This is a genomic window from Burkholderia sp. WSM2232, from assembly GCF_000472545.1.
Classification (GTDB): Bacteria; Pseudomonadota; Gammaproteobacteria; order Burkholderiales; family Burkholderiaceae; genus Paraburkholderia.
The window spans coordinates 1-92,242 of record NZ_AWZV01000028.1 but is presented as its reverse complement, the minus strand read 5'-3'; the positions used below and the strand labels follow the sequence as shown (position 1 = coordinate 92,242).

81 protein-coding genes and 1 other RNA gene are annotated in these 92,242 nt (G+C 63.9%); 53 read left to right on the top strand and 29 right to left on the bottom strand.

Translation table 11 applies throughout. From position 1 onward, the window contains the following. Positions 1-1,200, top strand: a 1,200-nt coding sequence (locus F757_RS0123665) for a cation diffusion facilitator family transporter (RefSeq protein ID WP_027213553.1), incomplete at its 5' end; no start/stop codon positions are given. A gap of 53 nt (positions 1,201-1,253) precedes the next feature. Continuing rightward, on the top strand, positions 1,254-2,981 hold the full coding sequence (locus F757_RS0123660; protein WP_027213552.1) for an FAD-dependent monooxygenase: 1,728 nt from the start codon (positions 1,254-1,256) through the stop codon (positions 2,979-2,981). Between the two features lie 290 nt (positions 2,982-3,271). On the opposite strand, the gene F757_RS0123655 is transcribed toward F757_RS0123660, so the two are convergent. The 4 genes from F757_RS0123655 to F757_RS0123640 are packed head-to-tail and all read right to left on the bottom strand — an operon-like array spanning position 3,272 to position 8,567. Further along, positions 3,272-3,523, bottom strand: a complete 252-nt coding sequence (locus F757_RS0123655; RefSeq protein WP_027213551.1) for a formate dehydrogenase subunit delta — start codon at positions 3,521-3,523, stop codon at positions 3,272-3,274. An 8-nt stretch (positions 3,524-3,531) separates the two neighbouring features. Then, positions 3,532-6,504 (bottom strand): formate dehydrogenase subunit alpha, encoded by a 2,973-nt coding sequence (gene fdhF, locus F757_RS0123650; protein ID WP_027213550.1) that lies wholly within the window; start codon positions 6,502-6,504, stop codon positions 3,532-3,534. Positions 6,505-6,519: 15 nt separating this feature from the next. Further along, a complete protein-coding gene (locus F757_RS0123645) occupies positions 6,520-8,085 on the bottom strand; it encodes a formate dehydrogenase beta subunit (protein WP_027213549.1) in 1,566 nt (521 codons plus the stop codon). Continuing rightward, the gene (locus tag F757_RS0123640; protein WP_027213548.1) at positions 8,082-8,567 is read right to left on the bottom strand and encodes an NAD(P)H-dependent oxidoreductase subunit E; all 486 of its coding nucleotides are present in this window, start codon (positions 8,565-8,567) and stop codon (positions 8,082-8,084) included. Before F757_RS0123640 ends, F757_RS0123645 begins: the two co-directional genes overlap by 4 nt. A 134-nt stretch (positions 8,568-8,701) precedes the next feature. Here F757_RS0123640 and F757_RS0123635 point away from each other — a divergent pair, with 134 nt between their 5' ends. Then, complete coding sequence (locus F757_RS0123635) at positions 8,702-9,793, top strand: substrate-binding domain-containing protein (RefSeq protein WP_027213547.1); 1,092 nt, start codon at positions 8,702-8,704, stop codon at positions 9,791-9,793. Positions 9,794-9,916: 123 nt separating this feature from the next. Then, positions 9,917-10,183, top strand: a complete 267-nt coding sequence (locus F757_RS0123630; protein ID WP_013340156.1) for a hypothetical protein — start codon at positions 9,917-9,919, stop codon at positions 10,181-10,183. Positions 10,184-10,315: 132 nt separating this feature from the next. Here F757_RS0123630 and F757_RS0123625 read toward each other — a convergent pair whose 3' ends face one another. Further along, positions 10,316-10,675, bottom strand: a complete 360-nt coding sequence (locus F757_RS0123625) for a COG4315 family predicted lipoprotein (protein ID WP_027213546.1) — start codon at positions 10,673-10,675, stop codon at positions 10,316-10,318. Between the two features lie 852 nt (positions 10,676-11,527). Here F757_RS0123625 and F757_RS0123620 point away from each other — a divergent pair. The 4 genes from F757_RS0123620 (at position 11,528) to F757_RS0123605 (ending at position 17,436) form a co-directional block, all read left to right on the top strand. After that, the gene (locus F757_RS0123620; RefSeq protein ID WP_027213545.1) at positions 11,528-12,487 is read left to right on the top strand and encodes a hypothetical protein; all 960 of its coding nucleotides are present in this window, start codon (positions 11,528-11,530) and stop codon (positions 12,485-12,487) included. 92 nt (positions 12,488-12,579) lie between these two features. Then, positions 12,580-13,773, top strand: coding sequence for an HlyD family efflux transporter periplasmic adaptor subunit (locus F757_RS0123615; RefSeq protein WP_027213544.1), 1,194 nt, complete (start codon positions 12,580-12,582; stop codon positions 13,771-13,773). 2 nt (positions 13,774-13,775) lie between these two features. Beyond that, positions 13,776-15,878: a peptidase domain-containing ABC transporter gene (locus F757_RS0123610; RefSeq protein ID WP_027213543.1), complete on the top strand. Its 2,103-nt coding sequence runs from the start codon at positions 13,776-13,778 to the stop codon at positions 15,876-15,878. Then, positions 15,871-17,436: a TolC family outer membrane protein gene (locus tag F757_RS0123605; RefSeq protein WP_027213542.1), complete on the top strand. Its 1,566-nt coding sequence runs from the start codon at positions 15,871-15,873 to the stop codon at positions 17,434-17,436. The genes F757_RS0123610 and F757_RS0123605 overlap by 8 nt, the downstream gene beginning before the upstream one ends. A gap of 167 nt (positions 17,437-17,603) precedes the next feature. On the opposite strand, the gene ssrA is transcribed toward F757_RS0123605, so the two are convergent. From ssrA to ompA, 4 genes are all read right to left on the bottom strand, one after another. Beyond that, positions 17,604-17,973, bottom strand: a transfer-messenger RNA (tmRNA) gene (gene ssrA / locus F757_RS35380). Positions 17,974-18,100: 127 nt separating this feature from the next. Then, positions 18,101-18,814, bottom strand: coding sequence for an HAD family hydrolase (locus F757_RS0123600; RefSeq protein WP_027213541.1), 714 nt, complete (start codon positions 18,812-18,814; stop codon positions 18,101-18,103). 28 nt (positions 18,815-18,842) lie between these two features. Continuing rightward, the gene (gene ubiG / locus F757_RS0123595; RefSeq protein ID WP_027213540.1) at positions 18,843-19,541 is read right to left on the bottom strand and encodes a bifunctional 2-polyprenyl-6-hydroxyphenol methylase/3-demethylubiquinol 3-O-methyltransferase UbiG; all 699 of its coding nucleotides are present in this window, start codon (positions 19,539-19,541) and stop codon (positions 18,843-18,845) included. Between the two features lie 203 nt (positions 19,542-19,744). After that, a complete protein-coding gene (gene ompA, locus F757_RS0123590; RefSeq protein ID WP_013340148.1) occupies positions 19,745-20,392 on the bottom strand; it encodes an outer membrane protein OmpA in 648 nt (215 codons plus the stop codon). Between the two features lie 478 nt (positions 20,393-20,870). Between ompA and gyrA the strand changes: the two genes are divergently transcribed. From gyrA to cysM, 17 genes are all read left to right on the top strand, one after another. Continuing rightward, on the top strand, positions 20,871-23,507 hold the full coding sequence (gene gyrA, locus F757_RS0123585; RefSeq protein ID WP_027213539.1) for a DNA gyrase subunit A: 2,637 nt from the start codon (positions 20,871-20,873) through the stop codon (positions 23,505-23,507). Between the two features lie 122 nt (positions 23,508-23,629). Further along, positions 23,630-24,235 carry a DUF2059 domain-containing protein gene (locus tag F757_RS0123580; RefSeq protein ID WP_027213538.1) on the top strand — a complete coding sequence of 202 codons (606 nt, stop codon included), beginning with the start codon at positions 23,630-23,632 and terminating at the stop codon, positions 24,233-24,235. Between the two features lie 357 nt (positions 24,236-24,592). Continuing rightward, positions 24,593-25,675 (top strand): 3-phosphoserine/phosphohydroxythreonine transaminase, encoded by a 1,083-nt coding sequence (gene serC, locus F757_RS0123575; protein ID WP_027213537.1) that lies wholly within the window; start codon positions 24,593-24,595, stop codon positions 25,673-25,675. 75 nt (positions 25,676-25,750) lie between these two features. Beyond that, entirely contained in the window at positions 25,751-26,833 is a 1,083-nt protein-coding gene (gene pheA / locus F757_RS0123570; protein ID WP_027213536.1) for a prephenate dehydratase, read from the top strand. Between the two features lie 85 nt (positions 26,834-26,918). Continuing rightward, positions 26,919-28,031 (top strand): histidinol-phosphate transaminase, encoded by a 1,113-nt coding sequence (gene hisC, locus F757_RS0123565; RefSeq protein WP_027213535.1) that lies wholly within the window; start codon positions 26,919-26,921, stop codon positions 28,029-28,031. A gap of 48 nt (positions 28,032-28,079) precedes the next feature. Next, the gene (locus F757_RS0123560; protein ID WP_027213534.1) at positions 28,080-29,021 is read left to right on the top strand and encodes a prephenate dehydrogenase; all 942 of its coding nucleotides are present in this window, start codon (positions 28,080-28,082) and stop codon (positions 29,019-29,021) included. A gap of 47 nt (positions 29,022-29,068) precedes the next feature. Then, a complete protein-coding gene (gene aroA, locus F757_RS0123555; RefSeq protein WP_027213533.1) occupies positions 29,069-30,373 on the top strand; it encodes a 3-phosphoshikimate 1-carboxyvinyltransferase in 1,305 nt (434 codons plus the stop codon). Between the two features lie 35 nt (positions 30,374-30,408). Continuing rightward, a complete protein-coding gene (gene cmk, locus F757_RS0123550; protein WP_027213532.1) occupies positions 30,409-31,095 on the top strand; it encodes a (d)CMP kinase in 687 nt (228 codons plus the stop codon). A gap of 165 nt (positions 31,096-31,260) precedes the next feature. Further along, positions 31,261-32,994 carry a 30S ribosomal protein S1 gene (gene rpsA / locus F757_RS0123545; protein ID WP_013340139.1) on the top strand — a complete coding sequence of 578 codons (1,734 nt, stop codon included), beginning with the start codon at positions 31,261-31,263 and terminating at the stop codon, positions 32,992-32,994. A gap of 107 nt (positions 32,995-33,101) precedes the next feature. Continuing rightward, positions 33,102-33,425, top strand: a complete 324-nt coding sequence (locus F757_RS0123540) for an integration host factor subunit beta (protein ID WP_006050255.1) — start codon at positions 33,102-33,104, stop codon at positions 33,423-33,425. Positions 33,426-33,866: 441 nt separating this feature from the next. Beyond that, positions 33,867-34,160: a LapA family protein gene (locus F757_RS0123535; protein WP_013340138.1), complete on the top strand. Its 294-nt coding sequence runs from the start codon at positions 33,867-33,869 to the stop codon at positions 34,158-34,160. A gap of 68 nt (positions 34,161-34,228) precedes the next feature. Beyond that, positions 34,229-35,404 carry a lipopolysaccharide assembly protein LapB gene (lapB, locus tag F757_RS0123530; protein WP_027213531.1) on the top strand — a complete coding sequence of 392 codons (1,176 nt, stop codon included), beginning with the start codon at positions 34,229-34,231 and terminating at the stop codon, positions 35,402-35,404. An 81-nt stretch (positions 35,405-35,485) separates the two neighbouring features. Further along, positions 35,486-36,889, top strand: coding sequence for a UDP-glucose dehydrogenase family protein (locus F757_RS0123525; RefSeq protein ID WP_027213530.1), 1,404 nt, complete (start codon positions 35,486-35,488; stop codon positions 36,887-36,889). After that, entirely contained in the window at positions 36,855-37,862 is a 1,008-nt protein-coding gene (gene rfaE1, locus F757_RS34015; protein ID WP_084531007.1) for a D-glycero-beta-D-manno-heptose-7-phosphate kinase, read from the top strand. The genes F757_RS0123525 and rfaE1 overlap by 35 nt, the downstream gene beginning before the upstream one ends. Positions 37,863-38,001: 139 nt before the next feature. Then, on the top strand, positions 38,002-38,994 hold the full coding sequence (gene rfaD / locus F757_RS0123515; RefSeq protein ID WP_027213529.1) for an ADP-glyceromanno-heptose 6-epimerase: 993 nt from the start codon (positions 38,002-38,004) through the stop codon (positions 38,992-38,994). 77 nt (positions 38,995-39,071) lie between these two features. Then, positions 39,072-39,437, top strand: coding sequence for a ComEA family DNA-binding protein (locus F757_RS0123510; protein ID WP_027213528.1), 366 nt, complete (start codon positions 39,072-39,074; stop codon positions 39,435-39,437). A gap of 250 nt (positions 39,438-39,687) precedes the next feature. Next, a complete protein-coding gene (cysM, locus tag F757_RS0123505) occupies positions 39,688-40,590 on the top strand; it encodes a cysteine synthase CysM (RefSeq protein ID WP_013340132.1) in 903 nt (300 codons plus the stop codon). Between the two features lie 113 nt (positions 40,591-40,703). On the opposite strand, the gene mltB is transcribed toward cysM, so the two are convergent. Then, a complete protein-coding gene (mltB, locus tag F757_RS0123500) occupies positions 40,704-41,852 on the bottom strand; it encodes a lytic murein transglycosylase B (RefSeq protein ID WP_027213527.1) in 1,149 nt (382 codons plus the stop codon). Between the two features lie 343 nt (positions 41,853-42,195). Between mltB and F757_RS0123495 the strand changes: the two genes are divergently transcribed. Genes F757_RS0123495 through F757_RS0123485 form a run of 3 tightly spaced genes read left to right on the top strand, consistent with a single transcriptional unit; the run spans position 42,196 to position 44,139 of the window. After that, entirely contained in the window at positions 42,196-43,119 is a 924-nt protein-coding gene (locus tag F757_RS0123495) for a histone deacetylase family protein (RefSeq protein ID WP_027213526.1), read from the top strand. A gap of 9 nt (positions 43,120-43,128) precedes the next feature. Then, on the top strand, positions 43,129-43,314 hold the full coding sequence (locus F757_RS0123490) for a hypothetical protein (protein ID WP_027213525.1): 186 nt from the start codon (positions 43,129-43,131) through the stop codon (positions 43,312-43,314). Positions 43,315-43,338: 24 nt separating this feature from the next. After that, the gene (locus F757_RS0123485; protein WP_027213524.1) at positions 43,339-44,139 is read left to right on the top strand and encodes an enoyl-CoA hydratase; all 801 of its coding nucleotides are present in this window, start codon (positions 43,339-43,341) and stop codon (positions 44,137-44,139) included. A gap of 13 nt (positions 44,140-44,152) precedes the next feature. On the opposite strand, the gene F757_RS0123480 is transcribed toward F757_RS0123485, so the two are convergent. Then, positions 44,153-45,097 carry an alpha/beta hydrolase gene (locus F757_RS0123480; protein WP_035467409.1) on the bottom strand — a complete coding sequence of 315 codons (945 nt, stop codon included), beginning with the start codon at positions 45,095-45,097 and terminating at the stop codon, positions 44,153-44,155. 238 nt (positions 45,098-45,335) lie between these two features. On the opposite strand from F757_RS0123480, the gene F757_RS0123475 reads away from it, so the two are divergent. The 6 genes from F757_RS0123475 to F757_RS0123450 all read left to right on the top strand — a co-directional run bounded on the left by F757_RS0123475 (position 45,336) and on the right by F757_RS0123450 (position 51,686). Continuing rightward, positions 45,336-46,370, top strand: a complete 1,035-nt coding sequence (locus F757_RS0123475; RefSeq protein ID WP_027213522.1) for a methionine ABC transporter ATP-binding protein — start codon at positions 45,336-45,338, stop codon at positions 46,368-46,370. Then, the gene (locus F757_RS0123470) at positions 46,360-47,013 is read left to right on the top strand and encodes a methionine ABC transporter permease (RefSeq protein WP_025603090.1); all 654 of its coding nucleotides are present in this window, start codon (positions 46,360-46,362) and stop codon (positions 47,011-47,013) included. The genes F757_RS0123475 and F757_RS0123470 overlap by 11 nt, the downstream gene beginning before the upstream one ends. A 15-nt stretch (positions 47,014-47,028) precedes the next feature. Continuing rightward, positions 47,029-47,826, top strand: a complete 798-nt coding sequence (locus tag F757_RS0123465; RefSeq protein ID WP_027213521.1) for a MetQ/NlpA family ABC transporter substrate-binding protein — start codon at positions 47,029-47,031, stop codon at positions 47,824-47,826. A gap of 236 nt (positions 47,827-48,062) precedes the next feature. Further along, positions 48,063-48,812 carry an electron transfer flavoprotein subunit beta/FixA family protein gene (locus F757_RS0123460; protein WP_027213520.1) on the top strand — a complete coding sequence of 250 codons (750 nt, stop codon included), beginning with the start codon at positions 48,063-48,065 and terminating at the stop codon, positions 48,810-48,812. Positions 48,813-48,828: 16 nt separating this feature from the next. Continuing rightward, complete coding sequence (locus F757_RS0123455; protein ID WP_027213519.1) at positions 48,829-49,764, top strand: electron transfer flavoprotein subunit alpha/FixB family protein; 936 nt, start codon at positions 48,829-48,831, stop codon at positions 49,762-49,764. A gap of 131 nt (positions 49,765-49,895) precedes the next feature. Further along, positions 49,896-51,686, top strand: coding sequence for an acyl-CoA dehydrogenase (locus F757_RS0123450; protein WP_027213518.1), 1,791 nt, complete (start codon positions 49,896-49,898; stop codon positions 51,684-51,686). 154 nt (positions 51,687-51,840) lie between these two features. Here F757_RS0123450 and F757_RS0123445 read toward each other — a convergent pair whose 3' ends face one another. After that, positions 51,841-53,127 (bottom strand): D-amino acid dehydrogenase, encoded by a 1,287-nt coding sequence (locus F757_RS0123445; protein ID WP_027213517.1) that lies wholly within the window; start codon positions 53,125-53,127, stop codon positions 51,841-51,843. A 164-nt stretch (positions 53,128-53,291) separates the two neighbouring features. Here F757_RS0123445 and F757_RS0123440 point away from each other — a divergent pair, with 164 nt between their 5' ends. Together F757_RS0123440 and F757_RS0123435 are read left to right on the top strand one after the other, a co-directional pair. Then, positions 53,292-53,792: an Lrp/AsnC ligand binding domain-containing protein gene (locus tag F757_RS0123440; RefSeq protein WP_027213516.1), complete on the top strand. Its 501-nt coding sequence runs from the start codon at positions 53,292-53,294 to the stop codon at positions 53,790-53,792. A 72-nt stretch (positions 53,793-53,864) separates the two neighbouring features. Continuing rightward, on the top strand, positions 53,865-55,010 hold the full coding sequence (locus F757_RS0123435; protein WP_027213515.1) for a PA0069 family radical SAM protein: 1,146 nt from the start codon (positions 53,865-53,867) through the stop codon (positions 55,008-55,010). 17 nt (positions 55,011-55,027) lie between these two features. Here F757_RS0123435 and F757_RS0123430 read toward each other — a convergent pair whose 3' ends face one another. Both F757_RS0123430 and F757_RS0123425 read right to left on the bottom strand, forming a co-directional pair. Further along, a complete protein-coding gene (locus F757_RS0123430) occupies positions 55,028-55,495 on the bottom strand; it encodes an NINE protein (protein WP_027213514.1) in 468 nt (155 codons plus the stop codon). A 272-nt stretch (positions 55,496-55,767) separates the two neighbouring features. Continuing rightward, positions 55,768-56,943, bottom strand: coding sequence for a PQQ-dependent sugar dehydrogenase (locus F757_RS0123425; RefSeq protein ID WP_027213513.1), 1,176 nt, complete (start codon positions 56,941-56,943; stop codon positions 55,768-55,770). Positions 56,944-57,108: 165 nt separating this feature from the next. Here F757_RS0123425 and rpsP point away from each other — a divergent pair, with 165 nt between their 5' ends. The 6 genes from rpsP to F757_RS0123395 all read left to right on the top strand — a co-directional run bounded on the left by rpsP (position 57,109) and on the right by F757_RS0123395 (position 61,454). Continuing rightward, positions 57,109-57,363 carry a 30S ribosomal protein S16 gene (gene rpsP, locus F757_RS0123420; protein ID WP_013340116.1) on the top strand — a complete coding sequence of 85 codons (255 nt, stop codon included), beginning with the start codon at positions 57,109-57,111 and terminating at the stop codon, positions 57,361-57,363. Positions 57,364-57,495: 132 nt separating this feature from the next. Continuing rightward, complete coding sequence (gene rimM, locus F757_RS0123415) at positions 57,496-58,254, top strand: ribosome maturation factor RimM (RefSeq protein ID WP_027213512.1); 759 nt, start codon at positions 57,496-57,498, stop codon at positions 58,252-58,254. Between the two features lie 38 nt (positions 58,255-58,292). Further along, on the top strand, positions 58,293-59,060 hold the full coding sequence (gene trmD, locus F757_RS0123410) for a tRNA (guanosine(37)-N1)-methyltransferase TrmD (protein WP_027213511.1): 768 nt from the start codon (positions 58,293-58,295) through the stop codon (positions 59,058-59,060). 145 nt (positions 59,061-59,205) lie between these two features. Then, positions 59,206-59,592 carry a 50S ribosomal protein L19 gene (gene rplS, locus F757_RS0123405; protein WP_027213510.1) on the top strand — a complete coding sequence of 129 codons (387 nt, stop codon included), beginning with the start codon at positions 59,206-59,208 and terminating at the stop codon, positions 59,590-59,592. A gap of 90 nt (positions 59,593-59,682) precedes the next feature. After that, positions 59,683-60,402, top strand: a complete 720-nt coding sequence (locus F757_RS0123400) for a CoA pyrophosphatase (protein WP_027213509.1) — start codon at positions 59,683-59,685, stop codon at positions 60,400-60,402. Between the two features lie 113 nt (positions 60,403-60,515). Next, the gene (locus F757_RS0123395) at positions 60,516-61,454 is read left to right on the top strand and encodes a CobD/CbiB family protein (protein WP_027213508.1); all 939 of its coding nucleotides are present in this window, start codon (positions 60,516-60,518) and stop codon (positions 61,452-61,454) included. Between the two features lie 189 nt (positions 61,455-61,643). Here the strand turns inward: F757_RS0123395 and F757_RS0123390 are convergent, their stop codons facing one another. The 3 genes from F757_RS0123390 to F757_RS0123380 are packed head-to-tail and all read right to left on the bottom strand — an operon-like array spanning position 61,644 to position 64,181. Next, positions 61,644-61,958 (bottom strand): putative signal transducing protein, encoded by a 315-nt coding sequence (locus F757_RS0123390; RefSeq protein ID WP_027213507.1) that lies wholly within the window; start codon positions 61,956-61,958, stop codon positions 61,644-61,646. A 1-nt stretch (position 61,959) separates the two neighbouring features. Then, positions 61,960-62,925 (bottom strand): ribosome small subunit-dependent GTPase A, encoded by a 966-nt coding sequence (rsgA, locus tag F757_RS0123385; RefSeq protein ID WP_027213506.1) that lies wholly within the window; start codon positions 62,923-62,925, stop codon positions 61,960-61,962. Next, a complete protein-coding gene (locus F757_RS0123380; protein ID WP_027213505.1) occupies positions 62,922-64,181 on the bottom strand; it encodes a M48 family metallopeptidase in 1,260 nt (419 codons plus the stop codon). The genes rsgA and F757_RS0123380 overlap by 4 nt, the downstream gene beginning before the upstream one ends. 164 nt (positions 64,182-64,345) lie before the next feature. Here F757_RS0123380 and orn point away from each other — a divergent pair, with 164 nt between their 5' ends. Further along, complete coding sequence (gene orn, locus F757_RS0123375; RefSeq protein WP_027213504.1) at positions 64,346-64,957, top strand: oligoribonuclease; 612 nt, start codon at positions 64,346-64,348, stop codon at positions 64,955-64,957. A 15-nt stretch (positions 64,958-64,972) separates the two neighbouring features. Here the strand turns inward: orn and mog are convergent, their stop codons facing one another. Beyond that, positions 64,973-65,629 carry a molybdopterin adenylyltransferase gene (gene mog / locus F757_RS0123370; protein WP_051376849.1) on the bottom strand — a complete coding sequence of 219 codons (657 nt, stop codon included), beginning with the start codon at positions 65,627-65,629 and terminating at the stop codon, positions 64,973-64,975. Continuing rightward, positions 65,610-66,221: a ribosome biogenesis factor YjgA gene (gene yjgA, locus F757_RS0123365; protein WP_027213502.1), complete on the bottom strand. Its 612-nt coding sequence runs from the start codon at positions 66,219-66,221 to the stop codon at positions 65,610-65,612. The genes mog and yjgA overlap by 20 nt, the downstream gene beginning before the upstream one ends. A 256-nt stretch (positions 66,222-66,477) precedes the next feature. On the opposite strand from yjgA, the gene pmbA reads away from it, so the two are divergent. Continuing rightward, positions 66,478-67,848: a metalloprotease PmbA gene (gene pmbA / locus F757_RS0123355; protein WP_027213500.1), complete on the top strand. Its 1,371-nt coding sequence runs from the start codon at positions 66,478-66,480 to the stop codon at positions 67,846-67,848. A gap of 168 nt (positions 67,849-68,016) precedes the next feature. On the opposite strand, the gene F757_RS0123350 is transcribed toward pmbA, so the two are convergent. Further along, complete coding sequence (locus tag F757_RS0123350) at positions 68,017-68,517, bottom strand: dihydrofolate reductase (RefSeq protein WP_027213499.1); 501 nt, start codon at positions 68,515-68,517, stop codon at positions 68,017-68,019. Positions 68,518-69,313: 796 nt separating this feature from the next. Between F757_RS0123350 and F757_RS0123345 the strand changes: the two genes are divergently transcribed. After that, a complete protein-coding gene (locus F757_RS0123345) occupies positions 69,314-70,708 on the top strand; it encodes a sigma-54 dependent transcriptional regulator (protein ID WP_027213498.1) in 1,395 nt (464 codons plus the stop codon). Positions 70,709-71,084: 376 nt separating this feature from the next. Beyond that, complete coding sequence (locus tag F757_RS0123335) at positions 71,085-72,056, top strand: thymidylate synthase (RefSeq protein WP_027213497.1); 972 nt, start codon at positions 71,085-71,087, stop codon at positions 72,054-72,056. Positions 72,057-72,144: 88 nt separating this feature from the next. Here the strand turns inward: F757_RS0123335 and F757_RS0123330 are convergent, their stop codons facing one another. Both F757_RS0123330 and F757_RS0123325 read right to left on the bottom strand, forming a co-directional pair. Further along, positions 72,145-74,925 carry a DUF6600 domain-containing protein gene (locus tag F757_RS0123330; protein WP_027213496.1) on the bottom strand — a complete coding sequence of 927 codons (2,781 nt, stop codon included), beginning with the start codon at positions 74,923-74,925 and terminating at the stop codon, positions 72,145-72,147. A 165-nt stretch (positions 74,926-75,090) separates the two neighbouring features. After that, the gene (locus F757_RS0123325; RefSeq protein WP_027213495.1) at positions 75,091-75,804 is read right to left on the bottom strand and encodes an ArsR/SmtB family transcription factor; all 714 of its coding nucleotides are present in this window, start codon (positions 75,802-75,804) and stop codon (positions 75,091-75,093) included. A gap of 274 nt (positions 75,805-76,078) precedes the next feature. Here F757_RS0123325 and F757_RS36870 point away from each other — a divergent pair, with 274 nt between their 5' ends. Further along, positions 76,079-76,210: a hypothetical protein gene (locus F757_RS36870; RefSeq protein ID WP_269660738.1), complete on the top strand. Its 132-nt coding sequence runs from the start codon at positions 76,079-76,081 to the stop codon at positions 76,208-76,210. Positions 76,211-76,378: 168 nt separating this feature from the next. Here F757_RS36870 and F757_RS36280 read toward each other — a convergent pair whose 3' ends face one another. Beyond that, complete coding sequence (locus F757_RS36280; RefSeq protein ID WP_198021433.1) at positions 76,379-76,726, bottom strand: hypothetical protein; 348 nt, start codon at positions 76,724-76,726, stop codon at positions 76,379-76,381. On the opposite strand from F757_RS36280, the gene F757_RS33995 reads away from it, so the two are divergent. The 3 genes from F757_RS33995 to F757_RS0123300 all read left to right on the top strand — a co-directional run bounded on the left by F757_RS33995 (position 76,704) and on the right by F757_RS0123300 (position 79,682). Next, complete coding sequence (locus F757_RS33995) at positions 76,704-77,840, top strand: MFS transporter (RefSeq protein ID WP_442856657.1); 1,137 nt, start codon at positions 76,704-76,706, stop codon at positions 77,838-77,840. The genes F757_RS36280 and F757_RS33995 overlap by 23 nt on opposite strands. Beyond that, positions 77,840-79,099, top strand: coding sequence for a GlxA family transcriptional regulator (locus F757_RS0123305; RefSeq protein ID WP_035467405.1), 1,260 nt, complete (start codon positions 77,840-77,842; stop codon positions 79,097-79,099). Before F757_RS33995 ends, F757_RS0123305 begins: the two co-directional genes overlap by 1 nt. A 76-nt stretch (positions 79,100-79,175) precedes the next feature. Next, positions 79,176-79,682 carry an acyl-CoA thioesterase gene (locus tag F757_RS0123300; protein WP_013340094.1) on the top strand — a complete coding sequence of 169 codons (507 nt, stop codon included), beginning with the start codon at positions 79,176-79,178 and terminating at the stop codon, positions 79,680-79,682. A 129-nt stretch (positions 79,683-79,811) separates the two neighbouring features. Here the strand turns inward: F757_RS0123300 and fumC are convergent, their stop codons facing one another. The 5 genes from fumC to F757_RS0123265 all read right to left on the bottom strand — a co-directional run bounded on the left by fumC (position 79,812) and on the right by F757_RS0123265 (position 87,113). After that, on the bottom strand, positions 79,812-81,212 hold the full coding sequence (gene fumC / locus F757_RS0123295) for a class II fumarate hydratase (RefSeq protein WP_027213493.1): 1,401 nt from the start codon (positions 81,210-81,212) through the stop codon (positions 79,812-79,814). Between the two features lie 13 nt (positions 81,213-81,225). Further along, the gene (locus F757_RS0123290; protein WP_084531005.1) at positions 81,226-82,842 is read right to left on the bottom strand and encodes a phospholipase D family protein; all 1,617 of its coding nucleotides are present in this window, start codon (positions 82,840-82,842) and stop codon (positions 81,226-81,228) included. 699 nt (positions 82,843-83,541) lie between these two features. Then, positions 83,542-84,498: a ketopantoate/pantoate/pantothenate transporter PanS gene (gene panS, locus F757_RS0123280; RefSeq protein WP_027213491.1), complete on the bottom strand. Its 957-nt coding sequence runs from the start codon at positions 84,496-84,498 to the stop codon at positions 83,542-83,544. Between the two features lie 662 nt (positions 84,499-85,160). Further along, the gene (locus F757_RS0123270; protein WP_027213489.1) at positions 85,161-86,573 is read right to left on the bottom strand and encodes an MATE family efflux transporter; all 1,413 of its coding nucleotides are present in this window, start codon (positions 86,571-86,573) and stop codon (positions 85,161-85,163) included. Between the two features lie 321 nt (positions 86,574-86,894). Then, the gene (locus tag F757_RS0123265; RefSeq protein ID WP_013589190.1) at positions 86,895-87,113 is read right to left on the bottom strand and encodes an RNA-binding S4 domain-containing protein; all 219 of its coding nucleotides are present in this window, start codon (positions 87,111-87,113) and stop codon (positions 86,895-86,897) included. Positions 87,114-87,439: 326 nt separating this feature from the next. Between F757_RS0123265 and F757_RS0123260 the strand changes: the two genes are divergently transcribed. The 3 genes from F757_RS0123260 (at position 87,440) to F757_RS34725 (ending at position 90,904) form a co-directional block, all read left to right on the top strand. Further along, positions 87,440-87,913, top strand: coding sequence for a hypothetical protein (locus tag F757_RS0123260; protein WP_027213488.1), 474 nt, complete (start codon positions 87,440-87,442; stop codon positions 87,911-87,913). Between the two features lie 103 nt (positions 87,914-88,016). Continuing rightward, positions 88,017-88,298 (top strand): hypothetical protein, encoded by a 282-nt coding sequence (locus F757_RS0123255; RefSeq protein ID WP_027213487.1) that lies wholly within the window; start codon positions 88,017-88,019, stop codon positions 88,296-88,298. 218 nt (positions 88,299-88,516) lie between these two features. After that, complete coding sequence (locus F757_RS34725) at positions 88,517-90,904, top strand: ATP-dependent helicase (RefSeq protein WP_232221447.1); 2,388 nt, start codon at positions 88,517-88,519, stop codon at positions 90,902-90,904. A 159-nt stretch (positions 90,905-91,063) separates the two neighbouring features. Here the strand turns inward: F757_RS34725 and F757_RS0123245 are convergent, their stop codons facing one another. Further along, complete coding sequence (locus F757_RS0123245; RefSeq protein ID WP_013340085.1) at positions 91,064-91,831, bottom strand: DUF4088 family protein; 768 nt, start codon at positions 91,829-91,831, stop codon at positions 91,064-91,066. Positions 91,832-92,242 lie beyond the last annotated feature (411 nt).

Genomic DNA, 92,242 nt, shown 5'->3' with positions numbered 1-92,242 from the left:
GCGCGGCTCGCGGCATCGGATGCCGGCGGGCAATGCCACGGGCATGGTCACGGCGATGGTGCGGGACAGGGGCACGACGATCGTAGCCACGACCACACCCACGACCAAAACTATGGTCACAGCCACGGCCAAAGCCACGACCAAAGCCATGATCACAGCCACGGCCACGGGCGTGATCATAGTCACGACCAAAGCCACGGCCATGGTCCTGATCACAGTCACAGTCACAGTCACAGTCACAGTCACAGTCACAGTCACAGTCACAGTCACAGTCACAGTCACAGTCACAGTCACGGCCACCACCATGCCCATGCCCCCGTGGCCGGCCACGGTTTGGCATTTGCGCTCGCAGTCGTGCTGAATGTCGCGATCGTCGCCATGCAGGCCGTGTACGGCGTGCTCGCGCATTCCACCGCGCTGCTCGCCGACGCCGGCCACAATCTCTCAGACGTCCTCGGGCTGCTGCTTGCCTGGGGCGCCGGCTGGCTGGCCACGCGCCGTCCTTCCGCGCGCTATACGTTCGGCTACGGCAGCTCGTCGATTCTGGCGTCGCTCGCCAACGCGGCGCTGCTGCTGTTCGCGTGCGGCGTGATCGTCGCCGAGGCGATCGGCCGTTTGCTCAATCCGGCACCCGTCGGCGGGCTGGCGGTGTTCGTCGTCGCGGCCGTGGGGATGGTCGTCAACGGAATCTCCGCATGTCTCTTCATGCGTGGCCAGAAGGAAGACCTGAACATTCGCGGCGCTTTTCTACATATGGCTGCCGATGCGGGCGTGTCCGCCGCGGTGGCAGTGAGCGGCCTTGCCATTCTCTACACCGGCTGGACCTGGCTCGACCCGCTGATGAGCCTGCTGGTCGTCGCGGTCGTCGTCTACGGCACGTGGGGCCTGTTGCGCGACTCGGTGCGCCTCGCGCTCAACGCCGTGCCGCCGGGCGTCGACGTGCAACGCATTCGTGATTATCTGGCCAGCCAGCCCGGCGTTGAGGACGTGCACGATCTGCACGTGTGGGCGCTGTCGACCACCGGCAATGCGCTCAGCGCGCACCTGGTGATGCCGGCGGGGCACCCCGGCGACGAGCGGCTCGACGGCATTGTGCTCGCGTTGCGCGAACGCTTTTCGATGCAGCATGCCACGCTGCAAGTGGATCTTGGCACGACCCATCATCGTTGTGCGATGGACCGGCCGCCAGTGGCGCATTGAAGCCGCGGGCGCCCGGCGTACACTAGAGCGCACTGTGATCTGCGGAGTTTCGCATGCACGCTGCTGCTGACAATGCGTCACCGGTGCTGATCGTCGGGGCGGGGCCGACCGGGCTCGCCGCCGCCATGAGTCTCGCGCGCGCACACGTTCCCGTGCGGCTGATCGACCGCGCGATGCGGCCGAATCCCTATTCGCGCGCCATCGGCATTCAGGCGCGTACGCTGGAACTGCTGGAGCAGCATCGGCTTGCCGACCGCTTTCTCGAACTTGGCCATCGCGCACGCGTGGCCAATCTATTTTCGAACGGCATGCGGCTCGCGCAGCTCGACTTCGATCCGCTGCACACGCGCTATCCGTATTTGCTGTTTCTCGATCAGTCGGTGACCGAGCGTCTTCTCACCGAACATCTCGCGACGCTTGGCGTGACGATCGAGCGGGGCGTCGAACTGACCACGTTCTCGCAAGGCTCGGCTGGTGTTCAGGCGACGCTGCGGCGCCCCGACGGTCACACGCAAACGCTGCGGCCGTCATGGATAATCGCCGCCGACGGCGCGCACAGCATGATCCGCCACGGCCTCGGTCTGAACTTCGAGGGCAGGACACTCGAGCAGACATTCCTGCTGGCTGATGTCCATGCCGAAACAGATTGGCCGGACGACGAATTCCACATCTTCGCTTCCGGCGAAGGCCTCGTCGCGCTGTTTCCGATGGGGCATGGCCGGCATCGGCTGATTGCCGATCACGCGGTGGAGCCGGCGCCTGCCGCTGCCGCGCCGCTGTCGCCGGTGGTGCTTGGCGAGCCGCCGCTCAAGCGCGTCCCGGCGCCGTCGCTCGAGGCGTGCAAGGCGCTGCTGGCGAGGCGCGTGCATGAACGAGTCGACGTGTCCGAGCTCGCGTGGTCCTCGTATTTCCACGTGAACAGCCGGATGGTGGAGCGCCTGCGCGTCGGCCGCGTGTTCCTCGCGGGCGACGCGGCTCACGTGCACAGCCCGGCCGGCGCGCAAGGCATGAACACAGGCATTCAGGAAGCGTTCAACCTCGGCTGGAAACTGGCGCGTGTACTGAAAGGCGCCGCACCCGAGCGCCTGCTCGACACCTACCATCTCGAACGGCATCCCATCGAGCGCGATGTATTGCGGCAAACGGGCTTCATCACGCAGATGGCGGAAGCCGACCATGGGCCGCTCAAGCTGTTGCGCGAGCGCGTGATGCCGGTTCTCGCTGCACTCGGTCCGCTGCGCGACGCCGCGCGGCTCACTATCAGCGAACTGTCGGTCCAGTATCGGCGCAGCCCGCTCACACTCGAGCGCGTGCTCGACGGCGGGCCGCGAGCGGGTGAGCGCGCGCCGGACGCGGTGGTGCATGTGGTCGACGGTCCGCTCGGATGTGCGCCCGGCATCGGCTGCGTGTACGACTTGCACGACCCGGCGTTCTTCTCGCTGTTCGTGCTGGTCCCGCCGTTGCCCGTCGACGGCAAGCCGCTCGACCCGGATGCGAAGCACGAGCCGCCTCCCGACCCGGAACTCGAGCGTCTTGCCGTGGAAATGGAGCGTTTGTTGCCGGGCGCCGTGCGGATCTGGCGTGTGACGGACACCACCGGCGACGGTGGGCCGTCACTAGCCGAGTCTTATGGACGCACGCGGCCGTCGTTCTATTTGCTCAGGCCGGACGGCTACATCAGCGCGCGCGGGCGCACCGGCTCGGACCTGAACGGGCTGCTGCGGCACTGCGAAACGTGGTTTACCGTGGGGGGAGAGAGACCGGAGCAGACGGCTGTGTGATGCAGAGGAGGCGGCGCGCGACAGCATGACGCTCGCCGTCGACTGGCTTGGAGCGGCGTCCAGCGGCCCGTTGCCGCTGTGCCGCTGTCGGGACCCCGCTGTTGGCACACCACTGTCGCGATACCGCTGTCGTGGCATCGCGGGCCACCGCATGCTTGCCGCCGACTGCCGACTGCCGACTGCCGACTGCCGACTGCCGACTGCCGACTGCCGACTGCCGACTGCCGACTGCCGACTGCCGACCGCCGGAGCACCACCACCGCGCCACCACCGACCTCCGCGCCCAACCCTCAGGCGACAGAAGCCTCCGCAGGCGTGAGACGCTCGCGGTTTTTGACCAGAGCCTCCCTGACGATGGCGGACATCTCGATGTCGCCCGTCTGCGGCGCATCGAGCGACGCGATCAACGCGCGCCGCATGCGCGGCTCCCAGAAGCGGCGGATATGGTCGGCCACACCCGCCACCGCTTCGTCGTGATCCGGCATCGAAGCGAAGAAATCGCCGATCCGGTTCGCCATGTCGATCAGATTCCGAATGTCCATGGCTCGCCTCACTTACCCGATGTCGCGTTGGCCAGTTCGCGCTGCCTGAGCAACTCGAGCTGCTCGGCATTGAAGCGCGAATACTGCTGCTGCCATTCGGAGGGCTGTTCGACCGGCATGACCTGCACCGCGGTCACCTTGTATTCCGGACAGTTGGTTGCCCAGTCCGAACTGTCGGTGGTGATCACGTTCGCGCCCGATTCGGGGAAGTGGAACGTCGTGTAGACCACGCCCGGCTGCATCCGCTCGGTGACCTTCGCGCGCAACACGGTTTGTCCCGCACGCGACTCGATGCCCACCCAGTCGCCCGTCTTGATGCCGCGTTCTTCCGCGTCGTGCGGATGCAGTTCGAGGCGGTCTTCGTCGTGCCAGCGCGAGTTCTCCGTGCGGCGCGTCTGCGCGCCGACGTTGTACTGCGACAGAATGCGTCCGGTCGTGAGCAGCAGCGGGAACTTGCGCGTCACCTTTTCAGGCGACGCGATGAACTTCGTAATCACGAACTTGCCTTTGCCGCGCACGAACGCATCCACGTGCATGGTCGGCGTACCGTCCGGCGCTGCTTCGTTGCAAGGCCACTGGATGCTGCCAAGCTCGTCGATCTTCCGGTACGAGACACCGTGGAAGGTCGGCGTCAGACGGGCGATCTCGTCCATGATTTCGGACGGATGGGAGTAGTCCATTTCGTAGCCGAGCGCATGCGACAGCATCAGCGTGACTTCCCAGTCGGCGTAGCCCGGCACCGGCGGCATGACCTTGCGCACGCGCGAAATGCGGCGCTCGGCGTTCGTGAAGGTGCCGTCCTTTTCGAGGAAGGTGGAGCCCGGCAGCAGCACATGCGCGTATTTCGCCGTTTCGTTCAGGAAAATGTCCTGCACGACGATGCATTCCATCGACGACAAAGCCGCGGCCACGTGGTGCGTGTTCGGGTCCGACTGCACGATGTCCTCGCCCTGGCAGTAGAGGCCCATGAAGCTGCCGTCGAGCGCCGCCTCAAACATGTTCGGAATGCGCAAGCCAGGTTCGGTCTGCAGCGTGACGTTCCACGCGTCCTCGAACTGCGAGCGCACGATCGTGTCGCTGATATGGCGATAGCCCGGCAGTTCGTGTGGGAACGAGCCCATGTCGCACGAACCCTGCACGTTGTTCTGGCCGCGCAGCGGATTCACACCGACGCCCTCGCGGCCGATGTTGCCGGTGGCCATTGCGAGATTCGCAATGCCCATCACCATGGTCGAGCCTTGCGCGTGTTCCGTGACGCCGAGGCCGTAGTAGATCGCCGCGTTGCCGCCGGTCGCGTAGATGCGCGCAGCTTCGCGCACGTCTTTTGCCGGCACGCCGGTGATCGCTTCCGTGGTTTCGGGCGCGTTCTCCGGCAGCGCGACGAAATCGCGCCATTGCTCGAACGCGCGTCCTTCGCAGCGCTCCGCGATGAACGCCTCGTTCAGCAGCCCCTCGGTGACGATCACATGAGCGAGCGCATTCACAACGGCAACATTGGTGCCCGGGCGCAATTGCAGGTGATGCGACGCCTTCACGTGCGGCGTATCGACAATGTCGATGCGGCGCGGATCGACGACGATCAGCTTCGCGCCTTCGCGCACGCGGCGCTTCAGACGGGAGCCGAACACCGGGTGGCCGTCGGTCGGATTCGCGCCGATCACCATGATGACGTCGGCCTTATCGACCGAGGCGAAGGTCTGGGTGCCGGCCGATTCGCCGAGTGTCGTCTTCAGACCATAGCCGGTCGGCGAATGGCACACGCGCGCGCAGGTGTCGACGTTGTTGTTGCCGAAGGCGGCACGCACGAGTTTCTGCACGAGGTAGGTTTCTTCGTTCGTGCAGCGCGACGACGTAATGCCGCCGATCGAATCGCGTCCGTGCTTCGCCTGAATGCGGCGGAATTCGGACGCCGCGTAGTTGATCGCTTCTTCCCAGCTCACTTCGCGCCACGGGTCCGTGATCTTTGCGCGGATCATCGGCTTCGTGATGCGGTCCTTGTGCGTTGCATAGCCCCATGCGAAGCGGCCCTTCACGCACGCGTGGCCTTCGTTTGCCTGGCCGTTCTTGTACGGCACCATGCGCACGACCTGGTTGCCCTTCATCTCGGCCTTGAACGAGCAGCCCACCCCGCAATACGCACAGGTGGTGACGACCGAGTGCTCGGCCTGGCCAAGCATCACCACGGTCTTCTCCTGCAGCGTCGCGGTCGGGCATGCGGCCACGCACGCACCGCACGACACGCATTCCGACTCCATGAACGGCTGGTTTTCGCTGGCGGCCACGCGCGATTCGAAACCGCGCCCGGCGATGGTCAGCGCGAACGTGCCCTGGGTTTCCTCGCACGCGCGCACGCAGCGATTGCAGACGATGCACTTCGCCGGATCGTAGGTGAAGTACGGATTCGATTCGTCTTTCTGATCCTTCAGGTGATTCGCGCCATCGAAGCCATAGCGCACTTCGCGCAAGCCCGTGACGCCGGCCATGTCCTGCAGTTCGCAATCGCCGTTCGCGGGGCAGGTCAGGCAATCGAGCGGGTGATCGGAGATGTACAGCTCCATCACGTTACGGCGCAGCGACTGCAAACGGTCGGTCTGCGTGCGCACTTTCATGCCGGCTTCCACGGGCGTCGTGCACGAGGCCGGATAGCCGCGCTTGCCTTCTATCTCGACGAGACACAGGCGGCACGAACCGAACGGTTCCAGCGAATCGGTCGCGCACAGCTTCGGTACGTTGACGCCGGCTTCGATCGCGGCACGCATGACCGACGTGCCGGCCGGCACCGTGACCGACTGGCCGTCGATTTCCAGGGTGACGTCCACGTCTGCATGACGCGCGGGTGTGCCGTAGTCGGTGTCGTCGAAATAGCTGTTGCCGGCGCGCGCTTGCGCCTGCGACTTGCACGCGCAGTTGCCGGAGCCGCAGCCGCCCCCCAAGGGGACTTCCTTCGGGGCGCCGGTCGGAGTGTTGAGCATGTCTGACATGGTTGGGCTCCTCGTTCAGGCCGCAGCTTTCGGGGCATCGGCGCCAGCGCCGGCGAGGCCGAAGTCTTCAGGGAAATGGTCGAGCGCGGACAGCACCGGATACGGCGTCATGCCGCCCATCGCGCAAAGCGATCCGGACACCATGGTGTCGCACAGATCGCGCAGCAACTGCACTTGCCGCGTGGAGGTATCGCCGTTGCGGATTCGCGCGATCACTTCGACGCCGCGAGTCGAACCAATGCGGCACGGCGTGCACTTGCCGCACGACTCCAGCGCGCAGAAGTGCATCGCGTATTGCGCGAGATCGGCGAGGTTCGACGTGTCGTCGTGCACGACGAGACCGCCGTGGCCGACCACCGCGCCGACCGCGGCGTACGCTTCGTAATCCATCGGGATGTCCCACTGGCTTTCCGGCAGATAGGTGCCGAGCGGGCCGCCCACTTGTACCGCCCGCGCCGGCCGACCGCTCGCCGTGCCGCCGCCGTAGTCGTAGAGCAGCTCGCGCAGCGTCACGCCGAACGCGAGCTCGACGAGGCCGCCTTGTTTCACGTTGCCCGCGAGCTGGAACGGCAGCGTGCCGCGCGAGCGGCCCATGCCGAAGTCCTTGTAGTACGCGGCGCCGCGCGCAAAGATGATCGGTACCGTTGCGAGCGTGATGACGTTGTTGATCACCGTCGGCTGACCGTACAGGCCCACGAGCGCGGGCACGGGCGGCTTTGCGCGGACAATGCCGCGCTTGCCTTCGAGCGATTCGAGCAGCGCCGTTTCCTCGCCGCATACATAGGAGCCCGCGCCCTTGGCGACGAACAGCTCGAAGCGATGCGCCGATCCCAGCACGCTGTCGCCGAGCCAGCCGGCCGCGCGCGCCTTCGCGATCGCGGCTTCGAGCGTCGCGATGGAATGCGGATATTCGCTGCGCACGTAGATATAGCCGGCCGTGGCGCCCGTCACGACGCCTGCGATGATCATCCCTTCGATCAGCACGTACGGATCGCTTTCCATCACAAGGCGATCGGAGAACGTGCCGGAGTCGCCTTCGTCGGCATTGCAGACAATGTACTTCTGCGCCGCCCTGGCGGCGCGCACCGTGCGCCATTTGATACCGGCCGGGAACGCGGCGCCGCCGCGACCGCGCAGGCCCGATTCGATGAGCGCTTCGCAGGCGGCGTCGCCGTCGGTCTGCAACGCGTTGCGCAGACCTTCGAGGCCGCCATGCGCGACGTAGTCGTCGATGGAAAGCGGGTCGGTTATGCCGATGCGCGCGAACGTGAGGCGCTGCTGCTTCTTCAGATACGGGATCTCGTCGACCACCCCGACGCGGCGCGCATGCTCGCCGCCGTCGATGAAGCCTGCGTCGAACAGCGCAGCCACATCGCCTTCTTCGACGTTCGCGTAGCCGATGCGGCCTTCGGCCGTTTGTACTTCGACAAGCGGTTCGAGCCACAGCAAGCCGCGCGAGCCGTTGCGCACGAGCTCGATTGCGATGCCGCGGCGGGCGGCTTCGGCTTTGATCGCGTCGGCGAGCGCGTCCGCCCCCAGGGCGAGCGCCGATGAATCTCGGGGAACATAGATGAGCGTCATGCCGTCACCTCCACGCATTTGCTGGCGGCCGCGAAAATCGCGTCGAATTTTTGCGGCGTGACCCGGGCGTGCAGCGTGCCGTTCACCATCATCGCGGGCGAGAGCGCGCACTGACCGAGGCAATACACCGACTCCAGCTCCACCGTGGCGCCGGCTTCATGTTCCGCGTCGAAGCGGCAACCGGTATGCGACTCGATGTGCTGCGCGAGCGCTTCGGTGCCCATGCTGCGGCAGGCTTCCGCGCGGCATAGCTGCACCGTGACCGGCGCGGCCGGCTGCGTGCGGAAATGGTGGTAGTAGGTGATGACGCCGTGCACTTCCGCGCGCGAGAGGTTCATCACGCGCGCGAGCGGCGCGACGGTGTCGGGCGGCACGTAACCGAGTTCGTCCTGAATCGCGTGCAGCACGGCCAGCAGCGACCTGCCGGGCTGCGCGTGGCGCGCTACCAGCTCTTCCGGCGCAATGGCGATGAGATCGTCCAAGTGGGGGCTCCTCCAAAGTCATATATGCACTTGTTATTCATAATGCGTGCACTTATGCTTCGTTTATTCGATATGGGATAGCCGAACGATAGGCGGGCGAAACGGCCGACGCAATAGGAAACATCAGCACATATATGATCCGAATCGAGTGCCATGCTCAATTGATATTGAAGGCCCCGGATGGCCGGGAGGCAAGCCTGTCGGACGTCGTGCCGCTGCTCGCGCTCGTCAACGAATCCGGCAGCATCGCGCAGGCGGCGGCGCTTAAGGGTTTGTCCTACCGTCATGCGTGGGGTTTGTTGCGGTCAATCGAGGAGCGCCTGGGCGGTCCGCTGATTACGAAGGAGCGCGGCCGCGGTTCGGTGCTGTCCGAGCTCGGGCAGGCCGTGCTGCGCGCGCAGCGTCTGTGCGGCGAGCGCCTGGACGGCAACATGCAGGCGCTCGCGAGCGAAGTGGCAAGCGATCTGAACCGCTGGCTCGCGCCGCCCGTCGATCATGTGCGCATTCATGCGTCGCACGGCTATGCGGTGGCCGCGCTCGTCACTGCGCTGGTGGCGCGCGAGCTGCCCGTCGACATCAAGTATCGCGATGGCGCGGACGCGGTGAGCGCACTCGCGCGGGGCGAGTGCGATCTGGCCGGTTTTCACTTGCCGCTCGGCGAATTTCGCGCGGCCTGCGCCGACACTTACCGGCACTGGCTCGATCCGCAGCGTCACGTGCTGGTGCATTTGACGCGGCGCAAGCAGGGGTTGTTTCTCGGCAAGGGCAACCCGAAGGACATCGCCGGGCTTGCCGATCTGTCGCGCGACGACATCCGCTTCGTCAATCGCCAGCATGGCTCGGGCACGCGCATGCTGCTCGATCTCGCGCTGCGCAAACTGGGCATCGACCCGGATCGCGTGAACGGTTATGCGTCGGCGGAACTGACGCATTCGGCGATTGCGGCCTTCGTGGCGAGCGGCATGGCGGACGTCGGCTTCGGCGTGGAGCCCGCGGCGCATCATTTCGGGCTCGACTTCCTTCCCGCTGTCGACGAAGACTATTACTTCGCGTGTGACCGCTCGCGTCTGGAGAGGGCGCCGTTGTCGGAGGTGATCGAACTGCTGCGCGGCAGCGCGTTCCACGCGAGCGTCGATCGGCTGCAAGGTTATGATCCGCGCCACTGCGGCAAGATAGTGGATCTCGAAGCGGGATTGAGCGGGGCGGCGGGCGAGCCGTGCTGGTAAGCGGGCGTAAACAGCATAGCGCGCATCGCGTCACGCTCGCCGCTGCGGCTGGCTTTCGTTTCGGATACTCTCTAAGCTTTCCGCCTTTGTCCAACTGCGCGCGTCGCTGCGCTTCGAACCGATATGAAAGTTCTTCTACACACATGTGCCGCGGCCGCGTCGGCCGGATTGTTCCTCGCGAGTGCCTGCGTCGCGTTCGCGCAGAACTCGCCGGGCGTGCCGGGCGGCATTCTGCAGGAACAGTTCCGGCTTGCCGAACATCCGCAAATGCCGTTTGCTGCGTCGGCGCCGTCGGACAAATATCAGTCCGACAAGAAATCGGCGATGCGCAAGCGCGGTGACCTCGGCGATCCGAACGGCTGCAACCTGCGCTGTCCGAAGGACGAGTAGGTCGAGTTGCGGCCGCATCGTTTGCCCCATCGCCAGCCGGCGGCGCGGGAATCGCGCTCGTCGTCCCAGCCAGATTGATGCAAAACGCCGGCACTGCGCCGGCGTTTTGCATTGGCTTGCGAACTGTGCGGGTTACGGCTTCGCCGTGTGCCAGACGTCCTTGAAGCCGTCGCCTTTCACGTCTCCCGCCTGCTTGTCCGCCGCAAAGCGATAGAGCGGACGTCCTTTGTACGCCCATTGCTGCTTGCCGTCCGCCGACGGTATCAAGGTCCAGTCTCCCGACGGCTTGTCCGACGGGCCGGCCACGGCAGCGGGCCAGTTGGTCGCGCAGCCGCCGGTGCAGGCGCTGGAACCCGGCGAGGTGTCCTTGTCGAACGTGTAAAGCGTCATGCCGTCAGAGGTGACGAAGCGGCCGTCTACCACTTTCGGGGGCTCGGCAAAAGCGCCTTGTTGCAGCGCGAGCAAGGCAAGGCACAAGAGAGTCTTACGCATGATGTGGCTCCTGGTTTTTCGTGTGAATTGGCTTTGCGACGTGCGCATGCGGCGCTGATATGCGAGGCCGCATGTGTGCACGCGTCACGCATCAACGGTCTGGCCGGCCGGTTTATTCCATCGGATTGCGGTTTGGAGGCAGAAGTCGCCGCGGCGCCTGGCATTTTTTCGCTACCGGACTTGCGGCCGGCGCGGACTTTGCCGGAGCATAGTGGCCGTTTGCTCTCTTCGCGTAATTACGCGATTATTTCCGCCATGAAATGCGTGATTTTTAATTTTGCGTGTTGATAAGCGGGAATTAATGGGTGCGAAATTTCTCATTCGTGATATAGAAACGTCAGGTCGAATTTGAGGTGAATTGAGAGTGTCCGTCGTTTAAACCTTACGTGCCGGAATTCCGCCTGCGACGAGTGACCGTCGACGCTGCGGCAATAACCTCGCCGGACCGTGCGGGTGGCGGTCAGACGGGCGCAAGCGGACAATTCACGAGCGCGTCGGGACGCGGAAAATTGCTTCGACCAAGAGGGAGTCATTCGGGAATAAGGTGGGTGCAAAATTACGTCAGTTTTATTTTTGATAAAAATCCAGTGATAAAATTATTAGCGCTCCATCGGGTAATTGGTCCGGAACTAATCGCTGATGGGCCATCTTATTAATTCGATCACTGGTAGGTAAAAATGCAAAAGATCAATCGCAATGAACTGGCTAAGTCCGCCGTTGCTGGTGGTTGCTGCAAGAGCAGCTGCAGAACCCGCACGCAAACCACGCTGAGGGCTTCCGCACCTGTGGCGCGCGCCTAATGTTTGAAGCCGGGGCTGTGCTCGTAGGCGCGGTCCCGGCAAGCAAGCCGACATGAATCCGAAGCTTGCGGCCGCGGGGCTACGCTTGCTTGCGTCGCTGCCTGATTGGCTGGCGTATGCGACAGGCCGTGCTCGCCGGGCGGTGATCGCCCATTTGCCGCGTACCGCAATCGAACCGCTTGCCGCCGTTTCCTGGCGACTCCGCGCGCTTACCGACGCACGTGTGCGCTGGGAGGGCACTTGCCGTTGCGATATTGGCCGCAATGTCCTGAAGCTGACATTGCCCGGCTCGAATCGCGTGGCATCGGGCCGTTTTCGCGAGCATCTGATCGACCAGCGCATCTATTACGGGCGGCTCGCAAGAGGCAGCGAAGCATGGCCGGATTTGCAGGAGGTCGCCCGTGCACTCGCCAGAAAAATCTCGCAGTTGCGTGTAGTGGAACCTGGGCGGCCCGTCATCGTGTCGCCGTTTCACTATGTCTCGCAATACGCGAACATCTATGTGATCGACGAACTGCGGGAGCTGCTCGGGCTGGAATCGCTCGCTGTCGTATCGGGCGTGCCGCGCGACCTGTATGGCGACGACCATGCGTTAATCCCCGGCGTGACCGTGCTGTACACCTATGGCGATGACGACCGCAACGGCCTCGGCCTGCGTCTCGCGCGGGCGTTAAAGCGCAGCGGCGTTGCGGTGCTGTTCGCCGACGTGCCGCCATTCACGCTGCACCGTTATCCAATGGAAACGGTGAGCGTCTCGCTGTTCGGGCGCAACGCGCGCATTCACAACGGTGTGTTCCGTCTCGGCGCCCAGTTCGACGCGATCTTGCTGCCGTTCTATCTGCGTTACGAGCGGGGCCGCTTCAGTGCGCAGATCTTCGATCCGCTGCCGCTCGCCGCGGCCGGCGCGCCTCAACACGTGGCGCGCTATATCGAAGCGGCAGTAGCCGACAACTATGCAGACTGGCTGGTGGCCGGACACCCATCAATGTATTCGTTCGCACCCGTTCGTTAATACCTTCCGCGCCCGCTGCAAAGGCCGGCGCGCCGCATTTTCCGCTAGCGCTCACTTTCGAGCGCGGCTCGCCTGTCCGACCGCAACAACTTATGCAACCTACTCATCTCCCGCAATTCAGGGACGTTTCCTGGCGCTGGCTCGCGTACGCGGCGTCCACGCTCGTTGTCTGCGCGGTGGCTTTTGCGTTTGTCCACCAGGTCGAACTGAAGCAGGACGTGCGCGCGGAGATCGTCTCACCGTCCGAAGTCAAGGTTCAGGGGCTAAGCGGGCTTGTCTCCGACATTTACGTAAGCAGCGCGGCGCGGGTCGAGCAGGGCACGCCCCTGTTCCGGCTCGAACGCGATCTGTCGCTCGCGAGCGATGGGCGGCAGCGGCCCGCCTTCGACGAACATGCGCGCGACGAGCAGCTCCGCACCACCGAAGCACAGTATCTGCAGCGCAAGTCTGACCTGCTGGCGCAGCTTGACGCCGCGCGGCTCGCGGCGCAAAGCCGTCGCGCGGAAATGGCGGCGCTGGACGAGCAGTCGAGCCAGAACCAGCAACTCGCCGCGGAGGCGCAACGCTCGCTCGCTCGCCTCGAATCGGTATCGGACTACGTCACTGCCGAGCGCATCGAGCAGGCAAGGGCGCTCACGCATCAGGCGAAGGTCTCGGTCGCGCAGGGCAGCGCGCGTCGTCAGCAATTGAATGCCGAACTCGGTGCCGCAATCGGCACGCAAACCAGCCTCGACGCGCAACTCGCCGAACTCGCCGCGCGTCACGCACGGGACGTGCAAGACATCCGCGTGCGCTTCGAGCAGACTCGCCAGGACGCCGTCATTTCCGCGCCGAAAGCAGGTCTCGTGACGTTCTCGGGCCTCGTCCCCGGCCGCACGCTAAGTCCGGAAGACGTCGCGCTCGTCATCTCCACCGGCCGGCAGGGTCCGCTGCGTGCCGCGTTGCGCATTCCGTCGCGCCGGCGCGGTTTCGTGCGCGAAGGGCAGGTGGTGCGGCTCAAGCTCGACGCTTTTCCGTACGCGAAGTTCGGCAGCTACCCCGCTCGCATCGATTCGATCTCGCGTACCACCGTGCACTCGGCCATATCGCCGGCCGGCGCCTCGGAGGCGCGCGGCGCGGAAGGGGACTACATGGCCTGGGCCACGCTCGGCGACGGCCAGTTCAAATTCGAGCGGCAACGTTTCGACATTCTGCCGGGCATGACGGCCACGGCGAGCATCGTGATCGAGCGCCGCACCATCGCCGAATGGGTGCTCGCACCGCTTTTCCGCATGCTGCGAGGTTGACGATGCGCGTGATTTACCAGAACGAAGTCGCCGAATGCGGCTACGCATGCCTCGCGATGGTCCTGACGCACCTGGGCCACGCTATCGAGATTCGCGAATTGCAGGCGTTCAGGCCGATCTCAGCGAACGGCCTGACGTTGATGGATCTATACGATGTCGCCGCTGAATTCGGTCTGGCAGTAGAGGCTTACCGCTTCGATGCAGGCGACGTGCAGGACATCAAGCGCGGTTCGATCCTGCACTTCGGCGGCGCGCATTTCGTCGTGTTCGAAAAATGCGTGCGCGGGTACGTGCAGGTGATCGACCCGGCGAGCGGCCGGCGGCGCATTTCCATGGACACGTTCGTCGCCAACGTGTCCGGCTATCTGCTCGAGTGCGCGGCCACGCCCGACATGCCGCGCGTGCGCAGCAAGTCACGTGTGCCGCAGGCGCTCGCTCGCGTGCGCGCGCTCAATCCGCAACTCGCCGCGCAGATTGCCAAGATCATGTTCGTCGCGCTCGGCAGTCAGTTTGCGATTCTCGCCATGCCGTATCTCGGCAACCTGTTGCTAGACGACGTGGTCGCCGCGGACAACCTCAATCTGCTGAACGTCCTCATGCTGACGTTTGCCGGTATCTTCGTGACCGGCGCGTTGAGCCAATACGTGCAGACTTACCTTGTCGAACTTCTGCATGGTCTGGTTCAGGTCAGCATGACTCAAGGCATCGTCGCAAAATTGCTGAGCAACCCGATACCGTATTTCGAGAAGCGCCATGTCGGCGATCTGTTCGCGCGAGTGAAGGCGCAGGACGAAATCAGCGTCTTCTCGACGCGCACGGCGATCTCGGCGGGCATCGACATCGTGGTCAGCACGCTGGCGCTGGCGCTGATGCTCGTGCAAAGCAGGCAACTTACGCTGATCGCGTTGCTGATTTTTGTGGTCTATGTCGCCGTGGCGTTTGCGCTGTTTGCACGCATGCGCGATACGCATGCGCTGGTCCTCGAAGAATCGGCGCGTTGCGACGACACGCTGATCGAAACGATTCGCGCCGCGTCGCTGATCAAGCTGTCGCAGGGCGAGACGAGGCGCACTGCGATCTTCATGACGAGGTATCGCGCATACATTGCGGCGCTCGTGCGCAGCAGCCGCCTCACCAGCGCGCGCGATGCGATCCTCAAGCTGATTGATTACGCGGACATGATCGCGGTGAGCTGGTTCGCCGCACGCCTGATGCTGGGCGGTCAGATCTCGGTTGGCGTGTTCTATTCGTTTCTGATTTACAAATCGTTGCTGTCGGAGCGTTTCGCTCGCGCCGTCAACGGGGCGTTCGAGTATTTCATGCTGAGCGTGCCGGTGGCGCGGGTGGGCGATATCGTCGATTGCGAAGCGGAGCGCTATACGCCGCTCGCCAATCTGCATCAGGCCGTCGAGGTGCGCACGTTCGAGCAGATCCAGATGCGCGGTGTCACCTTCCGCTATGGCGTCTCGGATCAGCCAGTGCTGGCCAACGCGAACCTCGTTATCCGCAGGGGCGACAAGATTGTGATTACCGGCGCGTCCGGTAGCGGCAAGTCGACGCTTTTCAAATTGCTCGCGGCAGCAGAGCCGCTGCAGGAAGGCGAGATTACGTTGAACGGTATCGCGTGGCCCAATCTCAGTGTCGACGAAATCAGGCAGCACGCGGTTCATATGCGGCAAGGCGACTTGATACTGCATGGCTCGATCGCGGACAACGTGTCGCTTTTCGCGGGCAATGCCGACGAAGCCCGAATTCACGCCCTGCTCGACGACGTCGGCCTGTTGCCCGATGTGATGCGCCTGCCGATGCGCACGCGCACCGTGATCAGCGACACGATCGCCAATATCTCCGCGGGCCAGCGGCAACGTCTGCTGCTCGCGCGCGCGTTGTATCAGCAGCGCGAACTGCTGCTGCTCGATGAGCCGACTTCGAATCTCGACCCTGCTTCGGTGCGGCGGATCGTCGACTTGCTGTTGCGTCTCGAGCGCACGGTGGTGGTGATCACGCATGACATGTCGCTGGCAGCGGAGTTCGACACGCGCTATCGGCTGGCCGGCGGCCAACTGCTATGCGAGGCTCGGGAAGGAGTGCGGGTGGATGAGTAAGCGTGCATGGGCGGGCGCCATCGTCGCCCTCGCGGGCGTTGGGTATGCCGGTGCCGCGGCCGCAGTCGATCTGCTCGCTGTCGTCGAACAGAGTATCGATCATGATGCCGATCTCGCCGCGTTCGGTGCGAGCTCGCGAGCGGCGCGCGAAGCTGTGCCGAAGGCGCGCGCGGCGCTCCTGCCGCAGGTGGTGGGCGGCTGGGGGCGCGCGTACAACAATGTCGTTACCGAGGGCCTTCCCAACACCCATTACTGGCAGAGCGGATGGACCGTTCAGTTGACGCAGCCGGTGTTCGACTGGAGCCGATGGACTGCGTACAAGCAAGCCGACTTTGTTCAGGCCCGGGGCGCCGTTGATTGGGCTCGCGCGCGGCAAGCGGTCATTCTGCGGTCCGTGCAGGCATATTTCGACGAGCTCGCAGCCGAGGACGAGCTGACGCGTGCCAACGACTATGCGGCGGCGCTCGATCTGCACCTGGACGCCCTGCGCCGCAAGCGGGAGGCGGGCGAGGCGACGGTAATCGACGTGCGCGAAGCCGAGGCGGCACGCCAACAGGCGCAAGCGCAACAACAGGATGCGCGCGATGACTTGCAACCGAAACGCTTGGCACTCGAGCATCTTACCGGGCAGCCGTTTGCGGGGCTCTCGCGGGTGTCGGATATGGCCGGCATGCCGGCGCTCGATCCGCAGGACATGGAGAGCTGGGCTTCCCAAGCGCAGGCGCATGACTACGACGTGCAATTGAAGCAGGTGGATAAGCGCATCGCCGAGCTGGAGGTCGAGAAGGCTCGCGCAGCGCGGCTGCCGGTCGTCAACCTGACGGCGAGCCATACGCCGGCGGGCGCAGCGGCGGGGTATCTGCGGCCCACCACTACGAACACGGCGATGCTGTCCGTCACCATTCCGATCTTCGAAGGTGGCGGAGCTACCGCGACTATCGACGAAAAACTCGCGCTGGAGGATAAGGCGCAGGACGAACTGATGGCGGCGACACGCGCCGCGGGCGCGGGCGCACGCGAGTACTGGTCGCGGTTTCGGGCCGGCGTCGCGCGGGTCGAAATGCTGTCGCGCCTCGTACAGAGTTCCCGCGCGGCGCTGGATGCGACGAGGATCGGCTACCGGGTAGGCAGCCGCCCGAGCACGGACGTGCTGCGGGCATCGGACACGTTTTTCGCGAATCGGCGCGATCAGATCCGCGCGCGCTATGCGACCGTAGTGGCACTGCTTCAGCTGAAGGCGGTTGCGGCCAGTCTGGATATCGACGAGGTGGCGCGCGTGAACGAGCTGTTGCTGAATGCGGATGGTGGTAGGGCGGTGGCTAATGCCACGGTGGACCGTGGTGCGGTGAATGGCGCTCAAGTGCGCCCTGCAGCGGCTGGTGGTGGGTTGGCGTTGGCCGCGCCAGGCACGACGACTTTGCTGCACGTAGTGAGTGGCGCAGACCGGGAACGGCCGGTCACCGAAGGGAATGCGCAAATGCCGGCGGTGGTTTCCGGCGCGCAGGCGCCTAAGATCGACGCTGATATTTTGCGGGCGCTGGTGGCGATTCGGCGGTGAGCTGTGATCCAGGATCTAAACGAGCCTTTCCGGTCATGGCGCGTGGCTCGCAAATCGCCGCGCGTGCGCTGCGCGCCGGCAGTCCAAAATGAAAAACCCCGTCCGGTTTACGCCGTCGGGGTTTTGTCATCGCGTTGCCGGGGCAACGCCGTTTGCTGCAAGCTGTCTGGTGGAGGCGGCGGGAATCGAACCCGCGTCCAGAAGCACTCTACGACCAGTTCTACATGTTTAGTTCTGTCTTTTGATTTAACCGTAGTGACGCGGACGAACACGCTGCACTATGGCGATTCACTAGATTTTCGACCCGGACGTCGTGACTCCGTCAAGGCTTAACTGACGTATATGACCTCTGTCGGTATTGCTACCGGTCTTGCGACACTAGCCCGTCAGTGAACTAGGCAGAGGACGGCGGCCCTTAGGCTGCCAGTGCGAACGTATCGTCGTTTGCAGTTACGTTTTTCCCATTGATTAACGAGGTGACGGGTCCTCGACATGCCCTAGCCGCTTCGCAACCCCTGTCGAAACCAGGTCGCCCCCGCGGTTCGTTGCTTGATAATTCCAAGCCAAAGTACATTTTACAATAATTTGACGGCCCTGTGTCGGGTCCCTTCCGGCCCCTGTGCGCCGGGTGTTGCGGCGAACGAGCACAAGGCGTCGAAATGGCTTAGCCGATGTCGCGCAACAGTCGCTGCAGTTCGGCGGGTGAGTTCACGACATGCTGCGCGTGCCATTGCGTCGGCGGAATGTCATCGCCGCAGTAGCCGTAAGCCGCAGCCACAGTCTTCATGCCGGCGGCGAAGCCGGCCTGCACGTCGCGCAAATCGTCGCCGACGTAGACGATATGCTCGGGCGCCGTGTCGAGTGCGCGCGCCGCGTGCAACAAGGGCGCGGGGTGAGGCTTCGAGTGAGGCGTCGTGTCGCCGCTGACCACGCAGCCAGCGCGCTCTTCAAGACCGAGTTGCGCGATCAGCGGTTCCGTGAGCCGCGCGACCTTGTTGGTCACGATGCCCCAGCGAACACCGCGCGCGTCGAGTTCGTCGAGCAACTCGGGGATGCCCGGAAAGAGCGTGGTCTCGATGCACAGATCCGCTTCGTAATTGGCGAGAAACTCTTCGCGCATCGACGCAAATTCGTGGTCCTCCGGTCCGATGCCGAAGCCGCCGCCGATCAGCCCGCGCGCCCCGGCGGACGCCAGCGGCCGCAGCTTTTCGAGCGGTACCATCTCGAGTCCGCGATCGTGACGCATCTTGTTGACGGCCGCGGCCAGATCGGGCGCGGTGTCGGCAAGCGTGCCGTCCAGGTCGAACAGCACGGCTTGGCAAAGACCGAGCGAATCTTCGTTGTCTTCGCGCTGGGGCAGGGGCGTGGGATCGCTCATTGATTCATTCTTGGCGGCGTTGGGCGGATTATGCGTCGCGGCGGCACGCGAGCATGTAATTCACGCTCGTGTCGTCGGAAAGCGCGAAGTGTCTGGAGAGCGGGTTATAAACGATACCCTTGATGTCCGCGGTACGCAGGCTCGCGGCGCGCGCGAAGCCGGCCAGTTCGGAGGGGCGGATGAAACGCGCGTAGTCGTGCGTGCCCTTGGGCAGCATCCGTGCAATATATTCGGCGCCGATTACAGCGAACAGATAAGACTTCACGTTGCGGTTGAGCGTGGAGAAGAATACCCAGCCGCCCGGCTTGACGAGCGTCCTGCATGCCTCGACGATCGCCGACGGCTGCGGCACGTGCTCCAGCATTTCCATGCACGTGACCACGTCGTAGGTGCCGGGTTCGCGCGCGGCGAGCGCCTCGGCAGCGATTTCCTCGTAACTAACGGTTACACCACTTTCAAGGCTGTGAAGATCTGCGACGCCCAGCGCTTCGCTCGACAGGTCAATTCCTTTGACGTCCGCCCCGAGACTCGCCATCGATTCCGACAAGATGCCGCCGCCGCAGCCGATATCCAGCACTCGTTTGCCGGCCAGATGGGCGTGCGCGTCGATCCAGTTCAGGCGCACCGGGTTGAGTTCATGCAGAGGTTTGAATTCGGCGTTGGGGTCCCACCAGCGATGGGCGAGGTCGCTGAATTTCTGCAGTTCGTGGGGATCGGCGTTGGTCATGGCGAAGCTGCCTCGATGAGAGCGGTGAGCGGGCGCTCGAGGATAAACCCGGAGTATATAGGCGAGGGCGCGGGGCGGCAAAATGCCGCCGCAAGATGGCCACCGCCTGACGTGACTGGCGGCGCGGCCTGCCGGCAATCAAACACTCACGGCAATAAAAAAGCCCCGCCGAAGCGGGGCTTTGATACTACGTGTTTTGCAGCTTACTGCTTCGAAGTACCGACAACTTCGACTTCCACGCGACGATCCGGTGCGAGGCAGGCGATCAGTTGCTTGCGGTTCTTCTGGTTGCAGCCGGTCGTAACCGGGTTACGCTTGCCCTTGCCTTCCGTGTAGATACGGTTGGATTCGATGCCCTTGCTGACCAGATAAGCCTTCACAGCTTGAGCGCGACGCAGCGACAGACGGTCGTTGTACTTGTCCGAACCGATGCGGTCCGTGTAACCCGTTGCCACGACGACTTCGAGGTTCAGGCCTTGAATCTTCGATGCCAGGTCGTCCAGCTTTTCCTTGCCGGCCGGCTTCAGGATAGCCTTGTCGAAGTCGAACAGTGCGTCAGCCTGGTAAGTGATCTTCTGGCTGGTGATGGCCGGTGCCGGTGCGACCGGAGCCGGCGGCGTCGGAGCCTGGGCGACCAGTGCGCCGTCGCACTTGGCGTTAGCCGTTGCCGGCGTCCAGAATGCATCGCGCCAGCAAAGCTCGTTCGTGCCGTTCATCCACACGTATTCGCCAGTACCATTCACCCAGTTGTCATTGGTAGCTTGTCGCGACGCCGGCACCGACTGTGCCATGGCGGATGCAGCCATAACCGCGGTAGCTGCAATGAACGCGAGCTTTGAAAGTTTATTCATATTTCTCCTCTCGAAATTGAGATTACCGCAGGTTTACTGCGAGCCTGTTGACGAAGACAAGTCATACATTGCTCGAAGTATAACATTGGTGCGGAACAAAAAACGCTGTGTCTAGACTTCGAGCAGTGTCTGACTCTTTGTGCGTTGGCATTTTGCCATATCGTTCCCTTCCGACGATAAAAAAATCCGCCCCCGATCAAATCGCCTTCCAATTGTGGTGCATGCGCAACAGAACAATCGCCCGGAGTGTCCCGCCAGTCATGGCTGAGCGGCGAATTGCCCTACGCACGAATCGAGCCTGACCCGCCCCAAAATCATGCGTTCACGGAACTTTTTCGCCTGGTGCTGCTAATAGGTATACGTCCCGCCGCCGGGGCGGGATTGGCGGCATGTTAGAATCGCGTGATGCGTTGCGCCTGCAATGCTTACGCGAAGGTGCCGGGTTCTCACCGCCTTCGCACGTAAAAGATACGGGATAATGGATCAATTCGCCAAAGAGACTCTGCCAATCTCCCTCGAGGAGGAAATGCGCCGTTCGTATCTCGATTACGCGATGAGCGTGATCGTAGGGCGTGCGCTTCCCGATGTTCGCGATGGCCTGAAGCCGGTGCACCGGCGCGTGCTATATGCGATGCACGAGCTGAACAACGACTGGAACCGCGCGTACAAGAAGTCGGCGCGTATCGTCGGCGACGTCATCGGTAAGTACCACCCGCACGGCGACACGGCTGTATACGACACCATCGTCCGGATGGCGCAGGACTTTTCGCTGCGCTACATGCTCGTGGATGGCCAGGGCAATTTCGGTTCGGTCGACGGCGATAACGCCGCGGCCATGCGTTACACCGAAATCCGCATGGCGAAGATCGGCCATGAACTGCTCGCCGACATCGACAAGGAAACGGTCGACTTCACGCCGAATTACGACGGCAGCGAGAACGAGCCGGCCATTCTGCCGGCGCGCATTCCCAATCTGCTGATCAATGGCTCGTCCGGCATTGCGGTCGGTATGGCGACCAACATTCCGCCGCATAACCTGAACGAGGTTGTCGACGCCTGCCAGCACCTGCTCAAGAATCCGGAAGCCTCGATCGACGACCTGATCGATATCGTCCCGGCACCCGATTTCCCGACCGCCGGCATCATCTACGGCGTGGCCGGCGTGCGCGACGGTTACCGCACCGGCCGCGGCCGTGTGGTGATGCGGGCGCTCACGCACTTCGAAGAGATCGACCGCGGCCAGCGCATGGCGATCATCGTCGACGAACTGCCGTACCAGGTGAACAAGCGCTCGCTGCTCGAGCGCATTGCCGAGCTGGTCAACGAGAAAAAGCTCGAAGGCATTTCCGACATCCGCGACGAGTCCGACAAGAGCGGCATGCGAGTCGTGATCGAGCTCAAGCGCGGCGAAGTGCCGGAGGTCGTTCTTAATAATCTGTACAAGGCGACCCAGCTCCAGGACACGTTCGGCATGAACATGGTCGCGCTCGTCGACGGCCAGCCGAAGCTGCTGAACCTGAAGGAGATGTTGTCGTGCTTCCTGTCGCATCGGCGGGAAGTGCTGACGCGGCGCACTGTATACGAACTGCGCAAGGCGCGCGAACGCGGCCACGTGCTCGAAGGTCTGGCGGTTGCGCTCGCCAACATCGACGAGTTCATCGCCATCATCAAGGCTGCGCCGACTCCGCCTATCGCCAAGCAGGAATTGATGGCGCGTCCGTGGGATTCGTCGCTGGTGCGCGAAATGTTGTCGCGTGCCGAGGCGGAGAATGCGTCGGCGGGCGGTCGCGAGGCTTACCGCCCCGACGGATTGAATCCATCCTTCGGCATGCAGGCGGACGGCCTTTACCGCTTGTCCGACACTCAGGCTCAAGAAATTCTGCAGATGCGTCTGCAACGCCTGACCGGCCTTGAGCAGGACAAGATTATCGGCGAGTACCGCGACGTGATGGCGCAGATTGCCGACCTGTTGGACATTCTCGCTCGTCCGGAGCGCATTACGGCGATCATCGTCGACGAACTCACGTCGATCAAGGCCGAATTCGGCGACGCGCGCCGCTCGAAGATCGAGCTGAACGCCACCGAGCTGAACACCGAAGACCTGATCACGCCGCAAGAGATGGTCGTGACCATGTCGCACGCGGGTTACGTGAAATCACAGCCGTTGTCGGAATATCGCGCGCAAAAGCGCGGCGGTCGCGGCAAACAGGCGACTTCCATGAAGGAAGACGACTGGATCGACACGCTCTTCATCGCCAATACGCACGACCACATTCTGTGCTTCTCCAACCGCGGTCGCGTCTATTGGGTCAAGGTCTACGAGGTGCCGCAGGGCTCGCGCAACTCGCGCGGCCGTCCGATCGTCAATATGTTCCCGCTGCAGGAAGGCGAAAAGATCACGGTGGTGCTGCCGGTCAAGGAATTTTCCGCAGACAAGTTCGTGTTCATGGCAACTGCGTTAGGAACGGTAAAGAAGACGCCGCTGGAAGCCTTCAGCCGGCCGTTGCGCAAGGGTATTATTGCGGTCGGTCTGGATGACGGCGATTACCTGATCGGCGCCGCCATTACTGACGGTCAGCACGACGTCATGCTGTTCTCCGATTCGGGCAAGGCGGTCCGCTTCGACGAGAACGACGTGCGGCCGATGGGCCGCGAGGCGCGCGGCGTGCGCGGCATGCAGCTCGAAGACGGCCAGAACGTGATTGCGCTGCTGGTCGCGGGCGACGAGCAGCAGTCGGTGCTCACCGCCACGGAAAACGGCTTCGGCAAGCGCACGCCGATCACAGAGTACACCCGTCACGGCCGCGGCACGAAGGGCATGATCGCGATCCAGACGTCGGAGCGTAACGGCCGGGTTGTCGCCGCGACGCTGGTCGACCAGGAAGCGCAGATCATGCTGATCACGACCACGGGCGTGCTGATTCGTACGCGCGTGTCGGAAATTCGAGAAATGGGCCGTGCAACTCAAGGTGTTACACTCATCAGCCTTGATGAAGGGACCAAGCTTTCAGGTCTGCAACAGGTTGCCGAAGCTGAAGCGGAAGGCGATGTCGAAGGCGACGCCGAGGGTCCCGCCGACGGCAACATCGGCGGCGAAGACGGCGGTGCGGCCTGACCTGCGTCGCGGCTTGCGCATTCGTTAGCCGGTTGAAAGCCGCGCAGGAAACAATAGCGTGTCCGGCCGACACGCTTCCCGCGCGGCTCGCAGTTCAAGTTAATTTCTATTAGGGAGTAATGATGCAGAAACGATTCAAACAACTGGCATTGCTGGCTGCCCTCGTGCCGACGTTTGCAATGGCTCAAGCGCTTCAGAGCCAGGCTCCGTCGGCGCCGGCTGCTGCCGCAGCACCGGTTGATCCGGCCAAGCAGGCTGCAATCAAGGACCTGCTGGACGCAATCGACGCGCAGAAGCTCGTCGGCGCGATCGGTAACAGCGCGCAAATGCAAGCGAAGCAGCTCGTCCCGGCTATCCTCTCGGACGCGCTGAGCGAGAACAAGACGATGACGGACAAGCAGAAGCAGGCTTCCGTCCCGACGCTGCAAAAGAACGCAGTGCCGAAGCTGGTTGACGGCGCAGGCCAGGTCTTCGCGACGGACAGCTTCCGCCAGGACGCAATGCAAGCTCAGTACGATGCTTATGCAAAGTACTACAGCACGTCGGAAATTAAAGATCTGACCACGTTCTACAAGAGCCCGACGGGCCGCAAGTTCATCCAGGTTCAAGACCAGGTTGGCCGCGACGTCGTCAACGGCTTGATGCAGAAGTACATGCCGCAATCGATCAAGGCGACGCGTGACCAGGCTGACAAGGAAGTTGCTTCGGTCAAGCCGGCTGCCAAGTAAGTCTTAGGCGAAAGCCGCGCAGAACCGCGCTGGCGCGCCGCGCGGCTGTCCGGTTTCAGGGCGGCCGCGTTTGGCGGGTTAGCGGGGACAATGCGATAATGGCCGTTTGCGCGTATGCGCGAACGGCCATTGTTTTTTCGGCGCGAAATGGTCGATGGGTCCATGCGGTCAATGGCTAATGCCGTTGTGGCCTGGTTGGCCAACTGCCTTGGGTGGGCGTTCGCATCCGCTCAGACATAGCCGCTTTCCGGTAGTCTGTTCCACGGCGGCCATCCACGGACTCACCATCCGCTGACTCACCTATTCGCCGACTCATGCGCGATCTTTTCGGGTTCGCGCCGCTTTCAGGATCTCACGATGCGCGTCTTTAATTTCTCCGCCGGCCCCGCGGCCATGCCCGAAGAAGTGCTGCGTCAGGCAGCAGCCGAGATGCTCGACTGGCAAGGCAGCGGCATGAGCGTGATGGAAATGAGCCATCGCGGGAAAGAATTCATGTCGATCCACGAGGAAGCGCTCGTCGATCTGCGCGAATTGCTGGCGGTCCCGGCGAGCCACCGGATCCTGTTCCTGCAAGGCGGCGGTCTCGGCGAAAACGCGATCGTGCCGATGAATCTGCTCGGCGCAAAACCGCGCGCCGACTTTGTGATTACCGGATCGTGGTCGCAAAAGTCGTTCAAGGAAGCGCAGAAGTACGGCACCGTCCATCTCGCCGCGAGCGGCCAGACGGCTGACGGCTTCACGCGCGCGCCGGCCTTCTCCGAGTGGCAATTGTCGGACGATCCTGCTTACGTGCACCTGTGCACGAACGAGACCATCCACGGCGTGGAGACGTTCGAAATTCCCGACCTCGGCAATATTCCGCTCGTCGCGGACGCGTCGTCGCATATCCTCTCGCGTCCCATGGACATCGCCAAATACGGCGTGCTGTTCGGCGGCGCGCAGAAAAACATCGGCATGGCCGGCGTGACCGTGGTGATCGTGCGCGAGGACATGCTGGACCGGGCGCTGCGCATCTGCCCGTCGGCGTTCGAATGGAAAACGGTCGCCGAAAACAATTCGATGTACAACACGCCGCCCACGTATGCAATCTACATTGCGGGGCTCGTGTTCAAGTGGTTGAAGAAGCAGGGCGGCCTCGCCGCGATGGAAGCGCGCAATCTCGAAAAGTCGAAGCTGTTGTACGACGCAATCGACTCGAGCAGCTTCTATCTGAACAAGGTCGAACGTGGCTCGCGCTCGCGGATGAACGTACCGTTTTTCCTCGCGGACGAGTCGCGCAACGAAGATTTCCTCGCCGGCGCGAAAGCGCGGGGAATGGTGCAGCTCAAGGGCCACAAGTCCGTCGGCGGCATGCGGGCGTCGATTTACAACGCCGTCCCGCTCGAAGGCGTCAAAGCGCTTGTCGAATACATGAAGGAATTCGAACGGCACAGCGCCTGAGTGCCCGGCATTCGGCGCGCGCATCCTTTCCAGCAAGCATTTTTGCAGCAGCTACCGGCAGGACTGTTTTCACGCATGGACGACGAACTCAACAATCGGCTCAAACCCCTTCGCGAACGCATCGACGCGCTCGACGCGCAACTGATCGCGCTGCTCAACCAGCGCGCAGCGGTGGCGCTTGAAGTGGGCGAGGTCAAGAAGCATTTCAACGCGCCTGTGTTTCGGCCTGAGCGCGAACAGCAGGTCATCGCGCGCCTGCAGGACATGAGCGAAGGGCCGCTGGCGAGCGAGCACATCAGCGCAATCTGGCGCGAGATCATGGCCGCGAGCCGTGCGCTCGAAAAGACCATCAAGGCCGCGTATCTCGGGCCGGTCGGCACGTATAGCGAACAGGCCATGCACGAGTACTTCGGTCAGTCGATCGAAGGCCTGCCGTGCCCGTCAATCGACGAAGTATTCCGCTCGGTCGAGGCCGGTGCAGCCGAGTTCGGCGTCGTACCGGTGGAGAATTCGACTGAAGGCGCGGTGTCCCGTACGCTCGACCTGCTGCTCGAAACGCAACTCACGATCGGCGGCGAACTGGCGTTGCCTATTCATCACAATCTGTTGACGCTGAACGGCGGCCTTACTGGCGTGACGCGCGTATGCGCGCACGCGCAGGCGCTTGCGCAATGTCAGCGCTGGCTCGCCACGAATGCGCCGCATCTGGAGCGCCAGGCGGTGTCGAGCAATGCAGAAGCGGCCCGCATGGCGGCCGAGGATCCGACCGTCGCAGCCATTGCCGGAGATCGCGCGGCGACTCACTACGGTTTGCAGGTCGCCTACGCGTTGATTCAGGACGATCCGCACAACCGCACGCGCTTCGTGATGATCGGCAAAGAGCGCACGGGCCCGAGCGGTCATGATCAGACGTCGCTTATCGTATCGGTGCCCAACGAGCCTGGCGCGGTGTTCAAGCTGCTGGAGCCCCTCGCGCGCCACAGCGTTTCCATGACGCGCTTTGAGTCGCGTCCGGCGCGCGTGGGCACATGGGAGTACTACTTCTATATCGATGTCGAAGGCCATCGCGACGATCCCGCCGTGGCGGCCGCGCTGACCGAGCTCGGTGAGAAGGCAGCATTCCTCAAGATTCTCGGCTCGTATCCTCGCGCCCGCTAATGGTGCGCAGATCGCGGGCAAGCGCGGGCCAGGCACACCGCCAACGCGCCCGCTGCGACTTTCCTAATAATCGTTCGGAGATTTCATGACAACGTCCTTCGGTCCTTCTTACGTGCGCGCCATTGCGCCTTACATTGCCGGCAAACCGATTTCGGAAGTCGCGCGCGAGTTCGGGTTGGACGAAGCAAAGATCGTGAAACTCGCGTCGAACGAAAATCCGCTCGGCATGCCCGAGTCGGCGCAACGCGCGATGGCGCAGGCCGCGAGCGAACTGGGCCGCTACCCGGACGCGAACGCCTTCGAACTGAAGGCCGCGTTGGGCGAACGCTACGGCGTGCCGGCCGACTGGATCACGCTCGGCAACGGCAGCAACGACATTCTCGAAATCGCGGCGCACGCGTTCGTGGAGAAAGGCCAGTCGATCGTCTACTCGCAGTATTCGTTCGCGGTCTACGCGCTTGCCACGCAGGGCTTGGGCGCCCGCGCGATCGTGGTGCCGGCGGTGAAGTTTGGCCACGACCTCGACGCGATGCTGGCGGCGATCACGGACGACACGCGACTCATTTTCGTCGCCAATCCGAATAATCCGACCGGCACCTTCATCGAAGGTCCTAAGCTCGATGCGTTTCTCGCCAAAGTTCCGCGCCACGTGGCAGTTGTGCTGGACGAGGCCTACACCGAATATTTACCGGCAGAAAAGCGCTACGACTCGATCGAGTGGGTACGCCGTTACCCGAATCTGCTGGTGTCGCGCACGTTTTCGAAGGCGTTCGGCCTTGCCGGTTTGCGGGTTGGTTTTGCAATAGCCCAGCCAGAGCTGACCGATCTGCTGAACCGTCTGCGCCAGCCGTTCAATGTGAACACGCTCGCACAAGCAGCGGCTATCGCCGCGCTGAACGACCAGGCGTTCCTGGAAAAGAGCGCGGCGCTCAATGCCCAGGGTTATCGCCGTCTGACAGAAGCATTCGACAAGCTTGGTCTCGAGTACGTGCCGTCCGACGGCAACTTCGTGCTGGTACGCGTCGGTGACGACGATGCGGCGGGCGATCGCGTGAATCTGGCGTTGCTCAAGCAGGGGGTCATCGTGCGTCCGGTTGGCAACTACGGTTTGCCGCAGTGGTTGCGCGTGACAATCGGCTTGCCGGAAGAAAACGAGGCGTTCATTAGCGCGCTGGAAAAAACGCTCGCCACCGCCTGAGCGGCGAATCCTGACCCGCGCGCCTCGTCTGAACGGCGCGCTTTTTGTGTGACCGACGTGGCCGCGTTCTCTTTTAACAAGTTGGTGATATTTGGTGTCGGCCTGATCGGCGGATCGCTCGCGCGCGCGTTGCGCGAGCGCGGCGAAGCGGAGGGGGCGCGCACGGTGATCGGCGTGGGCCGCTCGGCTGAGTCGAGCGCCCGCGCGCTGGAGCTCGGCGTGATCGACAGCGCGGCGGGATTGCATGACGACGCCGCGTTGCGCGAAGCGCTTGCCGGCGCAGACCTCGTGCTGCTCGCGGCGCCGGTCGCCCAGACTCGGCCCCTGCTCGAACGGATCGTGCCGTTTCTCGACGCGAACACGATCGTCACCGATGCCGGCAGCACCAAGTCCGACGTGGTAGCCGCGGCGCGAGCCGCGCTCGGCGCGCGCATCGGGCAGTTCGTGCCGGGACATCCGATTGCCGGCCGTGAGGCGAGCGGCGTCGAGGCCGCGTTGCCCGATCTGTATGTCGGCCGCAATGTCGTGCTGTGCCCGTTGCCCGACAATGCGCCGCCTGGCGTGGAGCGCGTCGCCGCTATGTGGCGGGCAACCGGCGCGCTGGTGCGTGACATGACGCCGGAGCAGCACGACCGGGTGTTCGCATCGGTCAGCCATTTGCCGCACGTGTTGTCGTTCGCGCTGGTCGAGCAGATTCTGAATTCGCCTGATGCCGCGCTGAAGTTTTCCTTTGCCGCCGGCGGCTTTCGCGACTTCACGCGCATTGCCGCGTCGAGCCCGGAAATGTGGCGCGACGTGTGCGTCGCCAACCGCGCCGCGCTGCTCGACGAGCTGGACGCCTACACAGCCGTGCTCGCGCGGCTGCGCGCGGCTATCGAGGCAGGCGACGGCGCCGCGCTCGAAGCGGTCTTCGCCCGCTCGCGCGTGGCGCGCACCGAGTGGCAGGAACAGCGAGCGGGCGGCTCTGCATCGGCCGACGGGTCAAAATGAGGGCGCCGCGCTGAGCGCGTCGCCATAATCGGAAACTGGACTCAATCATGGAATTCCTCGATCTCGGACCATTTTCTCGTGCGTCCGGCACGGTTCGTCTGCCTGGCTCGAAGAGCATTTCGAACCGCGTGCTGCTGCTGGCCGCGCTCGCCGAAGGCGAAACGACGATCACGAACCTGCTCGACTCCGACGACACGCGCGTCATGCTCGACGCGCTCGAAAAGCTCGGCGTGCGGCTCAAGCGCGAGGGCGACACTTGCGTCGTGACCGGCACCCGGGGTGCATTTACAGCGCGCACGGCCGACCTCTTTCTCGGCAACGCGGGCACGGCGGTTCGTCCGTTGACGGCGGCGCTTTCGGTCAATGGCGGCGACTACCGCATCCACGGCGTGCCGCGCATGCACGAGCGGCCGATCGGCGATCTGGTCGACGGCCTGCGGCAGATCGGCGCGCGAATCGACTACGAGGAAAACGAGGGCTATCCGCCGTTGCGCATCCGCCCGGCGCAAATTTCCGCCGAGGCGCCGATCCGCGTGCGCGGCGACGTCTCCAGCCAGTTCCTCACCTCGCTGCTGATGACGCTGCCGCTCGTGCGCACGGCAAGCGGCGTGAGCACGGTTCAGGTGGACGGCGAACTTATTTCCAAGCCTTATATCGACATCACGATCAAGCTGATGGCGCGCTTTGGCATCAACGTCGAGCGCAATGGCTGGCATCAGTTCATCGTGCCGGCGGGGCAGCGCTATCAGTCGCCGGGCACGATCATGGTGGAAGGCGACGCGTCGTCGGCGTCGTATTTCCTCGCGGCGGGCGTGCTGGGCGGCGGGCCGGTGAAAGTGGAGGGCGTCGGGCGTTCGAGCATTCAGGGCGACGTCGGCTTTGCGGATGCGCTCATCAAGATGGGCGCGAATCTGCAGATGGGCGAGGACTGGATCGAAGTGCGCGGGGTCGGCAACGACCACGGCAAGCTCGATCCCATCGACATGGACTTCAACCTGATTCCCGATGCAGCGATGACCATCGCGGTTGCCGCGCTGTTCGCCGACGGCACGACCACGCTGCGCAACATAGCCAGTTGGCGCGTGAAAGAGACCGACCGGATCGCGGCAATGGCGGCCGAACTTCGCAAGGTCGGCGCGAAGGTGCAGGAGGGCGACGACTTCCTCATGGTCACGCCGCCCGAAAAGCTGATTCCGAACGCCTCGATCGACACCTACGACGATCACCGCATGGCGATGTGTTTCTCGCTGGTTAGTCTCGGCGGCGTGCCGGTGCGCATCAACGACCCGAAGTGCGTCGCCAAGACGTTTCCCGATTATTTCGAGCGCTTTGCGGCGCTCGCTCACCCCTGATTCGCGTACGAATCGCCTGACGTGCGACTTTTTAGATGAAACCGATCCGCCCCTTTCACCAGACGCCCGTCATTACGATCGACGGCCCCAGTGCCTCCGGCAAAGGCACCGTGGCCGCGCTGGTCGCCGCGAGCCTCGGCTTTCACCTGCTCGACAGCGGCGCGCTGTACCGGCTCGCCGCGCTCGCCAGCATGCGCTACGCGGTGGCGGCCGAGGACGTCGACGCCCTTGTCAAGCTGATCGACGACCTGCACATTACGTTTCGCGAGGGCCTCGCGCAGCTCGACGGCGTCGATGTATCGGCGGAAATTCGCGCAGAAGAGGTTGGCAGCCGCGCGTCGGCGATTGCCGTGCATGCCCCGGTGCGGGCCGCGCTGGTGGCGCGTCAGCGCGCTTTTCGCAAGGAGCCGGGGCTGGTCGCGGACGGTCGCGACATGGGCACGGTGATCTTCCAGGACGCCATTCTGAAGGTGTTCATGACCGCCAGCGTGGAGGCCCGCGCAGCCCGGCGGCATAAGCAATTGATACAAAAAGGCTTTTCTGCTAATATTGATGACTTGCTCCGGGATTTGCGCGAGCGTGACGAGCGCGACAGTCAGCGCGCAGCCGCGCCACTTAAGCCCGCAGCAGATGCAAAGCTGCTCGATACGTCCGCCTTGTCGGTCGATCAGGCGGTCGAGCAGGTAGTGCAATGGTACGAAGCGCTGGTTGCTCAAAGCTGATCGAAGCAATGGTTTCAATCCGGCTCTGGGGCGGCGGCAATAGTACGTTGCTGGTAGGTGCTTCGCGATTGTCGCGAAGCGTTGTATTAACCCCTTAACCCCGCGTGGCATTCGCATTCTTGCCGTAGTTGCTGACCGTCCGGCCAGCCGGGCAGCGCGAGATCCATGCAAATTTTGATTTTTATGTCCGACCTGCAAACCTCTACCCCGAATACCGAATCTTTTGCGGCTCTGTTCGAAGAGTCGCTGACCAAGCAAGACATGCGCGCCGGCGAAGTGATCTCCGCCGAAGTCGTGCGTGTCGACCACAACTTCGTGGTCGTCAACGCTGGTCTCAAGTCCGAAGCCTACATCCCGCTCGAAGAGTTCCTGAACGACGCGGGCGAGGTAGAAGTGCAGGCGGGCGACTTCGTTTCCGTCGCGATCGACGCGCTGGAAAACGGCTATGGCGACACGATCCTGTCGCGCGACAAGGCGAAGCGTCTGGCTTCGTGGCTGTCGCTGGAAAAGGCTCTCGACAACAACGAACTCGTGACCGGCACGATCACGGGCAAGGTCAAGGGCGGCATGACCGTCATGGTCAACGGCATTCGCGCATTCCTGCCGGGTTCGCTGGTTGACACGCGTCCGGTCAAGGACACGACCCCGTACGAAGGCAAGACGCTGGAATTCCGCGTCATCAAGCTCGACCGCAAGCGTAACAACGTCGTGCTGTCGCGCCGCGCCGTGATCGAAGCAACCCAGGGCGAAGAGCGCGCAAAGCTGCTCGAAACGCTGAAGGAAGGCGCGATCGTGGAAGGCGTGGTGAAGAACATCACCGACTACGGCGCGTTCGTGGACCTGGGCGGCATCGACGGCCTGCTGCACATTACGGATATCGCATGGCGTCGCGTGCGTCACCCGTCGGAAGTGCTGTCGGTTGGCCAGGAAGTTACCGCGAAGATCCTCAAGTTCGACCAGGAAAAGAACCGCGTTTCGCTCGGTATCAAGCAACTGGGCGACGATCCGTGGGAAGGCATCTCGCGTCGTTACCCGTCGGGCACGCGTCTGTTCGGTAAGGTCACCAACATCACCGACTACGGCGCATTCGTCGAAGTGGAATCGGGCATCGAAGGCCTCGTCCACGTGTCGGAAATGGACTGGACGAACAAGAACGTTGCACCGTCGAAGGTTGTGCAACTGGGCGACGAAGTCGAAGTCATGGTTCTTGAAATCGACGAAGACCGCCGCCGTATCAGCCTCGGCATGAAGCAGTGCAAGCCGAACCCGTGGGACGACTTCAGCCGCAACTTCAAGAAGGGCGACAAGCTGCAAGGCGCAATCAAGTCGATCACCGACTTCGGCGTCTTCATCGGTCTGCCGGGCGGCATCGACGGTCTGGTTCACCTGTCGGATCTGTCGTGGTCGGAAACGGGCGAAGAAGCTGTTCGCAAGTACAAGAAGGGCGACGAAGTGGAAGCCATCGTTCTCGGCATCGACGTCGAGAAGGAACGCATTTCGCTCGGCATCAAGCAGCTCGAAGGCGACCCGTTCAGCAACTTCGTTGCAATGAACGACAAGGGTTCGATCGTCGACGGCGTGGTCAAGTCGGTGGACGCGAAGGGTGCAGTGGTTCAGCTGTCGGGTGAAGTCGAAGGCTACCTGCGCGCTTCGGAAATCGCACAAGACCGTGTGGAAGATGCTCGCAACGTGCTGAAGGAAGGCGACAAGGTCAACGCGATGATCATCAACATCGATCGCAAGTCGCGTGGTATCAACCTGTCGATCAAGGCGAAGGACTCGGCTGAGCAACAGGAAGCGATTCGCGGCCTCGCTTCGTCCGATTCCAGCGCAGCTGCGACCGGCACGACGAACCTCGGCGCGCTGCTGAAGGCTAAGCTCGACGGCCAGAACCAGTAATTGAGGTACGCCCCCAGCCTGCCGCGCGGGCTTTGCGCTCGCGGCAGGTACCCCTCGCGGGGAGCAACGGGGGCGGCTCGGCGTTTTCTTGAGAGGTCTGCTGCAGTATGACCAAATCGGAATTGGTCGCCCAACTGGCTACGCGCTTTCCGCAGCTCGTATTGAAAGATGCGGATTTCGCGGTCAAGACGATGCTTGATGCGATGTCGGAGGCGCTCGCCAAAGGTCATCGCATCGAAATTCGAGGTTTTGGCAGCTTCGGCCTGAACCGCCGTCCTTCCCGCGTTGGGCGCAATCCCAAGTCGGGCGAAAAAGTGCTGGTGCCCGAGAAGTACGTGCCGCACTTCAAGCCGGGCAAGGAGTTGCGTGAGCGGGTCGACCGTCGCGCGGGCGAGCCGTTGAAGGCCGAAGAGCCGGACGACGATCTGTAAATGCTCCGCTGTGCGTGCTGTGCAGTTTCGCAGCATGGCGTTGGCGGCGTGAGCGGCCAGTGCCAGTCGGCAAAAGACCAGAAAAAGCGCCTTTCGGCGCTTTTTTTTCGCCCAGGCAATTTTTGACATTGGCCGCTGCCTGGCGTTGGGTTCCTTTCCATCTCGTTGCGTTCTTGTCCCAGAGTTCGGCTCGCACTCCAGCTCGCAGCTTTGTTCGCGCTCTCAGCGCGGCTCTCTGTTCCCGGCGTTCCACGTGGTCGCGGCTCCTTTCACGACGCATTCGCCCCGCCCACAGTTTTCTGTAAGCCCGCGCTCCGCCAGTTCCTGCCCAGCCGCGAGGGCTTCAATTACAATACGGGTCACTTCGGCGCGGGCAAACACCGTGGCGCGACGCGTCATCAGGCCGGCGTCACCCCGCAACTGCCGTGAAGAGATCTATTCATGAAATTTATCGTCTGGCTGATCCGTGTACTGGTGTTCGTGCTGCTGCTCGTGCTCGCACTCTCCAATACACAACCCGCTACGCTGAATTTCCTCGCGGGCTACGCATGGTCGGCGCCGCTCATTCTCATCGGGCTGGCGTTCTTCGTGGTCGGCTTGCTTGCGGGCCTTGTTTCGTCCATGCCCGCCGTGGTGCGCCTGCGCATGGAAAACGGCCGATTGAAGCGTGAGCTGCGCGTGGCGCGCGAGACGCCGGTGGCTGTCGAACAGCCGCCCATGCCGCCGCTGATCTGATTGTGTCCTTCGGCCGCGCGCCTTCGCGGCATCCCGTTCCCGCCTTTCGGCTCATTTGCATTCATCGCATGGATCTAGACTTCTGGTGGCTGCTCGTCATTCCCGTCGCTTTCGCGTTCGGCTGGATGGCTGCGCGCTACGACCTCAAGACGCTGCTGTCGGAAAGCGCCAATTTGCCGCGTTCGTATTTCCGCGGCCTGAACTTCCTGCTCAACGAGCAGCCCGACCAGGCGATCGACGCGTTCATTGAAGTCGTCAAGCTCGATCCGGAAACGGTCGAGCTGCATTTCGCGCTCGGCAATCTGTTCCGGCGCCGCGGCGAGACCGATCGCGCGATACGCGTGCATCAGAATCTTCTCAGCCGCGCGGATCTGCCGGTTAGCGAACGCGATCACGCACTGTTCGAACTGGGTCAGGACTTTCTGAAGGCCGGCCTGCTGGATCGCGCCGAAGAGACGTTCCGCTCGCTGGAAACCGGCGACTACGCGTTGGGCGCGCAGCGCGCGCTGCTCACCATCTACGAAATCGAGAAGGACTGGCTCAAGTCGATCGACACTGCGCGCCATCTGGAAACAATGGGCACGGAGTCGCTCGACAAGGAAATCGCGCAGTTTCATTGCGAACTCGCACAGGAAGCGCTGCAGCAGAAAAAGCCCGACGAAGCACGCCGTCAGCTCGGCTTCGCGCTGAAGGCGAATCCCACCAACGTGCGCGCCACGATCCTGTTCGGCGACGTCGACGCCGCCGCGGGTTCGCAGGAGGCGGCGATCGCGCAGTGGCGGCGCGTAGAGGAACAGAACCCGGCTTATTTGCCGCTCGTCGCCGAAAAGCTGATGAAGGCGTACGAAGCGCTCGGCCGCGCGCAGGAAGGTGCCGATCTGCTCACGAGCTGGGTTGACCGCTACCCGAGCAACGATCTGCTCGACGTCGCGTATCAGCATGTCGCGTCGCTGCGCGGGCCGGACGCTGCGCATGCGCTCGCGCGTTCGCAGATGCAGAAGTCGCCCAACCTGGCAGGCATGACGCGCCTGCTCGAGGCGCAGCAGGCCGTCGCGGAGGAACCGCGGCGCAGCGAACTCGAATTGATGCGCACACTGATCCGCCAGCGCACCAAAAATCTGCCGCGCTACACGTGCCAGAATTGCGGTTTCAGGGCGCGGCTTTTCTATTGGCAGTGCCCAGGCTGCAGCGGCTGGGAAACCTATGCGCCGCGCCGGGTCGAGCCCATCACCGCGTCGAGCTGAGTTTGCGCACGGCTTGGGCAGCGTGTTCATGACCGGCTTTATCGCCGGAGATCATCACCGGAACCTTCAACCGGAAAGCGTATGAAAATCACCATTATCGGCACTGGCTACGTGGGCCTCGTCACAGGCGCGTGTCTCGCTGAAATCGGCAACGACGTGTTCTGTCTGGACGTCGATCCGCGCAAGATCGAAATTCTCAACAACGGCGGCGTGCCCATTCACGAGCCGGGCTTGCAGGAAATCATTGCACGCACCCGGGCGGCCGGGCGTATCACCTTTTCGACGGACATTGAGGCGAGCGTCGCTCACGGCGACGTGCAGTTCATCGCCGTCGGCACGCCGCCCGACGAAGACGGCTCCGCAGACCTGCAGTACGTCCTCGAAGCGGCGCGCAACATCGGCCGTACGATGAACGGCTTCAAGGTGATCGTCGATAAATCGACGGTGCCGGTCGGCACGGCGCAGCGCGTGCGCGCGGTCGTCGAAGAAGAGCTCGCAAAGCGCGGGCTCGCCGGGAGCGACAAGCACCGCTTTTCGGTCGTGTCGAACCCGGAGTTTCTGAAAGAAGGTGCGGCGGTGGACGACTTCATGCGGCCGGACCGCATCGTGCTCGGCAGCGACGAGGACGAAGCCGGCTTGCGCGCGCGTGAACTGATGAAGCGCCTCTATGCGCCGTTTAACCGCAATCACGAGCGCACGCTGTACATGGACGTGCGCTCGGCCGAATTTACCAAGTACGCGGCCAATGCAATGCTGGCCACGCGCATCTCGTTCATGAACGAAATGTCGAATCTCGCCGACCGGGTGGGCGCCGACATCGAGGCGGTGCGCCGCGGCATCGGCTCGGACCCGCGTATCGGCTATCACTTCCTGTATGCCGGCTGCGGCTATGGCGGCTCATGCTTCCCGAAGGACGTTCAGGCGCTGATCCGCACGGCCAGCGAAAGCGGTCACAATCTGCGCATTCTCGAAGCCGTCGAGGAAGTGAACTACCGGCAGAAAGACGTGCTCGTGCAAAAGATCACGCACAAATGGGGCAATGATCTGGCAGGCCGCACCTTCGCTGTGTGGGGACTCGCGTTCAAGCCGAATACCGACGACATGCGCGAAGCGCCGAGCCGCCGCGTGATTGCGGAACTGCTCGCGCGCGGCGCACAGGTGCGTGCATACGACCCGGTCGCCGTGACCGAGGCGCGCCGGGTCTTCGCCATGGACCTCCATGACTCGCCGGACCAGCTCGCGCGTTTGCAATTCGCGAACACGCAGGACGAAACGCTTACGGGCGCGGACGCGCTTGTCATCGTCACCGAATGGAAGGAGTTCAAGAGCCCGGACTTCGCGCATCTAAAATCCGTATTGAAGTCGCCGGTCATTTTCGACGGCCGCAATCTCTACGAACCGGATGCGATGAACGAACTCGGCATCGACTATCACTCGATTGGACGCCCTTATGCACAACCCTCTGAACTTGCAGCCGATGCCTGAGTCCCGGCCCGACTCTATCGCAGCCTCGCCGTCGTCAGCGTTGACGGCGGTGCCGCGCGCACAGATCGCGGCGGCGCGCGTGCTCGTCGTCGGTGACGTGATGCTCGACCGTTACTGGTTCGGCGACGTCAATCGCATCTCGCCGGAAGCACCGGTGCCCGTCGTGCACGTGCAGCGCCAGGAAGACCGCCTTGGCGGCGCGGCGAACGTCGCGCGCAACGCGGCGGCGCTCGGCGCGCAGGCGGGGCTGCTGTGCGTGGTCGGCCACGATGAACCGGGTGAGCGCATCGTGCAGTTGCTCGGTGAGAGCGGCGTGAACCCGCATCTTGAACGCGATCCCGCGCTGCTGACCACCATCAAGCTGCGCGTGCTGTCGCGCCAGCAACAGTTGCTGCGCGTCGACTTCGAGAACTCGCCGGCGCACGAGGTGTTGCTCGCCGGTCTCGCGCGCTTCGACGAATTGCTGCCGTCGCACGACGTGATCCTGATGTCCGATTACGCAAAGGGCGGACTGACCCACGTCACGCAGATGATCGCGAGAGCGCATGCAGCCGGCAAGCCGGTGCTGGTCGACCCGAAGGGCGACGACTGGGAGCGTTATCGTGGCGCCACGCTGATCACGCCGAACCGCGCCGAGCTGCGCGAAGTGGTCGGTCAGTGGAAATCGGAAGAAGACCTGACCGAGCGCGTCAGCAGATTGCGCGCGGATCTGCAGTTCAAGGCCTTGCTGCTCACGCGTTCGGAAGAAGGCATGACGCTCTTCTCCGACGACGGCATCCTGCACACATCGGCCGTCGCGCGCGAAGTGTATGATGTCTCGGGCGCGGGCGACACCGTGATTGCCACGCTCGCCACCATGCTGGGCGCGGGTCTGCCGCTTGTCGAAGCGGTCGGGCTTGCCAATCGCGCGGCCGGTATCGTGGTCGGCAAGCTGGGCACGGCCACCGTCGACTACGACGAACTCTTTCATTGACGCGCCTGACGGGTCCTGCCGCAAAAGCCTACGGGCAGCGCGCAACAAGGACCGGTTGGGCGCCAGCCAACCTGCCGTTCGAAGCCGGCGCCGTGTCGCCCGCTTCGCTCCATGCAAGGCTCATTACCGCGGGACAATCATGACCCTCATCGTCACCGGCGCGGCCGGCTTTATCGGCAGCAACCTCGTCAAGGCGCTCAACGAGCGCGGCGAACAACGCATCATCGCCGTGGACAATCTGACGCGTGCGGACAAGTTCAGGAATCTCGTCGACTGCGAGATCGACGATTACGTGGACAAGACCGCATTCCTCGAGCGATTTGCGCGCGGCGATTTCGGCCGCGTGCGCGCGATCTTCCACGAAGGCGCCTGTTCGGACACGATGGAAACCGACGGCCGCTACATGATGGACAACAATTTCTGCTACAGCCGCGAGGTGCTGAATATCTGCCTCGAGCAGAACATCCAGTTCCTCTACGCGTCCTCAGCGGCCACATACGGCGGTTCGAGCCGTTTCGTCGAAGAGCGCGAAGTGGAGCAGCCGCTCAACGTGTACGGCTATTCGAAATTTCTGTTCGACCAGGTGATTCGCCGCGCGCTGCCGCACGCGAAAAGCCAGATCGCGGGCTTCCGCTATTTCAACGTGTACGGCCCGCGCGAAACGCACAAGGCACGCATGGCGTCGGTCGCGTTTCACAACTTCAACCAGTTCCGCGCCGAGGGCAAGGTTAAGCTGTTCGGCGAATACAACGGCTATGCGGCGGGCGAGCAGACGCGCGATTTCGTTTCGGTCGAAGACGTGGTGAAAGTCAACCTGTTCTTCTTCGACAATCCGCACAAGTCGGGCATTTTCAACCTGGGCAGCGGCCGCGCGCAGCCGTTCAACGACATTGCGAGCACGGTGGTCAACACGCTGCGCGCGCTCGATAACGAGCCGCCGCTTTCGCTTGCCGACCAGGTGCAGCGCGGACTGATCGAATACATTCCGTTTCCCGACGCGCTGCGCGGCAAGTATCAGTGCTTCACGCAGGCGGACCTCACGAAGCTGCGCGCGGCCGGCTACGACGCGCCGTTTCTGAGCGTGCAGGAAGGTGTCGATCGGTACGTGCGTTGGCTATCCGGCCAGGTGTAAATAGTTCGGATACCTGTTTAAACTGGAATCTCCCGGTTGGTCATGACGCCAACCGGTTGTATGAGGGAGATTCCAATATGTTTCGAAAAATTCTGGTTACGGCGGCCATGCTCGCCGCTTTCGGCCACGCGTATGCGTCGGTTGACGTCAACACGGCTAACGAGGACGCGCTGCGCGGCATCAAAGGCATCGGTCCTGCCAAAGCGAAAGCCATTCTCGAAGAGCGTGCAGCGCATGGTCCGTTCAAGGACCCGGCCGATCTCAGCAAGCGCGTCAAGGGCATGGGGGGGCATACCGTCGAGCGCCTGCAGGCGGAGGGTCTCGCTGTCGGTCCGGCTGGCGCGGCTGCTGGCCCGCAGGTTGCGGCGTCTTCACAGACCAAAGGCGCGGCCGCTGCGGCCAATACGCCAAAAGGCGGCGCCACCGTGGCGGTGAAGAAATAGTCTGACGCGCGCCGGGCGCGGCGTGTGGCGCCGCGCCCGCTCGCCATCGTTGTCCTTCATGGTCGGAGCCGGCAACAGCGCTCCTTGAGCTGTCATTCGTACGACGGGCTCCCCGCGGTACTCGGCCGCGGGCTTTTTGCGTTGGCGCAGGCTGCATCCATGCGGGCAGAAGGGCCGCACGGCAGCCGGTGGCACGGTGGTTTAGAATCGGTAGATTGAAGACTTCACGCATCGACAGCACCGGACCGATATGGCTTACAAAACGATTGAAGACACGATCGGCAATACGCCGCTCGTGCAACTCGTGCGTCTCGCCGACGACGAGATCCGCAGCCGCAACAACGTGGTTCTCGCCAAGCTCGAGGGCAACAATCCCGCCGGCTCGGTGAAGGATCGCCCCGCGTTGTCGATGATCAAGAAAGCGGAAGCGCGCGGCCGCATCAAACCGGGCGACACGCTGATCGAATCCACCAGCGGCAACACCGGCATTGCGCTTGCCATGGCGGCCGCGATTCGCGGCTACAAGATGGTGCTGATCATGCCGGAAGACCTCTCGGTGGAGCGCCGCCAGAGCATGGCCGCATACGGTGCGCAGATCATTCTGACGCCGGTCACGGGCGGCATGGAGTACGCGCGGGATCTCGCCGATCAGATGCAGCGCGACGGCAAGGGCATCATCCTCGATCAGTTCGCGAACCCGGACAATCCGGCCGCGCATGTCGAAGGCACGGGCCCCGAAATCTGGCGCGATACGGAAGGGCGCATTACGCACTTTGTGTCGTCCATGGGCACCACCGGCACGATCATGGGCGTGTCCACCTATCTGAAGCAACAGAACGAGGCAATCGAGATCATCGGCGCGCAGCCGGAGGAAGGTTCGCGCATCCCGGGCATCCGCAAGTGGCCCGAGGCCTACATGCCGAAAATTTTCGACCGCAGCCGCGTGGACCGTGTCGAGAATGTGAGCCAGGCCGCGGCGGAAGCAATGGCCCGGCGCCTCGCGTCGGTCGAAGGCATTTTTGCGGGCATTTCGTCGGGCGGCGCGTGTGAGGTGGCGCTGCGGGTCGCGCGTCAGGTCGAGAATGCGACCATTGTGTTCATCGTCTGTGACCGCGGCGACCGTTATTTGTCGACGGGCGTGTTTCCCGCGTGAGTGCGCGAGCGGGTGCTCCTCGCGCCCGCGGACCACAGCCAATAAAAAAGCGCCGGTCGGCGCTTTTTTTACATCTTCCGAACGGCACGCGTGCCGACGGCTGACCCTGCCACTTATTGCGAAGCCGCATCCGACGACGCCGCTTTGTTCACGGCATTGGCTGCGTCGCCCGCTTCCATTTGCGACTTGATGCGCTGCCCCAACTGATAGACCGCGAGTGCGTAGAAGAAGCTGCGGTTATAGCGCGTCAGCACATAAAAATTTTTCAAGCCGAGCATGTATTCGGTGCCGCGTCCCGGCGACGGCAAGTCGACCACCGTAACCGGCGTTCCCGCCTCGGCCGCAATATTCACGTCCGGCTCGTTGAGCACCAGCCCCGCACGCAGCAACTGGTCGAGCGGCCAATGCGGTTCCGGCGCGCCGTCGGCGGCGGCTTGCGCAACGCCGAGACTACCCGCGTCCGAGCCGATTTTCCACACGACGGGCCGGCCGTTCTCCCAGCCGTTCTGACGCAGGTAATTCGCAACGCTGCCGATCGCATCGGCCTGGCTCGCGCGCAGGTCGATGTCCTTCTTGCCGTCGTAGCTCACTGCATACTGCACGATGCTGCTCGGCAGGAACTGCGGAATGCCGATCGCGCCGGTGTACGAGCCAAGAACCGTAGTGGGATCGATCTGCGACTCGCGCGTCCACACCAGGTAATCTTCGAGATTCTTGCGGAAGGTCGCCTGGCGGTCCGCGCGATTAGGCGTATTCGGGTAGTCGAAGGTGAGCGTGGTCAGCGCATCCAGCACCCGGAAGTTGCCCATGAAGCGCCCGTAAATCGTCTCCACACCGAGAATGCCGACGATCACCTCCGGCGGCACGCCGAACTCTTCGTAGGCGCGCTGTAACGTGGCCTGGTTCGCGCGCCAGAAACGCACGCCCGCATTGATGCGAATCTGATCGAGAAAGCGCGACTGATATGCGCGCCAGTTCTTGACCGTGGGCGAGGGCGACGGCGTGACCAGTTTCACCGCGGTCGCCGAATAGCTGACGCCCGCAAAAAGCGAATGCAACGCGGACTCGTCGAAGTCGTAGCGCGCCACCATGTCGTTGATGAACGCATCCACATTCGCGTTGTTTGCGTAGCGCTGCGGGATGATCTCCTCCTCAAACGTTTGCCCCTGCGGAACACCGGTTTGCGGCTGCGCCTGAGCGACGAGCACCGGCGGTTTCTTGCCGACGCTCTGCGCCAGAGCCGGAGCGTTTGCCGTGAACATGCACGATGCGACGCAGAGTGTGGCGGCGATGCTTCGGGTGCTGGGCCGGTTTCGTGCAGACAGGGCAAGCTTGACGGTCATAGTGAGCAGGAGGCGCGGTGCGAAAGGACAAAGACGGGAGGAAAACGGAACGGGCAGTATACCCGAGGCATTCTGCGAAACTGTGCCAGTCGCGTTACAACGGCCAAGTGTGGGCCGACGCGGCAGCAGCGCCGGGCATCGCGGCACGCGGCCAGGCCGCCTCGTGTGGTAACTTGATAAGTGTTGGCGCGCCGTGGGCGCGCGCCCCTGGACGGAGACACGCCGCGCACGCCATCACGGCGCCGCGCCGCAGAAGAGAATCATGGCAACAGGCTTCTATTCCCACGCCGACTGTCTGCTGCACGACATGGGGCAATGGCATCCCGAATGCCCCGCCCGGCTGCAGGCCATCGAAGATCAATTGATCGCGAGCCGCATCGACGCGCTGATCGAGCGCGAGTCGCCGCCGCTCGCCGACGAAGCAGCGCTGCTGCGCGTGCACACGCAGGCGCACGTCGACTACATCCGCGGCCGTGCGCCTGTCGAGGGGCTTGCGGAAATCGACCCCGACACGTCGATGAACCCGCATACGCTGCAGGCAGCCTTGCGTGCGGCGGGCGCGGCCGTGGCCGCTACCGACGCGGTGATCGAAGGCCGCTTCGACAACGCGTTCTGCAGCGTGCGTCCGCCCGGCCATCATGCGGAGCCGGCCCGTGCGATGGGCTTCTGCTTCTTCAACAACGTGGCGATCGCCGCGCGCCATGCGCTCGAGGTGCATGGCTTGCAGCGCGTGGCCGTCATCGACTTCGACGTGCATCACGGCAACGGCACCGAGGCGGCCTTTTCCGGCGACCCGCGCGTACTGATGTGCAGCTTCTTCCAGCACCCGTTCTATCCATTCACCGGCGCCGACAACCAGGCGCCCAACATGTGCAACGTGCCCATGCCCGCGCGCTCCAAAGGCATGGCCGTGCGCGAGGCGGTGGACATGCTGTGGCTGCCGCGCCTGAACGATTTCAAGCCGGAAATGCTGTTCGTATCCGCGGGCTTCGACGCGCATCGCGAAGACGATCTCGGCAACATGGGTCTCGTCGAGGACGACTATGTGTGGATCACCGAGCAGATTCGCGACGTCGCACAACGCCATGCGGGCGGGCGGATCGTGAGCTGTCTCGAGGGTGGCTACAACCTCTCGGCGTTAGGGCGCAGCGTGGTGGCGCACGTGCGCGCGCTGGCCGGGATCTGACGGGGGCAATTGCAAGCGCGCGCCGCCACCGCCGCCGCGCCCGCTGCAACCGCGTGGTCAACCGCCGCCGCGCAGACCGCCACCGCGCGCAACAAGCGCAACAAGCGCAATAAGCGCGATAAGCGCAACAAGCGCAATAAGCGCGATAAGCGCAATAAGCGCGATAAGCGCAACGGCCAGCACACACTACAGTAACCGATCGCGTGAACGGAGCGAGCCATGACTGCAGAAGCACAAAACGCATCGCTGGTGGACACGGAATACGGCGCGTATGGCGTGCCGGGTGTCGTCCGTCTGACGATGAACCGGCCCGACGCTTTCAACGCGCTCTCCGAGGACCTGCTCGACGCGTTGCAGAGCGCATTGAGCCGACTCGCCCAGTCGCCGGCGCGCGTGGTGGTGATCGCCGGCGCCGGACGCGCGTTCTGCGCGGGACATGATCTGAAGGAGATGCGCGCCGCGCCCTCGCTCGCGTATTACCAGGCACTGTTCGCGCGCTGCACGAAACTCATGATGACCATCCAGCGCTTGCCGCAGCCGGTGATCGCGCGCGTCCACGGCATTGCCACGGCCGCGGGTTGCCAGCTCGTCGCAATGTGCGATCTGGCGGTGGCGGCGGAGACCGCGCGCTTCGCCGTGTCGGGCGTGAACCTCGGGCTCTTCTGCGCGACGCCCTCCGTGCCGCTGTCGCGCAATCTGTCGCGCAAGGCGGCGCTGGAAATGCTGCTGACCGGAGATTTTATCGACGCGGCGGAGGCGAAGCAGCAAGGCCTCGTCAATCGCGTGGCGCCGCTGGACTCGCTCGACGCCGAAATCGCGCGCCTTGCCACCAGCATCTGCGCGAAGCCAGTCGAAGCCGTGAGCGCGGGCAAGGGCCTGTTCTACCGGCAGCTCGAAATGGGCATCGAGGCCGCGTACCAGCTCGCGGGCCAGACGATGGCCTGCAACATGATGGACGACTCCGCGCTCGAGGGCGTGCAGGCGTTCATCGACAAACGCGCGCCCGACTGGAAGCGCTGATCGGCGCGAAGCGCTAACGCGCCGGGCTCAGATGCTGATCGATCCACTCGATCAGGTCGCCGATTACGCGGTCACGGTCCTGGTCGTTCATCGTCTCGTGAAAGCTGCCTTCGTACAGCCTGAGCGTTTTGTCCGGCGAGCCGGCGTGCTGGCCGAAGGCCTGGCTGCCTTGTGGCTCGGTGAGTTTGTCGGCGGTGCCGTGATAGACGAGGAGCGGCACGCGCAGTTGTGCGCGGCCGCGTTCGATGCGCGCCATTGCCAGCAACAGCTCCGCGCCGGTACGCGCGGGAATCGGCCCGTGGTGCACGAGCGGATCGCTGCGATTAGCGTCGACGACAGACTGCACGCGCGAAAGCAGGGCGGCGTCGATTTTCATCGCTGGGAAGTTGGGCCACAGGCGGCTGATCACCTGGCTCAGCCTGAGCATCCAGCCCGGCACGTCTCGTCCGGGCGCTAGCGCGGGACTCGACAGAATCAGGCCGCTCAGCTTGATACGGCTGCCCGGTTCTCCACGCCCGTCGCCCGCGCTGGCCGCCTGCTCGATGGTATGGAGCGCGGCAACCGCGCCGCCCATGCTATGGCCCATCAGAAAGAGCGGCACTTGTGTATGCGAATGGTTTTGCGCGGCGGCGTCGAGCAGGGCCTGCGCGTCCAGCAGGTAGTCGTCGAAACGCTCGACGTAGGCACGTTTGCCCGGCGCCTCGCCGTGACCGCGCAGATCGACGGCCAGCAGTTCGATGCCGGCTGCATTGAGGCGAGCCGCCAGCGGTGCATAGCGGCCCGCATGTTCGGCGAGTCCGTGAATCAGCGCGACGGTCGCGCGCGGTGCTTCTCCGGTCGGCCAGCGGTACAGCGGCAACTCAACGCGATCCGCCGTGACGACGGCCGAGCGCACAGGCTCGAAGTTGCCCGGTACGTTGCGATCGGCACTGACGAATCGGTGTTGCGAGGTCTCCATGGCGGTGTCCATCCGTTCCAGTTGGCCAGATCATAGTGGGTCGCTGCGCGCTCTGGTCATATGAGCGGCGGGCCGGCCCTCTAATTTCTATCAGTTATGAAAAGATCGTAATTGATTATTAAAGCGAATGACGACGCTGCGGTAGAATCCCCGGCTCAAATCCCAATAAAAGTGACGGCGGACGCTTGGCCGGGGAGCGCGCGACGCTCGTCGACAAATCCCGCCGTTTCGTTTTTCCATGATCGAAATTCGCAATATCTCCCAGCGGTTTGCCGGACCCCGGGGCTGGGTCGAAGCGCTGCACAACGTCAATCTGTCGATTCCGGCAGGCGAGGTGTTCGGCATCATCGGCCGCAGCGGCGCGGGCAAGAGCACGCTTGTACGCACCATCAATCTGCTGACGCGGCCCACCGAGGGCAACATCGTGGTCGACGGCCGCGATCTGACGACGCTGCCGGCCGCGCAGTTGCGCGAGGCGCGCCGCGAGATCGGCATGATCTTTCAGCACTTCAACCTGCTGTCGTCGCGCACCGTGTTCGAAAATGTCGCATTGCCGCTCGAACTCGCCGGCATGAAGCGCGATGAAATCGAGGCGAATGTGGTGCCGCTGCTGGATCTGGTGGGCCTGTCCGCGCAGAAGGACCGCTATCCGGCGCAGATCAGCGGCGGGCAGAAGCAGCGAGTGGGCATTGCACGCGCGCTTGCGAGCAAGCCGAAGGTGCTGCTCTCGGACGAAGCGACGTCCGCGCTCGATCCTGAAACGACCCGCGCGATCCTCGAACTGCTCAAACGCATCAACCGCGAACTGAACCTGACCATCGTGCTGATCACCCATCAGATGGATGTGATCAAGCAGGTGTGCGATCGCGTCGCGGTGCTCGACGCGGGCCGCGTCGTGGAACAGGGCAAGGTGATCGACGTGTTCCTGCAGCCGCATCACGAAGTCACGCGCGCGCTGATCGGCGACGTGATCGCCCAGGAACTGCCGCCTGCGATGAAGGCGCGTGTCGCCGAGCGTCTGAAGACGGGTAGCGGCCACCTGCTGCGCCTCGCGTTCACCGGCTCCGGGGTTGACCAGCCGATTCTCTCCGAGACGATTCGCCGCTACGAGCTGGACTTCAACATCCTGCACGGCCAGATCGACGAGATTCAGGGGCAGGCGTTCGGCTCGCTCGCGGTGCTGGCGGGCGGCGAACCCGCGAAAGTGGCGCAGGCGCTCGCGTATCTGCGCGAACAGGGTGTGGTGGTGGAGGAGCTCCCGTATGTTGAGTGAAATGTTCGATATGTTCGTCCAGTCGTTCTGGGAAACGCTCGTCATGGTGGGCATTTCCGGACTGGTCGGCGCGTTGGTGGGCTTGCCGCTCGGCGTGCTGCTGTATCTGACGGACCGTCAGGGCGTGTTGCAGAACGTGGCGGTGAATCGCGTGGTGGGCGTGATCGTAAATGCGGTGCGCTCCACGCCGTTCATCATTCTGCTGGTGGCGGTGATTCCGTTTACGCGCCTCGTGGTCGGGTCGTCGATCGGCACGGCGGCGGCCGTGGTGCCGCTCACCATCGCTGCGGCGCCGTTCATCGCGCGTCTTGTGGAAACAGCGCTGCGCGAAGTCGACCGCGGCCTGATCGAGGCGGCGCAGGCAATGGGCGCGACCACCAGCCAGATCGTCTTCAAGGTGCTGCTGCCCGAATCGCTGCCGGGCGTGGTGGCGGGCCTGACGATCACGTTCGTCTCGCTGGTCGGCTACTCGGCAATGGCGGGCGCGATCGGCGGCGGCGGTCTCGGTGACCTGGGCATTCGCTACGGTTACCAGCGTTTCCTGCCGGAAGTGATGTTGACGGTCGTGGTGATTCTGATCGTCTTCGTGCAGTTGGTGCAGTCGTTCGGGGATTGGCTCGTGCGTCGTCTGAGCCATAAATAAATTAAAAGGTCCATCATGCAACGTCGTTTCATTCTCAAGTTCGTCGCGGCGCTCGGCGCCGCGTCGCTGTTCGCCGCCAATGCCGCTCGCGCGGAAGACACCATCAAGGTTGGCGTGACTGGCGGTCCGCATGCCCAGATCATGGAAGTCGTAAAAACGGTTGCGGCGAAGAACGGTTTGAACATCAAGATCGTCGAGTTCTCCGACTACGTGCAGCCGAACGCGGCGCTTGCGGGCGGTGATCTGGACGCGAACAGCTATCAGCACGACCCGTACTTGCAGGCGCAGGTCAAGGATCGCGGCTACAAGCTGATCCGCGTGGCCGATACCGTCACTTATCCGATGGGCATCTATTCGAAGAAGCTCAAGAAGCTCGCCGATCTCCAGCCGGGCGCGAAGATCGCCGTGCCGAACGATCCGACCAATGGCGGCCGCGCGCTGTTGCTGCTGCAGAAGCAGGGGCTGCTGAAGCTGCGCGCCGAAGCGGGCCTGAAGGCCACGCCGCTCGACATCGTCGACAACCCGAAGAAGCTGAAGATCGTCGAACTCGACGCGGCGCAGATTCCTCGCTCGCTCAACGACGTGGACGCCGCCGCGATCAACACGAACTTCGCGATGGAAGCGGGTCTCAAGCCCAAGCAGGACGCCATTGCGATTGAAGACCCGAAGGGCCCGTATGTGAACGTCATCGCGATCCGCGAAGCCGACCGGAACAAGCCGTGGGTCGCGAAGCTGGTCGCGGCTTACCATTCGCCGGAAGTAAAGCAGTTTGTCGAAGGCAAGTTCGGCGGCGCGGTGATTACGGCGTGGTGAGCTGACGGCTTCCAGACCGCGTCACAAGCCGGCGATATGAAAATTAGAGTCGTGAGTCGGAACCCGGGGTTGGCGCCCGGGTTTTTTCGCGGTTAAAATAGAACGACCGTTCGTTATTTCCGTCACGCCGCTGGGGAGCGATATTCTCCTGCAAGAGCGCCCGCGACAAGGCCGCCACGAGGGCAGTCGTTATAATGTTCGTTGGGTTGACGTATTCGTAACTTTGGAGCGTGTGCATGAAAATCCTGGTGCCAGTGAAGAGAGTGGTCGACTACAACGTGAAGGTCCGGGTCAAGTCGGACGGCACGGGCGTCGACATCGCGAACGTGAAGATGTCGATGAATCCGTTCGACGAAATCGCGGTTGAAGAAGCGGTTCGCCTGAAAGAAGCGGGCGTGGCCACCGAGGTGATCGCCGTGTCGTGCGGCGTCACGCAATCGCAGGAAACGCTGCGCACGGCGCTCGCAATCGGCGCGGACCGCGCGATCCTCATCGAGTCGAACGAAGAGTTACAGCCGCTGGCCGTTGCCAAGCTGCTGAAGGCACTGGTCGACAAGGAACAGCCGCAACTGGTGATTCTCGGCAAGCAGGCCATTGACGACGACTCCAACCAGACCGGCCAGATGCTCGCCGCATTGGCGGGTTTGCCGCAGGCGACGTTTGCGTCGAAGGTCGTGGTTGCTGACGGCAAGGCAACTGTTTCGCGCGAAGTGGACGGCGGCGCTGAAACGCTGTCGCTCAAGCTACCCGCTGTGGTCACGACCGATCTGCGCCTGAACGAGCCGCGCTATGTGACGCTGCCGAACATCATGAAGGCGAAGAAGAAGCCGCTGGAAACGATCAAGCCCGAAGACCTCGGCGTCGATGTCACGCCGCGTCTGAAGACGCTGAAAGTCGCCGAGCCGCCCAAGCGTTCCGCCGGCGTGAAGGTGCCGGATGTGAAGACGCTGGTCGAGAAGCTGAAGACCGAAGCCAAGGTGCTGTGACAGGGAGACAGGGCAAATGACGAATCTGGTAATTGCAGAACACGATAATCAGTCGATCAAGGCCGCGACGCTGCATACGATTGCAGCCGCGCAGAAGATCGGCGGCGACATTCACGTGCTGGTGGCCGGCCACAACGCGCAGGCCGCGGCGGACGCTGCTGCGAAGATCGCGGGCGTTTCGAAAGTGCTGCTCGCGGATGCGCCGCAACTGGCCGAAGGTCTCGCAGAAAACGTCGAGGCTACGGTGCTGAACGTCGCGAAAGACTACTCGCACATCCTGACCGCCGCGACCGCCTACGGCAAGAACATCGCGCCGCGTATCGCCGCGAAGCTCGACGTCGCGCAGATCAGCGACATCACCGCAGTGGATTCGGCCGACACGTTCGAGCGTCCCATTTACGCGGGCAACGCGATTGCCACGGTGCAATCGGCCGATGCGGTCAAGGTCATCACCGTGCGTACGACCGGCTTCGATGCGGTGGCGGCCGAAGGCGGCAGCGCAACGGTCGAGAAGATCGAGGCCGCTGCGGACGCGGGCATCTCGCAGTTCCTGAGCCGCGAAGTGACGAAGCTCGACCGGCCTGAACTCACGTCGGCGAAGATCATCGTTTCGGGCGGCCGCGGTTTGGGCAACGGCGAGAACTATACGCAGGTGCTGGAGCCGCTCGCCGACAAGCTGAACGCGGCGCTCGGCGCCTCGCGCGCGGCGGTCGACGCGGGCTTCGTGCCGAACGACTACCAGGTCGGCCAGACCGGCAAAATCGTCGCGCCGCAACTGTATGTGGCGGTCGGCATTTCGGGTGCGATCCAGCATCTGGCGGGCATGAAGGACTCGAAGGTGATCGTGGCCATCAACAAGGACCCCGAAGCGCCGATCTTCAGCGTCGCGGATTATGGCCTTGTCGGCGACCTGTTCACGCTCGTGCCGGAACTCGTGAACGAACTCGGCTAAGCGTCCTGGCGTCACCGGAAAGCCATCTAATAAGCCACTAATAGGCCACCTAAGGCGTTTGGCGACACACGAAGGGCGCAGGACCGAACAAGTCCCGCGCCCTTTTTCCATCAGGCAGGAGGAGAGCAGAAATGAGCTATACGGCGCCCATCAAGGACATGCTGTTCGTGATGAAGGAACTGGCGGACCTCGAACAGATCGCGACGCTGCCAGGCTTCGAGGACGCGAACCTCGATACCGCTCAGGCCGTGCTCGAAGAGTCGGCGAAGCTGTGCGGAGAAGTGCTGGCCCCGCTGAACGTCGAGGGCGACCGCAATCCGAGCAGTTGGAACAACGGCGTGGTGACGGCCACGCCGGGCTTCAAGGAAGCGTTCCGCCAGTTTGCCGAAGGCGGCTGGCAAGGTGTGCAGCATCCGCTCGACTATGACGGCCAGGGCCTGCCCAAGCTCATTGCCACGCCTTGCGTGGAAATGCTGAATGCGTCGAACCTGTCGTTCGCGCTCTGCCCGTTGCTGACCGACGGCGCGATCGAGGCGCTCCTGACCGCCGGCAGCGACGCGCAGAAACAGACCTACGTGCCCAAGCTCATTTCCGGCGAATGGACCGGCACGATGAACCTCACCGAGCCGCAGGCTGGTTCCGACCTCGCGCTCGTGCGCACTCGCGCGGAGCCGCAAGGCGACGGCTCATTCAAGCTGTTCGGCACAAAGATTTTCATCACGTGGGGCGAGCACGACATGGCGGCGAACATCGCGCATCTCGTGCTTGCGCGCACGCCGAGCGCGCCCGAGGGCGTCAAGGGCATCTCGCTTTTCATCGTGCCAAAGTTCCTCGTCAATGAAGACGGGTCGCTCGGCGAGCGCAACGACGTGCATTGCGTTTCGATCGAGCACAAGCTCGGCATTAAGGCGAGCCCGACTGCGGTACTGCAATTCGGCGATCACGGTGGCGCAATCGGACATCTGATCGGCGAGGAAAACCGCGGCCTCGAGTACATGTTCATCATGATGAACGCGGCGCGCTTCGCGGTCGGCATGCAGGGCGTGGGCGTCTCGGACCGTGCGTATCAGAAGGCGGTCGCCTACGCGAAGGAGCGCGTGCAAAGCCGTCCCGTCGACGGCTCCTCCAAACAGCCGGTCCCGATCATCGAGCACCCCGACGTGCGCCGCATGCTCTCGACAATGCGCGCACTCACCGAAGCATCGCGCGCGCTCGCCTACGTAGCAACTGCGCACAGCGACATCGCGCATCGCCATCCGGACGCGGGCAAGCGCGCCGAACATCAGGCCATCAACGAATTCCTGGTGCCGATCGTGAAGGGCTGGAGCACGGAGTTGTCGGTCGACGTGACGAGCCTCGGTGTGCAGGTGCACGGCGGCATGGGTTTCATCGAAGAGACGGGCGCCGCGCAGTATTACCGCGATGCCCGCATTTTGCCGATCTACGAAGGCACGACCGCGATTCAGGCCAACGATCTGATCGGACGCAAGACGGTGCGCGACGGCGGCAAGGTCGCGAAGTCGCTGCTTGCGGGCGTCGCTGAAACGGTTGAGTCGCTCGGCGCGCAGCAGGGTGCAGCGTTCGAGTCGATGCGGAAATATCTCGCACAGGGCCAGCGCTCGCTCAGCGCGGTGGTCGATTTTGTCGTCGCGAATACGAAGGGCGATCCGAACGCGGTGTTTGCCGGCAGCGTGCCGTACCTGAAGCTCGCAGGCATCGTGCTGGGCGGTTGGCAAATGGCGCGCGCGTTGCTGGTGGCGGCAGAGAAGCGCGACGAAGACCCGCAGTTTTACGGCGCCAAGATCGCGACCGCGCAGTTTTACGCCGAGCACGTGCTGCCGCTCGCGAGCGCGCTGGAGGCCTCGATTGTCAGTGCGAAGGGTGGCGAGGGCGTGTTGGCTTTGTCGGCGGATCAGTTCTAATATTCGGCGGGGTTTGAGCCCCGACCAAAAACCGCTGCCCGGAATGGAAACGGCGCCTTGCGAGGGCGCCGTTTTTTTTGTCGGCTTAGGGCCGGCTTGTGCAACTACACACTGCCTGAAGACGCGTTAAGCCGGACGCTCGACCCGGCAAGCCTCACGCATAGGCCGGGCGAGTCGTGCCGCCTGTCTCGCCGAGATAACGATGCACCGACAGGTCGTCGGCCTTGATCGCGGGCTGCTTGCCGGACATCACGTCGGCCAGCAGTTGGCCGGAGCCGCAGGACATCGTCCAGCCGAGCGTGCCGTGGCCGGTGTTCAAAAACAGATTCGGCACCGGCGTGCGGCCGACGATCGGCGTGCCGTCCGGCGTCATGGGGCGCAGGCCGGTCCAGAAGCTCGCCTTCGACGTGTCGCCGCCGCCGGGGAATAGATCGTTCACGCACAGTTCGAGCGTTTCGCGCCGCGCTTGCCGCAGCGACTTGTCGAAGCCCACGATTTCAGCCATGCCGCCGACGCGAATCCGGTTGTCGAAGCGGGTGATTGCGATCTTGTAGGTCTCGTCGAGCACGGTGGAAACCGGTGCTGCGGCTTCGTTGACGATAGGAGCCGTGATCGAATAACCCTTCAGCGGGTACACCGGAATCTTGACGAGGCTGGAGAGAAATTTCGTCGAATAGGATCCGAGCGCGACAACGAACGAGTCGGCGCGCACGAGTTCATTGCCGCATTGCACGCCGGCAATGCGGTCGCCGGCCATGGCGAGCGCGTCGATGGGCGTGTTGTAGCGGAATTTGACGCCCATTTGCTCGGCCAGCGCAGCGAGGCGCGTAGTGAACATCTGACAGTCGCCGGTTTCGTCGCCCGGCAGGCGCAAACCGCCCGTAAGCTTGTGCGAGACGGCGGCGAGCGCCGGTTCGGCCTGGGCCAGTTCGGACGCCGAAAGCAGTTCGAACGGCACATTGGCCTCGCGCAGCACGGCGATGTCTTTCGCTGCGCCGTCGAATTGCTGCTGCGTGCGAAACACCTGCAACGTGCCGCCTGTGCGGCCCTCGTACTGAATGCCTGTTTCGGCACGCAGCGCTTGCAGGCAATCGCGGCTATATTCGGCGAGGCGGACCATACGGCCTTTGTTGACCGCGTAACGCGAGGCGGTGCAGTTCTGCAGCATCTGCCACATCCACTGCAGCTGGAACTGCGTGCCGTCCAGACGAATGGCAAGCGGCGCGTGCTTCTGGAACATCCACTTGACGGCTTTCAACGGCACGCCGGGAGCGGCCCACGGCGACGCATATCCCGGCGAGATCTGGCCGGCGTTGGCAAAACTCGTTTCCAGGGCTGGGCCGGCTTCGCGGTCGATGACGGTCACGTCATGACCGGCGCGCGCCAGATAATACGCACTCGTCACCCCGACGACGCCACTCCCCAAAACGACGACTCGCATAGCTGCTCCAGAAAATTCGCAAGGATTCGAAGGCGGTGCTTGCGCCGTTTTGCTTTGAATCGTTCGATTCACGACGTGGAATGCGGGGCGCCCAGTGTTAACCGCTATACTATTGGGGAGCTTGTAGGTTTTGTTATTGTATTTTTTCGATTTTCAGAAAAAACATGCGCACACAACGCCAACCGGTCCGAGCGCTCGACAAGCTTGATCACAAGATTCTTCGCCTGCTGCAGCAGGACGGCCGCATGGCCATGAAAGACCTCGCGGAGCAGGTCGGACTGTCGGTCACGCCGTGTATCGAGCGCGTCAAGCGCATGGAGCGCGACGGTGTAATCACCGGCTACTATGCGCGCGTGAATCCGGCGGAGCTTGGCGCGGCGCTGCTGGTGTTCGTCGAAATCACGCTCGACCACAAGAGCGGCAACATGTTCGACCAGTTCCGGCGCGAGGTGCAGAAGATTCCCGAGGTGCTGGAATGCCACCTCGTGTCCGGCGATTTCGACTACCTGATCAAGGCGCGCATCGGCGAAATGGCTGACTACCGCAAGCTGCTCGGCGATATCCTGCTTCAGCTACCCGGCGCGGTGCAGTCGAAAAGTTATGTGGTGATGGAAGAGATCAAGGAAACGCTCACCATTCCGGTGGGGGACGACGCCACGCGTTAGCGGTTCGAACGGGACTCGACAAACGGCGTAAACACTGTATATTTATACAGGTCAGCCCGCATCCGAACGACCGTGACCGAACCCCGTACCGATACCATCGCCGAATATCCAATCGCGCCGCCCGCGCCCCGCAAGGGCCGCGGCGCGGTGACGAACCTGCAGGGCCGCTACGAAGTCGACCAGCGTGAAGCGGTGGACGACGGCTGGGTAGCCGGGCCGGAAGAAGACGGAGCGCCAAAGGTACTCCGCACACAGGTGTTCGAGGAAAAGGCGAAAAGCATTCTGACGCGGAACACGTCGCCGGACATTCCGTTCGGCGTGTCGCTCAATCCGTATCGCGGCTGCGAGCACGGTTGCATCTATTGTTTCGCGCGGCCCACGCATAGTTACCTCGGCCTCTCGCCTGGGCTCGACTTCGAGAGCCGGATCTACGCGAAAGTGAATGCGCCGGAATTGCTCGAGCGTGAGCTGTCGAAAAAATCGTATGAGCCGGAGCCCATCGCGCTGGGTGTCAATACCGACGCGTGGCAGCCTGCGGAACGCGAGTGGCGCCTCACGCGGCGCGTGGTCGAAGTGCTGAGCGAGCGCAATCATCCGTTTGCGGCAATCACCAAGTCGTCGCTGATCGAGCGCGACCTGGATCTGCTTGCGCCCATGGCGGCTCGCGGCCAATTCATGGCGGCCATCACCATTACCACGCTCGACGCGGACATCGCCCGCACGCTCGAACCTCGGGCGGCCACACCGTCCCGGCGTTTGCGCACAATTCGCACTTTGAGCGACGCGGGCATTCCGGTCGGCGTGAGCATTGCGCCGGTCATTCCGTTTGTGACCGAGCCCGACATCGAGCGCGTGCTCGAAGCTTGCGCGGAGGCAGGCGCCTGCAACGCGAGCTATATCGTGCTGCGCCTGCCGTGGGAGGTCGCGCCGCTGTTCAAAGACTGGCTCGGTGCGCATTTCCCCGATCGCGCTGAACGGGTCATGGCCCGAGTGCGCGATATGCGGGGTGGCAAAGATTACGACTCGTCTTTCTCCACCCGAATGAAGGGCGAAGGTCTATGGGCGGATCTGCTCAAGCAGCGCTTTCACAAGGCGGTGCGCCGTTTAGGGCTGAATCAGCGCGATCGCGGCATTCTGGATGTGTCGCATTTCCGGCGTCAGGAGGTGCCGCGGGTCGAGGCGGCAAGCCGCGGCAGCCCTCAACTTGATCTTTTCTAGCACGCGGGGCGGCAGCGCTACTGCGACAGCTCCTTGGCCGCTTGCACTTGCGTTTCGAAGTAGGTCTGAAAGGCAATGGCAAGACTGGTCATCAACAGGAAGGCGCCGATCAGCAGCGAAAAGATCACCACGAAAATAACGGTCCAGCCCGAACGACTTTTGCGCTGCGTGTGCGCGTTGAATTGCCTGTCCCATTTGTCGTCTGGCCGCAGACCGTAGACGATCGCGGCGAGAAACGCAGCCAGAATCGAGACGGCGCCCGGAAATGCCAGCACCCAGCCGAGCATGGAAGCGCGGTCGCTTGCCACCAGCAGCATTGCGCCGGGAATCCCGACCAGTAGACCGATCAGATGCGCCCAGCCGTAGATGTCGCGTGGCCCATAGAGATAGAAGCGGTGGGCGCCGAGCGTGCCCAGGAAGAAGGCCAGGGCAGCCGTGATCGTTTTGGAGCGAAAGTGAGTCGAGGTCGAGGCAGCAGTGGACATGTAAAGGCAGACAGGGGCACAAGCGGTCAAGAACCCGCGCTCGGCAACAGGTGGTGAAAAGAAGCGGCGCACCGTAGTGCGGCGGACCGTCGCGCATTCTACGCCGCCGACGTATGGCAGGTCACGCGGCGTTCCGCCTCACCGCTGCGCGCGTGAGCTGAAGCCTTGCGACCGGTGCGCTGCCGCTTTCGTTGGCAACGTCGGCATCTGTTTGTCACGCGTCCGGCGAGGCCAGACTGCAACTCGCGCGCGTGCCCTGCAGCCCTGAGCACTCATGGCGCAGAGTAAGTGACGCGGTAGACGGCGCCGGCGTAGTCGTCGCTGATCAGCAAGGAGCCATCAGGCAGCGGCAGGACGTCGGCGGGGCGGCCCCAAACGGTTTCTCCCGCCTGAAGCCATCCCTCGGCGAATACTTCTTGCCGCGCATGACTGCCGTCCGGTTCGGTGACGACCCGCACCACGCGGTAACCGGCCTTCTTGCTGCGGTTCCAGGAGCCGTGTTCGGCAATGAAAATGTTGTTGCGGTAGTCGGCCGGGAACATCGGGCCGCTGTAAAAGCGCATGCCGAGCGCCGCAACGTGCGCGCCGAGTTTCGCCACAGGCGGCGCAAACCCGTCGCACGGGTGGCCGGCGCCGAATTCCGGGTCGGCTACCGTGCCCGCGTGGCAGTAGGGAAAGCCGAAATCCAGGCCGGTGCGCGGTGCGCGGTTCAGTTCGTCGTCGGGTAAGTCGTCGCCGAGCAGGTCGCGGCCGTTGTCGGTGAACCAGAGTTCGTGTGTGGCGGGATGCCATGCCAGGCCCACCGAGTTGCGCACGCCGCGCGCGACCACCTCATAATGGCTGCCGTCCGGGTTCATGCGGCCGATCATCGCGTAGCGGTCGCGGTCCTTCAGGCAGACATTACACGGCGCGCCTTGCGGGACGTAGAGCTTGTCGTCCGGTCCGAATGCGATGAATTTCGCGCCGTGATGGGTTTCGGCGGGCAATTTGTCCGTGACGACGGCTGGCTGCGGCGGCGCGTTAAGACGAGTGTCGATGGAATCAAAGCGTAAGATTCGCGACACCGCCGAGACATACAGCGCGCCGTTGTGCCACGCCACGCCGATCGGGGCTTCGAGGCCCGCCGCTACGACATGGCGCGCGGCGACCCTCGTGCCGTTTAGTTCGAGCGCGTAGACGTGGCCGTCCAGACTGCCTATATAAAGAATGCCCTTGGGCGAGTACGCCATGGCCCGCGCACTGGGCACCGCGTCCGACAGGACTTCCATGTGAAAGCCCGCTGGCAATTTGATGCGCTCGACAGGCGGCGCCGCGGCAGCGCTGCAGGCGGACGTCGCCAGTAGCGCCGCCGCCACAGGGCGGGCAATGTGCGAAAGACAGACGAACACTGTCCGGCGGGCGGAACGAAGAAGCGGAAGGGCGGTTCGCGGCAGAGATTTCACGGGCATTCCGTCAGGTTCTTCAGGCGTTTGCGCGAGGTCGCGAGGCCGCGCTGTATGGGCGGCGCAACCGGATTGCTCAGTTTAAGCCGGTAAGTGTTTGTTATGGCGTCAGTTTCCCGCTATAATCGCGTGTTTCAGTCGTTCCGAACCCCGGTTTTCAAGGATTCTAGTATGGTCATCATCCGCTTGGCTCGTGGCGGCTCCAAGAAGCGCCCGTTCTACAACATCGTCGCAACCGACTCGCGTAACCGTCGTGACGGCCGCTTCATCGAGCGCGTTGGCTTCTACAACCCGATCGCTACGAAGGGCGAAGCTCTGCGTATCGCTCAAGACCGCCTCACGTACTGGCAGGGCGTTGGCGCACAACTGTCGCCGACGGTCGAGCGTCTCGTGAAAGAAGCGCAAAAGGCGCAGCCGGCTGCTTAATGGTAGCTTGCACGCGTATCGTCGTCGGTCTGGCCGGCGGCTCGCGCAGTTTGCGTGAGCAGTCCGATGCGCAAGATGTTTTGCCGAAGCAGGCGTTAAAGGCCGTAGCGAGGCTCAATCTGAGGTTCAATCATGTCTGAGCGTGATTCCGGCAGTTCAGGTCGCGTGACGGCAAAGGCGCCGGCAAAAGGTGCCAGCCCAGAGGCGAGCCCGCGCGCAAAGACGTCTGGTCAGGCGCCATTCGGTGCTTTCGTCCGCAAAACGGGCGAGCGGGCCGGAGGCAAGGCGAAAGCCAATGTTGAAACCGCCGGTTCCGAGGCCGCTGCCATGCGCGCGGAAACGGCGCAGAGCTGGCCGGCGGACGCGGTGGAAGTCGGTGCAATTGTCGACGCTTACGGTCTTAAAGGCTGGGTCAAGGTGGCCGCGCATGCGGACGCCGGACAAGGCGGCGACGCTTTGCTGAGCGCAAAGCGCTGGTGGCTGCTGAAGGGCCGCGAGCGCCACTCGGCGCCGTCGTTGCAGGCAAAAACGCACAGCGACAGCGTGGTGGCCCATCTGGGCGGCGTCGCTGACCGCGATGCAGCGCTGGCACTGCGCGGCTCCCGCGTCTATATCAGCCGCAGCGAATTCCCGGCGCTGCAAGCAGACGAATTCTACTGGGTCGACCTGCTCGGCCTCGACGTCGTGAACCTTGCCGGCGAAAACCTGGGCAAGGTTGCAGGCATGATCGACAACGGCGCGCACTCGGTGTTGCGCGTCGAATATCCGGCGGCCGACAAAAGCGGCAAGCCGGTCACCGCCGAGCGTTTGATCCCGTTCGTCGGTGTGTTTGTCAAAACGGTGGACCAGGCGGCGAAGCAGATCACCGTCGACTGGGAAGCCGATTATTGATAGTTCAGCAAATCGATTTCGCTAAAACGGAGAGAGCGATGCAGTTCGATGTCGTCACGCTCTTTCCCGAAATGTTTCGCGCGCTGACCGACTGGGGCATTACCAGCCGGGCAGCCAAGCAGCAACGCTACGGGTTGCGCACGTGGAATCCGCGTGATTTCACAACCGACAACTACCGCACGATCGACGATCGCCCGTACGGCGGCGGCCCCGGCATGGTCATGCTGGCAAAGCCGCTGGAAGATGCGATCACGGCGGCCAGGGCGGCGCAGGCAGAACAGGGTATTGACGCGCCGCGGGTCGTGATGATGTCGCCGCAGGGCGCCACGCTGAACCACGAACGTGTAATGAAGTTCGCTGCGCAGCCCGGCTTGATCCTGCTGTGTGGCCGCTACGAGGCGATCGACCAGCGCCTGCTCGACCGGGTCGTCGACGAGGAAGTCAGTCTTGGCGATTTCGTGCTGTCAGGCGGCGAGTTGCCGGCCATGGCCTTGATGGACGCGGTTGTGCGCCAGTTGCCGGGCGTGCTCAATGATTCGCAGTCGGCGGTACAGGACAGCTTTGTCGACGTGCTGCTCGATTGTCCGCACTACACGCGGCCCGAGGAGTATCAAGGCGTGCGTGTGCCCGATGTGCTGCTCGGCGGCCATCATGCGGAGATCGAGGCATGGCGGCGGCGTGAAGCGCTGCGCAATACTTGGCGCAAACGGCCTGACCTGATCGTCAAGGCCAGGAAAAACAAGATGTTGAGTCGTGCCGACGAGGCATGGCTTGCAAGTCTGGCGAAGGAAGAGCCGAAGGCGTGAAGCCCCGGTCTTTCGAGCGGACAAAAGGCGGCGCCGTACATGCGTGTGCGGTGCCTGATGTGAACCCATCCTCTATCGGGGCCGTAGCCGCGCATTCCATGCAAGGCAGGTACGAACGCCGACAAGATGGACTTAGGAGTCAGTGATGAATCTGATTGCAACACTCGAGCAGGAAGAAATTGCGCGCGCCCTCGGCGAAAAGACCATCCCCGAATTCGCTCCCGGCGACACGGTGGTTGTCAGCGTGAACGTGGTTGAAGGTACGCGTAAGCGTGTTCAGGCTTACGAAGGCGTCGTGATCGCCAAGCGTAACCGTGGTCTGAATTCGTCGTTCATCGTCCGCAAGATTTCGTCGGGCGAAGGCGTCGAGCGTACGTTCCAGACGTATTCGCCGCTGCTGGCAAGCATCGTCGTGAAGCGTCGCGGCGACGTGCGTCGTGCGAAGCTGTACTACCTGCGCGACCGTTCGGGCAAGTCGGCTCGAATCAAGGAAAAGCTGGTCTCGAAAGACCGCGCTGCTTCCCAGGCGTAAATGCTGTAAGGAAAAGCACCCCTCGCGGGTGCTTTTTTGTTTGCCAGGTCAAAATAGCGGCATCGCCTATCCGCTCATCCGAGAGATCCGTTGATCCGCCCCGTCTTTGAACCTGAAGCGCTGCCCGTCGAAGCAACGGGCGCCCACCTGCCACCCGTAGCCGCCGAGCGGCTTACGCCCGAGGCGCTGCGCGTCCGTTTCAAGCAAGATCTTTTCTGGACGCCTGAGCCGATCGTCGAGGCACCCTGGCGCAACATTGGAGCCGACCCGCGTGTGGCCTCCGTGTTGGTGCCGCTCGTCGTTCGCGCGAACGGCTTGACGGTGCTGCTCACGCAGCGCGCCGACCATCTCAACGATCACGCTGGCCAGGTCAGTTTTCCGGGCGGCCGTCAGGAGCCGTTCGATGCCGACGCTACTGCGACCGCCTTGCGCGAGGCGCAAGAGGAGGTCGGCCTCGCACCTTCTTGCGTCGAAGTGTTGGGTGCGCTGCCCGATTATCTGACGGGCACGGGCTTTTGCGTCACGCCTGTCATCGGTCTTGTCCATCCGCCGTTCGCTTTGAAAGCGGATGCGCTCGAAGTCGCAGAGGTCTTCGAAGTGCCGCTTTCGTTCCTGATGAACCCGACGCACCACGAAGAGCGCGTGTTCCGCTACGAGGGCGGCGAGCGCCGTTTTTTCGCGATGCCATATCCGCGCGGAGCATCACTACAAGCAGCAGAGGAAGGTGTGAGCAGCACGGGCAGCCACTATTTCATCTGGGGCGCGACGGCCGCGATGCTGCGCAATTTTTATCGCTTTCTGGCGGCCTGAACGACGGTTGCCGGTGTGCCGGCGTGCTGTTTGGCAACGCCCTGCTCAGCGGCATCCGACCCTGTGCTATCGTTATGAAACAATCGTAAAACTCGAAAAGCACGGCGCATCGCATGACTTTTTTTTCCGTATTGCTGGCTCTGATCATTGAACAGGTGCGCGCGCTGTCGCCGAATAATCCGGTATCCGCGCTGCTTCAATACCATGCGGAGTCGGCGGCGCACGGATTCGATGCGGGCAAGCCGAAGCACGGCCTGCTTGCGTGGCTCGTGGTCGTGGTGCCGTGGACGCTCGCCGTCGCGCTCGTCTACTACGTTCTCTACAACATTCATTTCGTGCTGGCGTTCTTGTGGAACGTCGCGGTGTTGTATTTCACGCTCGGCTTTCGCCAGTTCAGCCATTACTTTACGGACATTCACCTCGCGTTGAATAACGACGACGTGCCGCGCGCCCGTGAAATCCTCAACGAATGGACCGGGCTCGAGACGCTCGACATGCCGGTGAGCGAGATCGTGCGGCATACGCTGATCCACGCGGTGGTCGCATCGCATCGCCATGTTTTCGGCGTGTTCTTCTGGTTCCTGATTCCGGTCGGGCCGGCAGGGGCTGTGCTGTATCGGATCGCCGAATATTTGTCGCGCACGTGGGCTCGTCCGGTCGACGATCGCACGGTGGCCTTTTCGAGCTTCGCGCAGCGTGCGTTTTTCGTGATCGACTGGATCCCGGCGCGGCTCACGTCGCTCGGCTTTGCGATTGTCGGCAATTTCGAAGACGCAATTTACGCCTGGCGCAATCATGCGCGCCAGTGGCCCAATGCGAACGACGGCGTGCTGCTCGCCGCCGGCAGTGGCGCGCTCGGCGCGCGTCTGAGCGGGCCGCTCGCTGAACAGTCGAGCCTTGACGCACTCGCCACAGGCGACGGCGGCCCGATGCAGGTCGGCGACGACTGCACGCCGCGCACGCTGCAATCGGCGGTGGGGCTCGTGTGGCGCGCAGTCGTGCTGTGGATGATTCTGTTGCTCATGCTGACCATCGCCGTGTGGCTCGCGTGAGCGTAACCACAAGCAACGGGTAGCGCGGTAAAAAAACGGGCGAGCGCCCGTTTTTTTTTGCCCGCGCCGTCAATCATGAACGCGGTTGCCGCGCGGTGCCGCTTGTTGCCATTGGTTGCCATTTGTTGCCGCCAACGGACCGCATCAGCCACCGCATAGGCACCGCATTAGCCACGGCATCAGCCGCACTCAGTAAGGATCGCGCACCGTCCCGCACTGCCAGCACACAGTGAACTGTGCTTCGAGTTTCTCGCCGCATTGACGGCACTGCCAGCCAGGCGAACCGGTCGCCGGGCCGCGCGACGCGGCCTCGATCAGACGCCGCGCCAACGCTTCGTCGCGCTCGTCCACGAGCCATAGTTCGGGCGCGCATTGATCCGCGGGAATATCGCCGAGCGCGCCGTTCAGATAACGGTTGTGCAACTCGCACGCAATGCCGGCCGCCTCCAGCAAATTGACCCAATGCTGTCCGATGACGAGATTTGGAGCGCGCATCAGCTTCATGTCAGCGCACAACCTGACTGGCTTCGTGCACGAGCTGCGCGTACAGCGCATGTCGTTCGCGGCGAATGCGACCGTCGGCGACCGCTTCGAGAATCGCACAGCCCGGCTCGTGCAAGTGGTGGCAGTTGTAGAAGCGGCAGTTGGGCAGCAGCGGCCTGAACTCGGGAAACGCGCGTTCGAGCCGGCCCTCGGTCAAGTGGTGTAGGCCAAATTCCTGGAAGCCGGGCGAGTCGATCAATGCGCCGTTTTCGCCAACAGTGCCGGCGCCGGTCAGCGTGTCTGGCAGCGGATAAAGCCGCGTGAAGGTCGTGGTATGGCGCCCACTGTTCAGCGCGGTGGAAATCTCGCGGGTGGCGACTTCGGCATCCGGAATCAGAAGATTCACGAGTGTGGATTTTCCCATGCCCGACTGGCCGAGCAGGAGTGTTGAATGACCGTGCAAATGCTCGATCAATGCGGCGCGCGCGGCCTCGGGCTGCGCCTTGATCGACACTTCTACGACCGTGTAGCCTAGCGCGCGATAAGGCTCGAGTCGCCTGCGAGCACCTTCTAGTGCGTCGGTGACGTCGATCTTGTTCAGCACGATCAGCGGTTTCAGTTCGTTAGCCTCGGCGGCGACGAGCGCGCGCCCCAGCAGGTCTTCGCTGAAGTGCGGTTCGGTAGCGAGCACGATCAGCAACTGGTCCAGGTTCGCGGCGAACAGTTTCGACTTGTACTGATCCGAGCGGTACAGCAGATTGCGCCGCTCGCCGATCTCCACGATCACGCCTTGGTCGGCCGAAGTGGGCTCGTACAGCACGCGATCGCCGACCGCCACTTCGCTGCGCTTGCCGCGCGGGAAGCACTGCAGCATCGGGCCGCCGTGTTCCGGCGCGACCAGGTAGTGGCGGCCATGCGCGGCCACGACGAGACCGCCTACGCGCGTCGCGGAGCTCGCGCGCGGCGTTTGTCTGGAGCGGCCGCTCATGCGTGCCGCAGCAGTCGGTCGATCCGCTGCGAGGCCGGCGGATGCGAATAATAAAACGCGGTATATAGCGGATCGGGCGTCAGCGTAGACGCATTGTCTTCGTACAGCTTGACGAGCGCGTTGACAAGGTCTTGTGCGTCCGTTTGGGTAGCGGCGAACGCGTCGGCCTCGAACTCGTGCTTGCGCGAGGTCAGGCTGCCAAGCGGCGTGACGAAGAACACGAACACCGGCAACGCGAGGAAGAACAGCACCAGCGCCAGCGCACTATTGCCGCCGACGAGCGAGGGCCGCACGCCGAGCCCTTCGTAGAACCACACCTGTTGCGTGAGCCAGCCAAGCAGCGCGAGCATCGCGAGGCTGATCGCAAACGTCACCAGCATGCGCTTGATGACGTGACGGCGCTTGAAATGGCCGAGTTCGTGCGCAAGCACCGCCTCGATCTCGCTGCCCGACAGGCGCGCCAGCAGGGTGTCGAAGAACACGATTCGCTTGGCCGCGCCGAAGCCGGTGAAGTACGCGTTGCCGTGCGCGGAGCGGCGGCTGCCGTCCATCACGAAGAGACCCTTGGCGGCGAAGCCGCAGCGCTTCATCAACGCTTCGATGCGGCTTTTCAGCGCTTCGTCCTTGAGCGGCTCGAACTTGTTGAAAAGCGGGGCGATAAAGGTCGGGTACAGCACGAGCACCAGCATCTGGAAGACGACCCAGACGATCCACGTCCACAGCCACCAGAAACTGCCCGCGCGGTTCATCAGCCACAGCACGACGAACAGCAGCGGCAGCCCGAACGCGGCGCCGAGCAGCACGCCCTTCAGACGGTCGGCGATGAAAATGCGCAGGCTCATCCGGTTAAAGCCGAAGCGTTGCTCGATCACGAACTGGCGGTAGTAGTCGAACGGCAGGTCGACCGCGCTGGTGATCACGATCACTGCCGCGACGAGCGCGATCTGGCCGATGTAACCGCGGCCGAGCCAGTCGGTGATAGCGAGATCCAGCGCCTGCACGCCGCCCAGCAGCGTGAGGCCGATCAGCAGCGCGGCCCCGACGACGATTTCGATCATCGTCAGACGCGTGCGCTCGACGGTGTAGTCGGCGGCGCGCTGGTGCGCGGCGAGCGCGATCGTGCCGGCAAACTGGCTGGGCACCTGCTCGCGATGGCCCGCGACGAAGCGGATCTGCCGCGACGCGAGCCACAGCTTGGTGCCGACCATGGCCACGACGGCGACGACGAACAGAACGGTGAAGTACAGGGTAGGCATCCGTGGATTCCGTGGTATCTATGCGAGAATTATATGTTTCTTCCCGCCTCGCAGCGGGGACCTGCTTAAAGCTTCTTCAACCATCCCTATCCATCTCAAACGAACGATGGTCGCGGCGTCGGGCTTGCCAACAAGCTTTCGCTCCGGCCATCAGGGCTGCCTTCATGACTGACATCCTCGAATCCGCTCAACAGCCGCCGCTCGTGCGCAGCGACATGAACCTCGTCTGGCTGGACATGGAAATGACCGGGCTCGACCCCGACTCCGACCGCATCATCGAAATTGCGGTGGTGGTGACGAATTCGACACTCGACAGAATGGTCGAAGGCCCGGTGCTGGCCATCCACCAGAGCGACGAGACGCTCGCCGGGATGGACCAGTGGAATCAGAACACGCATGGGCGCTCGGGGCTGATCGACCGCGTCAAGGCTTCGACGGTGACCGAAGCCGACGCCACCGTGCTGATCCGCGATTTTCTCGGCGCCTACGTGCCGCCGGGCAAGTCGCCGATGTGCGGCAACTCGATCTGCCAGGACCGGCGCTTCATGGCACGCTGGATGCCGGAGCTCGAGACCTTTTTCCATTACCGCAATCTCGACGTCAGCACGCTCAAGGAACTGTGCCGCCGCTGGCAGCCGGCCATCTACAAAGGCTTCCAGAAACGCGCGATGCACACGGCGCTTGCCGACATCCACGAATCGATCGACGAGCTGAAGTACTACCGCGAGCACTTCCTCATTCCGCCCGCGCCCGACGCTTCGATGAACGCCGATTAAGCGGCACCGCCGCAATCACACCGGCCGGGGCGCGCGCACCGCGTTCTTCGGCCGGAACGCCTTCACCACTTCGTCGCGGGTCTCCACATACGGCCCGCCGATCAGATCGATGCAGTACGGCACCGCCGCGAAGATGCCCGGCACCTTCACTGCGCCGCCGGACTCCGCATCGCGCACGCCTTCCAGCGTTTCCTTGATTGACTTCGGCTGGCCCGGCAGGTTGATGATCAGCGCCGCGTGATCCGCCGTTTCGCGAATCACCGCCATCTGGCGCGAGAGGATCGCGGTCGGCACGAAGTTCAGACTGATCTGCCGCATCTGCTCGCCAAATCCCGGCATTTCTCTGGTGGCTACCGCCAGCGTTGCCTCAGGCGTCACGTCGCGCCGGGCCGGGCCGGTGCCGCCCGTGGTCAGCACCAGATCGCAACCGAGTTCGTCCACCAGTTCCGTGAGCGTCGCGGAAATGGTCGGCGCGTCGTCCTGAATCAGACGCGTGACCACTTGCCACGGCGAGCTCAACGCGGCGCCGAGCCATTCCTGCAAGGCCGGAATGCCCTTGTCCTCATACACGCCCGTGGATGCGCGGTCGCTGATCGACACGAGTCCGATCAGGATCTCGTCCGGGTGGCTGCGCCCGGGCTTACGGGAGGAGTCAGGCTTCGCGGTCGTCATCGTCGTCTTCCTGAGCGTCTTCGTGAGCGGAGTCGGTCGCAGCTGCGGGCCCGTCCGCGTTCTTGATCCATTGGAACAGTTCGCGGAAGTAGCGCGGCGGCTTGTTCTGCTGCGCTTCCTTGCGAGCGTTGCGGATCAGCGTGCGGCCTTGCTGCGGATCCGCATCCGGATGCTGGCGGATGAACTCGGTGAGCGCTGCGTCGTCGGCGAGCAGCTTTTCGCGGGTGCGCTCGATCCAGTGCAGCCTGGCCGTTTCCGCCTTGTTGACGCCGTTATAGGTGTCGAGCGCGGTGCGCAGCGCAGCGGTTTCCTCATCGAGCAGCGAGCGCATGACGCGGCCCACGTACTGAAGTTGCCGGCGCTTGCCTTCATGGTCGGTGATGCGGCGCGCCTCGCGCACTGCGTCGTCGAGCTTCTCGGGCATCGGCATGCGCTTGAGCGCGTCTTTGGGCAGCGCGATCAGCGCTTCGCCCAGTTCCTGCAGCGCGTGCATTTCGCGCTTCAACTGGGACTTGCTGGGACGGTCGTAGCCGTTCTCGTCGACTTCCGGCTCGGCGGATTCGATGGGCTGAATGCGGGTTTTGCGTGTCATGCCGATATTGTAGCGTGCTGCGCCCGGCTAACCCGCCGCCGCGCCGCCGGCGGCGGCGTGCGTCTGCCAAAAAACCGCGCTGCGAATAGCAGGTGCGCCAGCGCTTAGCTTGCTATGATCGCGGGATGCTTTAACCATGCCCATGCGCATGTCATGCTCGATGAAGCGCACCGGGGCGCACGCGAGCCGCGCGACCCGTGCGACGCGCGCATGGACGAACACCGGGCCGCTCGGCCCCCAAAGGACGGCAACGACAATGGCAGCAGACATGGACGTCAAGCAGCGCTTTTTTCCGCATACCCAGGATGAACTGAAGGAAATCGCCTCGGACATCCTTCGCCACGCGAAGTCGCTCGGCGGCACCGACGCAGCGACCGAAATCTCCGAAGGCGACGGCCTGTCCGTCTCCGTGCGGCGCGGCGAAGTCGAGACGATCGAGCACAACCGCGACAAGATGGTCGGCGTGACGGTGTTCATCGGCAACAAGCGCGGTAATGCGAGCACCTCGGACTTTTCGTCGCAGGCGCTGAAGGACACGGTCGCGGCGGCGTACAACATTGCCCGCTTCACCGCCGAGGACGATTGCGCGGGTCTCGCGGAAGCCGAATTGCTCGAAAAAGAGCCGCGCGACCTCGACCTGTATCACCCGTGGAATCTGTCCGCCGACGAAGCCGTCGAAATCGCGCGCCGCGCGGAAGACGCCGCCTTCGCCACCGATCCGCAGATCAAGAATTCGGAAGGCGCGAGCGTGTCGGCGCAGCATTCGCAGTTCGTGCTCGCCACGTCGCGCGGTTTTCTCGCGGGCTACCCGTACTCGCGCCATTACATTGCATGCGCGCCGATTGCCGGCAGCGGTCGCAACATGCAGCGCGACGACTGGTACACGTCCATGCGCAACGCAGATCAACTGGCCGATCCAGAAGCGGTGGGTCGTTACGCGGCGCAGCGGGCGCTTGCGCGCATCGGCGCGCGCGGCCTGGACACGCGCAAGGTGCCGGTGCTGTTCGAGGCGCCGCTCGCCGCCGGTCTGCTCGGCGCCTTCGTGCAAGCCACGAGCGGCGGCGCGCTGTATCGCAAGACGTCGTTTCTCGTCGACAGTCTCGGCAAGCCGGTGTTCGCGCCGCATGTGCAGATTGTCGAAGATCCGCATGTGCCGCGTGCAATGGGCAGCGCCCCGTTCGACGAAGAAGGCGTGCGCACGCGGCAACGCTCGGTGGTGAAGGACGGCGTCGTGGAGGGTTATTTCCTGTCGACCTATTCCGCGCGCAAGCTCGGCATGCAGACCACCGGCAACGCAGGCGGCTCGCACAACCTCTCGCTGCAGAGTTCGGACACGCGCACTGAGGACGACTTCGAGGAAATGCTGCGCAAGCTCGGCACCGGCCTTTTGCTGACCGAACTGATGGGGCAGGGCGTGAACTACGTGACGGGCGACTATTCGCGCGGCGCGTCGGGCTTCTGGGTCGAGAACGGCAAGATCCAGTATCCGGTCGAGGAAATCACCGTCGCGAGCACTTTGCAGGAGATGTTCCGGCATATCGTCGCAATCGGCGCGGATACCATCACGCGGGGCACCAAGCAGACGGGTTCGGTGCTCATCGAGCGGATGACTATCGCGGGGCAGTAAGCGGGCTATATCCTTCGGGCGCGAGCGCCGCTACGCAGGACCTCGCAAAAGGAAACGCCACGCAGTGCTTGCGTGGCGTTCTGCTTTTCACGGCGCGCTGCATGGCGCCTCGTGTGTTTCATGACGCCACAGGGACGTTCAGCTACGCGGTGCCTGACAGATCGACGCTCAGTGACCTTTGCGCGTATACGTCACGAACGCATAGTCGAAATCGTTCGGCGCGTGGGCACGATGCGTTTCGTGGGCGACCTCTTGCCACTCGTCGGGATCGACCGCCGGGAAAGTCGCGTCACCTTTGAAATCGGCCGAGATCTCAGTGACGATCAGCTTGTCCGCGAGACGCAGCCCTTCCACATACAACTGCGCCCCGCCGATCAGAAACGCTTCCGGCGCCTGATCCTGCGCGGCGAGCTTCAGCGCTTCGCCAAGCGTGGTGGCCGCGTCGCAGCCCTGGAAACGCCGCGTCGCATCCCGTGTCACGACGATGTTGCGCCGTCCCGGCAGGGGCCTGCCGATCGACTCATGCGTTTTGCGCCCCATGATGATGGGCGCGCCCATAGTCGTGCGCTTGAAAAACGCCAGGTCTTCGGGAAGTCGCCAGGGCAACTGGTTGTCGCGGCCGATCACGCCGTTATTGGCGCGAGCGACGATCAGGGTGAGCGTCGTCATCGAATGGAAAGGGGAACGTAACCGGATCGATTCTACCTGACGCAGGCAGCCAGTTCCCTGCGCGACCGGGCCGTACGCGGCGTGCGGGACCAGGCGGGGCGCGCCCGGCGCCGGGTCATTTCCGCAGATCGTCCGCCACGCCGCCCTCCGTCGTGCGGGCGGCTTCGGACGGGCAGCGGAGGCGGCAACGGCCGAGGCGGGGCGATCTCGTCCCATAAGGTGACGCGCGCGCCGCCCCGCACACGTAATAACGGTAATCGCATGATGAGTCTCCTCTGCGAGACGATTAGCGAAACCCGTGCCAACGCCTCCAATTCGTTGTCGCATCGGCTTGCAACTCGACGCGCGGGCAATCCAATTAAAAGAAATGGCCAAAAATGTTTCACGTCTGAAACGGGGGGAAGGAAATACCTATTAAGTGTTAATTGATGCGGTACGAACTACCTGGGCGGGCGCCAATGAGAAAAGCGTATCTACAATTCGTTATTCGTAAGTTGATTACTTATTTGCCGCGCTCTGGGCCTTGCTGGGAAAGGCAGGCGGATTAAATTCGCATAATTGTTTTCCAAGCGGCGCGCGTATAGTAAGCTCTCGGAAAGAGCTCTAAATTTTAAAAAAAGCCCGCTAACGGGCCGTCTCAAACACACACGCCGCTTTCTGGGGATCAGCTGTCCGCACGGAATGGAATGGCCGTTCGGTTTTTGCTATTTGCGAATCCCGAATGTGCCAGCGTGTCTGAATTGCGGTTCAGGTGCGTGCATCATCCTTAACGTTCGTTGACGAGAGGATCTGAATAATGGAACCCGCAACGCGGCAACTGATTTACGTTTCGCGCGAGCCGAGCGCGGAACTGCACACCCGCTTCCACCAGCGCGGCTGGCATGTGGAAGTGGTGGGATCGGCGCGCGACGCGCGCCGGGCCGTACGCGCCGGTTCGGCAGCGGGTGGCCTGCTCGATCTGTCGAGTCATTTCCAGCCGCATGAAATTGCCGCTTTCGAATCCTGCCTGACCATGCCCAATGTCGGCTGGGTCGCGGCGACCGTCCCTGGTCAACTTCAGGACGCGGCGCTGCGCCGTCTCGTGCGCGATTATTGTTTCGACTATGTGACCGTGCCGTATTCGGGCGACCGCATCGTGGATTCCGTCGGTCACGCGTACGGCATGATTTCGCTTGGGGAACCGGCGTCGAACGACGCTTCGCAAGGCGCCGAAGGCGAAATGGTCGGCTCGTGCGACGCCATGCTTGCGCTCTTCCGCTCGATCCGCAAGGTCGCGATGACCGACGCGCCGGTCTTCATCTCGGGCGAATCGGGCACCGGCAAGGAACTCACGGCAGTCGCGATTCACGAACGCTCCGCCCGGCGTAACGCGCCGTTCGTGCCGATCAACTGCGGCGCTATTCCGCCGCACCTGCTGCAGTCCGAACTATTCGGCTATGAACGCGGCGCCTTCACCGGCGCAAACCAGCGCAAGATCGGCCGCGTGGAAGCGGCCAACGGCGGCACGCTGTTTCTCGACGAAATCGGCGATCTGCCGCTGGAAAGCCAGGCGAGCCTGCTGCGCTTCCTGCAGGAGCGCAAGGTCGAGCGGCTGGGCGGCCACAGTGCGATAGACGTCGACGTGCGGATCATTTCGGCCACGCACGTGGACATGACGGCAGCGATGATCGAAGGGCGCTTTCGCTCCGACCTGTATCACCGCCTATGCGTGCTGCAGATCGACGAGCCGCCGCTGCGCGCGCGCGGCAAGGACATCGAGCTGCTTGCGCGCCACATGCTGGAACGTTTCAAGAAAGACGCAAGCCGCCGCCTGCGCGGCTTCGCGCCGGACGCCATCGCCGCTTTGCACAATTACGGCTGGCCGGGCAACGTGCGCGAACTCATCAACCGCGTGCGGCGGGCGATTGTGATGTCCGAGGGGCGTGCAATCACGGCACGCGATCTGGAACTGGCCGAGTACGTCGAGATCGTGCCGGTGTCGCTCGCGCAGGCGCGCGAGGCCGCCGAACGTCAGGCCATTGAGCTGGCGCTGTTGCGGCACCGCGGCCGTCTTGGCGACGCGGCGCAGGAGCTCGGCATTTCGCGCGTCACGCTGTACCGGCTGCTCTGCTCGCACGGCATGCGTCACATGGAAAGCGAGCCGCTCGCGTCGTCGCATGGCAGCTTGCCGGCGTCGGTGCCGCATCTCTGACAGGCGGTGCCTCGCAGTTGCGAACGACGTCCTGATTGGTCGAACGGCCGGGCAGTGGCAATCTGCGGTTTGCGAGCGGGTTCCATCTGCCCGTATGCCGTTCCGTTTCGCTCGATAGCACAACCTTCTTCGCATCTCGCGCATGATGTTCGCGGCGCTGGCGCTGGCGCTGGCGCTGGCGCTGGCGCTGGCGCTGGCGCTGGCGCTGGCGTTGGCGTCTGCCTTGGGCCTTCCGCCATCGCATCGGCATCCGCATCGGCCTCGGCCTCGGCCTCGGCATCAGGCGGCCGCGCTTGGTAAAATCGGGTTTTCCGCTCAATCTCGCGGTGCACTGCCTGTAGCTTGCCTGCGCTAGCGCCGTGTCGAAGGGACCCGCATGAAACAATACCTGGACCTCGTCCGCACGATTCTCGACACTGGCACGTGGCAGGAGAATCGCACCGGCATTCGCACCATCAGCATGCCGGGCGCCATGTTGCGCTTCGATCTCCAGCAGGGTTTCCCGGCGGTTACGACGAAGAAGCTGGCGTTCAAGTCGGCCGTGGGCGAACTGGTCGGCTTCCTGCGCGCGTCGCGCAGCGCGGCCGATTTTCGCGACCTCGGCTGCAAGGTGTGGGACGCGAACGCGAACCAGAATCCGCAGTGGCTCGCCAACCCCTATCGACAAGGTCCGGACGATCTTGGCGACGTGTACGGCGTGCAATGGCGCCAGTGGCCCGCCTACAAGGTGCTGGACGCCTCCGCTAGCGCGCAGCTTGCCGATGCGCACGCGCGCGGCTTCAGGGCCGTCACCGAATTCGACGAAAACGGCAACCGCAAGGTGCTGCTGTACAAGGCGATTGATCAGTTGCGCCAGTGCCTCGACACGATCATGCAGAACCCGTCGGACCGGCGCATTCTGTTTCATGCGTGGAACCCGGCGGTGCTGGATCAGATTGCGTTGCCGGCTTGCCACCTGCTCTATCAGTTTCTGCCGAACGTCGCGCGTCGCGAGATTTCGCTATGTCTGTACATTCGCAGTAACGACGTCGGGCTCGGCACGCCGTTCAATCTGACCGAGGGCGCGGTTTTGTTGCATCTGGTCGGCCGCCTGACGGGTTTCACGCCGCGCTGGTTCACGTACTTTATCGGCGACGCGCACATCTACGAAAATCAGCTCGACATGCTGAACCAGCAGCTCACGCGCGAGCCCTATGAGAGCCCGACGCTGGCCATTTCCGAACGCGTGCCCGAGTATGCGAAGACCGGCGTGTACGCTCCTGAATGGTTGGAAAAAATCGAGCCGTCGGATTTTTCGCTGATCGGCTACCGGCATCACGAACCGTTGACCGCGCCAATGGCTGTTTGAGAGGGCGCTATAAAAAAGCCCCCGCGATGCGGATCGCGGGGGCTTTTTTGTGCCGGCGAATGGCGAAGCGTCGGACAGCAGGGGACGCTTAGCCTCGATGATGCTCGTCGTGGCCACCGCCCGAATGCTGATCGCCGTGCTGCGGTTGCGGGCGTGGCTGCTGCGCCTGAGGCTGGGGGCGCGGTTCCGGACGCGGCTGCATCTGCTGCGGATGAAACTCCGGCCGAGGCTGCTGTTGAGCCTGGGGCTGAGGACGCGGCTCCTGGCGCGGCTGCAACTGCTGCGGATGAAACTCTGGGCGAGGTTGCTGTTGAACCTGAGGCTGAGGACGCGGCTCCTGGCGCGGCTGCGTCTGCTGCGGATGAAACTCTTGACGAGGTTGCTGTTGCGCCTGTAGCTGCGGTTCCTGACGCGTCTGCATCTGCTGTGGGCGAGACTCGACATAAGCCTGCTGCTGCGTCCGCGTATCTGGGACTGGCTGGGCCCGCTGCGGCCGCATGCCCTGCGCTGACAGTTCCTGACTCGGGGCCTGAGCTTGAGCCTGCTGACGCGGCTGCGGTTGACCTTGCGGCCCACCAAGCTCGCCCGCTTGGGCACGATAATCCCCCCGCGGCGTCTGCAAATTCCGTTGCTGCCCTTGAACCTGGAGCGTGCCCGGCGGTTGCGTCGCCGCCGGATTTTCCGGGGGGTGCGGGACCGCGCGCTGGCGCATGGCTGTGTTTTGGTCTCCGCCAACCGGCTGTGCGATCTCGGGCCTTGCGATTTGCGATGCTTCGCTGCCGCGCGGCCGGCCTTGCGGCGCTGCCTGTGCCTGCCGCGACTGCTGTGTCTGCTGCGCCTGCTGCGTCTGCTGCGCCTGCAGCGCCATCGGCGTATGCGGCTGCGTCCACACAGGCTCGTGGCGCCCGTCCGCCGCCGCTTGCTGAGCCGTGCCGCGCTGCTGCACGAAGCCTGGCGCATTGCCACCGTTCTCACGCGGCGGACGCGGCACGCCGTTCGACGGCGCGGCCGCCCCTCCGCGCTGCGGGCCACGCGTCTGTTCAACGGCGCCGGGCCGCTCCTGCTGCATACCCGAACGTTGCGGTAGACCCGTGGCAGGCGCGTCGCCCGCACCGGGTCCCGGGTGTTGGTCACGGCTCACGATGCCGGCCGCGCTCGGTCCGCCCGGCAGCGTCTGCGGCACAGGCGCGCCTGCTGCCGCGCCAGGCATGCGGCCGGGAATATGCGACTGCACGACCCGCACATTCGCGACCGGCGACGCACCGCGTCCGCCGACGAAGTGCGCCGGCACCGACGTCCGCACGATCGGCTGCCCCGCGCCAGGCACGCGGGCACCGCTTTGCGCGAAACGCTGCGCGAGGCCGTCGCGGTAGGCGGGCGGCATCGACGGACTGCGCGTTGCGACCACCGGACGCGTCATGGCCTGCGCCGGCGGCCGGCGATCCGCGTTGCGCTGGCCTGGTCCGAAACTCTCGCGCACCGGCGCAATGCCAGGCGCGCCGGGGTTGATGCGGGCGTTGCGCCACTGCGCCGGATCGACCTTCTGTGCGAAGCGTCCGACCGGCTGCCCGTGCACGAAAGCCGTCGCCGGCACAGCGGTCACGGCCCGTGGCGCCCGATAGTTGATGTACGTGTTGTGCACGTTGGTGATGTTCGTGACGTGGTAGTTATTGACCACCGTCGTCTGATTGACACGTTCGTAGTAGCGTGGGCTCCAGCTGTCGCGTCCGCCCCATTGCGGATGCCACCGTTCCCCCGGGCCGAGCGGGAACCACGCGACGCCCGCCGCCATCGCGCCACCAATCGCCAGATTCACGCCCCAGTCGACTCCGCCGCCGCCACCGCCAACGAACGCGACCAATGCCGGCGCATAAACCGGCGGCGCGTTTACCACGACAGGGCCGGGCACCCAGGCCCAGGAATCGTCGACATAAGCCCAGCGGCCATAGTGGTACGGGGCGAAGCCCCACGGCGCGTCGTCGACCCAGGTCCAGCCCCAAGGCGCCTGCCATACCCAGTGGCCCTCACGGTATGGAGCCCAGCCGGCGGGCGTCGCGCGCGGCACCCATACTTCGCCGTACTGCGGGCTGCTGCGCCATGTGCCGTTGGCGTCGAGGTCCTGATAACCCGGAATCTCGCGCGATACATAGCGCGCCGACACCGAGCGGTCTTCGGCGGCGTCGCGGCTCGCTGTCCATTGATCGAAGCCGTCCGGGCCCGGCACGCCGCTCTCGGCGAGCGTCTGCAGGTTGGTGCCGGCAAAGCGCATCTGCTGACCGGCGGCGATCGGCACCTGAGCGCCGTCGCCGTAAGCCGTCGCGCTGCCGCTGCGCACGGTGACGGTGGTGCTGCTGCCGTCCGGCGCGACGTCGACGCGGTAGTCGCCCGGTCCGTTCAGTCCCAGCGCGAGATTGGGCGTGTCGATTTCGTACGACGATCCCGGCGGCAGTTGTCGCACGTGCGCCGACAGCGTGCCTTGCGCGACCTTCAGCTGTGCGCTGTTGTCGTCGAGATTCAGCAGGTCGAGACTGGTGGACTGACCGAGACGCAGCGCCGTCGAGCCGATATGCAGCTCCGAGCGCGCGTTTTCGTCGTTCCACAACTGGTCGCCGGTTGTCAGCGGCCGGTTGATCTGCGCGTACGACCAGTCGGCGGCGCCGGCCGGCTCGGTGGTCACGGTCCCAGCCATGTAGTTCAGACGCGCGACGCGTCCAGGCGGGTCCGTGTTCTGGGTGGCCGCAGCCTGCGGCGCGGGGACAGCTTGCTGCGCGAGCGCGCACTGCGTCGCCAGCAGAAACGCCGCCGTGGCGATCAGCGTGTAGCAGACAGGGCGATGTCCTGAAGGTAAGCGTGGGGTCATGGCTTGCATGTTCTGTTCTCCGACGGACGCATTTGCATGCGGTATCCGTGAATCACTCTACCTGCAGCGCCTGTTTCAAGGCCCCCACATTTGTAAGGCCGGCTCACCAGCGGTAACAAAAGGTCTCGATCGGCTCACCGCCGTTGCCAACCTACGGGCTCCCGGCGGCTTTGCTCAGTCGGCGAGGAACGCGTCGAAATGCCGATGACCGGCGGGCGTGATGCGCAGAATACGCGGACGCTCGGTCCGCTCCACCCAGCCGTGCGCGGCCCACGACTCCAGCAACGCCGCGCCGAGCGCGCCCCCGAGGTGCGGACGGCGCTCGCTCCAGTCCGGGCAGGTGCAGGCAAAGCGGCGCCGGCGGCCGCGCTGCGCCGACAGGTCGATGCCCCAGTCGGCAAAGCGGGCGGCGCCCTCGGACGTGGCTTCGAGCGACGTGCCTTGCAGGCTCAGCAGTCCGCGCGCGACGAGCCGCTCGAACACCCGCACCGACAGCTCGCCCGCCATGTGATCGTAGCAGGTGCGCGCGTAGCGCATGTCGGTCGGCACGGTGCGCACCGGGCGCGGCGTGGGGCGCTGCGGCGCGCTGACTTGCGCGACGTTGGCGAGCGCTTCAATGGACGCCGCGATATCCGCCGACGCTATGCGGAAATACCGGTGCCGCCCTCGCACCTCGAGCGCGAGCAGGCCCCCCTCGGTGAGCCGGGCGAGATGCGCGCTGGCGGCCGACGGCGAGAGTCCCGCGATCATTGTCAGTTCGCCGGCAGGGCGGGCGCTGCCGTCCATCAGCGCCCACAGCATGGCGGCGCGGCCGGGGTCCGCGAGCAGCGCGCCAATCCGGCTGAGGCCGGGAAAGTGATTGTGTTCGTCTGCGAGGAGGGCGGACATAGGGTGCTCCAGGTTCGGTCGGGTTTGCGCTGTGCGGGCTGCGCAAGAGGTCATGCAGCCACTTCATGCAGCCACTTCATGCGGGCACTTTACGCGGCGCGTTCATTCGATGTTTCAGCTTAACGTGAACAGTGGATTACGGCCGCTACGAAAATCCGCCTTGATGGTCCGCGCGTCTGAATGCCTGCGAACCCGCGAGCCTGCGGCAACGGGCTTGCGCGAGCCCAAGCGGCGCCAGGCTAGAATCGACGCCTGTCTTTGCAGGAACGCAGTCATGAAAATCGTATTGGGCTTGCTGGCGTCGATCGTGTTGTTGGGCGCATGCGCACAAGGCGGTCCGTCCGGGGGCGGCAGCGTCACGATGTACGGCACCATCGACGAAGGGATCACCTTCCACAGCAAGTAGTGGATCGGCTGGCTGCGGTGTGTTTCGCAGTCTAATGGTGCGATGGATGGCAGTAAATGATGCATCATTGTCACGACTGCCACGGGCAGTCGTGTGACGATGGCCCTTTCGTCACACGAGCCATTGGGTCAGGGCGCCGCGAGCGGTGGCCGCGGCTCATTTGGCTGCTCAGGCGGATGCGGCGGCTTCTACGGCTTTCACCGCGGCGACCGCTCGCGCCCATTCCACTTGCCGGGACCGATTCATGCCGCCTGCCACTTCTGCCAGCCCAGCCAGCCCAGCCACCCCAACCAGCCCAACCAGCCCAACCAGCCCAACCAGCCCAACCAGCCCAACCAGCCCAACCAGCACAGCCAGCACAGCCAGCACAGCCAGCACAGCCAGCACAGCCTCGAGCTTCTCCGACCCGACCGCAAACCTGCACGGCCCCGATCCGCAGGGTCGGCGTGCGGCGCGCGTACTGGCAGTGTGCCAGGCGCTGTACACGTCGTCGGTGTCCATTGATCTCACGCTCACGGGTCTGGTCGGCTATACGCTCGCGAGCGACAAAGCGCTCGCCACATTGCCTTTCTCGCTGATCACCGTGGCCGCCGCGCTAACCACGATCTTCGCGTCCTTTTTGATGGCGCGTATTGGCCGCCGTGCGGGCTTCGTGCTTGGGGCGGGCGTCGGTGCGCTAGGCGGCGCAGTGTCGGTTTGGGCGATCTTTCACCACGACTTCTGGGCTTTTTGCGCAGGGACTGCGACGGTCGGCGTATTTCAGGCGTTCGCGCAGTACTACCGGCTCGCCGCCGCTGACGCGGTCGGGCTCGACGGCAAGAGCCGCGCGATTTCGACGGTGCTCACCGGCGGCGTGGTCGCGGCGGTGTGCGGGCCGTTGCTCGCCGCGTGGAGCAAGGACTGGCTCGCGCCGGTGGCGTTTGCGGGTTCGTATGCGCTCGTGACCGGGCTGGGGCTCGCGTCGATAGTCCTGCTCATGCTGCTCTATCGCGACATGACGCCCGCGCCCGCCCCAGCCACACCTCATGACGCCGCGCGGCCCCTCGGCGAGATCGTGCGTCAGCCGATCTTCGCGGCGGCGCTCGCCAACAATGCGCTCGGCTATGCCGTCATGATGTTCGTGATGACCGCGACGCCGATCGCGGCGGTTGCGTGCGGACATAGCATCGGCGACGGCGCAGCAATCATTCAGTGGCATCTCGTCGGCATGTTCGCGCCGTCGCTGTTTTCGGCCCGGCTCATCAAGCGCTTCGGCGTGTTGCCGGTGATCGGCGCGGGCATCGTGCTGTCGGCGCTGTGCGGCGTGTTCGCACTGCGTTCGACTGATCTTGCGCATTTCTATGTCGCGCTCGCGTGTCTTGGCGTGGGCTGGAACTTCATGTTTGTCGGCGGCTCGACGCTGCTTGCGCAATCTTATCGGCCCTCCGAACGCGCCAAGACCCAGGCTACCAGCGAATTCACGACGTTTGCCTGTTCCGCGCTCGGTTCGCTGTTCGCCGGGCAATTACTGGCGCGCTTCGGCTGGGCGACGATCAATGCGGCCATCTTTCCGTTGCTGGGCATGGCGGCGCTGGCCACACTGGCTTACGCGCGCTCGTCGAAGCGCCGCGCGGCCGCGGGAGTGGCATGATGAGCGCGCGTCATATCGTGTTTGCCGTCGCGCCCGATCTGGTGCTGCTCGACGCATGCGGCCCGCTGGAGGCATTCTGGCGCGCGGAGCTGACTATGGCCGCGGGCGGCGGTTCTGGTCATGGCAGTGGCGTTGGCGCAGGCACAGGCACAGGCACAGGCTACGTCACTAACCACGGCAACGACAGGGTCGCGAGCCCCAGCCGCAGCGCGGCTACTGGCAATCACACCAGCACTGGCCCCAGCCCTGGCGTGCTGTCCACGCCCTCGCCGTCACTCGCGCATCCTGTGGCATACCGCACGACGATTGCGTCTATCGACGGCGGCGTGCTTCAGACCTTCACCGGCTTACCCGTCGTCACCCAACGGCTCGACTCGCTCGAGACCGAGCCGATCGACACGCTCATCGTCCCCGGCGTGCCAATCGACCCGCACTGCACGCTGCAGCCGGAACTGGTCGCGTGGATCAGAAGCAATGCGCCGCGCGCGCGCCGCGTGTGTTCCGTGTGCACTGGTGCGTTCTATCTGGCGGCAGCGGGACTGCTCGACGGCCGGCGCGCGACCACGCATTGGCGCGAAGCAGCGCAACTGGCGCGCCGCTTTCCGAATGTCCAGGTGGACGCCGATCCGATTTTCATTCGCGACGCCAGCCACGATCCCAGCCCCGGCGCAACCGGCAGCGCCGGCCGGCATCCGGGCGCCGTTTGGACCTCCGCGGGCGTGACCGCGGGGATCGACCTCGCGCTTGCACTGATCGAGGAAGACCTGGGCCATGCGGTCGCGATGCAGGCCGCGCGGCGGCTTGTCGTCTTCATGAAGCGGCCGGGCGGGCAGTCGCAGTTCAGCGCGGCGCTGGCGGCGCAGGCGTCGGCGGGCGGGCCCTTCGAAGCCTTGCATAGCTGGATGGCCGCGCATCTGCGGGAAGATCTGACGGTCGAGCGGCTTGCCGAACGCGCGCGGATGACACCACGTACTTTCGCGCGGCGCTACGTCGACGAAGTGGGGCGCACGCCGGCCAAAACGGTGTCGGCGCTGCGGCTGGAGGCGGCTTCGCGGGCGTTGGCCGAATCGCGCCGGCCGCTCAAGCGGATCGCGCTCGACTGCGGTTTCGGCAGCGAGCAGAACTTGCGGCGTGCGTTCGTGCGGCGCTTCGGCGTGCTGCCGCTCGAGTATCGGGAACGCTTCACGTCGGCGATGACGTCGCCGGCGCGTGGCGTTATCGCGGGCTCCGACAATACGGCGGCCGGTCGCGGCATCTGACGATAACTGTCCACGTTGTCAATATTGCCCTCGTATAATCGCCTCCTTTCAATGCATCCGATTGACCGGAGTCAAGATGAGCAGTCATCCCTCAGCGCCGCTGGACCGTTCCGAAACCACATTCCGCTTTCTCGCCGAACCCAGCTCGGTCAACTTCGGCGGCAAGGTGCACGGCGGCGCGCTGATGAAATGGATCGACGAAACCGCGTATGCGTGCGCGGCCGTGTGGTCCGGGCGATATTGCGTGACGGTGAGCGTCGGCAACATTCGTTTTCGCCGGCCGATTCTGGTCGGCAATCTCGTGGAGTTGCGAGCACGCGTCGTGGCGACGGGGCGTACCAGCATGCACATTCACGTGTCGGTGCAGGCCGGCGATCCGAAGGGCGGCGAGCTGCTGCAGACCACGGATTGCCTCGTCGTGATGGTCGCCGTCAACGAGAACGGTCATCCGGTGCAGGTGCCGTCGTTCGTGCCGGAGACGGACGAGCAGAAGCGCCTTGCGAGGTACGCGATGGACGTGAAAGAGGCGCTCGACGCGATCGTCGAACTCAAGCCCGAGGAAGTGGCGCAGGGAAAGATCTGACGCACGAAACGTGCGGGGGAGCGGCGGCTCCGAAGCCGCCTGGCTGCGATGCTTCCGCTCGCCAGATTGCAGTTTGAACCCGGGCGACTCACCCGAGTCGCCCGAATCACTCGACACCCTACGCGGCACTCACGGCACCGAGTGGCCCACCATGTCGCCGGGCCGCACCCATTCGTCGAACTGCTGCTCGCTCACGTGGCCGAGCGCTAGCGCGGCGGCTTTCAGCGTGGTGCCCTCCTTATGCGCCTTCTTCGCTATCTGCGCGGCCTTGTCGTAGCCGATGTGCGGATTGAGCGCTGTCACCAGCATCAGCGACTCGTTGAGCAACGTGTCGATCCGCTCGCGATTGGGCTCGATACCGACTGCGCAGTTCTCGTTGAAACTGTGCGCGCCGTCCGTCAGCAGGCGGATGGATTGCAGCACGTTGTGCGCGATCATCGGCCGGAATACGTTCAGTTCGAAGTTGCCGCTCGCGCCGCCGATGTTCACCGCGACGTCGTTGCCGAACACCTGCGCGCAGAGCATCGTCAGGGCTTCGGACTGCGTCGGGTTGACCTTGCCCGGCATGATCGAGCTGCCCGGCTCGTTCTCGGGAATGGACAGCTCGCCGAGTCCGCAGCGCGGACCGCTCGCGAGCCAGCGGATGTCGTTGGCAATCTTGTTCAGGCTCGCGGCCACCGTCTTGAGCGCGCCGTGCGCGAACACGAGCGCGTCGGCGGCGGCCATCACCTCGAACTTGTTGGGCGCCGAGACGAACGGAACGCCGGTTAGCTGCGCAATTGCCGCCGCGACCTTTTGCGCAAATTGCGGATGCGCGTTCAGGCCGGTGCCCACTGCGGTGCCGCCTTGCGCCAGTTCATACAGATGCGGCAAAGCCGATTCGACGTGACGAATGCCCTGGTCGAGCTGCGCCACGTAGCCCGAAAACTCCTGGCCGAGCGTGAGCGGCGTAGCGTCCTGCAAATGCGTGCGGCCGATCTTGACGATGTCGGCGAATGCCTTGGCCTTGCCGTCGAGCGTATCGCGCAGCGTCTTCAACGCGGGCAACAGATGCTTCACGATGCCATGCGCGGCGGCCACGTGCATGGCTGTCGGAAACACGTCGTTCGACGATTGCCCGCGGTTCACGTCGTCGTTCGGGTGGACCTTGCGCGCCTCGCCGCGCTCGCCGCCGAGCAGTTCGCTCGCGCGGTTGGCAATCACCTCGTTCAGATTCATATTGGTCTGCGTACCGGAGCCGGTCTGCCAGACAGCGAGCGGAAATTCTTCGGCATGCTTGCCTTCGATGATCTCGTCGGCCGCCTGCATGATCGCGCGCGCCTTGCTCTCGTCGAGCACGCCGAGGCCCAGATTCACCTCGGCCGCGGCTCGCTTGATGACGGCAAGCGCGGTGATCAGCTCGGGCGACTGCTTCTCGGTGGAAATGCGGAAATTCTGCAGCGAGCGCTGCGTTTGCGCACCCCACAGACGGGCATTGGGCACGCCGATTTCACCGAACGTGTCGCGCTCCATTCGTACGTCTTCAGTCATGTTCAGCTCCGCTTTAAAGTTCTGCGTTGACCGGCAATAGGGAGAATAGCCCGGTTAGCGCATTCCGGTATAACCCTGCCTGCGGGTCGAAAATGTAGGTTCGGCGCACGCCGTTCTCGACGTCCGTCCACACGAGCGGCGACAGCGGCGCGTCGATCGAGCGCAGATACGCGAGCTGCGCGTCGTCGGCGAGCGTCACGCGATAGCTCTGTTCGGGGCCGACGGCGCGCTCGAAAATATCGGCGACCTGCGCCGCGAGTTCAGGGCTGTGGATCACGAGCGCGAGTTCGGTGTTCAGATGCGCCGAGCGCGGATCGAGGTTCATCGAGCCGATCACGAGAATGCTACGGTCGATCACATAGGTCTTCGCATGCAGGCTCGCGCGCGATCGCGACCCGGCGAAGCCCGCCGTCGGCGTTTCCTGGCGTGGCCGGAATTCATATAATTCGACGCCCTGCCTGAGCAGCGGCACGCGAAACGGACTGTAGCCCGCCTGCACGGCGACTGCGTCGGTGGCGGCAAGCGAATTGGTCAGGATAGCGACACGTACGCCGCGGTGAGTGAGTTCGCCTAGCGCCTTGACGCCCGCATCGTGCGGCACGAAGTAGGGTGACACGATCAGAAAATCCTTGCGCGCGTCCTTCATCAGTTCGCCCAGCCGCTTCATCGGCGGACTCACGTAATCCGGCGACGGAGTCTCGATCTTCTCCGGCTGATCCGCCTCGAACTCCGCGCGTGCCCATGTCAGGCCGAGCTGCTTGCCGGCGATCTGCGCGGAAAGCGGCGTCGCATTCAAGGGCTTCGCGTTGTAGGGGTCCGCGTTCGTGCGCCAGTGCTGGCGCAGATCGTCGCGAGTCTGGTCGAGCTCGTGCGGGTCGAATTTCTGCCTGTTCAGCGCGCGCAGCGGATACGCGAGGCTGCTGTTCCAGTAGTCGTCGAAGCTCGCGGAGACGTGGGCGGTGATCGGGCCGGCCGCGAGCACGTCGATGTCGCGAAACTGCAGCACCTCGCTTGCGCTGAAGTATTCGTCGCCGAGATTGCGGCCGCCGACAATCGCCAACTGGTTATCCGCGATCATTGCCTTGTTGTGCATGCGGCGCGTGAAATGGCCGATCTGCGTGAACAGATTCGTCGTGCGTTCGAACACGCCCTCGTGCGCGCTGCCGAACGGGTTGAAGACACGAATCTCAATGTTCTGATGCGAGTTGAGGCCCGCCATGATGCGGTCGATGTCCTTGAAATTCAGGTCGTCGACCAGCATGCGCACGCGCACGCCGTGATCCGCTGCGTAGAGCGCCGCGCCGAGCAGCAGCTTGCCGGTGGTGTCCTCGTTGGCAATGTAGTACTGCATGTCGAGCGTTTTCGTCGCCGCACGCGCGAGCGCAATGCGCATCTGCAATGCGTCGGTGCCGCTCGAGAGCACGCGGAAGCCGGACTCGCCGGGATGAGCGGCTTCGAGCGGCAGGAGCGCTGTGCGCAGCGGCGTGGCAGTGGTATCGGGCAGCGCGTGAGTGACCGGCCGGTCGAACGCGGTGGCCGGCGGCCTGGTGGCGCACGCGGTCAGAAATGCCGACGCGCAGCACAGCAGGAAGAAATGTCTCGCTGAGTTGATTGCGCGCCTGCGCTGCATTGCGATCTGCTTTTGTTGTGAATGCGACTGCACGCTCTTCCCCTTTCTTGTTCAGGCTTTTCGTGCGGCGGCGCGTTGTTTTGACTCACGCTGCCGGAAAATCCATTCTAAGGGGAATCGCGCCTTCGGGCTGTGCAGCGCTGCACGAAGCGGGGTGTGGGTCGTGCAGCGCTACTGGTGTTGATCTTGCGCGATGGGCAGGTGCTGAGGGGATGGCGGGGGCGAGGGGCGATACGGTCGCGATCGCCATTGAGGTGGCGATGGCGGGCGACGTGGCGATGGCCGATGACGTAGCAATGGTCGCGGGGCGGGAGACGGGCGGCCCGCGACGCGCTGAACGCGTCTGGGGTTCGACAGGTGTTCGCCGTTAGTTGAACTGCGGCGCTCTGTGACTGCTGCTCGCCGGACTCTTCTGATGTTCGACAGGAGCTCCCCGTTAGTCGAACCTCGTCGCGGACTGACTGCTGTTCGCCCGACTCGTCCGGTGTCCCACAGGCGCTCGCCATTAGTCGAACTGCGGTGCGCTGTGACTGCTGCTCGCCCGACGCGCCTGATGTTCGACAGGCGCCCGCCGTTAGTCGAACCCTGAACGCGCTGGGGCGGCCACGCGCCGGATGCGTTCGGCGTTCAGCCGGCTTTTTCCCTTAGCCGATCCTGTTTAGCCGACCTTGTTGCCGCAGCCGCAGCCGCCGCAACACCTCAAACTCGCTCTGCGTTGCGCGGGCGTTCGCTGGCATGCGTCGAGCCTCGCGCCGGACGTCCTGCCCAGAAGCCCGCCAGCAGCGAGCCCGAGAGGTTGTGCCACACCGAAAACAACGCGCCCGGCAATGCGGCAATGGGCGTGAAATACAGCTTGCCGAGCGTCGCCGCGAGGCCGGAATTCTGCATGCCCACTTCGATGGCGAGCGTGCGGCAGACGGCCTCGTCGAAACCGAGCAGACGGCCGCCCCAGTAGCCGCCGAGCAGGCCGATGCCGTTATGCAGCACCACGCCGAGCATCACGACGAGTCCGACGGACGCAATGCTCTTTTGCGTGCCGCCCACCACCGCGCCGATGATCAGCAGAATCGCGACCATCGACACCAGCGGCAGCACCGGCTCGACCTTGCGAACCGCCTTGCCGAACAGATGGTTCACCACCAGACCGACGACGATCGGCAGCGCGACGATTTGCAGAATGCTCATCAACATGCCGTGCACGTCGACGGCGATCGACGCATCCACGTAAAGGCGCGTGAGCAACGGCGTTGCGAATACGCCGACCAGCGTGGACAACGCGCTGATCGTCACGGAGAGCGCAACGTCGCCGCGCGCGAGATAGATCATCACGTTCGACGCCGTGCCGCTCGCCACGCTGCCGACCAGCACCATGCCGGCGGTCAGATCGGGCGGCATGCGCAACGCCTTTGCAATCACCCAGGCGGCGAGCGGCATCACGAGGTAATGCAGCACGATGCCGGCGATTACCGGCGCGGGCCGCGTGAAGACGCGCTGGAAGTCCGCAACCGAAAGCGTGACGCCCATCGCCAGCATGATGATGGTCAAAAGCGTCGTGACATGCGGCGCGATGCTGGCAAACGAAGCCGGTGAAAAATATGCGGCCACCGAAATGAGCACGGCCCAAAGCGGAAAGAGACGGGTAATGCGGGCAAGCATGAGGCGAGGTCCTTGTTGTGTCTTGTCGTGAGAAGCGAGGGTGCGTGACGCCGACGATCGCGCCGACGCCGACGCCGACGCCGACGCCGACGCCGCCGATGACGACGCCGACGCCGCCGACGATGACGCTGGCAAGTGCACGCTCGGCGGCGCGGCATTTGCGTGCGCCGCTTACAGCACCCGGCGCCCGGCGCGTCAGCCGCCTGTGCGTCGCGGTGGTTGCTGTGCTACTGGCAAGAGAAAGGCAGTGCGTCAGCGGATGGCGGACCTGCCGGCGGCGCGGTGTCCTTTGTGAGGCGCGCGCGGGTTTCAGCGCAGCGTCGCGCGATCGTGCAACTGACCGGGCGACGCGGTCATGCGGCTTGCGCTGCAGCCGGGCATTTTACCGTTGACGCGTGGGGCGTGCTTGGGGACTCGTTGCGCTTGCAACCAGTTTTCGTTCGGCCGGTGAGGGCGCGAGCGTTCGGTGCAGCTCCTCGATGCCGCTTGATGCCGTAGCCATGCATGCTCCATGCCGCTTCATGCCGCGGCCGTGCCGCTCAAGCCGCGGCCGTGCCGCAGCCATGCCGTCTGCAACTGCCCGGATCATTGCCGGTCGCGTGCTTCGCAGCTCAAGTGAGCGCGCTCGCTGCGAGCGCTGCTGGGCCTATTTCAAAGCGATGTCAAACCGATGCCGCGGGCGGCGCCTCCGCCGTCGCAGGTACGCGTCGCAAGCTCAGTTTGTGAAAGCGCAGCGTCATCAGCAGAGCGACGCTCGCGAGGCCCGCCGCGAGGCCCCACCACAAACCGCGCGCGCCGAGTCCAAAGTGAAACGCGAGCGTGTAGCCGGTCGGAAAGCCGATGGCCCAATAGCCGAAGGCCGCCGCGATCATGGGTATGCGGGTGTCTTTCAGGCCGCGCAGGCAACCTGAGCCGACCGTCTGCATGCCGTCGACGATCTGGAAAATGGCCGCGACGCCGAGCAGCGAACTGGCAAGGGAGACGGTCGCGGCATTCGCCGGATCGTCGAGATGCAGGTACAGGCCGACGATCCAATGCGGCGCTGCGATCAGCACGATGCCCGACAGCGTCATGAAGCCCACGCCGAGCGCAAGCGCGACAAAACCTGCATGACGCGCAGCGAGCGGCTGCCCCGCGCCGGACCAGAAGCCGACTCGCACATTGGCCGCCTGGCCGATCGCGAGCGGCACCATGAACGCCACCGACGCGACGTTCAGCGCGATCTGATGCGCGGCGAGTTGAGACTCGCCAAGCAGGCCGACCATCAGGCCGGTCGCGAGAAACAGCGTGGACTCGACGCCGTACGTGATCGCGACAGGCCAGCCTATGCCGAATAGTTCGCCCATGAGCGGCACGTTGGGGCGGGTGGCGACCACGAAGTGACGATAGTGCGGCTGCAGGTGCAGCAGTGCCATCAGTACGAGCGCCGTAAGCCAGACGGTGATGGAAGTCGCGGCGGCCGAGCCGAGGAAGCCGAGCCGCGGCAGGCCGTAGGCGCCGTGAATCAGCCCGTAGTTCAAAAAGCCGTTCACGCCGACGCTCACGAGCGACACCCACAAAAGCCGCCGCGCCGCGCCGATAGCGGGCAGAAACGAGCGCATCAGCCCCACGCCGATCAGACTGCCGGGCGCGCCCCAGCGCAGCACAGCCGCGTATTCGCCGACGTTATGCGCGAGCAGCGCGGGTTCGCCAAACGCAAGCAGAATCGTCGTGGCGAACGACAGCAGCACGAACGCCGGCAGCGAGAGCAACACCGAAAGCACGAAGCCGGTCCAGTAGATATGCGGCACGCGGCTTTCTTGCTGCGCGCCGCGCGCATGCGAAACGCTCACGCTGACCGAGGTGAGCACGCCCTGCAGCAGCGTGACGACGACGAAAAACAGGTTCGCGCCGAGCCCGCCGGCCGCCAGCGCGTCGGGGCCTAGCGAGCCGAGCAGGATAGTGTCGGTGACGCCCATTGCCATTTGCGACAGTTGCGCGATGGCAAGTGGCGCGGCGAGCCGGGCAGTGTCGGCGGCGTGGCGCGAGAGAGTGGGCGGACGGGCGACGGCACGAGTAAAGCCGGATTGAGTCATGGAGCGTGCGTGTTAAGCGTGAAAAGGCAGCAGCGCGGCGACGGCTTTGGGCGACGAGTTTGGCTTGCAGCGGCTTAGGCCACCGTTGCAAAGGGCTGCTGCACGCATCGGCGCAGCGCGGTCGAGTTGCATCCCCGTGCAGACAGTCGCATCAACCGGCGTGATGCATCCTGCGCTGAAGCAGCGTCCAGCCGTGTCGCTTGATCGCCGTGCGCGGCGAAGCTGACAGCTTATTGTGTAGCCGCTGCAATGTCGATGGAGAGCGCACGCTTTTGGTGCGTGAGCCGGCTGCGGATTCTCGTGGTCCCAAGCGCCAAGGCTTCAGGCTTCGTGGACGGCAATTCGCGTGTCGCCGAGCAGCACCACCTGGCCCGCGCGAATCTTGCACGTTTTACGCGTTTCGACGCGCCCGTCGACGGTCACGGCACCGTCCGCGACCATCATTTTTGCCTGGCCGCCGCTTTCCGCGAGTCCCGTAATCTTCAGCAGATTGTGGAGTTCGACGTAGTCGCCGGTCAGCGTGAAATCGAGATTGGGCATGGGCTTTGCACCTTGGGCGAGGGGTTCGCATCATAAGCCACAAGCTTGCCCCGAAGAAGACGCGTTGTCCCCGGGCACGCGTCCCCGCGTGGCGGCGAACGCATCGAAAGCAAATGCAAGCAGATGTTATGTGTTTGTCGGAAAGTGAAACGTTGCGTAACACGGTTCGCCACGAAACGACTCCACTCGTAAAGTGGCTCTCAGCAGCAAAGCTTGCCGCATGCAGTTCGGCTGCGGGTTAGCCGGAAGGCGTCCTGCACAGCACCGCCGCGACGCGGGACCGGAAGCTCCGACCGCGTCACGACAATTTTAGAGAGGAACTAACCATGACTCAGATTCGTACGCTACTCATCGGTACCGCCATCACCGCATTTGCCGCTAGCGCGGCCATGGCACAGACCACGCAGCCCATCCAGCCGGTGCAGCACGCTGCGGGGGCCAACCTGCAAGCGCAGGTGCAGACGCCGGGCGCCGATGTCGCACCGGCGGCGCAGGGCGTGCAGCCGGTACAGCCCGTGACGCCGGCGCCGACCAACCTGACCGCGCCGGGCTCGACGGACCCGCTCGTGCAAAAGCGCGAAGCCAACGCGAAGGCGAGCGCGGAGTATCGGGCGTCGAAGAAGGCGTCGAAGGCGGAGCTCAAGCAACAGCAGAAGGCCGCGAAGTCCGAGTACAAGGAGCAGGTGCGCGACGCCAAGATCAACATGAAGGCTGACAAGCAGGCGGCCAGCAACGAAACGAAAATGAACATGCAAGGTCAGGCCGGCGAGCAGAACGACGGCGGCGAGGTCAAGCACTAATCGCGTCGGAGCCGGGCATAGCGTGCCTGGCCCGTGACCGGATTCACGCTCGGGCGGGGCGCGCTCCCGCCCCGTTTTGAGCGCTTTGGCAAGGAGGCAACACATGAACAGAGATCAATCTACGAAGTCTGCGCGATTCACCGTGAGCCGGCTCGGCGCGCTGTTGATTGCTGGCTGCCTGTCGTCGGTCGCGTTCGCTCAGGCGAGCGATCCGGCCGCCGCGCCCGTCACGCATGCCGACAGGAAGGCCGCGAAACAGCAGGCCAAGGCGGACAAGAAGGCGGCCGTCGCTCAAGCCAAGGCCGATAAGGAAAAGACCGAGGCTCAGGCCGACGCCGACAAAGCCAACGCTGAGGCCAATCTCAAGGATGCCAAGAAGCAGTAAATAGTTTGTCTGGCTGGCGGCTTCCGGCTTGTCCAATGAAAGGGAAGTCTGGTCGGATCGTCGAGGCCCGTTGCGCGCAAGCTAACGGGCCATTGTTTTTTGCGCGGCGGTACCGCTGGCGACGTGGGGCGGCACGTGAGGACGGGGTTAGGCAAGCGTTCGATGGCTCGCGTGGCGCCCGCGGTGTCCAAAAAAGGGCACTTGTGCGCCGGGGTTGTATGGATATACAGTATGCGTCGCCCTTCCTGATCCCATCCAACGCCTGTAAAGACACCGTGCTGCCCGTCGCCGAATCTCCGCCGCCGTCCGATGCCACCGCCTGGCTTGCGAAGCTCAACGACGCACAGCGGCACGCCGTCGACCACGGCGCCGATACGCCTCACGCACCGCCCGGCGCGCTGCTGGTCATCGCGGGCGCGGGCTCGGGTAAGACGAACACGCTGGCGCATCGCGTAGCGAATCTGGTCGTCAAAGGCGCGGATCCGCGCAGAATCCTGCTGCTCACGTTCTCGCGGCGGGCGGCGCAGGAAATGACCCGCCGTGTCGCGCGCATCGCCACGGCCGCGCTCGGCGCGCGCGCCGCCCTCGCGCAAGGGCTCACATGGGCCGGCACTTTCCACAGTGTCGGCGCGCGTCTGTTGCGCGAATACGCCGAACTGATCGGCCTCGCTCCTGCCTTCACGATCAACGACCGCGAAGATTCCGCCGACCTGATGAACCTCGTCCGCCACGAACTGGGACTCTCGGCGAAAGAGCGGCGCTTTCCGGCCAAGGGCACCTGCTTTGCAATCTACTCGCGAGTGGTAAACACCGGCGCGTCGCTTGGCCAGGTCCTGGAGAGCGCGTTTCCGTGGTGCCGCGAATGGGAGGCAGACTTGCGCATGCTGTTCGCCGCCTATGTCGACGCGAAGCAGAAGCAAAGCGTGCTCGACTACGACGACTTGCTGCTCTACTGGTCGCATATGGCCGCCGAGCCGGCCATTGCCGCGGACCTGTCGGCGCGCTTCGATCATGTGCTGGTCGACGAGTATCAGGACACCAACCGCCTGCAGGCGTCCATTCTGCTCGCGCTCAAACCCGACGGGCGCGGCCTGACCGTGGTCGGCGACGACGCGCAGTCGATCTATTCGTTTCGCGGCGCGACGGTGCGCAATATTCTCGACTTTCCGGCGCAGTTCGACCCGCCTGCCACGCGGGTCACGCTCGAGCGCAATTACCGCTCGACGCAGCCGATTCTGGCCGCGTCGAACGCGATAATTGAACTGGCTAGCGAGCGCTACACGAAAAACTTGTGGACCGACAAGGCCTCGGCGCAGCGCCCGCGTCTCGTGACGGTCGCGGACGAGGTGGATCAGGCGCGCTACGTTGTCGAACAGGTTCTCGAAGCGCGCGAGCAGGGCATCAAGTTGAAATCGCAGGCGGTGCTGTTTCGCGCGGCGCACCACAGCGCGGCGCTGGAGATCGAACTGACGCGGCGCAACATTCCGTTCGTGAAGTTCGGCGGGCTCAAGTTTCTCGACTCCGTGCATGTGAAGGACATGCTGGCGGTGTTGCGGTGGGCCGAGAATCCACGTGACCGCGTGGCGGGTTTCCGGGTCGTGCAGTTGCTGCCGGGCGTCGGGCCGGCCACGGCGGCGAAGGTGCTCGATGACATTGCCGAGCGCGTGGACGCTGGCAATGCTGCCGACGCGACCGCCGGCGTGACGCGCACGGGAGCCGCGCGCGAGACCGCGGCGGGAACCACCACCGGAACTACTATGGGAACGGCTGCCGGAAACGCTACCGGCACCGGCACCGGCACCGGCACCGGCACCGGCATTGGCACCGCCACCGCGCCCGGAACAGGAACCGCCACCGGAACGGCCCGCTCGGCCGCCTCAGCCGCTAACACGGCCGCCCGGGTACTCGCAGCGTTCACACCGCCGCCGCGCGCACAGGAGGACTGGCATCCGTTCGTCAAGCTGATGTCGAGCGTGTACGGGCGCGAGACCCCGTGGCCCGCCGAATTCGAGATGGTGCGGCGCTGGTATGAACCGCACCTCGCGCGCAATCACGAAGACGCCGCCGTCCGTCATGCCGACGTCTTGCAGATGGAAAGCATCGCCGGCACTTATGCGTCGCGCGAACGCTTCCTGACCGAACTCACGCTCGACCCGCCCGACGCCACCAGCGACGAGTCCGGCGTGCCCCTCATCGACGAAGACTATCTGATCCTCTCCACCATTCATTCGGCGAAGGGGCAGGAGTGGCGCAACGTGTTCGTGCTGAATGGAGTGGACGGCTGTATTCCGTCCGACCTGGGCACCGGCAGCGACGAGGAAATCGACGAGGAGCGCCGCCTGCTCTACGTAGCGATGACGCGCGCAAAAGAAGACCTGCATATCGTCGTGCCGCAGCGCTTTTACGTGCACAACCAGACGCACCTTGGCGACCGTCACGTGTGGGCGTCGCGCACGCGCTTCATTCCTGCGGATCTGATGCCTCTGTTCGACGCCTACGCGTGGCCGCGCGTGCCCGAGCCAAGCGCGCCGACCGCCGCGGGGCTGGCCGCCGCGGCGCGGGCAAAGCTGGAAATTGGCGCGAAGCTCAGAAAAATGTGGGACTAGGCGCGCAGTGAGCGACAGGTGGACCGTAGGCCACCGGTCGGCCTCGCAAGGCAGGCACGTCATGGCGCCAAACGCCGCAGCCCCGAGGGACTATCGGTGCCGCGCGCAACTCATCTTGCAGAATCCGTAGGCTCGAGGCAGCGCGCCGGCCGGCGGAAATCAGCGTGACTGACGTTGCTGCTGCTGTGCGGTCGGACGCGGTGGGACGAAAAAGTTGCGCAGCCATGCAGCCATCCGCGAGAACACGTCGTACGGCTCTTCGACGAAAATTTCCGGTTTGAGCAGGCGCAGATATTCCATGATCTGCTGAGCTTCCTGCTTCTGGAACGAGCCGTGCGAAATGCCGAGCCGCAGCAGCCCGCGCAGTTCACCGAGTTTTTCGCGCGCCGTGCTGCCCACGCTCGTTTCGCAAGCCACCTTCGCCTCGTACACGCGTTGACGCAGCGATTCGACGAGCCGCCATGCCGGCGTCTGCATGATTTCCTCGAGCGCCTGGATGTCTTGCACCGCGCCCTTGATCTGCGCGGCGAGCGGGTCGACGAGCACCGCATCGCCCTCGGCTTCCTTGACGATCGCCGCCGCCCAGTCGCGGCACTGCTTGGCCAGCTCTTCGGGCGTCCATTCAGAGCGCGCGGCGAAGCCGAAACCGAATTCGCCTGCCTGCCGCATCAGGATCGCGACAACGTCCGGAAACTCCTTGTCGAGCGTGCGTTTCGCCCATGCATACTGGCCGCCTTGCAACATCCGCTGAACCGCGTGCTCCGTCAGCGGAACCATGTTGTCGAGCAGCTTGGCGCGCAAAAAGTCCTCGAACGACGGCGTCGCGAACTGCGGATCGAGCTTCAGCGATACGCGCAGAAAAGCGTCGAAGTCCTTGCGCAACGTCGCAATGGTCTCGTCTTTGAGAGTGAGGGTGATTTGACCCATGTGTGTTTCCCGTTTGGTCCTGCCGCGCGGCCTTGTCGTGTGCTCCGGTCGCAAGCGGACCCGAAGGATGCGACGCGCGATGGCCGAGCGCTTGATTCCTGCCTGTTGCCGCGTCGTTGGCGGGACGTATCCCGGCGCGCGGACCTCGACTGCATATCGGCGGATTGGCAGAAAACTTAAGGGTTTCATCCGGTTGCCCTTGTCGGCCGGGGCGGTGCAGGAGCGTCCCGCCATGCCGTTGCGCGGACGTGCGCTGGCGTTGCGCTGCGCGTGCGTTCACTGGCGCCGCGACGCGATGCGCCAGTGCGCGCCGCACGCCACCGAAGCCACCGAAGCCACCGAAGCCACCGAAGCCACCGAAGCCACCGAAGCCACCGAAGCCACCGAAGCCACCGAAGCCACCGAAGCCAC

Excerpts from the sequence above, each read along its gene's own strand:
- F757_RS0123430 (WP_027213514.1), bottom strand. The coding sequence starts at position 55,495 with ATGTCCACTGCTGCCTCGACCTCGACTCACTTTCGCTCCAAAACGATC.
- gyrA (WP_027213539.1), top strand. The coding sequence starts at position 20,871 with ATGGATCAATTCGCCAAAGAGACTCTGCCAATCTCCCTCGAGGAGGAA.
- F757_RS0123620 (WP_027213545.1), top strand. The coding sequence starts at position 11,528 with ATGAATCCGAAGCTTGCGGCCGCGGGGCTACGCTTGCTTGCGTCGCTG.
- F757_RS0123660 (WP_027213552.1), top strand. The coding sequence starts at position 1,254 with ATGCACGCTGCTGCTGACAATGCGTCACCGGTGCTGATCGTCGGGGCG.
- rpsA (WP_013340139.1), top strand. The coding sequence starts at position 31,261 with ATGCAAATTTTGATTTTTATGTCCGACCTGCAAACCTCTACCCCGAAT.
- cysM (WP_013340132.1), top strand. The coding sequence starts at position 39,688 with ATGGCTTACAAAACGATTGAAGACACGATCGGCAATACGCCGCTCGTG.
- F757_RS0123425 (WP_027213513.1), bottom strand. The coding sequence starts at position 56,943 with ATGCCCGTGAAATCTCTGCCGCGAACCGCCCTTCCGCTTCTTCGTTCC.
- rpsP (WP_013340116.1), top strand. The coding sequence starts at position 57,109 with ATGGTCATCATCCGCTTGGCTCGTGGCGGCTCCAAGAAGCGCCCGTTC.
- F757_RS0123470 (WP_025603090.1), top strand. The coding sequence starts at position 46,360 with ATGTTGAGTGAAATGTTCGATATGTTCGTCCAGTCGTTCTGGGAAACG.
- F757_RS0123345 (WP_027213498.1), top strand. The coding sequence starts at position 69,314 with ATGGAACCCGCAACGCGGCAACTGATTTACGTTTCGCGCGAGCCGAGC.
- F757_RS0123615 (WP_027213544.1), top strand. The coding sequence starts at position 12,580 with ATGCAACCTACTCATCTCCCGCAATTCAGGGACGTTTCCTGGCGCTGG.
- F757_RS0123535 (WP_013340138.1), top strand. The coding sequence starts at position 33,867 with ATGAAATTTATCGTCTGGCTGATCCGTGTACTGGTGTTCGTGCTGCTG.
- F757_RS0123610 (WP_027213543.1), top strand. The coding sequence starts at position 13,776 with ATGCGCGTGATTTACCAGAACGAAGTCGCCGAATGCGGCTACGCATGC.
- F757_RS36870 (WP_269660738.1), top strand. The coding sequence starts at position 76,079 with ATGAAAATCGTATTGGGCTTGCTGGCGTCGATCGTGTTGTTGGGCGCA.
- F757_RS0123495 (WP_027213526.1), top strand. The coding sequence starts at position 42,196 with ATGGCAACAGGCTTCTATTCCCACGCCGACTGTCTGCTGCACGACATG.
- orn (WP_027213504.1), top strand. The coding sequence starts at position 64,346 with ATGACTGACATCCTCGAATCCGCTCAACAGCCGCCGCTCGTGCGCAGC.
- F757_RS0123440 (WP_027213516.1), top strand. The coding sequence starts at position 53,292 with ATGCGCACACAACGCCAACCGGTCCGAGCGCTCGACAAGCTTGATCAC.
- rimM (WP_027213512.1), top strand. The coding sequence starts at position 57,496 with ATGTCTGAGCGTGATTCCGGCAGTTCAGGTCGCGTGACGGCAAAGGCG.
- F757_RS0123305 (WP_035467405.1), top strand. The coding sequence starts at position 77,840 with ATGAGCGCGCGTCATATCGTGTTTGCCGTCGCGCCCGATCTGGTGCTG.
- ubiG (WP_027213540.1), bottom strand. The coding sequence starts at position 19,541 with ATGACCAACGCCGATCCCCACGAACTGCAGAAATTCAGCGACCTCGCC.
- F757_RS0123335 (WP_027213497.1), top strand. The coding sequence starts at position 71,085 with ATGAAACAATACCTGGACCTCGTCCGCACGATTCTCGACACTGGCACG.
- F757_RS0123465 (WP_027213521.1), top strand. The coding sequence starts at position 47,029 with ATGCAACGTCGTTTCATTCTCAAGTTCGTCGCGGCGCTCGGCGCCGCG.
- F757_RS0123510 (WP_027213528.1), top strand. The coding sequence starts at position 39,072 with ATGTTTCGAAAAATTCTGGTTACGGCGGCCATGCTCGCCGCTTTCGGC.
- F757_RS0123605 (WP_027213542.1), top strand. The coding sequence starts at position 15,871 with ATGAGTAAGCGTGCATGGGCGGGCGCCATCGTCGCCCTCGCGGGCGTT.
- pmbA (WP_027213500.1), top strand. The coding sequence starts at position 66,478 with ATGGCAGCAGACATGGACGTCAAGCAGCGCTTTTTTCCGCATACCCAG.
- F757_RS0123475 (WP_027213522.1), top strand. The coding sequence starts at position 45,336 with ATGATCGAAATTCGCAATATCTCCCAGCGGTTTGCCGGACCCCGGGGC.
- F757_RS0123450 (WP_027213518.1), top strand. The coding sequence starts at position 49,896 with ATGAGCTATACGGCGCCCATCAAGGACATGCTGTTCGTGATGAAGGAA.
- fumC (WP_027213493.1), bottom strand. The coding sequence starts at position 81,212 with ATGACTGAAGACGTACGAATGGAGCGCGACACGTTCGGTGAAATCGGC.
- rsgA (WP_027213506.1), bottom strand. The coding sequence starts at position 62,925 with ATGAGCGGCCGCTCCAGACAAACGCCGCGCGCGAGCTCCGCGACGCGC.
- F757_RS0123290 (WP_084531005.1), bottom strand. The coding sequence starts at position 82,842 with ATGCAGCGCAGGCGCGCAATCAACTCAGCGAGACATTTCTTCCTGCTG.
- F757_RS0123600 (WP_027213541.1), bottom strand. The coding sequence starts at position 18,814 with ATGAGCGATCCCACGCCCCTGCCCCAGCGCGAAGACAACGAAGATTCG.
- yjgA (WP_027213502.1), bottom strand. The coding sequence starts at position 66,221 with ATGACACGCAAAACCCGCATTCAGCCCATCGAATCCGCCGAGCCGGAA.
- F757_RS0123300 (WP_013340094.1), top strand. The coding sequence starts at position 79,176 with ATGAGCAGTCATCCCTCAGCGCCGCTGGACCGTTCCGAAACCACATTC.
- F757_RS0123525 (WP_027213530.1), top strand. The coding sequence starts at position 35,486 with ATGAAAATCACCATTATCGGCACTGGCTACGTGGGCCTCGTCACAGGC.
- F757_RS0123445 (WP_027213517.1), bottom strand. The coding sequence starts at position 53,127 with ATGCGAGTCGTCGTTTTGGGGAGTGGCGTCGTCGGGGTGACGAGTGCG.
- mltB (WP_027213527.1), bottom strand. The coding sequence starts at position 41,852 with ATGTTCACGGCAAACGCTCCGGCTCTGGCGCAGAGCGTCGGCAAGAAA.
- rfaD (WP_027213529.1), top strand. The coding sequence starts at position 38,002 with ATGACCCTCATCGTCACCGGCGCGGCCGGCTTTATCGGCAGCAACCTC.
- F757_RS0123625 (WP_027213546.1), bottom strand. The coding sequence starts at position 10,675 with ATGCGTAAGACTCTCTTGTGCCTTGCCTTGCTCGCGCTGCAACAAGGC.
- F757_RS0123390 (WP_027213507.1), bottom strand. The coding sequence starts at position 61,958 with ATGAAGCTGATGCGCGCTCCAAATCTCGTCATCGGACAGCATTGGGTC.
- F757_RS0123635 (WP_027213547.1), top strand. The coding sequence starts at position 8,702 with ATGATCCGAATCGAGTGCCATGCTCAATTGATATTGAAGGCCCCGGAT.
- F757_RS0123645 (WP_027213549.1), bottom strand. The coding sequence starts at position 8,085 with ATGACGCTCATCTATGTTCCCCGAGATTCATCGGCGCTCGCCCTGGGG.
- pheA (WP_027213536.1), top strand. The coding sequence starts at position 25,751 with ATGGACGACGAACTCAACAATCGGCTCAAACCCCTTCGCGAACGCATC.
- aroA (WP_027213533.1), top strand. The coding sequence starts at position 29,069 with ATGGAATTCCTCGATCTCGGACCATTTTCTCGTGCGTCCGGCACGGTT.
- ompA (WP_013340148.1), bottom strand. The coding sequence starts at position 20,392 with ATGAATAAACTTTCAAAGCTCGCGTTCATTGCAGCTACCGCGGTTATG.
- F757_RS0123350 (WP_027213499.1), bottom strand. The coding sequence starts at position 68,517 with ATGACGACGCTCACCCTGATCGTCGCTCGCGCCAATAACGGCGTGATC.
- mog (WP_051376849.1), bottom strand. The coding sequence starts at position 65,629 with ATGACGACCGCGAAGCCTGACTCCTCCCGTAAGCCCGGGCGCAGCCAC.
- trmD (WP_027213511.1), top strand. The coding sequence starts at position 58,293 with ATGCAGTTCGATGTCGTCACGCTCTTTCCCGAAATGTTTCGCGCGCTG.
- hisC (WP_027213535.1), top strand. The coding sequence starts at position 26,919 with ATGACAACGTCCTTCGGTCCTTCTTACGTGCGCGCCATTGCGCCTTAC.
- F757_RS34725 (WP_232221447.1), top strand. The coding sequence starts at position 88,517 with ATGGATATACAGTATGCGTCGCCCTTCCTGATCCCATCCAACGCCTGT.
- F757_RS0123325 (WP_027213495.1), bottom strand. The coding sequence starts at position 75,804 with ATGTCCGCCCTCCTCGCAGACGAACACAATCACTTTCCCGGCCTCAGC.
- F757_RS0123655 (WP_027213551.1), bottom strand. The coding sequence starts at position 3,523 with ATGGACATTCGGAATCTGATCGACATGGCGAACCGGATCGGCGATTTC.
- F757_RS0123255 (WP_027213487.1), top strand. The coding sequence starts at position 88,017 with ATGAACAGAGATCAATCTACGAAGTCTGCGCGATTCACCGTGAGCCGG.
- F757_RS0123245 (WP_013340085.1), bottom strand. The coding sequence starts at position 91,831 with ATGGGTCAAATCACCCTCACTCTCAAAGACGAGACCATTGCGACGTTG.
- F757_RS0123480 (WP_035467409.1), bottom strand. The coding sequence starts at position 45,097 with ATGGAGACCTCGCAACACCGATTCGTCAGTGCCGATCGCAACGTACCG.
- lapB (WP_027213531.1), top strand. The coding sequence starts at position 34,229 with ATGGATCTAGACTTCTGGTGGCTGCTCGTCATTCCCGTCGCTTTCGCG.
- F757_RS0123270 (WP_027213489.1), bottom strand. The coding sequence starts at position 86,573 with ATGACTCAATCCGGCTTTACTCGTGCCGTCGCCCGTCCGCCCACTCTC.
- F757_RS0123330 (WP_027213496.1), bottom strand. The coding sequence starts at position 74,925 with ATGCAAGCCATGACCCCACGCTTACCTTCAGGACATCGCCCTGTCTGC.
- F757_RS0123395 (WP_027213508.1), top strand. The coding sequence starts at position 60,516 with ATGACTTTTTTTTCCGTATTGCTGGCTCTGATCATTGAACAGGTGCGC.
- F757_RS0123485 (WP_027213524.1), top strand. The coding sequence starts at position 43,339 with ATGACTGCAGAAGCACAAAACGCATCGCTGGTGGACACGGAATACGGC.
- F757_RS0123540 (WP_006050255.1), top strand. The coding sequence starts at position 33,102 with ATGACCAAATCGGAATTGGTCGCCCAACTGGCTACGCGCTTTCCGCAG.
- F757_RS0123380 (WP_027213505.1), bottom strand. The coding sequence starts at position 64,181 with ATGCCTACCCTGTACTTCACCGTTCTGTTCGTCGTCGCCGTCGTGGCC.
- rplS (WP_027213510.1), top strand. The coding sequence starts at position 59,206 with ATGAATCTGATTGCAACACTCGAGCAGGAAGAAATTGCGCGCGCCCTC.
- rfaE1 (WP_084531007.1), top strand. The coding sequence starts at position 36,855 with ATGCACAACCCTCTGAACTTGCAGCCGATGCCTGAGTCCCGGCCCGAC.
- F757_RS0123460 (WP_027213520.1), top strand. The coding sequence starts at position 48,063 with ATGAAAATCCTGGTGCCAGTGAAGAGAGTGGTCGACTACAACGTGAAG.
- fdhF (WP_027213550.1), bottom strand. The coding sequence starts at position 6,504 with ATGTCAGACATGCTCAACACTCCGACCGGCGCCCCGAAGGAAGTCCCC.
- F757_RS0123260 (WP_027213488.1), top strand. The coding sequence starts at position 87,440 with ATGACTCAGATTCGTACGCTACTCATCGGTACCGCCATCACCGCATTT.
- panS (WP_027213491.1), bottom strand. The coding sequence starts at position 84,498 with ATGCTTGCCCGCATTACCCGTCTCTTTCCGCTTTGGGCCGTGCTCATT.
- cmk (WP_027213532.1), top strand. The coding sequence starts at position 30,409 with ATGAAACCGATCCGCCCCTTTCACCAGACGCCCGTCATTACGATCGAC.
- F757_RS0123630 (WP_013340156.1), top strand. The coding sequence starts at position 9,917 with ATGAAAGTTCTTCTACACACATGTGCCGCGGCCGCGTCGGCCGGATTG.
- F757_RS0123580 (WP_027213538.1), top strand. The coding sequence starts at position 23,630 with ATGCAGAAACGATTCAAACAACTGGCATTGCTGGCTGCCCTCGTGCCG.
- serC (WP_027213537.1), top strand. The coding sequence starts at position 24,593 with ATGCGCGTCTTTAATTTCTCCGCCGGCCCCGCGGCCATGCCCGAAGAA.
- F757_RS0123455 (WP_027213519.1), top strand. The coding sequence starts at position 48,829 with ATGACGAATCTGGTAATTGCAGAACACGATAATCAGTCGATCAAGGCC.
- F757_RS0123265 (WP_013589190.1), bottom strand. The coding sequence starts at position 87,113 with ATGCCCAATCTCGATTTCACGCTGACCGGCGACTACGTCGAACTCCAC.